At 71.5% G+C, this 112166-nt stretch carries 108 protein-coding genes and 1 pseudogene (1 of these 109 running past the window's edge); 49 read left to right on the forward strand and 60 right to left on the reverse strand.

The window, feature by feature from the left end:
• Positions 1 to 159: 159 nt before the first annotated feature.
• From EDF51_RS10705 to EDF51_RS10720, 4 genes are all read right to left on the reverse strand, one after another.
• Positions 160 to 1821, reverse strand: coding sequence for a glycoside hydrolase family 13 protein (locus tag EDF51_RS10705; protein WP_134195080.1), 1662 nt, complete (start codon positions 1819 to 1821; stop codon positions 160 to 162).
• Positions 1822 to 1889: 68 nt separating this feature from the next.
• Positions 1890 to 2795, reverse strand: a complete 906-nt coding sequence (locus EDF51_RS10710) for a carbohydrate ABC transporter permease (RefSeq protein WP_123291961.1) — start codon at positions 2793 to 2795, stop codon at positions 1890 to 1892.
• Complete coding sequence (locus tag EDF51_RS10715; protein ID WP_123291962.1) at positions 2795 to 3742, reverse strand: sugar ABC transporter permease; 948 nt, start codon at positions 3740 to 3742, stop codon at positions 2795 to 2797. The genes EDF51_RS10710 and EDF51_RS10715 overlap by 1 nt, the downstream gene beginning before the upstream one ends.
• Positions 3743 to 3753: 11 nt before the next feature.
• Positions 3754 to 5016 (reverse strand): extracellular solute-binding protein, encoded by a 1263-nt coding sequence (locus EDF51_RS10720; protein ID WP_243834000.1) that lies wholly within the window; start codon positions 5014 to 5016, stop codon positions 3754 to 3756.
• A gap of 168 nt (positions 5017 to 5184) precedes the next feature.
• Between EDF51_RS10720 and EDF51_RS10725 the strand changes: the two genes are divergently transcribed.
• Positions 5185 to 6441 carry an ROK family protein gene (locus tag EDF51_RS10725; RefSeq protein ID WP_133937970.1) on the forward strand — a complete coding sequence of 419 codons (1257 nt, stop codon included), beginning with the start codon at positions 5185 to 5187 and terminating at the stop codon, positions 6439 to 6441.
• Here the strand turns inward: EDF51_RS10725 and EDF51_RS10730 are convergent.
• Both EDF51_RS10730 and EDF51_RS10735 read right to left on the reverse strand, forming a co-directional pair.
• Positions 6347 to 7093 (reverse strand): CoA pyrophosphatase, encoded by a 747-nt coding sequence (locus tag EDF51_RS10730; protein ID WP_243837120.1) that lies wholly within the window; start codon positions 7091 to 7093, stop codon positions 6347 to 6349. The genes EDF51_RS10725 and EDF51_RS10730 overlap by 95 nt on opposite strands.
• A gap of 151 nt (positions 7094 to 7244) precedes the next feature.
• Positions 7245 to 8075, reverse strand: a complete 831-nt coding sequence (locus EDF51_RS10735) for a siderophore-interacting protein (protein WP_243837121.1) — start codon at positions 8073 to 8075, stop codon at positions 7245 to 7247.
• Between the two features lie 113 nt (positions 8076 to 8188).
• Between EDF51_RS10735 and EDF51_RS10740 the strand changes: the two genes are divergently transcribed.
• Entirely contained in the window at positions 8189 to 8710 is a 522-nt protein-coding gene (locus EDF51_RS10740; protein ID WP_131879487.1) for a hypothetical protein, read from the forward strand.
• 85 nt (positions 8711 to 8795) lie between these two features.
• On the opposite strand, the gene EDF51_RS10745 is transcribed toward EDF51_RS10740, so the two are convergent.
• The 11 genes from EDF51_RS10745 to EDF51_RS10795 all read right to left on the reverse strand — a co-directional run bounded on the left by EDF51_RS10745 (position 8796) and on the right by EDF51_RS10795 (position 24636).
• Complete coding sequence (locus EDF51_RS10745; protein ID WP_134194880.1) at positions 8796 to 9779, reverse strand: glycoside hydrolase family 16 protein; 984 nt, start codon at positions 9777 to 9779, stop codon at positions 8796 to 8798.
• Positions 9780 to 10054: 275 nt separating this feature from the next.
• On the reverse strand, positions 10055 to 11248 hold the full coding sequence (locus EDF51_RS10750; RefSeq protein ID WP_134195086.1) for an alpha-hydroxy acid oxidase: 1194 nt from the start codon (positions 11246 to 11248) through the stop codon (positions 10055 to 10057).
• Positions 11249 to 11376: 128 nt separating this feature from the next.
• Positions 11377 to 12855: a rhamnulokinase family protein gene (locus EDF51_RS10755; protein WP_134194882.1), complete on the reverse strand. Its 1479-nt coding sequence runs from the start codon at positions 12853 to 12855 to the stop codon at positions 11377 to 11379.
• Between the two features lie 51 nt (positions 12856 to 12906).
• Positions 12907 to 15006 carry a bifunctional aldolase/short-chain dehydrogenase gene (locus EDF51_RS10760; protein ID WP_134194883.1) on the reverse strand — a complete coding sequence of 700 codons (2100 nt, stop codon included), beginning with the start codon at positions 15004 to 15006 and terminating at the stop codon, positions 12907 to 12909.
• A 4-nt stretch (positions 15007 to 15010) separates the two neighbouring features.
• Complete coding sequence (rhaI, locus tag EDF51_RS10765) at positions 15011 to 16183, reverse strand: L-rhamnose isomerase (RefSeq protein ID WP_123938519.1); 1173 nt, start codon at positions 16181 to 16183, stop codon at positions 15011 to 15013.
• A gap of 335 nt (positions 16184 to 16518) precedes the next feature.
• Positions 16519 to 18825 (reverse strand): alpha-L-rhamnosidase, encoded by a 2307-nt coding sequence (locus EDF51_RS10770; RefSeq protein ID WP_134194885.1) that lies wholly within the window; start codon positions 18823 to 18825, stop codon positions 16519 to 16521.
• A 120-nt stretch (positions 18826 to 18945) separates the two neighbouring features.
• On the reverse strand, positions 18946 to 19752 hold the full coding sequence (locus EDF51_RS10775; protein ID WP_235036067.1) for a carbohydrate ABC transporter permease: 807 nt from the start codon (positions 19750 to 19752) through the stop codon (positions 18946 to 18948).
• 86 nt (positions 19753 to 19838) lie between these two features.
• Entirely contained in the window at positions 19839 to 20774 is a 936-nt protein-coding gene (locus EDF51_RS10780) for a sugar ABC transporter permease (RefSeq protein ID WP_243649937.1), read from the reverse strand.
• Between the two features lie 4 nt (positions 20775 to 20778).
• The gene (locus EDF51_RS10785) at positions 20779 to 22128 is read right to left on the reverse strand and encodes an ABC transporter substrate-binding protein (protein ID WP_131845794.1); all 1350 of its coding nucleotides are present in this window, start codon (positions 22126 to 22128) and stop codon (positions 20779 to 20781) included.
• Between the two features lie 332 nt (positions 22129 to 22460).
• Complete coding sequence (locus EDF51_RS10790; RefSeq protein ID WP_132099989.1) at positions 22461 to 23546, reverse strand: LacI family DNA-binding transcriptional regulator; 1086 nt, start codon at positions 23544 to 23546, stop codon at positions 22461 to 22463.
• A 79-nt stretch (positions 23547 to 23625) separates the two neighbouring features.
• Positions 23626 to 24636, reverse strand: a complete 1011-nt coding sequence (locus tag EDF51_RS10795; RefSeq protein ID WP_123291975.1) for a LacI family DNA-binding transcriptional regulator — start codon at positions 24634 to 24636, stop codon at positions 23626 to 23628.
• Between the two features lie 432 nt (positions 24637 to 25068).
• On the opposite strand from EDF51_RS10795, the gene EDF51_RS10800 reads away from it, so the two are divergent.
• From EDF51_RS10800 to EDF51_RS10810, 3 genes are read left to right on the forward strand one after another with little or no spacing between them, the layout of a single operon-like run.
• Positions 25069 to 26424 (forward strand): MFS transporter, encoded by a 1356-nt coding sequence (locus tag EDF51_RS10800; protein ID WP_208320969.1) that lies wholly within the window; start codon positions 25069 to 25071, stop codon positions 26422 to 26424.
• Positions 26421 to 26762, forward strand: coding sequence for an L-rhamnose mutarotase (locus EDF51_RS10805; RefSeq protein WP_131879475.1), 342 nt, complete (start codon positions 26421 to 26423; stop codon positions 26760 to 26762). Before EDF51_RS10800 ends, EDF51_RS10805 begins: the two co-directional genes overlap by 4 nt.
• 43 nt (positions 26763 to 26805) lie before the next feature.
• Positions 26806 to 27237, forward strand: a complete 432-nt coding sequence (locus EDF51_RS10810; protein ID WP_133937962.1) for a DNA methylase — start codon at positions 26806 to 26808, stop codon at positions 27235 to 27237.
• A 93-nt stretch (positions 27238 to 27330) separates the two neighbouring features.
• Here EDF51_RS10810 and EDF51_RS10815 read toward each other — a convergent pair whose 3' ends face one another.
• The 7 genes from EDF51_RS10815 to EDF51_RS19875 form a co-directional block, all read right to left on the reverse strand.
• A complete protein-coding gene (locus EDF51_RS10815; protein WP_133937960.1) occupies positions 27331 to 30000 on the reverse strand; it encodes an alpha-L-rhamnosidase in 2670 nt (889 codons plus the stop codon).
• 13 nt (positions 30001 to 30013) lie between these two features.
• The gene (locus tag EDF51_RS10820; RefSeq protein ID WP_131879473.1) at positions 30014 to 30958 is read right to left on the reverse strand and encodes a carbohydrate ABC transporter permease; all 945 of its coding nucleotides are present in this window, start codon (positions 30956 to 30958) and stop codon (positions 30014 to 30016) included.
• Positions 30955 to 31932 (reverse strand): sugar ABC transporter permease, encoded by a 978-nt coding sequence (locus EDF51_RS10825; protein ID WP_208320968.1) that lies wholly within the window; start codon positions 31930 to 31932, stop codon positions 30955 to 30957. The genes EDF51_RS10820 and EDF51_RS10825 overlap by 4 nt, the downstream gene beginning before the upstream one ends.
• On the reverse strand, positions 31929 to 33296 hold the full coding sequence (locus tag EDF51_RS10830; protein WP_165918785.1) for an extracellular solute-binding protein: 1368 nt from the start codon (positions 33294 to 33296) through the stop codon (positions 31929 to 31931). The genes EDF51_RS10825 and EDF51_RS10830 overlap by 4 nt, the downstream gene beginning before the upstream one ends.
• A gap of 165 nt (positions 33297 to 33461) precedes the next feature.
• Positions 33462 to 34763, reverse strand: a complete 1302-nt coding sequence (locus EDF51_RS10835; protein ID WP_134194887.1) for a cytochrome P450 — start codon at positions 34761 to 34763, stop codon at positions 33462 to 33464.
• 28 nt (positions 34764 to 34791) lie between these two features.
• The gene (locus EDF51_RS10840; RefSeq protein ID WP_166673531.1) at positions 34792 to 36060 is read right to left on the reverse strand and encodes an NAD(P)/FAD-dependent oxidoreductase; all 1269 of its coding nucleotides are present in this window, start codon (positions 36058 to 36060) and stop codon (positions 34792 to 34794) included.
• 2 nt (positions 36061 to 36062) lie between these two features.
• The gene (locus EDF51_RS19875; RefSeq protein WP_165918787.1) at positions 36063 to 36254 is read right to left on the reverse strand and encodes a ferredoxin; all 192 of its coding nucleotides are present in this window, start codon (positions 36252 to 36254) and stop codon (positions 36063 to 36065) included.
• A 143-nt stretch (positions 36255 to 36397) separates the two neighbouring features.
• Between EDF51_RS19875 and EDF51_RS20430 the strand changes: the two genes are divergently transcribed.
• The 4 genes from EDF51_RS20430 (at position 36398) to EDF51_RS10860 (ending at position 42229) form a co-directional block, all read left to right on the forward strand.
• Complete coding sequence (locus EDF51_RS20430; RefSeq protein ID WP_133937954.1) at positions 36398 to 37258, forward strand: AraC family transcriptional regulator; 861 nt, start codon at positions 36398 to 36400, stop codon at positions 37256 to 37258.
• Positions 37259 to 37320: 62 nt separating this feature from the next.
• Positions 37321 to 39897, forward strand: a complete 2577-nt coding sequence (locus tag EDF51_RS10850; protein ID WP_134194891.1) for an alpha-L-rhamnosidase — start codon at positions 37321 to 37323, stop codon at positions 39895 to 39897.
• Positions 39898 to 40003: 106 nt separating this feature from the next.
• Positions 40004 to 40918 (forward strand): metallophosphoesterase, encoded by a 915-nt coding sequence (locus tag EDF51_RS10855; protein WP_133937950.1) that lies wholly within the window; start codon positions 40004 to 40006, stop codon positions 40916 to 40918.
• 249 nt (positions 40919 to 41167) lie between these two features.
• Positions 41168 to 42229 carry an NADP-dependent oxidoreductase gene (locus EDF51_RS10860; protein WP_133937948.1) on the forward strand — a complete coding sequence of 354 codons (1062 nt, stop codon included), beginning with the start codon at positions 41168 to 41170 and terminating at the stop codon, positions 42227 to 42229.
• 25 nt (positions 42230 to 42254) lie between these two features.
• Here the strand turns inward: EDF51_RS10860 and EDF51_RS10865 are convergent, their stop codons facing one another.
• Genes EDF51_RS10865 through EDF51_RS10875 form a run of 3 tightly spaced genes read right to left on the reverse strand, consistent with a single transcriptional unit; the run spans position 42255 to position 45191 of the window.
• Positions 42255 to 43127 (reverse strand): ABC transporter permease, encoded by an 873-nt coding sequence (locus tag EDF51_RS10865; protein WP_185094234.1) that lies wholly within the window; start codon positions 43125 to 43127, stop codon positions 42255 to 42257.
• Entirely contained in the window at positions 43114 to 44076 is a 963-nt protein-coding gene (locus EDF51_RS10870; RefSeq protein ID WP_134194893.1) for an ATP-binding cassette domain-containing protein, read from the reverse strand. The genes EDF51_RS10865 and EDF51_RS10870 overlap by 14 nt, the downstream gene beginning before the upstream one ends.
• Positions 44077 to 44114: 38 nt before the next feature.
• Positions 44115 to 45191, reverse strand: a complete 1077-nt coding sequence (locus EDF51_RS10875; protein ID WP_166673532.1) for a sigma-E factor regulatory protein RseB domain-containing protein — start codon at positions 45189 to 45191, stop codon at positions 44115 to 44117.
• Positions 45192 to 45330: 139 nt separating this feature from the next.
• Between EDF51_RS10875 and EDF51_RS10880 the strand changes: the two genes are divergently transcribed.
• Positions 45331 to 46800, forward strand: a complete 1470-nt coding sequence (locus EDF51_RS10880; protein WP_134194897.1) for an FGGY family carbohydrate kinase — start codon at positions 45331 to 45333, stop codon at positions 46798 to 46800.
• Positions 46801 to 46886: 86 nt separating this feature from the next.
• On the opposite strand, the gene EDF51_RS10885 is transcribed toward EDF51_RS10880, so the two are convergent.
• Genes EDF51_RS10885 through EDF51_RS10900 form a run of 4 tightly spaced genes read right to left on the reverse strand, consistent with a single transcriptional unit; the run spans position 46887 to position 51594 of the window.
• A complete protein-coding gene (locus EDF51_RS10885; RefSeq protein WP_134194899.1) occupies positions 46887 to 47369 on the reverse strand; it encodes a ribose-5-phosphate isomerase in 483 nt (160 codons plus the stop codon).
• Positions 47366 to 49108: a dihydroxyacetone kinase family protein gene (locus EDF51_RS10890; protein WP_134194901.1), complete on the reverse strand. Its 1743-nt coding sequence runs from the start codon at positions 49106 to 49108 to the stop codon at positions 47366 to 47368. The genes EDF51_RS10885 and EDF51_RS10890 overlap by 4 nt, the downstream gene beginning before the upstream one ends.
• Before the next feature lie 11 nt (positions 49109 to 49119).
• Positions 49120 to 50436 carry an MFS transporter gene (locus EDF51_RS10895; RefSeq protein ID WP_207895492.1) on the reverse strand — a complete coding sequence of 439 codons (1317 nt, stop codon included), beginning with the start codon at positions 50434 to 50436 and terminating at the stop codon, positions 49120 to 49122.
• 27 nt (positions 50437 to 50463) lie between these two features.
• On the reverse strand, positions 50464 to 51594 hold the full coding sequence (locus tag EDF51_RS10900; protein ID WP_123672438.1) for a zinc-binding dehydrogenase: 1131 nt from the start codon (positions 51592 to 51594) through the stop codon (positions 50464 to 50466).
• Positions 51595 to 51699: 105 nt separating this feature from the next.
• On the opposite strand from EDF51_RS10900, the gene EDF51_RS10905 reads away from it, so the two are divergent.
• Together EDF51_RS10905 and EDF51_RS10910 are read left to right on the forward strand one after the other, a co-directional pair.
• Positions 51700 to 52512, forward strand: a complete 813-nt coding sequence (locus EDF51_RS10905; RefSeq protein ID WP_134194903.1) for a GolD/DthD family dehydrogenase — start codon at positions 51700 to 51702, stop codon at positions 52510 to 52512.
• Between the two features lie 25 nt (positions 52513 to 52537).
• Positions 52538 to 53500 carry a sugar-binding domain-containing protein gene (locus EDF51_RS10910; RefSeq protein WP_131879444.1) on the forward strand — a complete coding sequence of 321 codons (963 nt, stop codon included), beginning with the start codon at positions 52538 to 52540 and terminating at the stop codon, positions 53498 to 53500.
• Between the two features lie 144 nt (positions 53501 to 53644).
• On the opposite strand, the gene EDF51_RS10915 is transcribed toward EDF51_RS10910, so the two are convergent.
• Positions 53645 to 54169 carry a DinB family protein gene (locus EDF51_RS10915; RefSeq protein WP_134194905.1) on the reverse strand — a complete coding sequence of 175 codons (525 nt, stop codon included), beginning with the start codon at positions 54167 to 54169 and terminating at the stop codon, positions 53645 to 53647.
• Between the two features lie 210 nt (positions 54170 to 54379).
• Between EDF51_RS10915 and EDF51_RS10920 the strand changes: the two genes are divergently transcribed.
• Positions 54380 to 55912 (forward strand): MFS transporter, encoded by a 1533-nt coding sequence (locus EDF51_RS10920; RefSeq protein ID WP_134194907.1) that lies wholly within the window; start codon positions 54380 to 54382, stop codon positions 55910 to 55912.
• 228 nt (positions 55913 to 56140) lie between these two features.
• Here the strand turns inward: EDF51_RS10920 and EDF51_RS10925 are convergent, their stop codons facing one another.
• Positions 56141 to 57169 (reverse strand): GTP-binding protein, encoded by a 1029-nt coding sequence (locus EDF51_RS10925; protein WP_133937940.1) that lies wholly within the window; start codon positions 57167 to 57169, stop codon positions 56141 to 56143.
• Between the two features lie 57 nt (positions 57170 to 57226).
• Here EDF51_RS10925 and ykgO point away from each other — a divergent pair, with 57 nt between their 5' ends.
• Positions 57227 to 57349: a type B 50S ribosomal protein L36 gene (ykgO, locus tag EDF51_RS10930; protein ID WP_022905672.1), complete on the forward strand. Its 123-nt coding sequence runs from the start codon at positions 57227 to 57229 to the stop codon at positions 57347 to 57349.
• Positions 57350 to 57377: 28 nt separating this feature from the next.
• The gene (locus EDF51_RS10935) at positions 57378 to 58034 is read left to right on the forward strand and encodes a histidine phosphatase family protein (RefSeq protein ID WP_131879436.1); all 657 of its coding nucleotides are present in this window, start codon (positions 57378 to 57380) and stop codon (positions 58032 to 58034) included.
• A gap of 83 nt (positions 58035 to 58117) precedes the next feature.
• Here EDF51_RS10935 and EDF51_RS10940 read toward each other — a convergent pair whose 3' ends face one another.
• Positions 58118 to 59878, reverse strand: coding sequence for a glycerol-3-phosphate dehydrogenase/oxidase (locus EDF51_RS10940; protein ID WP_134194909.1), 1761 nt, complete (start codon positions 59876 to 59878; stop codon positions 58118 to 58120).
• 191 nt (positions 59879 to 60069) lie between these two features.
• Between EDF51_RS10940 and EDF51_RS10945 the strand changes: the two genes are divergently transcribed.
• From EDF51_RS10945 to ald, 4 genes are all read left to right on the forward strand, one after another.
• Positions 60070 to 61032 carry a sugar-binding domain-containing protein gene (locus tag EDF51_RS10945; protein WP_165901120.1) on the forward strand — a complete coding sequence of 321 codons (963 nt, stop codon included), beginning with the start codon at positions 60070 to 60072 and terminating at the stop codon, positions 61030 to 61032.
• 49 nt (positions 61033 to 61081) lie between these two features.
• Complete coding sequence (locus EDF51_RS10950) at positions 61082 to 62041, forward strand: AraC family transcriptional regulator (RefSeq protein ID WP_131845777.1); 960 nt, start codon at positions 61082 to 61084, stop codon at positions 62039 to 62041.
• Positions 62042 to 62095: 54 nt separating this feature from the next.
• On the forward strand, positions 62096 to 63484 hold the full coding sequence (locus EDF51_RS10955) for an FAD-linked oxidase C-terminal domain-containing protein (RefSeq protein ID WP_134194911.1): 1389 nt from the start codon (positions 62096 to 62098) through the stop codon (positions 63482 to 63484).
• Between the two features lie 128 nt (positions 63485 to 63612).
• Entirely contained in the window at positions 63613 to 64713 is a 1101-nt protein-coding gene (gene ald, locus EDF51_RS10960) for an alanine dehydrogenase (protein ID WP_134194913.1), read from the forward strand.
• A 223-nt stretch (positions 64714 to 64936) separates the two neighbouring features.
• On the opposite strand, the gene EDF51_RS10965 is transcribed toward ald, so the two are convergent.
• Positions 64937 to 65710 carry a tryptophan-rich sensory protein gene (locus EDF51_RS10965; RefSeq protein ID WP_134194915.1) on the reverse strand — a complete coding sequence of 258 codons (774 nt, stop codon included), beginning with the start codon at positions 65708 to 65710 and terminating at the stop codon, positions 64937 to 64939.
• 164 nt (positions 65711 to 65874) lie between these two features.
• On the opposite strand from EDF51_RS10965, the gene EDF51_RS10970 reads away from it, so the two are divergent.
• From EDF51_RS10970 to EDF51_RS11000, 7 genes and pseudogenes are all read left to right on the forward strand, one after another.
• Entirely contained in the window at positions 65875 to 66858 is a 984-nt protein-coding gene (locus EDF51_RS10970) for a magnesium and cobalt transport protein CorA (protein ID WP_134194917.1), read from the forward strand.
• A 17-nt stretch (positions 66859 to 66875) separates the two neighbouring features.
• Complete coding sequence (locus EDF51_RS10975; RefSeq protein ID WP_134195088.1) at positions 66876 to 68990, forward strand: alpha-galactosidase; 2115 nt, start codon at positions 66876 to 66878, stop codon at positions 68988 to 68990.
• Between the two features lie 60 nt (positions 68991 to 69050).
• Positions 69051 to 70334: a chloride channel protein gene (locus tag EDF51_RS10980; RefSeq protein ID WP_133937934.1), complete on the forward strand. Its 1284-nt coding sequence runs from the start codon at positions 69051 to 69053 to the stop codon at positions 70332 to 70334.
• Positions 70335 to 70430: 96 nt separating this feature from the next.
• Positions 70431 to 70643 carry an antitoxin gene (locus EDF51_RS10985; protein WP_123292323.1) on the forward strand — a complete coding sequence of 71 codons (213 nt, stop codon included), beginning with the start codon at positions 70431 to 70433 and terminating at the stop codon, positions 70641 to 70643.
• Positions 70644 to 70777: 134 nt separating this feature from the next.
• The gene (locus tag EDF51_RS10990; protein ID WP_134195090.1) at positions 70778 to 72070 is read left to right on the forward strand and encodes a SufS family cysteine desulfurase; all 1293 of its coding nucleotides are present in this window, start codon (positions 70778 to 70780) and stop codon (positions 72068 to 72070) included.
• The gene (gene sufU / locus EDF51_RS10995) at positions 72067 to 72516 is read left to right on the forward strand and encodes a Fe-S cluster assembly sulfur transfer protein SufU (RefSeq protein ID WP_133937932.1); all 450 of its coding nucleotides are present in this window, start codon (positions 72067 to 72069) and stop codon (positions 72514 to 72516) included. Before EDF51_RS10990 ends, sufU begins: the two co-directional genes overlap by 4 nt.
• Before the next feature lie 129 nt (positions 72517 to 72645).
• Positions 72646 to 73119 (forward strand): annotated as a pseudogene (locus EDF51_RS11000) (GNAT family N-acetyltransferase); the annotation flags it as partial.
• A gap of 7 nt (positions 73120 to 73126) precedes the next feature.
• Here the strand turns inward: EDF51_RS11000 and EDF51_RS19880 are convergent.
• Together EDF51_RS19880 and EDF51_RS11005 are read right to left on the reverse strand one after the other, a co-directional pair.
• Positions 73127 to 73279 carry a hypothetical protein gene (locus EDF51_RS19880; protein ID WP_166673533.1) on the reverse strand — a complete coding sequence of 51 codons (153 nt, stop codon included), beginning with the start codon at positions 73277 to 73279 and terminating at the stop codon, positions 73127 to 73129.
• A gap of 16 nt (positions 73280 to 73295) precedes the next feature.
• A complete protein-coding gene (locus tag EDF51_RS11005) occupies positions 73296 to 73727 on the reverse strand; it encodes a GNAT family N-acetyltransferase (protein ID WP_173169263.1) in 432 nt (143 codons plus the stop codon).
• Positions 73728 to 73790: 63 nt separating this feature from the next.
• Here EDF51_RS11005 and EDF51_RS11010 point away from each other — a divergent pair, with 63 nt between their 5' ends.
• Entirely contained in the window at positions 73791 to 74360 is a 570-nt protein-coding gene (locus EDF51_RS11010; protein ID WP_134194921.1) for a phosphoglycerate transporter, read from the forward strand.
• A gap of 24 nt (positions 74361 to 74384) precedes the next feature.
• On the opposite strand, the gene EDF51_RS11015 is transcribed toward EDF51_RS11010, so the two are convergent.
• From EDF51_RS11015 to EDF51_RS11025, 3 genes are read right to left on the reverse strand one after another with little or no spacing between them, the layout of a single operon-like run.
• Entirely contained in the window at positions 74385 to 74960 is a 576-nt protein-coding gene (locus EDF51_RS11015; RefSeq protein WP_165918789.1) for a DUF308 domain-containing protein, read from the reverse strand.
• Between the two features lie 52 nt (positions 74961 to 75012).
• Positions 75013 to 75255 carry a hypothetical protein gene (locus tag EDF51_RS11020; RefSeq protein WP_243833997.1) on the reverse strand — a complete coding sequence of 81 codons (243 nt, stop codon included), beginning with the start codon at positions 75253 to 75255 and terminating at the stop codon, positions 75013 to 75015.
• A gap of 52 nt (positions 75256 to 75307) precedes the next feature.
• Entirely contained in the window at positions 75308 to 75772 is a 465-nt protein-coding gene (locus EDF51_RS11025; RefSeq protein ID WP_133937928.1) for a MarR family transcriptional regulator, read from the reverse strand.
• Positions 75773 to 75834: 62 nt separating this feature from the next.
• Here EDF51_RS11025 and EDF51_RS11030 point away from each other — a divergent pair, with 62 nt between their 5' ends.
• From EDF51_RS11030 to EDF51_RS11040, 3 genes are all read left to right on the forward strand, one after another.
• A complete protein-coding gene (locus EDF51_RS11030; RefSeq protein ID WP_133937927.1) occupies positions 75835 to 76203 on the forward strand; it encodes a VOC family protein in 369 nt (122 codons plus the stop codon).
• Positions 76204 to 76395: 192 nt separating this feature from the next.
• The gene (locus EDF51_RS11035; RefSeq protein WP_200849208.1) at positions 76396 to 77799 is read left to right on the forward strand and encodes an LLM class flavin-dependent oxidoreductase; all 1404 of its coding nucleotides are present in this window, start codon (positions 76396 to 76398) and stop codon (positions 77797 to 77799) included.
• 4 nt (positions 77800 to 77803) lie between these two features.
• Positions 77804 to 78307 (forward strand): GNAT family N-acetyltransferase, encoded by a 504-nt coding sequence (locus EDF51_RS11040; protein ID WP_133937925.1) that lies wholly within the window; start codon positions 77804 to 77806, stop codon positions 78305 to 78307.
• A gap of 4 nt (positions 78308 to 78311) precedes the next feature.
• Here EDF51_RS11040 and EDF51_RS11045 read toward each other — a convergent pair whose 3' ends face one another.
• Complete coding sequence (locus EDF51_RS11045) at positions 78312 to 78899, reverse strand: VOC family protein (protein WP_123292003.1); 588 nt, start codon at positions 78897 to 78899, stop codon at positions 78312 to 78314.
• A 117-nt stretch (positions 78900 to 79016) separates the two neighbouring features.
• Positions 79017 to 79772 (reverse strand): SGNH/GDSL hydrolase family protein, encoded by a 756-nt coding sequence (locus EDF51_RS11050; RefSeq protein WP_208321842.1) that lies wholly within the window; start codon positions 79770 to 79772, stop codon positions 79017 to 79019.
• 173 nt (positions 79773 to 79945) lie between these two features.
• Here EDF51_RS11050 and EDF51_RS11055 point away from each other — a divergent pair, with 173 nt between their 5' ends.
• The 6 genes from EDF51_RS11055 (at position 79946) to EDF51_RS11080 (ending at position 87118) form a co-directional block, all read left to right on the forward strand.
• On the forward strand, positions 79946 to 81505 hold the full coding sequence (locus tag EDF51_RS11055) for an NCS1 family nucleobase:cation symporter-1 (RefSeq protein ID WP_134194922.1): 1560 nt from the start codon (positions 79946 to 79948) through the stop codon (positions 81503 to 81505).
• Positions 81506 to 81570: 65 nt separating this feature from the next.
• Positions 81571 to 82335, forward strand: coding sequence for an aspartate/glutamate racemase family protein (locus EDF51_RS11060; RefSeq protein WP_131879412.1), 765 nt, complete (start codon positions 81571 to 81573; stop codon positions 82333 to 82335).
• Entirely contained in the window at positions 82332 to 83756 is a 1425-nt protein-coding gene (allB, locus tag EDF51_RS11065) for an allantoinase AllB (RefSeq protein ID WP_134194924.1), read from the forward strand. Before EDF51_RS11060 ends, allB begins: the two co-directional genes overlap by 4 nt.
• A 43-nt stretch (positions 83757 to 83799) precedes the next feature.
• Complete coding sequence (locus tag EDF51_RS11070) at positions 83800 to 85032, forward strand: alanine--glyoxylate aminotransferase family protein (RefSeq protein WP_131845765.1); 1233 nt, start codon at positions 83800 to 83802, stop codon at positions 85030 to 85032.
• Positions 85029 to 86288, forward strand: a complete 1260-nt coding sequence (locus EDF51_RS11075; RefSeq protein WP_131845764.1) for an allantoate amidohydrolase — start codon at positions 85029 to 85031, stop codon at positions 86286 to 86288. Before EDF51_RS11070 ends, EDF51_RS11075 begins: the two co-directional genes overlap by 4 nt.
• The gene (locus EDF51_RS11080) at positions 86285 to 87118 is read left to right on the forward strand and encodes a MurR/RpiR family transcriptional regulator (RefSeq protein ID WP_133937913.1); all 834 of its coding nucleotides are present in this window, start codon (positions 86285 to 86287) and stop codon (positions 87116 to 87118) included. The genes EDF51_RS11075 and EDF51_RS11080 overlap by 4 nt, the downstream gene beginning before the upstream one ends.
• On the opposite strand, the gene EDF51_RS11085 is transcribed toward EDF51_RS11080, so the two are convergent.
• Positions 87085 to 87609 (reverse strand): SRPBCC family protein, encoded by a 525-nt coding sequence (locus EDF51_RS11085; protein ID WP_134194926.1) that lies wholly within the window; start codon positions 87607 to 87609, stop codon positions 87085 to 87087. The two genes, EDF51_RS11080 and EDF51_RS11085, sit on opposite strands and share 34 nt — an antisense overlap.
• On the reverse strand, positions 87606 to 88181 hold the full coding sequence (locus EDF51_RS11090) for a GNAT family protein (RefSeq protein ID WP_123292011.1): 576 nt from the start codon (positions 88179 to 88181) through the stop codon (positions 87606 to 87608). The genes EDF51_RS11085 and EDF51_RS11090 overlap by 4 nt, the downstream gene beginning before the upstream one ends.
• A 44-nt stretch (positions 88182 to 88225) precedes the next feature.
• Here EDF51_RS11090 and EDF51_RS11095 point away from each other — a divergent pair, with 44 nt between their 5' ends.
• Positions 88226 to 89263, forward strand: a complete 1038-nt coding sequence (locus EDF51_RS11095; protein ID WP_131845761.1) for a dipeptidase — start codon at positions 88226 to 88228, stop codon at positions 89261 to 89263.
• A gap of 53 nt (positions 89264 to 89316) precedes the next feature.
• On the opposite strand, the gene EDF51_RS11100 is transcribed toward EDF51_RS11095, so the two are convergent.
• A complete protein-coding gene (locus EDF51_RS11100) occupies positions 89317 to 89988 on the reverse strand; it encodes a DUF899 family protein (RefSeq protein ID WP_131845760.1) in 672 nt (223 codons plus the stop codon).
• A 166-nt stretch (positions 89989 to 90154) separates the two neighbouring features.
• Here EDF51_RS11100 and cysK point away from each other — a divergent pair, with 166 nt between their 5' ends.
• Positions 90155 to 91093: a cysteine synthase A gene (gene cysK, locus EDF51_RS11105; RefSeq protein ID WP_131845759.1), complete on the forward strand. Its 939-nt coding sequence runs from the start codon at positions 90155 to 90157 to the stop codon at positions 91091 to 91093.
• Positions 91090 to 91674, forward strand: coding sequence for a serine O-acetyltransferase EpsC (epsC, locus tag EDF51_RS11110; protein ID WP_243649931.1), 585 nt, complete (start codon positions 91090 to 91092; stop codon positions 91672 to 91674). The genes cysK and epsC overlap by 4 nt, the downstream gene beginning before the upstream one ends.
• A gap of 56 nt (positions 91675 to 91730) precedes the next feature.
• Here the strand turns inward: epsC and EDF51_RS11115 are convergent, their stop codons facing one another.
• Positions 91731 to 92030 carry an excalibur calcium-binding domain-containing protein gene (locus EDF51_RS11115; RefSeq protein WP_243649928.1) on the reverse strand — a complete coding sequence of 100 codons (300 nt, stop codon included), beginning with the start codon at positions 92028 to 92030 and terminating at the stop codon, positions 91731 to 91733.
• A gap of 155 nt (positions 92031 to 92185) precedes the next feature.
• Between EDF51_RS11115 and EDF51_RS11120 the strand changes: the two genes are divergently transcribed.
• Positions 92186 to 92560: an MmcQ/YjbR family DNA-binding protein gene (locus EDF51_RS11120; protein WP_131845758.1), complete on the forward strand. Its 375-nt coding sequence runs from the start codon at positions 92186 to 92188 to the stop codon at positions 92558 to 92560.
• On the opposite strand, the gene EDF51_RS11125 is transcribed toward EDF51_RS11120, so the two are convergent.
• Entirely contained in the window at positions 92561 to 93226 is a 666-nt protein-coding gene (locus tag EDF51_RS11125; protein ID WP_131845757.1) for an MOSC domain-containing protein, read from the reverse strand.
• Between the two features lie 103 nt (positions 93227 to 93329).
• Between EDF51_RS11125 and EDF51_RS19885 the strand changes: the two genes are divergently transcribed.
• Genes EDF51_RS19885 through EDF51_RS11140 form a run of 4 tightly spaced genes read left to right on the forward strand, consistent with a single transcriptional unit; the run spans position 93330 to position 95007 of the window.
• Positions 93330 to 93500, forward strand: coding sequence for a hypothetical protein (locus tag EDF51_RS19885; protein WP_165901117.1), 171 nt, complete (start codon positions 93330 to 93332; stop codon positions 93498 to 93500).
• A 9-nt stretch (positions 93501 to 93509) separates the two neighbouring features.
• The gene (locus tag EDF51_RS11130; RefSeq protein ID WP_131845756.1) at positions 93510 to 94064 is read left to right on the forward strand and encodes a sigma-70 family RNA polymerase sigma factor; all 555 of its coding nucleotides are present in this window, start codon (positions 93510 to 93512) and stop codon (positions 94062 to 94064) included.
• The gene (locus tag EDF51_RS11135) at positions 94061 to 94702 is read left to right on the forward strand and encodes a hypothetical protein (protein WP_134194928.1); all 642 of its coding nucleotides are present in this window, start codon (positions 94061 to 94063) and stop codon (positions 94700 to 94702) included. Before EDF51_RS11130 ends, EDF51_RS11135 begins: the two co-directional genes overlap by 4 nt.
• Positions 94699 to 95007, forward strand: a complete 309-nt coding sequence (locus tag EDF51_RS11140; RefSeq protein WP_131845754.1) for a hypothetical protein — start codon at positions 94699 to 94701, stop codon at positions 95005 to 95007. Before EDF51_RS11135 ends, EDF51_RS11140 begins: the two co-directional genes overlap by 4 nt.
• Positions 95008 to 95172: 165 nt before the next feature.
• On the opposite strand, the gene EDF51_RS11145 is transcribed toward EDF51_RS11140, so the two are convergent.
• From EDF51_RS11145 to EDF51_RS11175, 7 genes are all read right to left on the reverse strand, one after another.
• Positions 95173 to 96339 (reverse strand): low temperature requirement protein A, encoded by a 1167-nt coding sequence (locus tag EDF51_RS11145; RefSeq protein WP_235035940.1) that lies wholly within the window; start codon positions 96337 to 96339, stop codon positions 95173 to 95175.
• 92 nt (positions 96340 to 96431) lie between these two features.
• Entirely contained in the window at positions 96432 to 97322 is an 891-nt protein-coding gene (locus tag EDF51_RS11150; protein ID WP_131845753.1) for a phospholipase, read from the reverse strand.
• A gap of 290 nt (positions 97323 to 97612) precedes the next feature.
• A complete protein-coding gene (locus EDF51_RS11155) occupies positions 97613 to 98068 on the reverse strand; it encodes a MarR family transcriptional regulator (protein ID WP_111084361.1) in 456 nt (151 codons plus the stop codon).
• 186 nt (positions 98069 to 98254) lie between these two features.
• The gene (locus EDF51_RS11160; protein ID WP_131845752.1) at positions 98255 to 98905 is read right to left on the reverse strand and encodes a GntR family transcriptional regulator; all 651 of its coding nucleotides are present in this window, start codon (positions 98903 to 98905) and stop codon (positions 98255 to 98257) included.
• A gap of 122 nt (positions 98906 to 99027) precedes the next feature.
• Positions 99028 to 99819: a DUF2071 domain-containing protein gene (locus tag EDF51_RS11165; RefSeq protein WP_165901365.1), complete on the reverse strand. Its 792-nt coding sequence runs from the start codon at positions 99817 to 99819 to the stop codon at positions 99028 to 99030.
• On the reverse strand, positions 99816 to 100214 hold the full coding sequence (locus EDF51_RS11170; protein ID WP_131845749.1) for a hypothetical protein: 399 nt from the start codon (positions 100212 to 100214) through the stop codon (positions 99816 to 99818). Before EDF51_RS11170 ends, EDF51_RS11165 begins: the two co-directional genes overlap by 4 nt.
• 29 nt (positions 100215 to 100243) lie before the next feature.
• A complete protein-coding gene (locus tag EDF51_RS11175) occupies positions 100244 to 101512 on the reverse strand; it encodes a bifunctional phosphopantothenoylcysteine decarboxylase/phosphopantothenate synthase (protein ID WP_134195095.1) in 1269 nt (422 codons plus the stop codon).
• A gap of 64 nt (positions 101513 to 101576) precedes the next feature.
• Here EDF51_RS11175 and EDF51_RS11180 point away from each other — a divergent pair, with 64 nt between their 5' ends.
• Positions 101577 to 102368: an NRDE family protein gene (locus EDF51_RS11180; RefSeq protein ID WP_166673534.1), complete on the forward strand. Its 792-nt coding sequence runs from the start codon at positions 101577 to 101579 to the stop codon at positions 102366 to 102368.
• A 100-nt stretch (positions 102369 to 102468) separates the two neighbouring features.
• Here the strand turns inward: EDF51_RS11180 and EDF51_RS11185 are convergent, their stop codons facing one another.
• Positions 102469 to 103377, reverse strand: coding sequence for an SDR family oxidoreductase (locus tag EDF51_RS11185; RefSeq protein WP_134194932.1), 909 nt, complete (start codon positions 103375 to 103377; stop codon positions 102469 to 102471).
• A gap of 88 nt (positions 103378 to 103465) precedes the next feature.
• Between EDF51_RS11185 and EDF51_RS11190 the strand changes: the two genes are divergently transcribed.
• The 3 genes from EDF51_RS11190 to EDF51_RS11200 all read left to right on the forward strand — a co-directional run bounded on the left by EDF51_RS11190 (position 103466) and on the right by EDF51_RS11200 (position 106206).
• Complete coding sequence (locus tag EDF51_RS11190) at positions 103466 to 104575, forward strand: LLM class flavin-dependent oxidoreductase (protein ID WP_216834442.1); 1110 nt, start codon at positions 103466 to 103468, stop codon at positions 104573 to 104575.
• 149 nt (positions 104576 to 104724) lie between these two features.
• On the forward strand, positions 104725 to 105354 hold the full coding sequence (locus tag EDF51_RS11195; RefSeq protein WP_134194933.1) for a hypothetical protein: 630 nt from the start codon (positions 104725 to 104727) through the stop codon (positions 105352 to 105354).
• Between the two features lie 360 nt (positions 105355 to 105714).
• Positions 105715 to 106206, forward strand: coding sequence for a pyridoxamine 5'-phosphate oxidase family protein (locus tag EDF51_RS11200; RefSeq protein ID WP_123292028.1), 492 nt, complete (start codon positions 105715 to 105717; stop codon positions 106204 to 106206).
• A gap of 135 nt (positions 106207 to 106341) precedes the next feature.
• Here the strand turns inward: EDF51_RS11200 and EDF51_RS11205 are convergent, their stop codons facing one another.
• Positions 106342 to 107583 carry a hypothetical protein gene (locus EDF51_RS11205; protein WP_133937891.1) on the reverse strand — a complete coding sequence of 414 codons (1242 nt, stop codon included), beginning with the start codon at positions 107581 to 107583 and terminating at the stop codon, positions 106342 to 106344.
• 226 nt (positions 107584 to 107809) lie between these two features.
• On the opposite strand from EDF51_RS11205, the gene EDF51_RS20315 reads away from it, so the two are divergent.
• Positions 107810 to 108211 (forward strand): Rid family hydrolase, encoded by a 402-nt coding sequence (locus tag EDF51_RS20315; protein WP_235035960.1) that lies wholly within the window; start codon positions 107810 to 107812, stop codon positions 108209 to 108211.
• A gap of 118 nt (positions 108212 to 108329) precedes the next feature.
• Here EDF51_RS20315 and EDF51_RS11215 read toward each other — a convergent pair whose 3' ends face one another.
• The 4 genes in view from EDF51_RS11215 to EDF51_RS11230 are tightly spaced (at most 55 nt apart) and all read right to left on the reverse strand, a layout consistent with a single transcriptional unit that may run on beyond the window.
• Positions 108330 to 110003 carry an amidohydrolase family protein gene (locus EDF51_RS11215; protein WP_134194937.1) on the reverse strand — a complete coding sequence of 558 codons (1674 nt, stop codon included), beginning with the start codon at positions 110001 to 110003 and terminating at the stop codon, positions 108330 to 108332.
• Entirely contained in the window at positions 110000 to 110659 is a 660-nt protein-coding gene (locus EDF51_RS11220) for a bifunctional 4-hydroxy-2-oxoglutarate aldolase/2-dehydro-3-deoxy-phosphogluconate aldolase (RefSeq protein ID WP_134194939.1), read from the reverse strand. The genes EDF51_RS11215 and EDF51_RS11220 overlap by 4 nt, the downstream gene beginning before the upstream one ends.
• A gap of 55 nt (positions 110660 to 110714) precedes the next feature.
• Positions 110715 to 111692, reverse strand: coding sequence for a sugar kinase (locus tag EDF51_RS11225; RefSeq protein WP_123292033.1), 978 nt, complete (start codon positions 111690 to 111692; stop codon positions 110715 to 110717).
• Positions 111689 to 112166 carry the 3' portion of an IclR family transcriptional regulator gene (locus EDF51_RS11230; protein ID WP_131879380.1) on the reverse strand. The gene runs 368 nt beyond the window's last position, so 478 of the gene's 846 nt are visible here — the last part of the coding sequence; its start codon lies beyond the right edge, outside the window — the gene reads right to left on this strand; its stop codon occupies positions 111689 to 111691. The genes EDF51_RS11225 and EDF51_RS11230 overlap by 4 nt, the downstream gene beginning before the upstream one ends.

The raw sequence follows: 112166 nt of genomic DNA on the forward strand, positions 1-112166 counted from the left end.
GCTCCCAGGCACGACTCGAGGGCATGAGCCCGGTTCAATACCGAGCTCACGCCCTCGCGGCCTAATCTGACTTCACGGTCCAACAAACCGGGACCGGTTCACTGCCTGCACCGTGCCTCCCGTCCGTCACCTGGTCGCGTCCACGACGCGCACCCTGCGTCAGGAACGCAACCAGGCCGTCCCCACGCCCGTGAGAGCACCGTCTGCCACCGGTGCCGAGGCGAGCAGCAGCTCGCCGGCGGGGAGTTCGTAGGGCTCGTCACCGAACACCGTCACGCTCGTCCAGCCGTTCGGGCGTCGGAACGCGAGCACGTCGTCGCGGCCGGTCTCGAGCCACTCCAGGTGCTCCTCGGACTGCAGCTGGCCGCGCAGCCCGAGGGCCTTCCGGTACAGGCTCAGGGTCGAGTCGGGGTCGGTGTCCTCGGCCTCGACGCTCGCGTCCGCGAACCACGCCGGCTGCGGCAGGTGCGCGGAGCCGGAGCCGAAGCCGAACGACGGGCCGGACCGGGTCCACGGGATCGGGACACGGCAGCCGTCGCGGCCGACGTCGACGCCCGGGTTCCGGAAGAACGCGGGGTCCTGGCGGTCGGCGTCGGGGATGTCGCCGACCTCGTGCAGACCGAGCTCCTCGCCCTGGTACAGGTAGGCGGAGCCGGGCAGTGCGAGCTCGAGCAGGGTCGCCGCCTGCGCGCGGCGCAGCCCGAGCGAGCGGTCCAGCGCGTCCTGCGACCCACCGGCGAGCAGCCACGCGCCGCCCTGCTTGTCGGGGGAGCCGTTCCGCGCCGGCAGCGCGTAGCGGGTGGCGTGCCGGACGACGTCGTGGTTCGAGAACACCCACGTGGTCGACGAGCCGGACTGCTCGGCCAGGCCGAGGTTGAACTCGATGATCTCCTTGAACGAACCGGCGTCGAAGTCGGCCTCGAGCAGGTCGAAGTTGAACGCCTGCCCCAGACCGTCGGCGCTGGCGTACCGGGCGCGGCGGTCGGCGGCGACCCAGGCCTCGGCGACCGCGGTGCGGGCGGGGGTGTACTCGTTGAACACGGTCCGCCACCCGGCGTAGATCTCGTGCACGTCATCGCGGTCCCACAGCGGGTGCGAGCCGTCCTTCGGGATCTCGGCGAGCTCCGCCCAGGTCGGCAGGGCGCCGGAGGGCAGGTCCTTCGCGAGCCCGTGGGCGACGTCGATGCGGAAGCCGTCGACGCCACGGTCCGACCAGAAGCGCAGGGTGTGCAGGAAGTCGTCGCGGACCTCGCGGTTCGCCCAGTTCAGGTCGGGCTGCTCCTTGGCGAAGGAGTGCAGGTACCACTGGCCGTCGCCGACCGCGGTCCACGCCGGGCCGCCGAAGATCGAGATCCAGTCGGCCGGAGCCTGTTCGCCGGACGGCCCGGTGCCGTCGCGGAAGACGTAGCGGTCGCGGGCGGGGGAGCCCTTCGGCGCGGCGAGCGCCTCGCGGAACCACTCGTGCCGGTCGCTCGTGTGGTTCGGCACCACGTCGACGATCACCCGGATGCCGGCGGCGTGCAGCGCCTCGACCATCCCGTCGAAGTCGTCGAGCGTGCCGAGCTTCGGGTCGACGTCGCGGTAGTCGTCGACGTCGTAGCCGCCGTCGGCGAGGGCGGACGGGTAGAACGGGCTGAGCCAGACGGCCTCGACACCGAGCGACGCCAGGTACGGCACGCGCTCGGTGATGCCGGGCAGGTCGCCGATGCCGTCGCCGTTCGCGTCCGCGAAGGAGCGGGGGTAGATCTGGTAGACGCTCGCCTGGCGCCACCAGGTCTCGTCGGCGCTGGTGGTGGCGGGCTGGGCGAGGGTGTCGGTCACGACGGGCCTTTCGTGGTTCGTGGCGGTGTCGGTCGGTTCGGTCGTACCGGCCGGGTCGGTCGTCGTGCTCACTTGATGGCGCCCTGGGTCACACCGGCCATCACCCATCGCTGCGTGACGAGGTAGACGATGATCGCCGGGGCCATCGCCATCAGGTACGAGGCGAACGAGACGTTGTAGTTGTTGCTGAACTGGGTCTGGAACATCTGCTGCAGCACCGGCAGGGTCTGCAACGCCGGGTCCGAGGTGATCAGCGACGGCATCACGAAGTCGTTCCACGACGCCAGGAACGCGAAGATGCCGACGGTGGCGCTCATCGGTGCCAGCAGCGGGAACACGAGCCGCCAGAACACCTGGCCGGTGCTCGCGCCGTCGATGCGGGCGCTCTCCTCGAGCTCGGCCGGGATCGACCGCAGGAACGCGGTGAAGAGCAGCACGCTGAACGACAGCTGGAACATGACGTGCAGCAGCGCGACGCCGAACGGGTTGTCCAGGTGCGCGAGGCCGGTGAGCTTCACCTGCGACAGCGCGAGCACCGGGAACGGCAGGAACATGGCGGCGAGCAGGTAGAAGAACGACCAGCGGAACAGCCGACGGTCCCAGTTCCGGGCGATCGCGAACGCCGTGAACGATGCGAGCAGGATCGTGCCGACGACGGTGATCGCGGCGACGAGCACCGAGACGCCGAACGCCCGCGGGAAGTCGGTGAGCTCCCACGCCTGCACGAAGCCGTCGACGCTGAACGGTGCCGGCAGCGAGAACGCGTTGCCGTCGACGGCCTGGCCGGTCGTCTTGAACGCCATCGTCAGGGTGACGTAGAGCGGTACCAGGATCGAGAGCGCGCAGAGCACGAGGACGACGGTGACGGGCCAGTTGGCGTTGCCGCCGCGGCGGCCGGCGGTCCGGTCGGCGTCGACCGATCTGATGCTGCCCGTCTTCGTCGTCCCCGGACGGAGGGGTGTCTGGATGGTCATCAGAGCGCTGCCTTCCCGCGGGTCGCCCGCAGCTGGATCACGGCGATGACGACCGCGATGATGAAGAAGATCGTGGCGTTGGCCATCTGGTAGGCGTAGTCGCCGCCGTTGAAGCCCTTGAAGATCGACATCGCGACGCTCGTGGTCGAGGTACCGGGGCCACCGTCGGTCAGGCCGACGATGATGTCGTACGAGTTCAGGAAGTTCTTGAACCCGATCACCAGGTTGATCAGGATGTAGCCGGCCGTCAGCGGTGCGGTGATCGAGATCAGCTGCCGCCACGCGCTCGCGCCGTCGAGGGCAGCTGCCTCGTAGACCTCGCCGGGGATGGACAGCACCCCGGCGATGTAGATGAGGAGGGTCGACGGGATCGCCTGCCACGCGGTGACGATCACGATCGCGACCCACGCCAGGTCGGGGTTCGCCAGGATGCTCTGCTCGAGCGGCCCGAAGCCGATCGCGCTGGCCAGGGCCGGCAGGCTGTTCGCGAACAGGAACGAGAACACGTACGCGATGACGATGCCCGAGATCACCATCGGCAGCACGAACACCGCGCGGAGGGCTATCTTGCCGCGGATCTTCGAGGTCAGGGCGATGGCGAGCAGGAACGCGATCGCGTTGACGACGATCACGGTGACGAGTGAGAACCCGAGGGTGAACAGGTACGCCTGCAGGATCGCGGGGTCGGAGAACACCGCGACGTAGTTCGTGAGCCCGATGAAGCGGAACTCACCGAAGCCGACGGAGTTCGTGAAGCTGAGCACGATGCCCATCACGGCCGGCAGCGTGATGGCGAGCGTGAAGAGCAGCAGGGTGGGGAGCAGGAAGGCGAGGAAGAGCGGTTCGATCCGCTTCCGCTTGTGGGTGACGGACGGGAGGCCCGGGGCGGCTCCGCCACGTCGGCGGCGGTCCGCCGTCGTGATGGCTTCGGTGGTCGTGGTTGCCATGGGACGTCTCCTTACGCGGCCGTGCGGAGCGCGAGACGCGCCCAGTCGGCGTCGAGGGTGCGGAGCTGGCGCTGCGGATCGCCGCCGAAGGCGATCGACTGCGCGTAGTTCGCGACCGGGATCTCGGCGGGGATGAGCTGCGACGCACCGAGGTAGAAGGCGGCGTCGTCGTAGTACGACTGCATGCCGGTCAGCGCCGGGTTCGACGCCGGGGGAGCGTCCTTGCGGACACCGAAGCCGTTGTTGTCGGCGTTGTACTTGTCGTTGACCTTCGACTGCATGAGGAACGTCAGGAACTCGCGGGCGGCCTCCTGCTTGCGGGACGCCTCCGGGATCCAGAGCGCCAGGTCGACGTTCACCCGTACCTTGTTGTCCGCGGCGTCGTCGGTGACGGGCAGCGGGAACGTGCCGAGGTCCATGTCCTTGTTCGTCTTGGCGATCTCGCCGAGCGCCCACGGCCCCTGCAGGTACATCGCGGCCTTGCCCTGTGCGAACGCGAGGTTGCCGTCGCCGTAGCCGCGGCTGGCGGCACCGTCCTGGTGCCATGCGCGCAGCTGGGTCATGCGCTCCATCGGCGTCCGGAGGTCCTTCTCGAACGACACCGACGAGTCCTTGCCGACGCTCGTGCCCTCGCGTCGCAGTGCGTCGAACGTCTTCGGGGTGTCGATCGCACCGCCGACCGTGTAGTCGAACATGCCCTGCGCGATCGTCCAGTTGTCCTTGAACGTCCCGTAGATCGGGGCGATGCCGGCCTGCTGCAGCCGCCCGCAGAGATCGGCGAACTCGCTCCAGGTGGTGGGCACCTCGAGTCCCTGCTCGGCGAACAGCGCCTTGTTGTAGATCACCGAGGCGGCGGTCACCGAGTACGGCAGCGCGCTCTTGCGACCCGGGTAGTCGGCGGTCTGCTGCATGAGCGGCCACAGGTCCGGGTTGATCGTGTCGGCCTGCGGCAGGTCGGAGAGGTCCGTCAGGGCTCCGTGCTCGACGAACGGCACGACCGAGAAGTTGTAGTTCCAGCAGCCGAGGTCCGGCGGCCGGTTCCGGACGAAGTTCGCGGACATGCTGGAGGTCGAGTCACGGACGACCCGCACCTTCGACTGGCTGTCGTGGAACTGCGCGATGACGCCGTCGAAATACCCGATGACTTCGGGCTTCGAGACGTAGAACGTGATGGTCTCCGGCTTGGCGCTCGAGGACCCGATCGGGGCGCACCCGGCGAGCGCGAGGCCCGCTCCGATGCCGCCGGCTCCGAGCAGGAACGAGCGTCGGCTCACCGATGCCGCCGTCCTGGTCGTGGCGTGTGGTTGCACGTCGTCTCCGTCCGTCCGGACCCGGCAGCCCTGCCGTTCCGTCCTGCGATCGGCTCCGATGCCGACCGCGAGACTAAATCTAGCGACAAAATCTAATTACGCAAGGAACTCGTTGCGCGATAAGGTCACGGCATGCCGCCACCCCGTCGAACGAGCGCCGAGACACTGCTCGCGCACGCCTTCGACGCTGGCGCCTTCACCGCGACCGAGGCCATCGACGCCACCGGCCTGACCCGCTCGACCGTGCTGGCCGCGTGCGAGGAACTCGTCCGGCTCGGCTGGCTCCACGAGCTCGACGACGCCCGTGCCGCCGGGGAGTACCGGATCGGTCGGCCCGCCCGGCGCTACGAACTCGACACCGCCGCCGGGGTCGTCGTCGGGGTGGACGCCGGACAGCACCGGGTCACCGCCATCGTCGCCGACCTGCGCGGCACCGTGCTCGGTCGCGCCGAAGGGGCACTCGGTGAGTCGGGACTCGAGGTTCCCGTCCGGCTCGCAGTCCTCGCCGACACCGTGGACGACGCGCTCGCCGCCGCCGGAGCCGACCGCTCCCGCGTTCTGGTCACCGTCGTCGGCATCCCCGCGCCGGTCGACGCCGGCGGGGCATCGCCGGGCGACGGCGGCTTCTGGGACCGGATGAACCCGGGCTTCGCCGGCGCCGTCCCGCACGGCCGCGTCGTCGTCGAGAACGACGCGAACCTCGCCGCGCTCGCCGAGCGGCCGTCCTCGGGGGACGCCTCGTTCGCCGCACTGCTCTCCGGCGAGCGGTTCGGCAGCGGCCTCGTGGTCGACGGTGTGCTGCTCCGCGGTGCCCACGGCGGCGCGGGGGAGATGCGCGTGCTCGACATCGTCCAGGGGGTCGGGTCGTCGGACGGCATCGGCGCGACGGCGCGGACGCTGGTCGCCGAGGCCGTCGCCGCGGGCGAGGTCCGGCCGGGCAGTCCGCTCGCGGTGGACGCCGGTGCCTCCGCCGTGTTCCGCGCGGCGCAGGACGGCGACACCGTGGCGCTGGCGATCGTCGACCGCCTCGGCGACCGACTGGCCCGCGTCTGCGTCCTGCTCGCCAGCCTGCTCGACATCGACCGCGTGGTCGTCGCCGGTGCGATCGCCCAGCCCGCCGTCGCCGTCATCGACCGCGCCCGCGCGCTGCTCGACGGCTGGCACTTCGACCCCGTGCCCGACCTGGTGGCGTCGACGCTCGGCGGCGACGTCGTCGTCATCGGGGCCGTCGCCCACGCGGTGGACGCAGTCCGTGCCGACCCGCTGTCGTTCCCGCTGGGCGGTACCGACCGGATCAGTGTCGACGATCGAGCGGCAGTTCCCGCTCCCGATCCCAGTCCTCGGTCCACCCGAGCCGGTCGAACAGCGCATCCAGCAGCATCGCGGTGAACCCCCACACCAGGTGGTCGTCGTGGTGGTCGTCGTCGTGGTGGTCGCCGTCGTCGTGGTCGCTGTGCTCCGCATCGACGGTGAAGCCCGGCCCGCGCCACTCCTGACCACCGCGTCGGATCACCGTGACCCCGCGGTTCGCCGGGTCGAGCAGGTCCGCCACGGGGACCCGGAACACCGCGGCCGACTCGCGCTCGTCGACGACCCGGATCGGGGACGGCTCGCGCCACCACCCCAGCACCGGGCGCACCAGGTGGTTCGAGAACGCCAGCGGCACCGCGGGCAGCGTGCCGAGGACCTCGACGCCCGTCGGGTCGAGCCCGGTCTCCTCACGCGCTTCGCGGAGGGCTGCGGCGACGGCGTCGACATCGCCCGGGTCGATCCGTCCGCCGGGGAACGCGACCTCGCCCGGGTGCGCGCGCAGGGTCGTGGCGCGCGCGAGTAACAGGACGTCCAAGTCGCGCGGGACGTCGGCGGCGACGGCCGGGCGGTCGCTGGGGGTGCGGTCGAGCGTGCCGAAGAGCATCAGGACGGCGGCGTGCCGCGGGCTGGACGAACCGGTGAGTTCGCCCGCCACGGGCCCGGCATCCGCCCACCCGTTCGCTGCGACGGTCGCGAGTGCCGCCCGTGCTCGCCCCTCGTCGCCCATCACCCGCCCACCCTAGGCGTGCGGCGCTGGTGGCCGTGCGCCGTGCTTCGTGCTTCGTGCGTCCGCGCCGTGCTTCGTGAGCAGAAATGGTCGGGTCGGGAATCGGCACTCGACCATTCCTGCTCACGAAGTTGCCGGAGGTGCCCGAACGCAGTCAGCCGGACCGGCCCGCGCGCCAGTACCCGGTGAAGGCGATCCGCTCCTTCGGGATGCCCGCGCCGACCCAGTGCCGTCGTGCTCCGCCGGCGAGGGACTGCTCGCCGGCGACCCAGGCAGCGTGGTCGGGGCTCACCGACGATCGGGTGACCGCGTCGAGCGCCGCGGCTCCGGGACGTCGACCGGGTTCGCGGGTGATCCACGTCACGTCGATGCCGGTCGGCGCATCGATGGTCCGCACGTCGGCGTCCGTCGGGACCTCGAGGATCGCGGTGCCCTTGGTCGAACGGGGGAGCGACTCGAGGATCCCGGCTGCAGCGGGCAGGGCGCTCTCGTCCGCGACGATCACGATCGGACGACCGAGGGCGTCCCGGTCGAAGCCGATGCCCTCGTCGATGAGCCCGGCCACGTCGCCGGGCTGTGCGCCGAGTGCCCACCCAGCCGCGGTCGGCCCGGTCGGTGCGCGGTCGTCACCAGTGCCGTGCACCACGAAGTCGACGTCGAGCTCGTCGCCCTGGTGCAGTCGCCGGAGGCTCCGCACGGTGTAGCTGCGGAGGATCGGTCGGCTCGCCTTCGCCACCGTCAGGAACCTCAGGTAGCTCACCGTGTCGAGCTTCTGCGGGGCCCGCGCGAGGTCACCGCCGTCCACCGGCAGGAACAGACGGAACCACTGGTCGTAGCCCATGTGGGTGAATCGGCTCAGGTCGTCGTCGCCGAACACCACGCGGATGAAGGACGGCGAGATCCGTTCGGTCCGCACGACGTGCAGGGTGAGGAGCTCGACGCGTTCCGGCTTCGTGCGGGTCGCCTGCATGTTCGTCCGTGCCACGTAGGTAAGGCTAACCTAACTATTACTCGAGCGGGAAGGCTCAGCCGACTCCCGGGCACCGTCGGCATGGTGGAGGAACCGAGGACCACTCGAACATTCGACGAGGAGACACCGTGGACCGCTTTCGACGACTCCCGCTGCCGGCACTGCTGCCCATCGTGTTCGTCCTGGTCGGCGGACTGTACTTCGCCATCGGTCTGGCTTCGAACCCCGACGGTGCCGGTCTGGCCGCCCGCGCGATCGGATCGCTCTTCTACGCCGTCTTGATGACGGTGTTCTTCGGCTTCCTCATCGCCTACCGTCGCCGCCGAGCGGGTGGCACCGAGGGTGCTGCCGCGATCCAGCGAGCGGTGCGCTCCGGAGACCTGCCGGACGACGTCGACCACGTCGTGTGGACCCGCGAGCTCGAGTCGACCCGCAAGCGGTACCGGAACAACCGGGTCATCGTGCCGATCATGGTCGTCGTCTTCGCGGCCTTCTCGGTCTGGGCAGCTCTGACGGTCAGTCCGTTCTGGTGGGCGATCCTGGTGCTGTTCGTGGGGATGTGCGCGTACTCCGTCTGGGAGACCCGACGGGCACTGCGGAACATCGACCACCTGCTGACCACCCTGCGCGGAACCTGGACCGTGCGCTGACGTCGCGAGCCTGATCCAGTGAGCAGAAGACGTCGGGTCCCTGGTGGGAAACCGACGTCTTCTGCTCACTCAGTGGGCCGAACGCTCACTCCGTGGTGGAGACCCAGTCGATGAGCAGGTTGCCCTGGTCGCCCCAGTTGCCGACCTGGAACATGAAGCGGTGCGGGGTCGTCGGTACGTCGTGCGTGATCGTGTCGAGGACCTTGCCGTCGACGCTGTAGGTGACCGACTCTCCGGGCACCCAGTCCACCGTGTAGGTGTGCCAGTCGCGCCACGAGACGCCGGTGCCGATCTGGACGCGGTCGGCTTCCTTGCCCGGGGTCATCGAGTGGTGGAAGGCCGAGGGGCTGTCCTCGAAGTTGCCCTCGGGGAAGTCGATCTCGCCGTCGGACCAGGTGCCCGACGTCGGCCACAGCATGAACGCCGCGCCGTTGCCGTCGCCACCGGTCGCCTTGGCGCGGACGGAGAACGAACCGCCGACGTGGTCCCAGGCGCCAGCGGAGGAGCCGAACGTGCCGGCCGCGCCCGCTCCGGTGCCGAGGGCGACGTCCATCACGCCGTCGTGCACCGAGACGGTCTTGCTCGGCGCGTAGATGCCGGAGGTGCCGTCGGGGTAGGGCTGCCACGACTGCGGGTAGAGCCGCGAGACGAGGCCGGTGACGGCGTCGGTGGTGAAGTCCTCGACGAACGAGGCGGCCGGCGCAGCGGAGGTGTCGGCGACCTCGTTCTGCGGTTCGGCCGCGTCGTCGGTGTCCGACTCCGCGGCTTCGGCGTCGTCGGTGGGCGCAGCCGCCTCGGGTTCCGCGGTCGGGGTGGTGTCCTCGATCGGCGCGGCCTCGGCGGTCGGCGCGGGCGTCTCCGTCGGCGTCGTGTCCGACTCCTCGTCGTCGGACGGGGCCGGGGTCGCAGTGTCCGAGGGGGTGGGCGTGGGGGTCACCGGGGCGTGCTGCCCGTGGCGGTGTCCGCCCCAGCCCCACCAGCTGTCAGCGGAGGCGGCGGAGGCGGTGGGGACTCCGAGTGCCAGGCAACCGGCGGTCGCTGCCGCCAGGATCGCGCGACGGCGGCTCATCGGGTGTGCCGTTCGGTGGTGAGGGTGGTGGGCGTGGTGGTCGCGGGGGTCGTGCCGCGCATGGGCGTGCACGTGCTTCGGGTCGAGATGTCGGGCTCCTCGTGGTGCTCGGGCGCAGGATGCGGGGAGGGGACGGCGCGCCAGGGGGCAGGATGCCGAGGGGTTCGGTGACGCGTCCACGGACATCTTGCATCATTTGTGCCCCGTTCGGGGGTAATCGCCTGAATCGGCACCCGAACGCGCGGTGAACGGCGGGCAGCCCGCTGCCCGCCGCCTCAGCCGCGCGGCACCGGCTGCAAGCGCTGCAGCTGCGTCACGTGCCCGGGCTCGAGCTCGTCGAGCGACGTGACCCCGAGCAGCCGCATCGTGCGCTCGATCTGCTCCGACAGGATCTGGATCATCCGGTCGACACCGGCCTCGCCGCCCGCCATCAGCCCGTACAGGTACGCCCGGCCGACCATGGTGAACTTCGCACCGAGCGCCACGGCGGCGACGATGTCCGCGCCCGACATGATGCCGGTGTCGAGGTGCACCTCGGTGTCCATGCCGACCTCCTTCACCACGGAGGGCAGCAGGTGGAACGGCACGGGTGCCCGGTCGAGCTGGCGTCCGCCGTGGTTCGACAGCGTGATCCCGTCGACGCCCATGTCCGCCATACGACGCGCATCGGCCAGGGACTGCACGCCCTTGACGACGACCTTGCCCTTCCACTGGTCGCGGATCCAGGCGAGGTCCTCGTAGGTGACGGTGGGGTCGAACATGTGGTCGAGGAGCTCCCCGACGGTGCCGGACCACCGGTCGAGCGACGCGAACGCCAGCGGCTCGGTGGTCAGGAAGTCGAACCACCACCACGGTCGCGGGATGGCGTTCAGCACGGTCCGGGCGCTCAGCTGCGGCGGGATCGAGAAGCCGTTGCGCTTGTCCCGCAGTCGCGCGCCGGCGACGGGCACGTCCACGGTGACGAGCAGCGTGTCGAACCCGGCCTTCTCGGCGCGGGAGACCAGCGCCATCGACTTCTCGCGGTCCTTCCACATGTACAGCTGGAACCAGTTGCGGCCGTTCGGGTTGGCGTCGCGGACGTCCTCGATGGCGGTGGTGCCCATGGTGGAGAGCGAGAACGGGATGCCCGCGCGTCCGGCTGCCCGGGCCCCGGCACGCTCGCCCTCGGTCTGCATCATGCGCGTGAACCCGGTGGGGGCGATGCCGAACGGGTACGCGACCGACGCACCCAGCACCGAGCGCGAGGTGTCCACGGACGACACGTCGCGCAGGATCGCGGGTGTGAACTCGATGTCCTCGAACGCCTGGCGGGCGCGCGCGAGCGAGATCTCGGCCTCGGCGGCGCCCTCGGTGTAGTCGAACGCGGCCTTCGGCGTGCGGCGGGCGGCGATGTCGCGCAGGTCCCAGATCGTCAGGGCCTGTTCGAGGCGCTGACGCCGACCCGGCAGCGAAGGCTTCTTGAACTGCATGAGCGGTGCGAGGTCCCGCACGGTCGGCAGCTGCCGCTTGATCGGGGTCCGCCGGGCCGACGGTGTGCCCGGGGTGGCTGCCGGTGCGCCCGTGGCGGGGTCGACGCGGTGCTGGTCGTCGGTCGAGGTCATACAGACATCCTACGTCTCGAGGTGGATTGGCGGAGGGAAGCGTCGGAGGAACGCGGGGTGTACCGGACGGGCTCGACGGTGCGGGCGATCGTTGCGCGCAGGGCCTCGAGCGATGCGCCACGCAGGCCGCCGAGTCCGGCTGCCCGCGCCTGCACCAGGATGTTGCCGAGTGCCGTCGCCTCGACGGGCCCGGCCAGGACGGGCAGCCCGGTGCGGTCGGCCGTCAGCTGGCAGAGCAGTCGGTTCTGCGATCCGCCGCCGACGATGTGCACCTGTCGGACGTCTTTGCCCGTGATGGTGCTGATCGTCGCAAGTGTCTCCGCGTACGCGGCGGCCAGCGACTCGAGGATCGAGCGCACGAACTCGGCCCGCGACGCGGGCGCGCTCAGCCCGTGGTCGCCGCACCAGGCGGCGATGCGAGCGGGCATGTCGCCGGGCGCCGTGAACGACTCGTCGGCGGGGTCGAAGACGGGGACCGGGGCCGTGACGGCCGCGGCGGAGGCGAGCAGGGCCTCCAGGTCGATGCTCGCGCCGTCACGTTCCCAGGTGCGGACGCTCTCGGAGAGCAACCACAGTCCGGACACGTTCTTCAGGAACCGGACGCGGCCGTCGACCCCGCCCTCGTTGGTGCAGTTCGCGTCGCGCGCCGCGTCCGACAGGACGGGTGCGTCGAGCTCGACGCCGACGAGTGACCAGGTGCCGGAGGAGATGTACGCGAAGTCCGGTTCGGTCGCGGGGACCGCGACGACGGCGGAGGCCGTGTCGTGCGAGCCGACGAGCGTGACGGGTGCCTGCCCGCCGACGGCGTCGGCGACGGACGGCAGCAGTGGCCCGAGTCGGTCGCCCGGGTCACGCAGGGTGGGCAGGAGGCCGGCCGGGAGGCCCGCAGCAGCCCGCAACGCCGGGTCCCACCCGCGGGTCGTCGCGTTCAGGACCCCGGTCGTCGACGCGTTCGTGCGCTCGGCCGCCTCGACACCGGTGAGCCAGTAGCCGAGCAGGTCGGGGACGAGCAGCGCCCGCTGTGCGAGCTGCAGCGACGGGTCGGCGGCGAACTGGAACACCGTGTTGAAGGGCAGGTGCTGCAGACCGTTCCGGGCGTACAGCTCGGCCGCGTCCATCCGTCGGTGCACGCGGTCGACGCCGCCCTCGTGCCGCTCGTCGCGGTAGTGGTACGGCAGGCCGAGCAGCCGACCGTCGCGCAGCAGGCCGTAGTCGACCGCCCACGAGTCGATGGCGATGCTGACGATCGCCGGGTGCGTGGCGAACGCCTGACGGAGGCCGTCGGTCACCTGTCGGTGGAGCTCGACGACGTCCCAGTGCAGGGCCTCGCGGTCGTGCTCGTGCAGGGTCACGGGGCCGTTCGGGAACCGGGCGACGTGCTCCATCCGGACGCCGTCGGTGTCGACGTGCCCGAGGATCACGCGGCCGCTGGTGGCCCCGAGGTCGACGGCGGCGACGGTGCCGCTGGTGGACATGCTCTTACCTCTTGTCGGACATCAGCTTGTCGTGCATCAGCTTGTCGTTCATCAGCGCAGGAACGCGGCGGCGACACCCGCGTCGACGGGCACGTGCAAACCGGTCGTGTGCGAGAAGTCGTCGGTGCAGATGGCGTAGACGGCGTTCGCGACGTTCTCGGGCACGACCTCGCGCTTGAGGATCGTGCGCTGGGCGTAGAACGCGCCGAGGTCCTGTTCCTCGATGCCGTAGGTCTTCGCGCGGTTCGCACCCCAGCCGCTCGCGAAGATCCCCGAGCCGCGGACGACGCCGTCGGGGTTGATCCCGTTGACGCGGACGCCGTGCTCGCCGAGCTCCGCCGCCAACAACCGGACCTGGTGCGCCTGGTCGGCCTTCGTCGCCGAGTACGCGATGTTGTTCGGGCCGGCGAACACCGAGTTCTTCGACGAGATGTAGACGATGTCGCCGCCGAGGCCCTGCTCGATGAGGACCTTCGCCGCTGCCTTGGACACCAGGAACGAGCCCTTCGCCATGACGTCGTGCTGCAGGTCCCAGTCCTGTTCGGTGGTGTCGAGCAGGCTCTTGCTGAGCGACAGCCCCGCGTTGTTGACGACGAGGTCGAGGCCGCCGAAGTGCAGCAGCGTCTCTTGGATGGCCTGCTCGATCTCCGCTGCGGACGTCACGTTCGCCGCGACGCCGATGGCCCTGTCCGTGTTCCCGATCTCCGCGGCAGCGTCTTGCGCCTTCGCCAGGTCGAGGTCGGCGATGACGACCGCGGCACCCTCGGCGGCCAGGCGCTTCGCGATCGCCTTGCCGATGCCGCTCGCAGCCCCGGTGACCAGGGCGATGCGGGTGGCGAGCTTCTTGGGGGCCGGCATCCGCTGCAGCTTCGCCTCTTCGAGGGCCCAGTACTCGATGCGGAACTTCTCGGCCTCGTCGATGGGGGCGTAGGTGCTCAGCGACTCGGCACCGCGCATGACGTTGATCGCGTTGACGTAGAACTCGCCGGCGACGCGGGCGGTCTGGGCGTCCTTGCCGTACGAGAACATCCCGACGCCGGGCACCAGCACGATGAGCGGGTCGGCGCCGCGGATCGCGGGGGAGTCCGGGTTCGCGTGGCGGTCGTAGTAGGCCTGGTAGTCCGCGCGGTACTGCTCGTGGAGTTCGTGCAGGCGGGCGGTCTGCTCGTCGACGCTCGCGGTGGCGGGCAGGTCGAGGATGAGGGGCTTCACCTTGGTGCGCAGGAAGTGGTCGGGGCAGCTCGTGCCGAGCGCGGCGAGCTCCTCGGCGCGCGACGACGCCAGGAACTCAAGCACGACATCGCTGTCGGTGAAGTGACCAACCATCGGCTTGTCGTGCCCGGCGATGCCGCGGATCGTCGGGGCGAGGGCGGCGGCGCGCTGCCTCCGCGCCTCGGTCGGCAGCGCCTCGAAGCCTGCCCGGGACCCGCCGAACGGGTCGGCCTTCCCGTGCTCCGCGATGTACTGCTCGGCGGTGTCGATGATCCAGCGCGAGTTCGCCTCGGCCTCGGCAGAGGTGTCGCCCCACGCCGTGATGCCGTGGCCACCGAGGATCGTGCCGATCGCCTGCGGGTTGTCCCGCTTGATCGCGGCGATGTCCAGCCCGAGCTGGAACCCGGGTCGGCGCCACGGCACCCACACCACCGTGTCGCCGAAGATCGTCGACGTCAGAGTCGGTCCGTCCGCCGCCGTCGCGATGGCGATGCCGGCGTCCGGGTGCAGGTGGTCGACGTGCGCGGCGTCGACCAGGGCGTGCATCGCCGTGTCGATGGACGGAGCGGCACCGCCCTTGCCGTGCAGCGTGTAGTCGAACGCGGCGACCATCTCGTCCTCGCGCTCCACCCCCGGGCCTGTGTCTGATGCGTACATGTCCTGGAGTGCACGGACGCGGTCGACGCGCAGGACTGCGAGGCCCGCCGGGGTGAGGGTGCCGAGGTCGCCCCCGGAGCCCTTCACCCAGAGCAGCTCCACCGGCTCGCCCGTGACCGGGTCGGTGTCGGTGCCCTTCGCCGAGGTGTTCCCGCCGGCGTAGTTCGTGATCCGCGGATCCGAGCCGAGCGCGTTCGAGCGCGCGATGAGCGCACTGATCGTGGTGTCTGCGTCGGTGCCGTGCGTTGCGGGGTCCACCCGAGCCTCCAGTGTGTGTGCCATGTGTCTACGCGCCCCAACCGGCCTGGACGCCGCCGACGCGGTCCTCGGCGATCGACTGCTGGTACCCGGAGTCCAGGTACGCGCGCATCGGGTTCGCCGGCAGGCCGCGGGATTCGCGCCACGCGGCGAGGTCCGCCCGGACGTCGGTCTGGTACGCGTCCATGAAGACCTCGTTCGCGCCGAGGACGTCGTGGGCCTCCTGCGCTGCGGTCAGGGCCACGCGGTCGAGGAGCAGTGCCCGGGCCGTCATCTCCTGCACGTTGAGCACGGAGCGGATCTGACCGGGGATCTTGTCCTCGATGTTGTGGCACTGGTCGAGCATGAACGCGACGTCGTGGTTGTCGTAGCCGCCGCCGCGGATGACCTCGACCAGGATGCGGAACAGCTGGAACGGGTCCGCTGCGCCCACGATCAGGTCGTCGTCGGCGTAGAACCGCGAGTTGAAGTCGAAGCTGCCGAGCTTGCCGAGGCGCAGGAGCTGCATCACGATGAACTCGATGTTCGTGCCGGGGGCGTGGTGGCCGGTGTCGAGGCAGACCATCGCCTTGTCGCCGAGCGCGGCCGTCTGCACGTAGCTCGTGCCCCAGTCCGGCACGTCGGTGTGGTAGAACGACGGCTCGAAGAACTTGTACTCGAGCACCAGGCGCTGGTCGGCACCGAGGCGGTCGTAGATCGTGCTGAGCGACTCGTGCAGGCGGTCCTGGCGTGAGCGCATGTCCTCCTGCCCGGGGTAGTTCGATCCCTCGGCGAGCCAGATCTTCAGGTCGCGGCTGCCGGTGGCGTCCATCACGTCGATGCAGCGCAGGTGGTGGTCGATCGCCTTCTGCCGGATCGTCTCGTCGACGTGGGTCAGGGCGCCGAACTTGTAGTCGTCGTCCTGGAACGTGTTCGAGTTCACGGTGCCGAGCGACACCCCGTGCTCTTCGGCGTGCCTCTTGAGGTCGCTGAAGTCGTCGACGAGGTCCCACGGGATGTGCAGGGCCACGGTCGGTGCGAGGCCCGTGTACTGGTGCACCTGGGCGGCGTCGGCGATCTTCTCGTACGGGTCGCGCGGGGTGCCGGGCGTGCTGAACACCTTGAAGCGGGTGCCGGAGTTGCCGAAGGCCCAGCTGGGCAGCTCGATCTGCTGTCGTGCGAGCTGGTCGGCGATGCCGGTGAAGGTCGGGGTCGATGTCATCGTGTCACTTCCTCGTGTGCGATTGAATCGTTTCATACAGTACGGGTCGCGGCGGTCTGCCGCAACCGTGTGGTGTGTGTTGCGTCGCGCACCCCGTTGCGGCCTTCGCGCCCCGGAGAGTCGGGGCGCGATGACCGCACGGGGGCGCGATGCGAGACGGGCGCGGGCGCGATGCGCGCACGGGGGCGCGGGACGGGCGCGGGCTGCCCGCCCCGTTGCGGTCTTCGCGCCCCGAAGAGTCGGGGCGCGAAGACCGCCCGGGGGCGCGACGCCGGGTGAGCGCCGTCAGGCGTCCCGCGCACCCACCGTGACCAGCCCACCGTCCGCTCCCCGCGCTACGCCGCCGGCACAGCAGCCGGCGCGCGCAGCTCGTGCGACCCGGCGCCGAGCCGCTGCTCCGCAGCACCCGGCAGGCGCACCACTGCGGTGACGCCTTCCGGCACCTGTGCACGGACGAGCAGCTCGCCGTCGACGAGCTCCCACCGCACCGCGATGTGCCCGTGCACGGAGTCGAGCGACGTCGAAGCCCACGTCAGGCCACCGCCCGGCTGCGGTGCGATGAGCACGGAGGCGTACCCCGGTTCGAGCGCCGACAGACCGCCCACCACCCGGTGCATCCAGTCCGCCACGGCACCGAGTGCGTAGTGGTTGAACGAGGTCATCTCACCCGGGTTGATGGTGCCGTCCGGCAGCATCGAGTCCCAACGCTCCCAGACCGTCGTCGCACCCATCGTCACCGGGTACAGCCACGACGGGCACTCCGTCTGCAGAAGCAGCCGGTACGCGTCGTCGAGGTGTCCGGTCTGCGTCAGCGCGTCGGTGATGAACGGCGTACCCGCGAAGCCCGTCGAGATCCGGTACCCGGACTGCTCGGCCAGCTCCGCCAGGCGGTCGCCCGCACGGCGCTCGTCGTCCTCGTCGAGGATGCCGAACACGATCGCGAGCGCGTAGACGGTGGTGCAGTCGCTCCGGATGCGGCCGTCGGTCACGTAGTGCTGACGGAACGCGGCCTGGAGGCCCGTGGCGAGCTCCTCGGCTTCCGTCGCCTCCGCCTCGTGGCCCGTCAACCGCGCCGCCTGCGCCACCAGGGTCGCGCTGCGGTACGCGCACGCCGTCGCGACGACGCCCGGGTCGGCCTTCGCCTTGGCGGCGTCCTCCGGCGGGGCGTCCGGGTCGAGCCAGTCGCCGAACTGGAAGACGGTGTCCCACAGGCCCTCGGGTGACAGGTGGCCCTTGATGCGGCGGAGGTGCGCCGTCATCGAGTCGAGCTGCTCCTCGAGCACCGCGGTGTCGCCGTAGGCCTGGTACAGGGTCCACGGCACCCAGACGCCGGCGTCCGACCAGATGGCGGTGGCGTCGGGGGTGCCGAAGTCCTCGGCGGGGGAGTACTTGAGCACGTCCGGCACCACGAACGGGATGACACCGTCGGCGTGCTGCTGCTCGAGCCACACGTCGCGGAGCCAGTCGCCCAGGAACGCGCGGGTGTCGAACAGGTAGGACGCCGTCGGCGCGAACGCCGCGATGTCGCCCGTCCAGCCGAGGCGCTCGTCACGCTGCGGGCAGTCGGTCGGGACGCTCAGGAAGTTGCCCTGCATGCCCCGGATGACGTTGTCGTGGAACGTGTTGAGCAGCTCGTGGCTGGACTCGAAGGTGCCCGTCCGGGTCAGGTCGGAGCCGACCTGCACCGCGGTGACGGCCGCGCGGAGTTCGTCGAGCGTGCCGGTCCAGCCGTCGACCTGGGCGTACCGGAAGCCGTGGAAGGTGAAGCGGGGCTCGAAGCGGTCCTCACCGCCGCTCAGGGTGAAGTGGTCCGTCGCCTTCGCGGTGCGCAGCGGGCGGGTGCCGAGCTCGTCGTGTTCGAGCACCTCGGCGTGCTTCAGGGTCAGCACCCTGCCCGCGGGCCCAGAGGCGACCACGCGGAGCCAGCCGACCAGGTTCACGCCGAAGTCGATCAGCGTCGCGCCGGACGGGCTCGTCCACACCTCGACGGGGGCGATCTCGGCGAGGGGTCGGACCGGCGGCACGGTGTCGGCGACGAGTTCGCGCTCGCCGATGTCGACGGTGCGCACGGCGCTGGTGCGTCCCTCGTGGCCGTCGACGCTCGGTGTGGTGACCTCGCCGGGCGTCAGGAAGGAGCCGTCGCGGAGTCGGGCGTCGATGTCCTCGCCGTCGTACAGCTGGTCGGCGGTGATCGCGCTGGACAGGGCCTGCCAGTCCGTGTCGGTGGCGACGAGCTGTTCGTGGCCGTCGGCGAAGGTGATGCGGAGCTCGGCGAACGCGGCGGGCTCGTCGGCGTACCAGCCGCCGCCGCCACCCCAGGCGAGCCGACCGGCGGCCCAGCCCTTGCCGAGGACGAGTGCGAGCACGGCGGCGCCACCTGCGGGCGTCTCGGTCAGGTGTGGCGTGACGTCGTGCGAGACGACGCGGATGCGCCACTCGTAGCTCGTCCACCCCGGTTCGAGCAGGTGGTCGGAGACGCGTTCGCCACCGAGCCACGCCTCGACGACGCCGAGGGCGCTGACGTCGAGGGTCGCGCTCGTGACGGCGCCGTGGCCGTCGTCGAGGGTGAACTCGCGGCGCAGGATCGGTGCGCTCCCGAGGTCGGCGTCGCTCGTGATGAACGGTGCTGTCCAGGCGGTCATGTGGTGTGTCCTTTCACGCGACCGGTCGTCGTCGACCGGTGCGGGGGTCCGGGGCCCGGCCGCCCGCCCGGGTGGGCGGTGCGGCGGAGGCGGGTCGCGCCTCCAGGCCGAGGTCGGGCGTCAGCCCTTGACGGCGCCGCTGGTCATGCCGGCGACGATCTGGCGGTTGAAGAAGATGTACAGGATCAGCGGCGGGATCGTGATGAGCAGGACGTCGGTGAACAGCAGGTTGAGCTGGCTTACCGACTGGCTCTGGAACGAGTAGAGCGTCTGCTGCACCGTGGCGTTCTCGGATCCCGGCAGGAAGTACAGCGGGTTCGTGAAGTCGTTGAACACCGTGACGGACTGCACGAGCACGACCGTGATGATGACCGGCTTGAGCAGCGGCAGCACGACGCCGAAGAACAGACGGATCGGTCCGGCGCCGTCGAGGACGGCTGCCTCGTCGAGCTCCTTCGGGATCGTCGCCACGAACGCCCGGAAGAGCAGGATGCAGAACGACAGGCCGAAGGTCGCCTCGATGAGGATCATCCCGCCCATGGTCTTGAACAGGTTGAGCCCCTGCAGCACCCAGATCGTCGGGACGATCGCGGGCGGGACGATGAGGCCCGCCAGGACGAAGAAGTTGATCACGCCGTTCCACTTGCTCGGACGACGCTGCAGCACGTACCCGACCATCGCGGAGAACACGACCATCACGATCACGCTGCCCACGGTCAGGACCGCACTGTTCAGGAACGCGCGGACGATCACGCCGTCACCGGATCCGAACACGGCCTGCAGGTTCTGCCAGAGCTGCCACTCGGTCGGCAGGCTGAAGCCGAGCTGGTTCGCCTCGGCCGGGTTCTTCATGGCCTGCAGCAGGACGAAGACGAACGGCACCAGGAACACCACGAAGCTGACGACGATGGCGATCGAGCCGATGATCCACCGTCGGGTCCGGCCCGGGTGGCGGTTCCGGCTCGCCGGCGTCGGCGCACGGCCGGCGGTCCGGCGGGGGCTGGTGACGGCGGTCACAGGTCCGCCTCCTTGCGGTTCAGGAGCCACGAGATCGGGACCATGATCGCCGTGACGACCACGAACAGGACCACGTTGCCGGCGGTCGACAGGCCGTAGAACCCGGCCTGGTACTGCTTGTAGATGACGCTCGCGATGACGTCACTGGTGAACCCTGGCCCACCGCCGGTCATCGCCCAGATCAGGTCGAAGGACCGCAGCCCGCCGATCAGCGACAGGATGATGACGGTGCCCATCGCGGGACGCGACAGCGGCAGGGTGATGTTCCGGAAGATCGACCACGCGCTCGCGCCGTCGACCCTTGCGGCTTCGAAGTACTCCTGCGGGATCGCCACGATGCCGGCGATGAAGATGAGCGTCGCGATGCCGACGCCCTTCCAGACGTCCACCGCGGCGACGCTCCACAGGGCGAGGGCCGGGTCGGTCAGCCACCCCGGAGTGGGGAGGCCGACCGAGCCGAGGACGCCGTTGATGATCCCGTGGAACGGGTCCATCAGCGCCTTGAACGTGATGCCGATGCCGATCGTCGACACGAGCACCGGGAAGAACACGACCGCCCGCAGGTAGCCGCGCCCCAGCACGGGCGACGTGAGGAGCAGGGCGAGGGCGAGTCCGATGACCACCTTCGCCGCGCTCGTCACGAAGCCGTACTGGAACGTGTGCACGAACCCGGAGACGAGCTGCGGGTCCTGGAAGAACCGGACGAAGTTGTCGAAACCGATGAAGGTCTGGTCGAACAGCGTCCAGCGGGTGAGGGAGAAGTAGAACCCGGCGAAGGTGGGGACCGCGAAGAACACGACGTACAGCGCGATCGCGGGGATGAAGAACCACGCGGGGTAGAACGAGCGCATCCGCTTGCGCGCGGGACCGGTCCCGCCGGAACCCGCTCGGGTCTTCGCCGGCTCGAGTGCCGTCGTGAGTGTCGCGGTCACCGTGTCACCAGCCCTTGATGCCGAGCTGCTGTGCCTGCTGGACGACGTCGTCGTCGTACTGGTCAGCACCCTTGGCCGCGTTGGTGATGCCGGAGCCGACCTGCACGCAGATCTTCTCGAGGTTCGGGCCCTTGATCGGGGACAGGAACTCGAGCGCCGGGCTCGCCTTGCCGTCGTCCAGGTACTTCTGCAGGTCGTCGATCATCGGGGGCACGTCGTCGGGCAGCGAGCAGGTCGAGATGACGTACGGGCCACCGGGGGTTCCGGTGTCGTTCTGCACCTTGCAGCCGTCGGCCGAGTTCGCGAAGGCGATGAACTTCTTCGCGGCGGCGAGCTCGTCACCCTCGGTGGTCTTCGGGATGTACAGGCCGTTCGGCTCCCAGATGGTCAGGTTCGTGTCGTCGGCGTCCTCGGCCGGCAGCGCGAACGCTCCGATGTCCGCGACCGCGTCGGGGCTGTCCTGCTGCAGGGTCGAGATCGCGTTCGTCAGCATCGGGTACTGCGCCCCGGTGCCGTCGGCGAGCATCTTCAGGCCGTTCGCCTGCGTGGCCGAGGCGTAGTCCTCGTTGTAGAGGTCCTTGTCCTTGCCCTCGGCGAGGTGGTCGAAGCCGGCGAGTGCGGGGTCCTTGGCGTAGGACTCCTTGTTCGCGGTGTAGTTGTCCGCCCAGTCCTTGTCCTGCGCCGTGATGTTGGCGAAGTCGCCGAGCACGAACAGCTGGCTGGTCCAGGTGTCGCCGTACGTCTGGATGATCGGGGCGACCTTGCCGGCGTCCTTGATCTTCTCGCTGTTGCTGATGAACTCGTCCCACGTGGTGGGGACGCTGAGTCCGAGGTCGGCGTAGACCTTCTTGTTGTACATGACGCCGCCACCGAAGCTCGTGCCGAAGGGAGCGCCGTAGACGCCCTTGTCGGTGCTGACGACCTTGGTGAACTGCTCGTCGACGTCCTTCGTCCAGCTCTCGTCGGACAGGTCCACCAGGGTGTTGTCCGGGTTGAGGGCCTGCATGAGCGAACCGGAGTTGTAGTTGAAGACGTCGGCCATCTCGCCGGTCGACAGCTGGGTCTTCACCAGGTTGTCGCCGTCGGTGCCCTGCGGGCGGGTGTCGAACTTGACCGTGATGTCGGGGTTGGCCTTCTCGAACGCCTCGATGAGCGGCTTCGCGGTGGCTGCGGTCGCGGGTGAGTTGTCGGCCTGGTAGGTGATCTGCACCTTGCCGCCGCCTTCGTCGGCGGAACCGCCGGACGAACACGCCGCGAGCCCGCCGATCAGGACCGTGGCGCCGCCGATGGCGACGAGCCGTTTGACGACGGCGCGCTTGGTGAGCGTCCTCGTGGTCAGGGAACGAGCTGACATTCCTTACCTCCTCGTAAGGCCCGGGGCGGGGTACCCCGGGTGAAACGGACCCGGATCCCGCGTCGTCGTGGGCTCCGGTTGCTGCTGTTTAGAACGTTTCAATCAGGATGGAACCACGTGGATTGAAGCGTGTCAATCGCTGTGCCGATTTCGTTACGGGAACGCGCATGCCTGGTGCGCGCGGTCCCGCCTCGCCCCACCCGCCCTGCTTCGCCCGCCCTGCCTCCACCCCACCCGCGAAAGCGACAGTGTGCCGCGAACTGTTCGCGCGGATCTGTCGCTTTGCCGGACCAGACGGCGTCCCGTGCCGCAGAACTGTCGCTTTCGCGCGCTCAGGCCTCGGTGCGGCGCGGGTCGCTCGGCGCCGTGGCCCGCGCGGCCGCTGCACCGGCGCGGCCGAGCGTGCTCTCGCGGGGGACGAGCTCGCTGCCGAGCACCACGGTGCGGTGGACGTGCATCGGGTCGGAGAGCTCCTCGAGCAGCAGGGCCACCGCGGTGGCGCCCATCTCCTCGCCGTGCATGGTGACCGAGGTCAACGGCACCGCGCCACCCCACGCGACCGAGTTGTGGTCGCACCCCGACACCGGGATGTCCTCCGGCACGCGGATGCCGGCGGCTCGGAGCTCGGAGACGACCGCCATGGCGAGCAGGTCGGTGACGCCCAGGACGCCGTCGGGCCGTTCGGCGACCGGCATCGCGGCGATCCGCGCGCCGGCGTCGGTGCCGCCGGGCGGGTCGATGTCACCGGCGTCGACGTCGACGAGTTCGACTCCGGGGTGTTCCGCGATCGCGCGGAGGAGCCCCGCGCGGCGACGGGCCACCGGCTGCAGGTCGGGCCGGGCACTCACGAAGCCGATGCGTCGGCAGCCCTGCTCGATGAGGTGCTGTGCGGCGACGTACCCGGCCTGCTCGTTGTCGACGACCACCGAGCAGGCGTCCACCTCGGTCGGTTCGTAGTTGACGTAGACGACGGGCAGGCCGTGCTGCTTCGCTGCCTCGACCTGTGCGCGAGACTCCGTCATCGAGGCCAGCAGGATGCCGGACACCCGGGTGCTCTCGAGGAACGCGAGGTGTTCGCCCTGCGCCTCGAGGTCGTTCTCGCTGCTGGCGACGAGCAGGGTGCGCCGGCGTTCGCGGGCGGTCGTGTGCGCACCGCTCACCACGTCGGTGAACAGCGAGTTGCGGAGCGAGGCGACCACGAGACCGATCGCCCGGGTGCTGCCGGACACCAGTGCCCGGGCGTTGCGGTTCGGCGTGTACCCGAGTTCGGCGATCGCGTCGTGCACGCGTGCGGCCGTGGACTCGGCGACCCGCTCGGGGTGGTTCAGGACGTTCGAGACCGTCGCCAGCGAGACGCCGGCGCGAGCTGCGACGTGGTGCACGCTCGGCGGGCCGTCGCGCCGGGGGACATGCACCATGCTCCGATCGTAGGCCGCAGCGGCGGCCGGTCCGTGCCGCAGAGCCGGGCAGGCTGATGGGCAGACGCGAGGCGGTCGGCTACGCGTCGGCGACGGAGGACTGCCGGACCACGAGCTCCGGCGTGAACTCGACGTGCTCGAGGTCGATGCCCTGCCCGAGCTCGACCTGCTTCGTCAACAGCTCGATCGCCTGGCGCCCGAGGTCCTGTGCAGGCTGGCGCACCGAGGTCAACGGGACGACGGCTGCCTCGGCGAAGGCGATGTCGTCGTAGCCCACGATCGCGATCTCGTCCGGCACCGCGATCGTGCCGCGCATGATGAACGCCTGTTCGAGGCCGACCGCGAGCAGGTCGTTCGCCGCGAACACCGCGTCCGGCCGTTCACCGCGGGGGCGTGCCTGGAGTTCTTCGCCGATGCGACGCCCTTCGAGCACCGACAGTGACGCGGTCGGCAGGACCTCGAGCTCGATACCAGCTGCCCGGGCCGCCGACAGTGCCCCGGCGTGCCGGTCGGCAACCTGGCGGATGCTGGACGGGCCACCGACGAACGCGATGCGTGTCCGCCCGATGGCCGCGAGGTGCTCGACCGCGATGCGACCGCCCGCGACGTCGTCCACCGACACCGAGGCGAAGTGCTCGTCGTCGGCGCGGCGGTCGACGAGCACGACGGCGGTGCCCTGGTCGCGCAGGCGGGCGAGGCGCGACAGGTCGTCACCGGCGGGGGAGATGAGCAGGCCGGCGACGCGGCGTTCCTCGAACAGGTCGACGTAGGTGCGCTCGCGGTCGGTGGACTCGTCGGAGTTGCCGATCAGGACGGCCAGGCCCTTGTCCATCGCGGCGTCTTCGGCGCCGCGCGCGACGTCGGTGAAGAACGGGTTGCCGCCGTCGAGCACGATCAGGCCGACGGTGGAGCTGCGGCCGGCCCGGAGCTGGCGTGCGGAGTCGTTGCGGACGAACCCGAGCGCGGCGATGGCGGACTGCACCCGGTCGACGGTGGTCGGGGCCACCTTGTCGGGACGGTTCAGGACGTTCGACACCGTCCCCAGGGACACGCCGGCGAGCGCTGCCACCTCTCGCACACTGACCGCCATGTGGCCATCCTGGCATCGCACCTGCGCTTCCGGGTGGTGCGCGCCGTGATCTGTGGAAAACGGCGGACGGGAGGCGCGGTGCGGGCTGGGCCCGGGCCTCCCGTCCGGTGGGTGGTCGCGTCCACCGCACGGTGCGAGATCGTGGGTGCGGCCGCGCCCCGTGCGTGCTCCGCTCCGGCGTCGCACCGTGTGTGCTGCGCCGCCACGTGCGAGGTTGGCCGCTCGGTGCGCGCTTGCAGCGCCGCACGGAGCGGGCAACCTCGCACCGAGTGAGCGACCGCGCACCGTGCGGACGCGGGCCCGCACCGTGCGGACGCGGGCGCGCCGCACGCGGACGCGCAAAGCACGGACTTGCCAACGCCCGCCGGGGCGCACTATCGTCTCGCTGTCCCGTTGAAACGATTCACTGGCGAACACGCGAACGGAGGACCAATGGCGGTCCGAATCGGAGCCCGGAGCACCACGGGCTGGAAGGCGACCGTCTCGGTCGCCATGTCGAACTACATCGAGTCGGGGTCGATCATCGCGATCGCCACGAGCCTCAGTCTGTGGCAGGCGCAGTTCCACGTCGGCGACCTCGAGGTCGGTCTGCTGGCGAGCCTGTCGGCGAATGCGTTCGGCGCGGCCGCCGGCGCCATCATCGGCGGACCGCTGTGCGACCGCTACGGCCGGAAGTTCATCTACACCTACGACCTGCTGCTCTACATGCTCGGCATCCTGCTCGCGGTCTTCGCCGGCAGCTACGGCATGCTGCTGGTCGGCTTCATCCTGACCGGCATCGCGGTCGGCGCCGGGGTGCCGGCGAGCTGGACCTACATCGCCGAGCAGGCACCAGCGGACAAGCGCGCCGCCCACGTCGGCACCGCGCAGCTCGCCTGGTCGATCGGCCCGATGGTCGGCTTCGCGTTGGCCATCGCCGCCGCACCCCTCGGACTGCTCGGCAGCCGGCTCATCTTCGCGCACCTGTTCGTCGTCGCCGCCGTCGTCTGGTGGCTCCGCCGCGGGCTGCCGGAGTCGGCGATCTGGAAAGACGAGCGCGCCGCGACAGGCACCGCGAACTTCTTCCACGGGATCACCCAGCTGTTCAGCCGGCGCCGGAACCTGACCGCGATGCTGTTCCTGTTCGGCGTCTACGCGCTCTGGAACACCGTCGCCGGGCAGGCCGGCATCTTCCAGCCGCGGGTGTACTCGGCCACCGGGGTCACGAGCGTCACCGAGCAGTACGGCCTGCAGATCCTGGTGTGGGGCTGCACCGTCGCCGCGACCTACTTCGGCTTCATGCGCTACGGCGACCGGGTCAGTCGACGGTTGCTGTTCGCCCTCGGCGCGGTGCTGGCGATCGTCGCCTGGGCCGTCCTGATCTACGCGCCGGCGAACCTCGGCACGCTGCTGTTCTTCGCCGTGGCGTGGGGCATCTCGTCGGGCATCGGTGCCCAGGCGTTCTACGGCCTCTGGACGAGCGAGCTCTTCGCCACCCGGTACCGGGCCAGTGCGCAGGGCGTGCTCTTCCTCGCCGCGCGGGTCATGGTCGGTCTGCTGAGCATCTGGTTCCCGCTGCTGCTGTCCGACATCGGACTCCGTGCGCTCGGCGGACTCATCCTGGGGCTCCTCGCGATGTCGTTCCTGGTCGGCACCATCTGGGCGCCGAGCACACAGGGCAAGACGCTCGAGGCGATCGAGGCCGAGCGGTACGGCACCGTGACCACCGTCACCGGTACCGTGCGCACCGCCGACGAGCGCGCCGTGCAGGACGCCGAACGGCGTCGCCGCGCCGAGGCCGACCGGTGACCCGCGTCTGCTTCCGACTGCAGGTGCAGGCCGAGCACCTGGACGCCTACCGCGAGCGGCACGCCGCGGTCTGGCCGGCGATGCTCCGGGCGATCGCCACGGCGGGGCGGCGGAACTACTCCCTGTTCCTCGACGACGACGGCCTGCTGATCGGCTACTACGAGACCGACTCGGTGGCCGATGCCGACGCGTCGCTCGCGGCCTCCGAAGTCGCGAGCGCATGGGAGGCGCACATGCAGGACCTGTTCGACGGTGCCGCGGGTCGGGCGGACCAGACCGCGCGGGTGCTGCCCGAGGTGTTCAACCTGGAGGACCAGCTGGCCGCCGCCGCCGAGTGAGGAGCGGGGGAGCGGGGAGCGGGGGGCGGGTAGCGTCCGGTCCATGGCCGACGTGACCCACGCCGCGGACCTCGGGATCGACCTGTCCGACGGCAAGCCCCAACAGCTCTACCGGTGGTTCCTCGCGAGCATGCTCTTCGGCAGGCCCATCCGGCAGGAGCAGGCGGCGGAGACCTACCGCGTCCTCATCGACCACGGGTTCACCAGCCCGGGGAAGTTCGCGGGCGCCGGACGCGAGCAGTTGCGGAGGGTCCTGGACGAGGGCGGCTACGCGCGCTTCGACTACCAGATGACCGATGCCCTGCACGAGACGATGCACACGCTCGACGCCGACGAGGGCTCCGTGTCGCACCTGGTGAAGACCGCGGCATCGCGGAAGGACCTGCGCGACCGACTCGGCACGCTCAAGGGGATCGGTCCGAAGACGATCGAGATCTTCCTGCGGGACATCCCGGACGCGGTGCTGCCGGACTGAGCGCGAGTGCGTGCCCGGATGACTTCGTGAGCAGGAATGGTCGGGTGGGATGACCCGACCCGACCATTCCTGCTCACGAAGCGCCCGCCCGCGCTACACGGGAACCGAGGCCTGCCACGTGCCGTGGGCCAGCGGCGTCGCCGGAGCGCCGGGCAGGTCGAGCACCGCGGTCGCGCCGACCGGCACGGTGACCGAGACCGACAGCGTGCCGTCGACGACCTCCCAGTCGATCGCCGCCCGTCCGTGCGGGGTGTCGAGCGCTGCCCCCGCCGAGGTCAACCCACCACCGGGGCGCGGGGCGAACAGGATGTCCCCGTAGCCGGGGGACGCGAGCGCGATGCCGGCCACCACCCGGTGCATGAAGTCCGCGACCGACCCGAGGGCGTAGTGGTTGAACGACGTCATCCCGCCGGAGTTCACACGGCCGTCCGGCAGCAACGAGTCCCAGCGCTCCCAGATCGTCGTCGCGCCCTGCGCCACCGGGTAGAGCCACGACGGGCACTCGTCCTGCAGCAGCATCGCGTAGGCGTCGTCGAGGTGCCCGGCCTGCAGCAGCGCGTCGCAGACCACGGGGGTGCCCGCGAACCCGGTGCCGATCCGGTGCCCGTTCGCGCGCACCAGGGCGGCGAGCCGTTCACCGACCGGCCCCGAGGCGTCGACGAGCCCGAACACGATCGCGAGCGCGCTGGACGCCTGCGAGTCGTCGAGCACCTCGCCGGCGTCGGACAGGAATCGCTCGCGCCATGCATCGCGGATCCGGCCGGCCAGCGCCGCGTAGTGCTCGGCGGCCGACGAGTCGCCGAGCACCCCCGCCCATGCCGCCAGCACCGACGTCGATCGGTAGGAGTACGCCGTCGCCAGGCAGTACTTGTCGGCCTTCGCGGCCGCGGCGTCCTCCGGCGGGGCGAGCGGGTCGAGCCAGTCGCCGAACTCGAAGCCGTCGACGCGCACCAACGACTCGTCCGAGGTCGCGTGTACCCCGTCGACCCAGGCCTTGGCGGAGGCCCACTGGTCCTCGAGCAGCCCGACGTCGCCGTACGCCCGGTACAGCTCCCAGGGTGTGAGCACCGCCACGTCGCCCCACACGGCGGCGTGGTTGCCCTCGGGGTCGGCGCCCGGCAGCGTCGGCACGTAGTGCGGCACGCCGCCGTCCGGTCGCTGCTCGAGCGCGAGGTCCCGCAGCCACGACCGCAGGACGCCGGCGCAGTCGTACAGGAACGCCGCGGTGGGCGTGAACACCTGCAGGTCGCCGGACCAGCCGAGCCGTTCGTCGCGCTGCGGGCAGTCGGTCGGGATGTCGACGAAGTTGCCGCGCATCGACCAGACGACGTTCTCGTGGAACCGTTCGAGTCGTGGATCCGAGCAGTGGAACCACCCGGTGCGGCGCATGTCCGAGTGCAGGACCTCGGCGACGATGTCCCCGGGCTCGAGCGTCGCGGACGGCCATCCCTCGACCTCGGCGTAGCGGAACCCGTGCACCGTGAACCGCGGGTGCCACGTGCCGGTGCCGTCGTCGGACGGCCCGGAGTAGAAGACGTCGGTGGCCTTCGCGGTGCGCAGTGGCCTGGTGGCGAGCTCGTCGTCCTGCATGACCTCGGCGTGCCGCATCGTGACGCCGAACGGTCCGACCGCGTGGTTCCGGATCCGCAGGCGGCCCGGCAGGTTCTGCCCGAAGTCGAGCTGGATCGCGCCGGCGTCCCAACGCCGTGACCACGTCGGTTCGATCTCCTCGGTCACCCGGACGACGGGGCCGTCGGCGGCGACGAGCGAGGCGGACGGGCGGTCGAGGACCTCGACCGGGTCCCAGTCGGAGTCGTCGAACCCGACGGCCTGCCAACCGTCGGGCTCGACTCCGCCATCCCACTTCTCTCCGTCGTAGAGGCCGGAGAGCAGGATCCCGGCGCGTGCGGCGCGCCAGGAGTCATCGGTGCCGAAGGTCTCGGCCGTGCCGTCCTCGTACTCCACCTCGAGTTGGGCGATGAGTGCGAGGCGGTCGCCGTAGACGTTCCGCATACGGTCGTCCCAGGTGATCCGGCCGCGGTACCAGCCGTCCGCCAGGCGCGCGCCGAGGACGACGTCGCCGCCCTGCGACAGGTGTCCGGTGACGTCGTGCACGAGGTACCGCACGCGGTGTCCGTACGACGTCCACCCCGGCGCGAGCTCGGCGTCGCCGACGCGCACCCCGTCGATGGTCACCTCGTGCAGGCCGAGGCTCGCGACCGCGAGCCGCGCCCGGCGGACCGGCCCGCGCAGCGAGACCTGTCGCCGGAGCACCGGCGGTGCCTGGTCGACACGGGTGTTCTCCCGCCAGGGCGCGGCGACGAACGAGGCGGTCCAGTCGCTGTCGGCCAGGAGGCCCGCCTCGACCTCCAGGGGCTCGCTCCAGTCCGTCGCGTGCTCGGCTCCGGTGCCGTCGTCGCCCACCACACGGACGCGCCAGACCGCGCGCTCGCGGGACGTCAGTGGTGCGAACGGCCACGCGACGAGGACGCCGGAGCCGTCGACCCGGGCGGAGGAACCGGCGTCGTCGCCCGCCGACCGCGAGACGAGTTCGACGTCGGCTCCGATCGGGGACCAGCCCGCGGGGGCGTCGGGTACGAGCCACGACAGGCGCGGAGTCGGTGAGCCGATCCCGAGGGGGTCGCGGAGGTGTTCGACGCGGAGCCCCGACGGGGCGACCGTGTCCTGCGGGCCGGTGGCGGGCCTCCCGGTCGGGTGGGAGCCGGCCACACGGCGGGCGGTGGATGTCGTCGTGTCGGTCATGCGGTTCCTTTCGTCAGTCCTTGATGCCGGACATCGTGATGCCCTGGATGAAGGTCTTCTGGGCGAAGAAGAACAGCACCACGATGGGGATGAGGATGATGGTCGAGACGGCCATGAGGGGGCCGACCGCGGTGTCGCCCTGCGCGCCCTGGAAGAACGTCAGGCCGAGGGACAGGGTGTACTGGCTCGACTTCGTCAGGTACAGGAGCGGGCCGAGCAGGTCGCTCCACGACGCCAGGAACTGGAAGAGCATCACGGCCGCCAGCGCGGGCTTGCAGAGCGGCAGGATCACCTGGAAGAACACACGCAGCTCGCCGGCGCCGTCGATGCGTGCGGCGTCCGACAGCGCTTCGGGGATGCCGAGGAAGAACTGGCGCATCAGGAAGATGAAGAACGGGATGCCGAAGAACGTCGGCACGATGAGCGGTAGGTACGTGCCCGTCCAGCCGATGTCACGGTAGGCCACGAACAGCGGCACCATCGTGACGTAGAACGGCACCATCATCGTCGCGATCAGGATCGTGAAGATCCCGTTCCGCCACGGCCACCGGATCTTCGAGACGCCGTAGCCGACCATCGCGCTGGACAGTGCGGCGCCGATCATCGAGGGCACGCAGATCACGAGCGTGTTCCAGAAGTACTGCAGCAGCGGGAACGTGGCGAGGCCGTACGAGAAGTTGCCGGTCGTGATGGTGTCCGGGAACCACTTCACCGGGAACGCACCGATGTCCGCCTGGGTCTTGAACGCGCCCGTCACCATCCAGAACAGGGGCATCAGGAAGACGACGCTCAGCACGATCAGGACGGAGTGCTTCGCGATCGACTCGGCGACCTGCGGCCAGGTGCGCTTGCGGTGCTTCGGGACCGGTCGGCTGGGCTCCGCGGTGCCGGGGCGGCCGGGTTGCCCCGGCTCGAGGGCGGCCGCGGCCGCGCCGGTCGGACTGTCGATGGCGGTCATCGTGCCTCACCTCCGTAGTAGACGCGCCGGCCGATGATCCGGTACGCCAGGATCGAGACGGCGGCGATGATCACGAAGAGCACCCAGCCGACCGCGCTCGAGTAGCCGAGTTGGTAGTGGTAGAACGCGGACTGGTACAGGTAGACGCCGGACACCAGGGTCGAGCCGGCTGGATCGCCGTACCCGCCCGTCATCACGAACGCCTGCGTGAAGTACTGGAACCCGGCGATCAGGCCCGTGATGGTCGCGAACAGCAGCTGCGGGCTGATGAACGGCAGCGTCACGTTGCGGAACTGCTGCCAGGTGCCGGCGCCGTCGAGGGACGCCTGCTCGAGCAGGTCCTGCGGCACGCCCTGCAGGCCGGCGAGCAGGATCACCATGAGGTTGCCGACGCCCCACAGCCCGAACAGGATCAGCGCGGGCTTGGACCAGTCCGGGTCCGAGAGCCAACCGGGGCCCTGGATGCCGAACAGCCCGAGCACGTTGTTGATGACGCCGTACTGCGGGTTGAGGACGTACGCCCAGATCACCGCACTGGCGACGATCGGCACGATGGACGGGACGAAGAAGACCACGCGGTAGAAGCCGAGGCCCCGCACCCGCCAGTTCAGCAGCAGTGCCAGGCCGAGCGCGACGGCGATGCCGAGCGGGACGGAGATCACCGTGATGAAGAGCGTGTTGCCGAGCGACAGCCACCACTGGCCGTCGGCGAAGAGCGTCCGGTAGTTGTCCCAGCCGATCCAGTCGCGGCTGCCGCCGAGCAGGTTGGCGTTCGTGAAGCTGTTCACGGCGCTGGTGATGATCGGGCCACCCGTGAAGGCGACGAGACCGATGATCGCCGGCGCGGTGAAGAAGAGCCCCCACAGGAACGTCTGTCGCTGCGCGCGGGTGCGGGGGATCCAGTGGGTGAGCCAGCTGGACCCCTTGTCGCGCGACCGCGGTCCGCTGGTCGTGATGCTCCGTGTGACGGTCACGGGTGCTCCTTCCGGAACTCGTCGAGGGCGGAGTTGACCTGCGCGGCGACGCTCTTCATGGCGCGCTCGGGGGTCGTCTTGCCGTAGATGGCACTGCTGACGGCGACGTCGAGTGCCGTCGCGTAGGTGCTGGCGACCGGGATCGTCGGTCGGATGTTCCGCGCGGACAGCAGGCCCTCGCGGTAGATCGCGACCGTCGGGTCGTCGCGGAACTCCTGCAGGACCGGGGACTTCGTGTAGCCGGGCAGCAGGGTGCCGTTCGTGAAGTTCGCCTGGGTGCCCTCGTCGGACGTGGTCGCGAACTGCAGGAAGTCCCACGCGGCGTCGTGCTCCTTCGACTCCTTCGGGATGAAGAGGTCGTAGCCGCCGAGCCAGGTGGCACTGCCGGGGGAGCCGAGCCCCTCGGCGTAGGGGAACAGTGCGGCGCCGAGCTCGACCTTGGACGCGTCGCCCTGCTTGTAGACGTTCGAGCTGTCGGTCGTGGTCATCGGCGCCATGCCGACGTTCCCGCTCGCGATGGACGGCAGGGTCTGCGACGGAGCGGTGACGGCGAGCTGGCTGGCGCCGCCGACCTTCTTCGCGTAGTCGCACATCCACTGCAGCCCCTGCACGATGTTGTCGTCGTCCGGGGTCGCGACCTGGTTGTCGTCGCTCATGAACTTGCCGCCGAAGGCGAAGCCGAGCGTGAACATCGAGTTGCTGAAGCCGTAGTAGTCCCACGGGATCGTGCCGATGCGGGTGATCCGCCGGCCGTCCTTCCGCAGGATCTTGTCCGAGAACCGGTCGAGCTCGTCGATGGTCGTCGGCGGCGTCTCGGGGTCGAGGCCGGCGTCGGCGAAGACCTTCTTGTTCCAGAACAGCGGGAAGTTGACGTCGACCAGGATCGGGTGCGCGTAGATGCCGTCGGTCGCGGTCATCTGCTTCCACACCGCCGGGGCGTAGTCGGCTTCGCCGAGGCCGGCCTTCGCCATGTAGCCGTCGAGCTTCGTGACGACGCCGTACCCGGCGAACTGCGGGTACTCCTCGGGCGTGCAGAAGGCCAGGTCGGGCGGGGTGCCCGCGGCGATGGCGGTCTGCAGACGGATCTGGGTGTTGCCGGACAGCGGCGCGTACGTGACCCGGACGCCGGTGTGCGACTGCGACTTCTCGTAGAGCTCCCCGAGCAGCACCCAGGCGTTGCCGAGGGTGCCGCCCCAGATGTTGTAGAGCTCGATGACGTGGTCGCGGCCAGGTGCCGGGTCCTTGCTGAGTCGGATGCCCTGCTGGTCGGCAGCAACTGCGCCGCCGCTGATCACGGTGCACCCCGCGAGCCCGATCGTCGCTGTGCCGGCGGCGATCGCTGCGAGGAACGCCCGACGCGACACGTCGCGTGGCGCGGGCCTGGTGGGTGGGTGTGGTGGTCGGCTCGACATCGAGTCCCTCCGGTCATCTTCGTTGACAATCGGCACACCGTCCGGTGGAGGTGAATCGTTTCACCGGGCGGCTGGCGACAAATGTACGACGCTCCGGGCCGGAGCGCCAGCATTAATTCAGATCGATGGACAAATTGAACGAGGATCGGTTTTCGGGCCGGTCCCCGCGGTCTCCTGGCCCCACGTGACATGGACCGCTCCCGCCTCGTACGTGGCGACGGGGTTCGCGAACGGCAGCGGGTGGAGCTGGTCGGCGTCGAGCAGTCGGAGCCCGGGCAGGCCGGCGAGCAGTTGCGTGAGCGCCTGCCGGATCTCGAGCCGCGCGAGCTGCTGCCCGACGCACCCGTGCGGACCGTGCCCGAACCCGAGGTGCCCGAAGGCGTCCCGCTCGACGTCCAGGCGATCGGGGTCCGGGAACCGTTCCGGATCCCGGTTCGCACCGACGGGCGAGACCGACACCGTCGTGCCGGCCGGGACGAGCTGGTCGTCGACGACGACGTCCTCGGTCGCCGTCCGCGGGAACAGGGTCAGGAACATCGCACCGGTTCGCATGAACTCCTCGATGGCCGGCGCGATGCGGTCCGGGTCGTCGCGGAGCAGGGCCAGCTGGTCGGGGTTCGTGAGCAACGCGACCATGGCGGTGGCGATCAGGTAGGCGACGGAGTCGTGTCCCGCGCTCATGAGCTGGAACACGAGCCCCTCGACCTCGTACCGCTCGAAGTCCGAGGCGAGCAGGTCGCTCACGACGTCGTCGCCGGGATCGCCCGTCCGTCGGTCGAGGACCGTCCGGATGTGGTCGAACCGCTGCTGGGTGGTGGTCGTCGTCACCTGGTCGACGAACAGTTCCCGGAACTGCGGCACCAGGTCGTCCGGCACCCCGATCACCCGGCAGTGCGTCCGTGCGGCGATCGGCTGGGCGAAGTCGGCGAACACGTCGGCACCGGGGCCCAGCGCCCGGAACACCGCGAGCTGGCCGGCCACAGTGTCGTGCACCCAGGGCTCGCGACCACGGACCTGCTTCACCGAGAACCGGCTGGTCACACCGCGGCGCATGCGCTGGTGGGCGTCGCCGTCCAGGGCGAGCAGGTTGGCGGCGTCGATCGACCGGCGTGCGGCGTCGTCGAGCGTGTCCGGTGGAGGCGCCGTGGTTGCGTGCGCTGGGTCGTGGGCCGGTGCAGCGTCGCTCCGCGGCATGCGGTGGGGCAGCTGGCTGAAGCGCGGGTCGCCGAGCACCGCTCGCGCGGCCTCCCACCGGGTCTCGACCCTGCCGACGTGGCCGTCCTGGTACTCGAGCGGTACCGCGGCGTCGGATGCGCGCCACGCGGCGAGTGTCGGCGACGGGGCGAGCGGCGTGCCGTCCACGGGCAGGGTGCGCGCGTGCGCGAGCGGGCAGGCGGCGGGTTCGGTCGAAGTGGTCACGGGGACCTCCAGGTCGGTGCGGTGCGGGTCATCGGGTGGGTGTCGGGATGCCGGCCGCCAGGAGCCGTCGTGCGCGTCGGAAGGACCGCGGTGCACCCCAGCCGACGACACCCGTGGTCGCGTGGTCGTTGGTACCACCGCGGTCGCCGGCACTGTCGTGGTCGCCGGCACCGCCGTGGTCGCCGGAGCGCTGCACGAGGACGGCCGGGTCGTCGTCCCACGGTTCGAGCGGCGCGGCGGGGTCGAAGGTGCCGGCTGCCTGCACGAGCACGCCGTGCACCTCGGACCAGAAGAACGGCACGCGCTCGGTCTGGTCGTCGTGGCCGGTGATGGTCGCGGCGACGGACAGGGCCTGCTCGATCGCGTTGGTCTGGTGCTCGACACGGGGTGGCAGCGACGTGCCGGACGCGGGAGCGGGTGCCGGTACGAGCCCGGGCGCCGCCCACCGCGCCACGTCGCCGATCGCGAAGACGTCGGGAGCCGCGACCCCGCGTGCATCGCAGCAGACGCCGTCGTCGACGACCAGCCCGGAGCCAGCGAGCCAGGCCGTGTTCGGACGTCCGCCGGTCGCGGCCACGACCACGTCGGCCGGCACGCGCCGACCGTCGCCGAGCACGACCGCCGTGCCGCCGCGCCCCGTGCCGCCGCGCCCCGTGCCGTCGGTCCGCGTGGCCTCGACCGCCCGTGCCCCGGCGCTCGGTTCGACCGTGACGCCCGCGGCCCGGTGCAGCGCGGTGAGCCGATCGGACAGCGCGAGCCCGACCGTCCCGAACGACAGCCCGCCACGACGTCCGACCATCGTGACCGCGCGCTCGCTGCCCCGGGCCGCCGACGCGATCTCGGACGCGAGCACCCCGCTGCCGATGACCACGACCCGCTCGGCCGACGTCCACGCGGCACGCAGCCGCACGGCGTCGTCGAGCGTCCGCAGCAGGTGCACGCGTTCGGCGCCCGGTACGGCGGGTCGGACCGCGGTCGCCCCGGTGGCGACGACGAGCACGTCGTACGCGATCGGGCCGGCATCGGTCAGCAGTCGGTGCGCCGACGGCTCGAGGCCGGTGGCTCGGACACCACTGCGGATCGTGACGTCGAGGGCGTCGAGCTCCGCGGCGGTCCGGAGCGCCGCGCGATCGGCATCCCATGCTCCGGTCAGGACCTGCTTCGAGAGCGGTGGCCGACCGTACGGCACGTGGGGCTCGTCGCCGACCAGGGTCACCGGCCCGCTGTGGCCCTCGGCCCGGAGCGCCTCGGCGACCGTCAGACCGGCGACCGAGGCGCCGACGACGACCACGTGCACGGTCAGTCCTGCAGGGTGATCGCGTGTGCGGGGCAGAGCGCCGCCGCGCGTCGGGCTGCTGGTTCGTCGGCGGCGCCCGGGTGCTCGTCGAGGAGCTCCACGATGCCGTCGTCGTCCTGGTCGAAGAGTGCTCCGGCGACAAGGGCGCACTGCCCGGCCCCGACGCAGATGTCCGTGTCCGCGGTGATCCGCATGGTCGTCCTCCTGTCACCGATCGCCGTCGACCGGTGCACCGACGCTACGTTCGGACCAGGTGGCGGCGGCATGGGTTCCGCGGGCAGAACCTGGACGATCCGGTCAACGCTGGTCCACCTGCACCGATGCGTACAGTGTCCGCATGGACGAACGCGCTGCCGCTGGCCCCGTCGTCGTCGCGGCGAACTGGTACCGCTTCCGCCCGGGTGAGCAGATCCACCACCTGTGGGTGCACAGCGTGTGCTGCCTCTGGGTGCTGAGCGGGAGTGGGGTGGTCGAGTCCACCGGGCAGCGGTTCCACCTGACCGCCGGCGACGTCCTCCGGCTGCCGTGGAGCCACGACGTCGCCTACCGCGCCGACGACCGCTCGCCGTTCCGGTTGGGGACGGTGCACGTCGTCCCGCGCCATGTGCGCGGTCGGCCGGTCGTCCCCGAGGTCGCGCACGCGCCCGGTGACCAGGTGCTGGGCGACTCCGCACGCTCCGACGATCCCGACGGCGTGGACCTCCCGATCCTCTGGCCGGGGCGCAGCAGTGTCGCGCGTCGCCTCGGGTCGCTCGGCCGGTACGTCGTCGAACGGTTCGCCGACGGCCCGTTCGACGAGTCGGTGTTCCGCGCGCTCGGGGCGGTCGTGCTCGCCGAGACCCGCGCCGCACGCGACGACGAACACGAGACGGTCCCGGTCGCGCTCGACCGGATGACGGACTTCGTGCTCCGGAACCTGCAGCGCCCGATGACCGTCGCCGAGATCGCCACCGCTGGCGACTGCAGTGAGTCGACGGCCGGCCGGCTGTTCGCCGCGCACCTCGGGTCGTCGGTGTCGAGCTGGGTGCGCGAGACCCGGATGCGAGAGGCAGCCGAACTGCTGTTGACGAGCGGACTCCGGGTCGGCGAGGTCGCCGCCGCAGTCGGGTTCGCCGACCCGCTGTACTTCTCGCGGGCGTTCCGTGACGCGTTCGGAGTCCCGCCGAGTCGCTACGGCATCGACCGCATCCGACCTTGATGCCGCACGGGTTGACAGCGCCCGGATCGTCCTGAATCGTTTCATCCGACCTTGGAGGTGCGATGGAGCTCCTGGACCACGACGTCGACGGCCAACACGACCCGATCGGGACCGCACAGTGCGGCCTGCGGTTCGCCTGGCGTCCCGACGAGACCCAGACCGCTGCGCAGGTGGTGGTCCGGGACGCCGACCGCGTCGTCTGGGACTCCGGCCGCACGGAGACGCCGACACCCTGGTTGCGTTCGCCGTCCGACCTGCGGTTCACCGCGTGGACCGAACACGCTTGGGAGGCCCGGGTGGAGTCCGCCACGGGCGTCGCCGTGGTACGCGGCAGGTTCACCCCGGCACCGCTCGCCGCCGCCGAGTGGTCCGGAGCACGCTGGATCGGAGGCCCGGCCAGCGCCGGAGCCGCCGCGCGTGACGCCGCCGACGACGGCCGGGGTCCGCGCGCACGCAGCGCGGACGGCAGCTTCGCCGCACCGGTGCTCTCGATCGGTGTGCCGGCCGGACCGCCGGTCGAACGGGTACTGCTCGCCCTCGCCGCCGGGGGCCACGCCGACGTGCGCGTCGACGGGGCGCTCGCCACCGACGAGGTCCTGGCGCCGACCACGACGCACTGGGACCGCCGGGTCCAGGTCGTCGTGCACGACCTGACGGCGGCGCTCGGCGACGGCAACGCGCACGAGGTCGGTCTCGAACTCGGCCGCGGCTTCCACGGCATGACGAACGCGAACGTCTGGGCGTGGGAACGGGCTCCGTGGCACGCGGAGCCCTCGGTCCGTGCGGTGCTCCGGATCGAGCGCGACGGCGGCGCGGTGGAGGTGCTGCCCACCGGACCGGACTGGACCGCGCGGGCCGGCACGATCCTCCTGGACGACCTGTACGGCGGCGAGCTGGCGGACCTGCGCCGTCGCGTCGGCGGGTCGCTGGCGGCGGTTCCGCAACCGGCCACCGTCGTCCCCGGCCCGGCCGGGGCGCTCGAGGCGCGACGTGAGCAGCCGATCCGGATCGTCGAGGAGCTCGCGGCCACCTCGGTCACCGAAGCCGCACCGGGGGAGTGGGTCGTGGCCTTCCCGCGGGTGATCGCCGGTTGGGTCGGTCTGCGGTTGCCGGCCGGTGCCGCGGGGCGGACGGTCCGGATCCGCTCGGGCGAACGGCTGCGCGCTGACGGACTGCCGAACGCCGACGACGACAACCACTACTTCGCCGACGGGTTCCAGACCGACGAGGTCACCCTCGACGACCGTGGCGGGTGGTGGGAGCCACGCTTCTCGTACAAGGGATTCCGGTTCGTGCAGCTCTCCGGTTGGCCGGACGCGTCCGGTCCCGCTCCGTCCGACGTCGTCGCCCGGGTGGTGCGCACCGACGTCGCACGGCGCGCGGACTTCCGGACCGACGAGGCCCTGCTGCAGTGGGTGCACGACGCGACCGTGCACACGATGGAGAACAACCTGCACGGGTACCCGACCGACACCCCGAAGTACGAGAAGAACGGGTGGACCGGCGACGCAGCGGTCGGCGCGGACATGTTCCTGACGAACCTCGACACCGCGGCGGTGCTCACGAAGTGGGTCGGTGACCTCGCGGAGACCGTCGCACCGGGGCACCCGCCCGCGCTGATCGCCCCCAACGCCGGCGTGTTCGGCGTCGACACCCGCGCACCCGTGTGGCACGCAGCGCTCGTCACCGTGCCGTGGGACGTGTACCGCCACACCGGGGACCCCGCAGTGCTGGAGCAGCACGTCGACGTCATCGAGGAGTACGCGCGCTTCGAGGCCGAACGGTCGCCCGGGGGGATCGCCGACACGATCCTCGGGGACTGGGTCGCCCCCGGCACGAGCCCCGGCGGCGGAAACCCACCCGAGGACTCCCGCGTGCCGGCCACCGCGTTCCTCGTCCGGATCCTCGACACCGTCGCCGCGATCGACGACGTGCTCGGGCGCGACGGGTCCTGGGCACGAACGGCCGCAGAGGACGTCCGCGCGGCGTTCACCGAGGCGTTCCTGCACGACGGCGCGGTCCGGGGCGAACGCGACGAGGGATTCCGACAGTCCCACCAGGTGCTCGCCCTCGCGTTCGACGTCGTGCGCGCCCCGTCCGACCGGGGAGCCGTGGCCGCGGCGCTCGCCGCCGACGTCCGGGCCCGCGGCGACCACCTGGACACCGGGGCGATCGGGACGAAGTGGCTGCTGCCCGTCCTGACCGACGCCGGCTACCCGGACCTCGCGCTCGCCGTCGCCCGACAGACCTCGCCACCGTCGTGGGGCGCCTGGCGCGAGGCCGGGGCGACGTCGATGTTCGAGCACTGGGACCTGGCGGCACGGTCGCACGGTCACTACTTCCTCGGGACGGTCGACGACTGGCTCACCGGGTGGGTCGCGGGGATCCGGCCGACCGAGGCCGGATGGCGGCGGTTCACCGTGGCACCCGCGGTGTGCGGCCCGGTCGGGTCGGCATCGTGCACGGTGCGGACCCCGTACGGCGACGCCGCGGTGGCGTGGACCGCCGATGACGGCACCGTGTCCCTCACCGTGACGGTGCCGCCCGGTTCCGGCGCGGACGTCGTCCTGCCCGACGGCACGCAGCACGTCGCCGGCCCCGGCACGAGTCACTTCGTGAGCAGAAACGGTCGAGTCTGACGACCCGACCCGACCATTCCTGCTCACGAAGCGCCCCCGCTCACGAAGCGCCCCCGACCCAACCCCGCCCAGCCCACCCATCGCCCCCGTGGCTACCGTGGACCCCATGCAGCCGCCCGCAGCAGGAACCCTCCGCGTCCTCCACCTCTCCGACACCCACCTGACCGGCGACGGCGCCCTGCACCAGGGGGCCGTCGACACCACCGCAGCGCTGGACGCCGTGCTCGCCCACGTCGACGGAGTGCCCGGCATCGGCCTCGTCGTCATCTCGGGCGACGTGTCCGAGGACGGCAGCCCCGAGTCCTACGCCGCCGTCCTCGAGCGGGTCGGCGGATGGGCCGAACGCCACGGAGCCGCCCTCGTCGCGGTCCCGGGCAACCACGACCTGCGCGAGGGCTTCCGCCAGGTGCTGTCCAACGGCCACGTCCTCGGCGAGGGCGGCCGACCCGTCATGCACACGATGGAGTACCACCCGCCGACGGTGCCGGTGTGGGGGCAGTCCCTCGTCGCCGGCCGGAGGATCGTCACGGTCGACACGAGCGTGCCGGGTGCCGGCTACGGCGAGCTGAGTGACGCCAGCCTCGAACGACTCCGCGCCGCGCTCGCCGGGGACCACGCCCCGCACGGCACGGTCGTCGTCCTGCACCACCCGCCCCTGCCGGCCCCGACCGAGCTGCACGAGGCGCTCCGGCTGCAGAACCCCGAGGCGCTCGCTGACGTGATCCGGGGTTCCGACGTGCGCGTGGTCCTGGGCGGGCACTACCACCACCACTTCGCCGGATCGCTGGCCGGGGTCCCGGTCCTCGTCGCCCCCGGGGTCGCGAACGACACGGACGTCACCGGCGCGTACGACGAGGAATCGGCCTCCGTCGACAGCGGCGCCCTCGTCGTGGACGTCGCCGAGGACGGCTCCGTCTGGTCGACGCCGCTGCGCGTCCCACGCCCCGACGCCGACCCGCTCGCGTTCCACCTCGACGCCGAGACCGTCGCGTCCGTCATCGCGGCCGCCGGCAAGCACTGAGCGGCAGCCAGCAAGCACTGAGTGGCCGCCGGAAAGCACCGAGCGGCCGGCGTGCAGTGAGCGCGCGACGCGCACCGAGCGCGCGGGGCGCCCTGGACGTGCGCGACCGACGGACGGGAGGCCCGTGGCGGCGCCGCCACGGGCCTCCCGTCCGCTCGTCGGTACCGCCCACGGCCGGTACCCCGCCTGCTCGGGCTGCACGCGGGGAAACCGAGTAGGCCGGAGGCACACGCCAGCGAAGGAGCACCCATGCGGAACGGCAAGGCAGTCCAGTACGACCGGTACGGCGACTTCAGCGTGGTCGAGCTCGTCCCGCAGGAGAAGCCGACGGCCGGCCCCGGCGAGATCGTCGTCGAGATCGTCGCCGCCGGGTTGAACCACATCGAGCGCTTCCTGCGCGAGGGGAAGCTCCGGGACCACATCGAGCTCGAGTTCCCGGCACGGCAGGGCGTCGACTTCGCCGGCATCGTCCGGGCGCGGGGCGACGGCGTGAAGGACCTTCGGGTGGGTGACGAGGTCATGGGGCACGCGCCCCAGGGCGGATCGCACGCGAACTGGATCGCGGTTCCGCGTGGTGCCGTCATCAAGAAGCCCGAGTACGTCGGGTGGGAGGTCGCCGGTGGCCTGTACCTGGCCGGGTGCACGGCGGTGTCGGTGGTGCGATCGCTCCGCCTCGGACCGGACGACACCGTCGTCATCACCGCTGCAGCGGGCGGTGTCGGCCACATCGAGAGCCAGCTGGCGCACGACGCCGGTGCGACCGTGATCACCCTCGGCAGTGCGCGCAACCACGACTACCTGCGGCAGATCGGCACGCTGCCGGTCGTGTACGGCGAGGGCGAGGAAGACCGCATCCGAGCGATCGCGGACGGCCGGCCGATCACCGCCTTCATCGACAACCACGGGGAGAGCAATGCCGAACTCCTGGCGGAACGCCTCGGGGTCGGGTCCGAGCGCTTCGTGTCGTCGGACGAGCGCCGCGACATCGAGCTGCGGTTCCTGCGCGCCCCGGCAGAGGACGAGGAGACCCGGGAACTCCTGACCCTGCTGGCGAAGGCCCTGCAGGAACGTCGCTTCCAGGTGCTCATCTCGGGCTTCTACCCGTTCGAGTACATCGTCGAGGCGTACGAGGACCTCGCCGAGATGAAGTCACGCGGCAAGGTCGTCATCGGGATGCAGACGGTCGAGACCGGAGCACGGCTCGACTGGTACCGCTCCGAGAAGGCCCGCGACCTGCGGGACCGCTACGCGGATGCGCGCGGCTCGGAGGCGGAGACGATGGCGGGCGGCTCAGCGAGCCCGGCGAGCTGACGGCGGTCGGGCTCGGCGGTCGGGCTCAGCTCAGGATGTCCTTCGAGGCGAACCGGCTGTACGCCAGCGCCCCGAACACGACGACGTAGCCGAGCTGCAGCAGTGCGTTCGACCCGAACGAGTCGAACGAGATCGGGTCGCGGAGCAGGTCGCCGAACCCCAGCCACTGGTGCGAGAACAGGTACGGGTGCAGCCAGTCGAGCTGGGGGAGCTGGTCGAGGACCTGGGAGGCTCCGGCCAGCACCACCGTCGCGGCCATCGCCCCGACCGGCACGTTCGTCAGCGTCGACGCGAACATGCCGATCGCCACGAGTCCGAGCATCGACATCGCCACGTAGAGGGCGAGGAGCAGTGCCCGACCGGCGTACGACGCTCCGCCGACCTGGGTGCCGGACAGCAGCGTGACCGGACCGATCGGGAACAGCACGGCACCGATCGCCGCACCGACGAGCACCACGAGCAGCGTGGCCGCCAGGCAGAACGCGACCGCGCCGGCGAACTTGACCAGGATGAACCGCACCCGGCCGGTCGGTGCGACGAGCAGGTAGCGGATGGTGCCGTGGCTGGCCTCGCCCGCGACGGTGTCGCCCGCGACGACGCCCACCGTGAGGGGCAGGAACAGCGGGATCGACACCGTCAACGCGGTGAACGCCACGAACAGGCCGTTGTTGGTGATGTCGCCGAGGAACGCCGGGCCGCCGTCGTCGCCGTCGGTCGTCAGCTTCACGGCGACCGCGATCAGGACGGGGACGAGCGCGAGCGCCCCGAGCATCGCCCAGGTACGGCGACGTCGGAACACCAGCGCGAGTTCGGAGCCGAGCAGGGCGAAGGGACGCTGGCGGCGCGGGGCCTCGGCATCGGCGTCGGGCAGTGCACGGGCAGTGTCAGGCAGCGACATCGAAGCCCTCTCCGGTGAGCGCGACGAACAGGTCCTCGAGCGTGCCGCCGCCCACCGTCAGCCCACGGACGCGGACGTCGGCGCGGACGAGTTCGGCGGTGATGGTCTCGGGCAGCAGCTCGTGCGGCAGGTCGGCGACCAAGACGTCCGCGCCGCCGTCGTGCCGGGGGACGAGCCCGAGCCGGCTCAGCACGCTGCCGGCCTGCCCGACGTCGGGCGTGCGGACGGTCACGGTGCGTGCTCCGGCGGACCGCAGTTCGTCGAGTTCGCCCTGTGCCGCGAGCTTGCCGGTGCGCATCACCGCGGCGTGGGTGCAGACCTGCTCGATCTCGGCGAGCAGGTGGCTCGACACGAACACCGTCGTGCCGTCGTCCGCCAGGGACCGGATGAGGTTGCGGACCTCGCGCGTGCCCTGTGGGTCGAGCCCGTTCGTCGGTTCGTCGAGCACCAGCAGGTCCCGCGGGGAGAGCAGGGCGTTCGCCAGGCCCAGCCGCTGCTTCATGCCGAGCGAGTACGCGTGCGCCTTCTTGTCCGCCGCGTGCGTCAGGCCGACTCGGTCGAGGGCACTGGCCACGCGGGCCCCGCGGGTGCGCGGGTCCGACGTGGGGTCGGCCGCGTCGAAGCGCTGCAGGTTCGCGCGCCCGGACAGGTACGGGTAGAAGGCCGGCCCCTCGACCAGGGCACCGACGCGCGGCAGCACCTGGTGGAGCGCCTTCGGCATCGACTGACCGAGCACCTCGATCGTGCCGCCGGTCGCGCTCGACAGCCCGAGGAGCATCCGGATCGTGGTGGTCTTGCCGGAGCCGTTCGGCCCGAGGAACCCGAACACCGCGCCGCGCGGCACCGACAGGTCGATGCCGTCGACGGCGCGCTGCTTGCGGAAGACCTTCTGGAGGCCCGTGGTGCGGATCGCGAGCTCGGTGCCCGTGGTCGGACGGGTCGCGTCCACGGCGGCTGGTTCCGTCGTGTGCGCGGGTTCCGGTGCGCTCACTTCGCGGCGGCGACCAGCGACGACACCGGCACGGCGCCGGCGAGGACCCGGCCGTCGTCGGTCAGGTAGACCGACACGAGCGAGGTCTGGACGGCACGGCCGCCGTCGACGGCCTTCGTGAGCTGGCCGAGCAGGCCCGACGCCTCGTCACCGAGGGACGACTGGTCCACGGTGCCGGCGGGGAGCTCGGCGATCGTGCCCCAGCCCTCGCCCGTGAAGGTCGGCTCGTCACCGGCGTGCGCGCCGCGGGCGTGGTCGCCCTTCGCGTGCGCACCGTGCTCGGCGTCGGACAGGTCCTTCTCGGTGACCTTCGCGTTCGACGGGGGCGTGAAGTCGAAGAGCCGCGCGGCCGGCGCGCCGTAGTCGAGGCTCGTGAACCCGACCTGCACCGCGGGGTCGTCCTGCCCGGCGGCCTGGATCGTCGCGCGCAGCGGGAGCCCGGTCTGCTGGTCGACCGCCAGTCGGACGGTGCCGACCAGGGTGTCGGAGGACTTCGGCGTCAGCGTGATCTGCCAGGCGTCGTGACCCGCGACACTGACCTCGGTCGGCTTCGAGACCGTGGTGCTCGGAGTGATGGCGTCGATGGCCTGCTCGGCGATGTCGGTCGGCGTGGTGGTGCCGTCCTGCAGGTCCTTCGCGGTGTCGGAGGGCAGGGTCACGTGCGTGGCCGTGCGCTCCTTCGAGTCCCAGGTCCAGACCTCGGACCCGTTGCGGACCACGTCCTGCTCGGCGAGCTGCTGCGTCAACTGCACGCGCTGCTTGTCGGCGCCGTCGACGTACACGCGGGCGGTGTGCGACGAGGTGAGCAGCCCGAGCACGTCCGAGGCGTCGCCCTCGAGCGAGGAGCCGCCGGAACCGGTCGGCAGTTCGGGGAGTCCGAGGTCGCTCGACTGCGAGAGCTTGCCGGAGTACTGCGCGTCCGAGGACTTCGCGATGCTGGCGATGACGTCGGCCGCGGTCGGGTTCGTCCCCGCGATCGGGTCGTTCGCCGCGTTCGCGATCATCGGGGCGGCGACGGCGCCGGCGACGACCACCGGCGCGATGACTGCTGGCAGCCAGGCTGACTTCTTCATCGGGTTCCCCTCGTGGAGCATCGGAGTCGTGAGTACGGTACGTCCGGCCCCCGACAGGACGCTGGGCGTCGACGGATCGCGATCGTTCGTAGACTCGGGAGGCGACCGACGGCGGTCGCGTGGCGGCGAAGGAGGCGGCATGCGGGCGGTGCTCGGTCTGGACATCGGGACGTCGAGCACGAAGGCGCTGTTGGCCCGGTTCGACGGCACCGTGATCGCCGAGGTGAGCCGCCGACACGACGTCGACCGTCCTGCACAGGGCCTGGTCGAGATGGACGCGGCCGTGTGGTGGGACGAGTTCACGACGTTGACGCACGAGCTCCTCGCGCTCGTCCCCGATGCCGACGTGCAAGCCGTGGGCGTGAGCGGCATCGGCCCCTGCGTCCTGCTGACCGACGACGCGGGTGATCCGCTGCGCCCGGCGGTCCTGTACGGCGTCGACACCCGGACGGCCGACCTGCTCGACGAGGTCACGGCCGAGCTCGGGGGCGAGGACACGATCCGCGCCCGGTGTGGCTCCGGACTGAGCACCCAGGCCGCCGGGGCGAAGCTCGCGTGGGTCGCCCGGCACGAGCCCGACGTCTGGGAGCGCGCGGTCCGGTTCACGATGCCGGCGTCCCGCGTGGTGGAGCTGCTGACGGGGGAGTACGTCCTCGACCACCACTCGGCCAGCCAGACCACGCCGCTCTACGACGTCCACGAGAACACGTGGATCACCGAGTGGTGCGAGCAGCTCGCTCCCGGCCTGCCCCTGCCGCGGCTGCTGTGGTCCGGCGACCAGGCGGGCGTGGTGACGCGCGAGGCGGCCGCGGCCACGGGCCTCCCGGTCGGTATCCCCGTGACGGCCGGCACCATCGACGCGTGGGCGGAGGGCGTGAGCGTCGGCGAGTCGGTGCCGGGCCGGATGTTCCTGCAGTACGGCACCACGATGTTCATGATCGCGCCGACCGCCGAGCCGACGCCGGTGCCGGGCATGTGGACGACGGTCGGGACGCACCCGGGGCAGCCGAGCGTGTCGGGTGGGATGGCGACCTCCGGGGCGATCACCGACTGGCTGCGTCGGCTGGTCGACGGCGAGTGGCCGACGATGCTCGAAGAGGCTCGGTGCGCCGGGATCGGCGCGAACGGGCTGCTGATGCTGCCGTACTTCGCGGGGGAGCGGACGCCCATCGCCGATCCGGACGCGCGCGGGGTGATCGCCGGGCTGACGGTGCGGCACACGCGAGGGGACATCTACCGGGCGACGCTCGAGGCGACGGCCTACGCGGTCCGGCACAACATCGAGGTGCTGCGTGCGGCCGGGGTCGAGGTCCGCGAGCTCGTGGGGGCGGGCGGCGGGTTGCTCGGACGGCTCTGGCCGACGATCGTGAGCGACGTGACCGGGCTGCGGCAGACGGTGCCGTCGGTGACCGTGGGAGCGTCGTACGGGTCGGCGTTCTTGGCGGCAGCGCTCGTGGCCGACGTCGACATCCGGCAGTGGAACCCGCCGGCCACCGTCATCGAGCCGGACCCCGTCGCGACGGCCGCCTACGAGCCCGGGTACCGCGACTACCGCGAGCTCTACGAGGCGACGAAGGCCGTCGTGCACCGCTTGGCCGCGCGCAGCTGACCGTTCGACACCGCGCAACGGACACAGCACCGCGCAGATGCACGGTGCTGTGTCCGGAACCTGGTTCCGCGGGAGTGCCGCCGCGCCTACGCCGAAGCGTCGACGCCGGCCGGCGCGCTGCCGTCGTACTCGCAGATGGCCTGGACCTTCGAGGCGCTCGCGCTCGTTCGGTCGAACTCGTAGCCCAACCACTCCTTCGCCATCCGGCGGGCGACCTCGACGCCGACGACCCGCTGGCCCATGCAGAGGACCTGGGCGTCGTTCGACAGGACCGAACGCTCGACGCTGAACGAGTCGTGCGCCGTGACCGCCCGGATGCCGGGGACCTTGTTCGCCGCGATCGCGACACCGAGTCCGGTGCCGCAGATCAGGATCGCGCGGTCGGCCTCACCGTTCGCCACGAGTCGTGCCGCCTCGACGGCCACGTGCGGGTAGGCGGTGTGCCCGTCCGCGTCCACGCCGACATCGACGACCGACGCGACCCGCGGGTCGGCCTCCAGGTCCTGCTTGATGATCTCCTTGTAGTCGAACCCGGCATCGTCCGAGCCGATCACGAGACGGTACGTCATGCGTGTGTTCCTTCCAGTTCGTTCGCACGGGCAGCGAGGACCTCGCCGACCCGCGTGAGGATCATCCCCATCGAGGTGGCACCCGCGTCGGGTGTCCCCAGGCTCTTCTCCGCCAGCGGCCGGGCACGCCCGACCTTCGGCGTGAGGTCGGCGGTCTTGTCGGCCTCGTCACGAGCGACTTCCGCTGCAGCCTGCCACGCGTCGGTGAGCGAGGAGCCAGCCGACACCGAGGTCCGCAGCGCATCCACGAAGGGCAGCAGTGCGTCGAGCAGCGTCTTGTCCCCACGGGACGCCCCGCCCAGGTGGACGATCGAGTCGGCGAAGGCCTGCGCGGCCTCGACGACGTCGGACGCCTCGTACGCGGAGCGGTCGTCGCGCAGCGACCGTCCGAAGGCCTCGAGTGCCGCACCCCACAGGACTCCCGAGGTGCCGCCCGCGAACTCGGCCCACGCGTCACCGGCGCGTCCGAGGACGAAGGCGACCCCTGCCTCCTGGCCGACCCGGTCGACCGCCTTCCGGGCCGCGCCGATCCCCTTCACCATGCCGCGTCCGTGGTCGCCGTCGCCGGCGACCGCGTCGATGCGGCCGAGCTCCTCCTCGTGCTCCCGCAGGAGCGCGTCGATCGCCTCGATCGCGTCGCGTGCCGTCTGCGCGGCCTGCCGGGAGGCATCACTCGCGTCCGGCACGGCCGTCGCCTCGTCCTCGGCGTCGTCCACGGCGTCGGCCGGCAGCAACGCTGCGATCGGCGCGGCCGCCTTGCGGTACGCGGGCGTGTAGGTGTCGGCGCGCCACAGGGGATCGAGCTCGTCGTCGAGCCACTGGAGGGTCAGCGAGCAGCCGCCCATGTCGAGGCTCGTGACGAGTTCGCCGACCTCGGGTTCGACGATCTCGAGTCCAGCGTCCTGCAGCAGCGGGAGTACGCGGCCCCAGAGCAGGAACAGTTCCTCGTACTTCGTGTCGCCGAGGCCGTTGAGGATCGGGGCGACCCGGGTACCCGCGTTCGCCGGTCGGTCGGCGAGCAGCCGTTCGACGAGCAGCGTCGCGAGGTCGGTGGCGCGGAGCAGTGGGACGTCCTCGATGCCGGGCTCGCCGTGGATGCCGAGCCCGAGTCCGAGGTGGCCGTCGGGCACGGTGAAGAGCGGCTCGGTGGCGCCGGGCATGGTGCACCCGGAGAACGCGACACCGATCGTGCGGGTGGCGGCGTTGCTGGCGTTGCCGAGGCGCTCGACTTCGTCGAGGTCCGCGCCCGCGGCGGCCGCGGCACCCATCGCCTTGAAGACCGAGAAGTCCCCGGCGATGCCACGGCGCTTCGACTCCTCGTCGGCGCTCGCGATGTCGTCCGTGACCACGACGATCCGGGTGTCGATGCCCTCGGCACGCAGCCGCTCGGCGGCGAGCCCGAAGTTCATCGTGTCACCGGCGTAGTTGCCGAACGACAGCACGACGCCCTTCCCCTGGTCGGCCGCCTTGGCGACCGAGTACACCTGCGCGGTGGACGGCGAGGTGAAGACGTTGCCGACGACGGCGCCGGTGGCGAACCCCGGGCCGACGATCCCGCAGAACGCGGGGTAGTGGCCGGAGCCGCCGCCGACGACCACCGCGACCTGGGGGTCGGCGCCGTCGGTGGGCAGGGTGACGACGCCGCCGTGGACGCCGCGGACGCGGTCGGCGTAGAGCGCGAGCCAGCCGGCGAGCTGGTCCTCGGCGAACTCGTCGGGGGCGTCGTAGATCGTGGTCATGCTGGAGTCCTTCAGTGGGAGGTGCGGGTGCCCTGCGGCACCTTGAGGAAGTGGATCATCACGAACGCGCAGGCGTACAGGCCGACGAACGTCCAGGTCGCGGCCTGACCGCCACCGCCGAGCGCGAAGACCGCGGCGACCACACCGGTGCCGAGGAACGCCGCGCCACCGGCCGCCGTCGTGTACATCGCCATCGCGGCGCCCTTGTGCTCGGGGGCGAGCGCCGGCATGATCGCGCCCATCGGCACGAAGCCGGCGAGCAGGCAGCCGAACACGCAGCCGGCGACGACGGAGAGCACGTACCCCCAGTCCGAACCGGCGGGGACGAGCTGCGGGACGTACCACCAGGCGATGAGGCCGAGGGCGGACCCGACGATGCCGAACCACTTGACGGTGCGCTGCCAGCCGATCTTGTCGCCGACCCAGCCGAACAGCGCGTTCACCAGGATGTTCGTCGCGTAGACGCACACGGTCATGAGCAGCCAGCGGCTCTGGCCCCACCCGCGCTCGTTCGCGATCACGGCGGGCAGGACGACGAACATGCCGAACTCGGGCGCGGTGTTGATCAGGCGGACCAGGAAGCCCATCAGGATCTTCGGCCGGGTGACGGTCAGGCGGATGCCGCTCGTCAGTACCTGCCAGGCGCTCTCGCCGGCCGGGGCGATGCGGGAGAACCCGTTCGGCAGCCGGACGCCGAACAGCATGATGAGGAACCCGATCACGACCAGGCCGATCGAGGCGACCATCGCGCCGGTCTCACCGATCGTGCCGCCGCCGAACACCGGGATGGCGCCGATCGCGAAGAGGGAACCGAGCGTCGGCAGGCCTCCCGTGAAGGCGACGTAGAACCAGCCGACCGCCGAACCGTTCCGCTCGACCGGGGTGGTGATGTTCACCCAGACCAGGAACGCGAATGCGAAGAGCGGGTAGCCGAAGCCCCGGACGGCGTAGGCGACGGCCGCGAACGGCACGCTGCCGATGTTCAGCGCGAGCAGGAAGAGCACCTCGAAGACGACCCAGACGGCGAACCCGAGGATCATCACCCGGCGCGGCCCGATCAGGTCGGAGAGGGCGCCGGAGACGTAGCTGCCGATCAGGGCGGCGAGGCTGTAGAAGGTCACGATCGTCGCGACGGTGGCCTCGGGGCTGCCGAGGACCGCGACCATGTGCGGGGTGATGAAGTTCGACTCGACGCCGTTCCCGGTCATGAAGACCAGGACGGCGACGAACCCGAGGGCGAGCGGGCGGGGGATCCCCATCCGGTCGAGGCGGCCCTCGGCGCGAGGGGTCGTGGGCGCACCGGTGGCGCGCTGTGTCGTCGTTGACATGCTTGCTGACTCCAGGGGTCGGCGGGCTCAGGCCTGCAGGGACGGGAGGATCGAGACCTTGACGCTCGCGCCGGCAGAGTCGCCGACCAGGTCGAGGGCCTCTTGGAACCGCTCGAGCGGGAACTGGTGCGTGCAGATCTCCGACATCGGCAGGGTCTCGGCCTCGAGCAGCTTGATCGCCGCCGGCCAGGTGTGCGGGCCGAGGTGGGCACCCCGGACGTCGAGCTCCTTGTCGTCCGAGATGATCGACCAGTCGACGGAGACGGCGTCCTTGAACACCGAGTACTCGACGAAGGTGCCGAGCTTGCGCAGCAGGTTGAGCCCCTGCGGGACCGCGGACGGGTGGCCGGTCGCCTCGATGTAGACGTCGGCGCCGTACCCGTCGGTCAGTTCCTTGACCCGGGCGACGGCGTCGTCCTCGGCGATGTTGATCGTCAGGTCCGCGCCGACCTTGCGGGCCAGCTCGAGCTTCGCCTCGACCACGTCGAGGGCGATGATCCGGAGCGGGTTCTTCTGTCGAGCACCAGCGATCGCGGAGAGGCCGATCGGTCCGGCGCCGGCGATCACGACCGTGTCGCCGAACTTGATGTCGCCCCGCTCGACGGCGTGGAACGCGCAGGACAGCGGCTCGGCGAACGCGGCGACCTGACCGGGCAGGGCGCTCGACACCGGGTGGGTCAGGGCCTTGGCGGGGACGAGGACGTACTCGGCCATCGCGCCGTCGTAGCCCTTGAAGCCGAACATGTCGTGGACGTTGCACATCCAGTACGCGCCCTCGAGGCAGTAGCGGCACTCCCAGCACGGCACGATCTGCTCGCACGCGATGCGGTCGCCGAGCGAGACCTTCCGCTTCGCCAGGGTGTCGTCGTCGCCGGACACGATCGTCCCGACGAACTCGTGCCCGGGGATGCGGTCCGTCTCGGCCCAGGCGGCGCGGTTCTCGTCACCCCAGAACTTCGCGGCGCCGTGGTAGCACTTCAGGTCGCTCGCGCAGATGCCGACGGCGTCGGTGCGGAGCAGGAGCTCGCCGGGGCCGGGCGTCGGCACGGGGCGTTCCTCGAGCCGGTAGTCGCCCGGGCCGTGGACGACGACGGCTCGCATCGTCGTGGGGATGGTCGTGGTGGCGGTCGTGGCCGCGTTCTCGGTCGTCGTCGACATGCGCTGCTCCTTCGTTGGATGGCTTCGGCGACGACTGTACACCTCGCAGCACGTTTGTCCAGAACACAATTTCTGCTAGGTTCGACCTGACGCAAAGGAGCGAACATGACGACCAGCACCACCACCGACTTCGCCGCGGCCCTGCGCCCGGGCCCGGACACCGTCGACCTGACGAACGACTTCACCGGCCGCACCGCGGTGGTGACCGGCGGCGCCTCCGGCATCGGGAACGCCATCGCCCGGGCACTCGCCGGACGGGGTGCGCGGGTCGCGATCGTCGACGTCCGTGCGGACGGCGCCACGACGGCGGCGGCCGACCTGCCGGCCGCGGGCCTCCATGCCGGGTTCGGCTGCGACGTGACGGACGAGACATCCGTGGCGCGCACCGTCGCCGACGTCGTCGCGCACTTCGGTCGCGTCGACGTGCTCGTCAACTGCGCCGGGATCGCCGCACTCGCTCCGGCGGACGAACTGTCCGCCGAGACCTGGTCGAGGACGATCGACGTCAACCTGACCGGCACCTTCCGCGTCGCCCAGGCCGTCGGCCGGCACATGCTCGCCGCCGGGTACGGGCGCGTGGTGAACATCGCTTCGCAGGCCGCGCACGTCGGCATCGACGGGCACGCCGCCTACTGCGCCTCGAAGGCGGGCGTCATCGGACTCACCCGTGTGCTCGCGCTCGAGTGGGGCGGTCGCGGCGTCACCGTGAACACCGTGTCGCCGACCGTCGTCCTCACCGACCTCGGCCGTGCCGCGTGGGCGAACGAGAACGGCATCCGCCACCAGGACGAGATCCCCACCGGCCGCTTCGCCACCCCGGACGAGATCGCCGCCGCGGTGCTGTTCCTGGCGGGGGAGTCGAGCGCGATGGTGAACGGCGCCGACCTCCGGGTGGACGGCGGGTTCACGATCCGCTGAGGTGTGCCGGGGATACGATCGGCGCATGTCCGCCGAGAACCCTGCCGCCGAGGGTGCCCGGACCCGGTTCCCGCTCGACACCGTGTACCAGGCGGCGCGGATGTACTACCTCGAGGACGCCACCCAGGTCGAGATCGCCTCGCGCCTGGGTGTCTCGCGTCCGACGGTGTCGCGGCTCGTGGCCGAGGCGCGCAAGGCCGGTCTCGTCCGCATCGAGGTCGTCGACCCGTTCCAGGACGAGACCGTCGCGCTCGCCGAACGGCTGCAGGTCGTGCTCGGCATCCGAGCGGTGCACCTGGCCGCCGTCACGCACACCGCCACGCTCGGCGCCGACCTCGCCGCGCCCCTGGCCGCAGCGGTCGAGGGCATGGGACTCGTCCCCGGCGACGCCGTCCTGATGTCGTCGGGCCGCACGGTGTACGACGTCGCACACGCCGGCATGCCGAGCCTGCCCGGCGTGCAGCTCGTCCCGACGGTGGGCGGGCAGGCGGACCCGATGCCGTGGTTCCAGACGAACGAGATCACCCGGACCGCTGCGGAGCACTCCGGAGCGATCCCCGCCTTCCTGTTCGCCCAGGCGCTGCCGTCGCCCGCGATGCGGTCCTCGCTCGACGAGGACCCGGCCTTCCAGCACGTCGTCGGGCTCTGGGGCCGGGCGAAGGGCGCGATCCTCGGCATCGGTGCGCCGACCCCGACGCGCGACGCCCTGGCGCGCGGCGTCCCCGTCGAGGACGCCGCGTTCGACCAGGCCGCCGGTGACGTCTGCCTCAACTTCTACGCCGCGGACGGTTCGCCCATCGAGTTCCCCGGCAGCGACCGGATGGTCCGGACCTCACGCGAGGTCCTGTCCGGTGTGCCGCACGCCGTCGGCGTCGCCGTCGGCAGCGCCAAGGTCGGCAGCATCGTCGGCGCCGTGCGCGGAGGGCTCGTCAACGAGCTGGTGTCGGACGCCGCGACGGCCCGCGCCCTGCTCGACGCGCTCGCCTGAGCGGTCTGCTCGGCGCCTGCAGGCGCGCGTTCCTTCCCAGAACGGGCGCGATGGAAGGCGCTTTCGGGCAAGCCTGGTCGTTTCTTCGTGGCAGGTACGCCCGATTCCGGCAGGTACGCCCGATTCGGGCAGGTACGCCCGAACCTAGTGTGTGCGCCGCACGTCCCAGAGGTGGTGGACGGGGTCGTGCGCGTAGTACGTCGCGAGGCTCGCGACGGTGAAGGTGCTGCCGTCCGACCGCAGCCCCGTGCGCTGGAGCTGGTCGTCACGGACCTCGTCGAACGCCCGCGCTGCCCGGTGTGCGGCCTCGCCGAGCTCCCGGACGACGACGGCCGGGTCCTGCTCGCCGTACTGGTCCTGGACCGCGGTGGCGTCCTGGTCCCAGTTCGGGAACGTCGGGGCGTCCTCGGCGAGCATCAGGGCGAGCCGCTCGGTCATCTTCCGGTGCACGTCGCGCACGTGGGCGCCGTACTCGAGTGCCGACCAGGTGTGGTCGTCGGGACGCTCGCGCACGTCATCCCGGCCGAGTTCGGTCGGCCACGCAGTCGTGTTCGCGTCGATGATCCCCGGCACGTCGCGGATCGACACCGTGGTGCCGTCGTAGCCGCACTCGGGGCAGGTGCCCTCGATGACCCAGGTCCAGCTCTTCGTCTCGGGTTCGATCGCCATGCGCCGATGTTATGTCCTCGTTACTCAGCCTTCCGGATCCGCAGGCGCATGCGGATCGGGCCCTCCCCCCGTTCGGGTGACACGCCGCTGCCTGGGAATCACCGGCCAATGACATTTCGGTCGCTCGGTAACGTCGCTCGCTGTTCCTGAGCCGGTCTCCACCGGCCCGAGCCGGTCCCTGCCGGCTCGTCACGATCCTCGAGGAGAGACATGGGCTCCGATCCCAGCCATACCCCGACCCGGCCGCACCGACGTCTGCGCGAGAGCGACGTCACCGTGGTCGACAAGAGCATGATGCGCCGCGCGGTGAGCGGCATGGTCGTCGGCAACACGATGGAGTGGTATGACGTCGGCGTCTACGGCTACCTGGCGGTCACGATGGGGAAGGTCTTCCTGCCGACCGCCGAGCCCGCCGTGCAGATCCTGTTCAGCCTCGGTGTCTTCGCTGCGACGTACATCGCCCGTCCGCTCGGCGGCATCGTCTTCGGCCGTCTCGGCGACCGCATCGGGCGCCAGAAGGTGCTCGCGACGACGCTCATCATGATGGCGGCGTCGACGTTCCTCATCGGAGCGCTGCCCGCCTACGCGACGGTCGGGGTGTTCGCACCGATCGTGCTGGTCGTGCTGAAGCTGGCGCAGGGGTTCTCCACCGGCGGTGAGTACGCCGGTGCGACGACCTTCGTGACCGAGTACGCCCCGGACCGTCGCCGCGGGTTCTTCGCGAGCATCCTGGACTTCGGCAGCTACCTGGGCTTCGCGCTCGGAGCGACCGTGGTCTCGGTGCTGCAGATCACCCTCGGCGAGGACGCGATGGTCGCCTACGGCTGGCGCTTCCCGTTCCTGGCGGCCGGTGTGATCGGCGTCGTCGCGATCTGGTTCCGTCTGCGCATCGAGGAGTCGCCGGTGTTCCAGGCGACCCAGGCCGCGCAGGAGGCCGCGTCCGAGACCCGCGCGTCCTTCGACGGGGAGCGTCCCGCGAACGTGCTCGTGATGGTCCGAGACCACTGGCGGCCGATCGTCATCGCGATCATGCTCGTCGCGGCGTCGAACACCGTCGGGTACGCCCTGACCTCGTACATGCCGACCTACCTGACCGACTCGCTCGGGTACTCGCCGCTCGACGGCACACTGCTGACGATCCCGGTGCTCCTGCTCCTGGCGGTCATGCTCCCGCTCACCGGCAAGCTGTCCGACAAGCTCGGTCGACGCGTCGTGATGTGGATCGGTGCCGCGACGACCGTGGTGCTCGTCGTGCCGGCGTTCATGCTGATCGGGCACGGTGCGCAGTGGTCCACGCTGGCCGGACTCGGGCTGCTCGCACTGATGACCGCGCTGTGGGTGTCGAACCAGGCGGCGTCGCTGCCGGCGCTGTTCCCGACCTCGACGCGGTACGGCGGCATGGGCTTCGCCTACAACATCGCCATCGCGGTCTTCGGCGGGACCACGCCTCTGATCGTGCAGGCGCTGCTGACCGTGACCGGGGACGAACTCGCCCCGGCGTACTTCTTGATGGCGATGAGCGTGGTCGGTGCGATCGGCGTCTTCTGCATGAAGGAGTCCTCGCGCCGTCCGCTGCCGGGTTCGATGCCGGCAGTGGAGACCGAGGCCGAGGCGAAGGAACTCGTGCTCACGCAGGACACGAACCCGAACCTGGACCTGGGGGACCTGCCGTTCGCCGCGCAGGACGCTGCCGCCCGGGCCGCGGGCGACGCCGCCGAGGCCGAAGCCGTGCCGGCGCGCTGACGCTGGGGGCGCTCGCGACGCGACCACGGGCGGGAGGCGCGGTGCAGGTCCGACCTGCACCGCGCCTCCCGTCTGTGCGTGCGCATGGTGCGACGATCCACGCGTCGATCGACTCGTGTTCTGTCGGAAGATGCGCACGCACCGGATGCGTGCGCATGGTGCGACGATCCACGCGTCGATCGACTCGTGTTCTGTCGGAAGATGCGCACGCACCCGCACGCACCCGCCTCACTCGTGCCGGTGCTCCGACGCCGGGTCCACCGCCGGCCACACGGGGAACGGGTCCGCCCACCCGCGCCACAGGTCCGGCCCGGCCAGCAGCTCCGGCGGCGTGAGCAGCGCCCCGTCGAGGGCACGTTCGATCGCCCGCACGTCGAGCCGCTCGCCGACGAGCCACAGCGCCTGCCCGATCGGGGCGTCGGCGTCCCACGACGGGTTCGCGGTGGGGTCGAGCGCGAGCATCGCCCCGAAGCTCGACCACGAGCCGACGTGGTCCGGGCGTGACGCCAGCCGGAAGAACCCCTTCGAGCGGAGCACCCGGCCCGAGGCCCCGGCGGCCAGGTCTCGCTCGATCACGGTGGCCAGTCGCCCGGGGTGGAACGGCAGCGGCTCCCGGTAGCGCATCGCGACCAAGTCGTCGCGGGCGTCCCGGCCGGTGTCGGCTCCGCTCGACAGGGCGCGCATCCACCCGGCACCCGAGGCCAGGACCCGAGCGGCCCCGCCGTTCGACGCGGGCAGGTCGCGCGCGGTCCGGAGTGCGGGCAGCGCCACGATCACGGCCTGTGGTGCGAGCCGGTGCAGCAGTGCGACCAGTGCGCGACGGCGGCGCAGGGACAGTGGCGCGAGACGGTCGAGCGCGATGACGGTCGCGTACTCGACGAGGGACGCCACCCGGTCGGCGGCCACGAACGCGTCGTCGACGTCCGACCACAGCAGGTGGGCGACGTCGTCGGCGCGCAGCACCCCGACCACGTGTCGGAGCACCCGGTCGTCGCCGGTCTCGCTCCGGGCGGCGTTCGCGAGCATCATGCCCACGGCGCGGGCGTCGGAGCCGGGCTGCAGCGTGACGACGAGGCCGTGGTCGGCGTCGGGGCCGCAGGCGCGGTCGAGGTGGTCAGCCCGCTCGGCGACCGCGCGGGCCGCTGCGAACGCGCTCCCGTCCACGTGCATCCGGTGCCCGGTGGTGATCCGGGCGGCGACGCGGTCGGCGTCGGCCTCGTGGAGGGCGGTGACGAGGGTGATGGCAGCAGCACGCATGTCGGGTACCCTACCTGAAAACCGTTCTCAACAAGAGAGCGCCGACGGAGGAGAACCATGAAGGTCCGCAACTCGCTCAAGGCACTGAAGAAGATCCCGGGCTCGCAGGTCGTCCGTCGCCGCGGCCGGGTCTACGTCATCAACAAGCAGAACCCCCGCTGGAACACCCGCCAGGGCTGACGTCGGCGGTGGTCCGTAGGGTGGATCCATGCGACTGCTGCTCATCCGCCACGGCCAGACCCCCGCGAACGTGAACGGTGTCCTCGACGCCGTGGTGCCCGGACCCGGCCTGACCGAGCTCGGCCAGCAGCAGGCGGATGCCCTGCCGGCAGCCCTGGCCGACCGGGGGATCGAGCGGCTCTTCGCCTCCACCATGGTCCGGACGCAGATCACCGCGGCACCCCTGGCGGCGTCGCTCGGGCTCGAGCCCGTCGTGCTGCCCGGTCTGCGTGAGATCGAGGCCGGGGACACCCAGGGCAAGAGCGACAAGGTGTCCGTGCAGCTGTACATCTCGACGGTGCACGGCTGGTCCGGCGGGGACCGCACGACCCGGATGCCGGGGGCGGAGAGCGGGCTCGAGTTCTTCGAGCGGTACGACGACGCCGTGCGGCAGATCGAGGCCACCGGCGTCGGCGTGGCGGCGGCGGTGAGTCACGGTGCGGCGATCCGTACCTGGGCGAGCGCGGCCGCCGACAACACCCCGGACCACTTCGGCACCAAGCGCCACCTGGAGAACACCGGCATCGTCGAGCTCGAGGGGTCCTTCGCCGACGGCTGGCACCTGGTCGACTGGGAGGGCGAGCCGATCGGTGGTGACCAGCTCATCGACCGCACCGCGCTGGACCCGACCGGCGAGCGCTACTGACGCACGAGAACGCAACCCCATGACGGACGGGAGGCCCGGTACCAGCTGGTACCGGGCCTCCCGTCCGTAGGTGGTCGCGTCGACTACGCGAGCTGCGATGCCGACGCCTGTGCCGTTGCGGACGTCAGCGGCACGATCACGCGGTGCGCCTCGCGCAGCACGTCGAGCGTGCGCTGGACCTCGTCCGCGCGCTCCTCGGGCGTCCAGTCGAGCGCCCCGGCGAGCACGTCGGCCAGCTCGTCGAGCAGATCGATCGTGACACCGCCGACGAACGCGAGGTTCGTGCGGCGCAGCACCACGTCGACCAGGTGGACGGCCTGCTCGTGCTCGGCGAAGTACGCGACCTCGGCGCGGGTGAGCGACGGGTCGGACTCGAGCGCCTCGACGGGGCCGTCGGTCAGGACGTCCACGACCTCGGCGGCACGGGTGCCGTAGCGCTCCAGCAGGCCCTCGACCAGGGACTCGTCCAGGCCGTCACGGTGCGAGGTGATCCACAGGGCGCGCTGCGCGTCGGTGGTGGGGAACTCCTTGCCGCCGCCGATCGCCATGCCGGTGGTGTCGACCTTGCGGGTCATGCCGAGCTTCGTGGTGGCCTCGGTCGACAGGTGTGCCGCGAGGGCACGGAACGTCGTCCACTTGCCGCCGACGAGCGACAGCACGGTCGAATCCGGCAGCCCGGCGATCTGGGTGTCCACGATCCGGTAGTCACGCGACACGAAGCCGGGGGCGGTGTCCTCGTGGCGGGGGAGCGGGCGGATGCCGGAGTAGCTGTAGACGATGTGGTCGCGGGTGACGTCGATCTGCGGGAACACGTGCTTCACGAGCCCGAAGAAGTAGTCGATCTCCTCGTCGGTGGTCGTGACCGGCTTCGCGGGGTCGGCGTCGATGTCGGTCGTGCCGATGAGGACCCGGCCCTTGAGCGGGTAGATGAGGACGATGCGCCCGTCGTCGTTCTCGAAGAACAGCTCGCGGCCCTTGGTGGCCTCGAGCAGCTCGTCGTTCTGGACGACGATGTGGGAGCCCTTCGTGCCGCCCATGAACTTCGTCTCGCCGCCGAACGCCTCGTTCGTCAGGTCGGTCCAGGGGCCGGACGCGTTGATGACGACCTCGGCGGTGAACACGAACTCCTCGCCGGTCTCGCGGTCGCGCAGCAGCACGCCGCCGTCGCGGGTGCCGGCTGCCTCGACGTAGTTCGTCGCGCGGGCGTTCGCGGCGGAGCCGGTCCCGGTGCCTGCGGCGATGCCGTCCTTGAGGACGTCGAGGGCCAGGCGCTCGGGCTCGTGCACGCTCGCGTCGTAGTAGGTGCCCGTGTACTTCAGGTCCTTGTTGAGGGCGGGCATGTCCTCGAGCGCGGCCTTCTTGGTGCGGAAGACGTGCTTCGGGACGGAGCCGCCGTCGCGCGAGAAGGAGTCGTAGATCGTCATGCCGATCTTGATGAGCATCGCGCCGCGCTCCTTGGTGGAGCGCTGCTTGTGCGTCAGCATGCGCAGCGGGGCGTTCATGATGCCGGAGAACGTCGAGAAGATCGGCATCGTGGTCTGCAGCGGCTTGACGTAGTGCGGGGCGATGCGGATGAGCCCGTTGCGCTCCTGGACGCTCTCGCGCACCAGGCGGAACTCGCCGTTCTCGAGGTAGCGGATGCCGCCGTGGATCATGTGGCTCGACGCAGCGGACGCACCGGAGGCGTAGTCGCCGCGCTCGACCAGGGCGACGTCGACGCCCTGCAGCGCGAGGTCGCGGAACGTGGCGATGCCGTTGATGCCGCCGCCGACGACGAGGACCTGCGCGTTCGGGCGCTCGGTGAGGGCGGTCACCGTGTTCCGGGGCTGTGTCTTCTTCGACATGGTTCGTCGCTTCCTTCGTCTGTTCTCGTGGTCAGGATCGATCGTGCGCCGGTTTGGGAGGTCGGGCAACTTGCGTGCACGAACGTGCAGCACACGTGTCGTGCGCTCCGATCCGGGGGCCGGGAGGCGCGACAGGGGTTGCAGAGGCCGTGCACGTCCGTGCATGGTTGCGTTCGACAGATCGGAGCACCATGAGCGATGCGGCTCAGCCCATGCGCACGCAGCAGGCGCTGCGCGCCGCCCACCTGTACTACCTGCAGGACCTGACGATGGACGCCATCGCGGACGAACTCGCGACCTCGCGCTCCTCGGTGTCGCGCCTGCTGAAGTACGCCAGGGACACCGGTCTCGTCGACATCCAGATCCGCTCACCCCTCGACCAGGCGGCCGCGCTGAGCCGCAGCATCCGCTCGCGGTTCGGGGTGCACGCGCACGTCGTGCCGGTGCCGGACCACACGAGCGACGTCGACCGCCTGGAACGGGTCGCCCTGTCCGCCGCCCGGATCCTGACGCAGTACGTCGAGTCGAACATGGTGATCGGGATCTCGTGGGGCTCGACGGTGAGCGCGGTCAGCCGGTACCTCGTGCCGAAGACCACGCACGGGTCGACCATCGTGCAGATCAACGGCGCCGCGAACACCCGGACCACGGGCATCGTCTACGCCTCGGAGATCCTGCGGCGGTTCGGCGAGGCCTACGGTGCGTTCGTGCAGCAGTTCCCTGTGCCTGCGTTCTTCGACGACCCCGCCACGAAGGAGGCGCTGTTCCGTGAGCGCTCGATCCGCCGCGTGCTCGACCTGCACGAGCGGATGGACCTGGTCGTGTTCGGTGTGGGCGCCCCGCAGGCCCCGGTGCCGTCGCACGTGTACTCCGGCGGCTACCTCGACCCCGCGGACCGCGACGAGCTGACGAAGGCCCAGGTCGTCGGGGACGTCTCGACCGTGTTCTACCGGGCCGACGGGTCGTGGCGGGACATCGGCGTGAACGCACGCGCCGGCGGGCCGGACCTGGACACCATCAAGCGCGCTCCGCGTCGGGTCTGCGTCGTCGCGGGCCGGTCGAAGGCCGCGTCGTTGCGGGGTGCGCTGGCGTCCGGGCTCGTCACGGACCTGATCCTGGACGAGAGCGTCGGGCAGGCGATCCTGCAGCCCTGAGTCAGGATGTGACCCGGTTCTGTCGGGGGTGCCGGGTACGTTCTCGGCCATGGTGATCTCGATGGACCGACCGGGCGGCCGGTACTCCCGTCGCGTGGTCGGCACGGACGTCGACCAGGCGCTCGCCTTCTTCGGGCGCGACTACGACTTCCGGGCACCCGTGGTCCGGCGCACCCGCCCCACCGCGCACTGGGACTTCGCCGGCGTCGGCGACGACCGGATGTCGCTGCGGTCGTCGCGGTTCATGGTCGACCTGCGCAGCGAGAGCCAGGTCGACGACGAGTTCCTGGTGGCCTGGATGCGGAGTGGCTCCAGCCGGATCACCTGCGGCGGCGAGACCTGGGCGCTCGAAGCCGGCGTGCCCGTCGTGCTGCCGTTCGCCGAGCCGTACTCCCTGCACCACCGCGACATCGCGCTGAACCTCGTGCACCTGGACCGCGACTTCGTCCGGGCGATCGTCGGCGAGGACGACTTCGCCTTCGAGCCGATGCAGCGCCCGACGGCTGCAGGCACGGCCGCGTGGCAGGACGTGGTCCGGACGCACTCGTCGACGTGGCTCGACGTCGACCACGACCTCGACCCGATCGCGCAGCGCGACATCGCCGAGGCCTTCGCGACCGCTGCGATCCGTGCGTTCCCGCAGCGCGATCGCTGGCGCTCGACCGTGGCCGGCGGCGGTCCGGAGCACGGCCGCGTCCGCCGGGCGCTCGACTTCGTGCACGAGCACGCCCGCGAACCCATCGGCACACCGGAGATCGCCGCGGCGGCGGGGCTCAGCCCGCGCGGGCTGCAGCAGTCCCTGCGACGGCACCTCGACCAGACGCCCGGCGACCTGCTGCGCGAGGTGCGGCTCGACGGTGCGCGGGCGGACCTGCTCGGGGGTGCGCGCGACGAGACCTCGGTCGCCGAGATCGCCCGGTCGTGGGGCTTCGGGCACCTCGGGCGGTTCTCGGCGACGTACCGTGCCCGCTTCGGCGAGCTGCCGAGCGAGTCGCTCCGCACGCGCTGACCGCCGTGGGGGCACCGAGCCGGGGAGTCCACCCGGCGGCGGTAGCGTGACGACATGGACACCGTCGTCACCGCGCTCCGTTCCGCACTGCAGGACCCCGACGGCACCGTCGTCCGGACCGAACCGGGCGTGCTCGACGCCGCGCGGACCGACAAGTCCGGCTGGATCGCACCCGGCGGTCCGGTCGCCGTCGTCGAGGCCCGCACCGTCGAACACGTGCAGGCGACGCTCCGGACCTGCTCGGCCCTGGGCGTCCCCGTCGTCCCACGCGGCGCCGGCACCGGTCTGGCGGGTGGCGCGAACGGCACCGAGGGCACGGTGGTGCTCAGCGTCGCGCGGATGGACCGCATCGTCGAGGTGTCCGTCGAGGACGAACTCGCCGTCGTCGAACCCGGGGTGCTCAACGGTGCGCTGAACGCCGCCGTCGCCGAGCACGGGCTGCGCTTCGCACCGGACCCCGCGAGCGCGGCGATCGCGAGCGTCGGCGGCAACATCGCCACGAATGCCGGTGGTCTGCGGTGCGTGAAGTACGGCGTCACGCGCGAGGCCGTGCTCGGACTCGACGTCGTGCTGGCGGACGGCCGGCTCGTGTCGACCGGCCACCGCACCGTCAAGGGGGTGACCGGCCTCGACCTGACGGCGTTGCTCGTCGGGTCCGAGGGTACGCTCGGTGTCATCGTCGGCGCGACGGTCCGACTCGTGCCCATCCCGGCGGGGGAGCCTGCGACCCTCGGGGCCGTCTACCCGTCCGTGCAGCAGGCCGCCGCGGCGGCAGCGGCCGTGGTGGCGGGAGCGGATCGGCCGTCGACGGTCGAGCTGCTGGACGCCCTCGCCGTCGAGGGGATCGCGGCGTACCTCGGACCCGAGGTGATCGTCGAGACGGTGGGGAGCACTGCGGCGGGCGGGGTCTTCCTGCTCGTGGAGTTCGACGGCCCGGGCGCGACCGAGGCCGCGCTGGGAGCCGTGCCGCGCCTCCAGGCCGAGGGCGGGACCGTGCACCTGGCCGGGTCGGCGGCGGAACGCGAGCGCCTGCTGACGATCCGTCGGTCCTTCCACGCCGCGATGGAGTCGCGAGGCCGGGTGCTCATCGAGGACGTCGCGGTGCCGCGCAGCCGGCTCGCCGAGATGTTCGCCCGCGTGGAGGAGATCGGTCGCGAACACGGTGTCCCGATCCCGACCGTGGCGCACGCCGGCGACGGCAACCTGCACCCGAACTTCGTCTTCGACGGCGACGAGGTGCCGGCTCACGTCTGGGACGCCGCCGATGCGATGTTCCGTGCCGCGATCGAGTTGGGCGGCACCCTGACGGGCGAGCACGGCGTGGGGGTGTTGAAGCGTCGGTGGATCGGTGACGAGCTCGGCGACGACGTGCTCGAGCTGCAGCGGGGGATCCGACGGGTGTTCGACCCGGCAGGCATCCTGAACCCGGGCAAGGTCTTCTGAGTGGCCATCCGCCGAATCTCATCGCACCGATGCGCCGTGCGTCATCAGGATCTTCGGCCGTAACGTCACCGCAACGAATCCGGCGCTGAATGGTGTGGACGAGAGCACCACCCACGAAGGAGTCTGCGATGCGCATCGGCGTCCCCACCGAGATCAAGAACAACGAGTACCGCGTGGCGGCCACCCCGGCGGGTGTCGCCGAACTGGCACTGCACGGCCACCAGGTCCTGGTGCAGGCCGGTGCCGGCACCGGATCGGCGTTCCCCGACGACGAGTACCGCACCGCGGGCGCCGAGATCGTCGACACCGCCGCCGAGGTCTGGGCGCGCGCCGAGCTGATCCTGAAGGTCAAGGAGCCGGTGGCGTCCGAGTACCCGCTCATCCGTCCGGGCCAGGTGCTCTTCACGTACCTGCACCTGGCGGCCGACCGCCCGCTGACCGATGCACTCATCGACTCCGGAGCCACCGCGATCGCCTACGAGACCGTGCAGCTGCCGGACCGCTCGCTGCCCCTGCTGTCGCCGATGTCCGAGGTCGCCGGACGCCTGTCGGCCCAGGTCGGCGCCTACAACCTGATGCGCACGAACGGCGGACGCGGGCTGTTGCTCGGTGGGGTGCCCGGCACGCCGAAGGGCCGCGTCGTCGTGATCGGCGGTGGTGTCGCGGGCGAGCACGCCGCGACGATGGCGCTCGGCATGGGGGCCGACGTGACGGTCTTCGACATCAGTCTGCCCCGCCTGCGCGCGCTCGACGCCCGGTTCGACGGACGCATCACCACGCTGCGGTCGTCGGCGCACGCCATCGCTTCAGAACTCAGAGAGGCCGACCTGGTGATCGGTTCCGTGCTCATCCCCGGGGCGTCCGCGCCGAAGCTCGTCACCGACGCCATGGTCGCGGACATGCGGCCGGGATCAGTGCTCGTCGACATCGCGATCGACCAGGGCGGCTGCTTCGAGGGCTCGCACCCGACCACCCACGACGACCCGACGTTCGCGGTGCACGACACCGTGTACTACTGCGTGGCGAACATGCCCGGTGCCGTCCCGCGGACGAGCACGATCTCGCTGACGAACGCGACGCTGCCGTACGCCGTCGCGATCGCCGACCGCGGGCGGGAGGCAGCGCTGGCCGCTGACCCGTCGCTCGCCCTCGGCCTGAACGTGCACGCCGGCCAGGTCACGAACGAGGCCGTGGCGGCCGCGCACGGGCTCGTGGCGTCCGCGCGGTAGGCCCCGGCCCCCGGCCCCCGGCCCGCGGCCCCCGGCCCCCGGCCCCCGGCCCGCGAAAGCGACAGTCTGCCGCGGAACATCCGCGGCAGACTGTCGCTTTGGCGGCACGGACCGGATCGGCGCCGCGAGAAGTGTCGGTTTGCCGGGACAGACCGGGACAGACCGGGACAGACCGCGACGCACCGTGGCGCCCCGCCCCGCCCCGCCCCGCCCCGGCCCGCTGTCACGCCGTGCGCGCCGCCAAGCCACGCGCGCCGGACCAACCCGCACGCGCCCGCACGGCGACCGTCACCACGACGACCGCGGCGGCTGCGACCACCGCGGCCACAGCGGTCGGCGTCGACACCAGCGGACCGTCGAGCCGCGCGACCGCCACCCACGCCAGACCCCAGGCCAGGGAGAGCATCGGCGCCAGGCGACCCCGACCCCACACCGCCAGCAGCAGCCCGACGAGCCCGGCCACCGCTGCGACGAGCACACCCCAGACGTCCTGCCCGAGGTCGAAGCCCCGGAAGCCCGCTGCCGTCGCGACGCACACCCACCCGAGGTAGAGGCCGAAGGTGCCGTCGGTGACGATCGCCTCGACCACGCCGGAGGGCTTCGTCCGCCGCAGGATCGTGAACGTCCAGACCAACACCGCGAGCAGGGCCACGATGATCGGCTCGCTCGCCCACAGGAACCCGAACTGCACCGACAGGATCCACGCCGCGTTGAGCAGCAGCGACAGGATCGCCGGCACCGCCAGCTTCGCGTGCCGGTCATCGTCCGACGTGCGGAAGAGCTGGCGGATGGCGTAGGCGATGAGGCCGACGTAGACGACGCTCCAGATCGAGAACGCCGGGCCGTCCGGTGCGATGGCGGTCGACGACGCCGACAGTGCTCCGCCGGCAGCGTCCTGGATCGGCGTCCCGCCGGCGGCGCCGGACCCGACGAACGCGCCGACCACCGCGACGACGGCACTCACGGCGACTGCGATGCGCTTCCAGATCCTCTTCATGACCGTTCCCTTCGTCAGCATGCTGATGACCTGCACCGTAGGCGGGCGGTCCTGTCGGGCGCGCAGCGTGCGTTCAGCCTGTGGGGGACGGCGGACTGGAGGCCCGTGGCGGGCCCGCCACGGGCCTCCCGTCCGAAAGCCGGTCACCTGCGTACGGTGGTCGCGTGAGCGTCGAGATGAACACCGTGTACGTCGACCGGATCGCCCCGATGGCGAGTCCGTCGCTGGACGACACCTTCCGGATGCTCGACGAGCAGGGCGCGAGCGCGTGCATCGTGCTGTACCAACCGGACGCGCAGGAGCTCGGCGACGTCGCGGTCGCCCTCGGCCTGCACGAGCTCGCGGTCGAGGACTCCGCCGAGGGGCATCAGCGACCGAAGCTCGAGCGGTACGGCTCGACGCTCTTCGTGGTCCTCAAGCCCGCGCTCTACAACGACGGGCAGGAAGAGGTGGCGTTCGGCGAGGTGCACGCCTTCGTCGGAGAGGACTTCTTCCTCGTCGTGGTGAAGGCCGACCCGCGCGGCAAGCCGACCGTGCCGCGAGCGCTGCAGCGGATGAGCGGCAAGCCCGGCCTGGTGACGGTCGGACCGCAGGCGCAGCTCTGGGCGCTCATGGACACGATCGTCGACGGCTACGTGCCGGTGATCGACGGGCTGGAAGAGGACATCAACCAGATCGAGGACCAGCTGTTCGCGGGCGAGGCCGGGGTCTCGCGGCGCATCTACGAACTGTTCGGCGAGGTCGTCGACTTCCAGCGTGCGGCCCGCCCGCTCATCCACATCATCGAGAACCTGCACCGCGGCGCCGAGAAGTACCACCTGCCGATCGAGATGCAGCGCCGGTTCCGCGACGTCCTCGACCACGCCATCCGCACGGTGGAGCGGTTGGACACGTTCCGGCAGCTGCTGCAGAACGCCCTGACGGTCGACTCGACCCTGGCTGCGCAGAAGCAGAACGACGACATGAAGCGGATCTCCGGCTGGGCGGCGATCCTGTTCGCCCCGACGCTCATCGCCGCCATCTACGGGATGAACTTCACGCACATGCCCGAACTCGGCTGGACCTGGGGGTACCCGCTGTCGATCGTCGCGATGGTCCTGTTCGCCGCGATCCTGTGGGTCGTGTTCAAGGTCAAGCGCTGGTTCTGAGGAAGACTGGGGCGGTGATCCCGCACGACGACCTCGTCCACCTGACCGCCGGGGGCGTCTCCCTCGTCCTCGACTGCCGTGACCACGCGCTGCCCGCGGTGGTGCACTGGGGAGCAGCCCTCGGGCCACTCGACGACGACGCGCTCGTCGCACTCGCCGACGCGGACGTCGCCCCCGTGGCCCAGAACGAGATGGACGACCCCGTCCGTGTCGCCGTGCTGCCCGAGCCGAACCGCGGGTGGAGCGGACGACCCGGCCTGGCCGGACACCGCGACGGCCACGACTGGTCGCCGGCGTTCACCGTGCGGTCGCTCGACGTGACCGACACGACCGTCAGGGCCGAGGCTGCCGACGACACCGCGGGGCTCGCGGTCCGCGTGACGATCGAGGTGCTCGGCTCCGGACTCGTCCGTGCCCGGGCTGCCGTCACGAACACCGCCGACGGCGTCTACACGGTGGACGACCTGACGGTGGCGATGCCGATCCCGTCCGGTGCGCGCGAGGTCCTGGACTTCGCCGGTCGGTGGGGCAAGGAACGCACCCCGCAGCGCCGCGAACTCGTCGTCGGCACCCACCAGCGTGAGAGCCGGAAGGGCCGGACCGGTGCCGACGCCGCGACCGTCCTGACGGTGGGGGAGCCCGGCTTCGGCTTCGCCCGCGGTCAGGTGTGGGGCGTGCACACCGGGTGGAGCGGGAACCACCGGCACCACGCCGAACGCCTGTCGACCGGGCGCCAGGTGATCGGCGGCGGCGAACTGCTGCTGCCGGGCGAGGTCCGGCTCGGCACGGGCGAGACGTACGAGGGGCCGTGGGTGTGGTTCGCCCACGGTGACGGGCTCGACGAGCAGGCCCGACGCTTCCACCAGTGGCTCCGGAGCCGGCCGCAGCACCCGACGACGCCGCGGCCGATGACGATCAACGTCTGGGAGGCCGTGTACTTCGACCACGACCTCGCCCGGCTGACCGACCTGGCGGAGCGCGCCGCGGCCCTCGGGGTCGAGCGGTACGTGCTCGACGACGGGTGGTTCCGCGGCCGCCGGAACGACCACCTCGGGCTCGGCGACTGGTACGTCGACGAGGACGTCTGGCCCGACGGGCTCGGGCCGATCGTGGACCGTGTCCGGGCGCTCGGCATGGAGTTCGGCCTGTGGTTCGAACCCGAGATGGTGAACGAGGACAGCGACCTCGCCCGCGCCCACCCGGAGTGGATCATGCAGGCGGACGGCCGACTGCCGATGCGGTCCCGCGACCAGCAGGTGCTCGACCTGGCGATCCCCGAGGCGTACGAGTACGTGCTCGAACGGATGACGGCGATCATCGGCGAGTACGGCATCGAGTACGTCAAGTGGGACCACAACCGCGACCTGGTCGAGGCGGGGTTCCCCGGTGGCGGCGCGGCGGTGCACGAGCAGACCCTGGCGACGTACCGGCTGATGGCGACCCTGAAGGAACGCTTCCCGACGCTCGAGATCGAGTCGTGCGCGTCGGGCGGCGCCCGGGTCGACCTCGGCGTGATCGAGCACACCGACCGCGTCTGGGTGTCCGACGACATCGACCCCCTCGAGCGGCAGCAGATGCACCGGTGGACGCAGCAGCTCCTGCCCCCGGAACTCCTCGGCGCGCACATCGCGAGCGGCAGGAACCACTCGACGGGCCGCGTGCACGACCTGGCCTTCCGGGCCGGCACCGCGCTCGTCGGGCACCTGGGCATCGAGTGGGACCTCACCGAGGCGACGGCGGAGGAGTCGGCGTCGCTGGCCGAGTGGATCGCGCTGTACAAGGAGCTGCGCGGGCTGCTGCACGGCGGCGACCTGGTGCGGATGGACGAGGTCGACGACTCCCGGCTCGTGTACGGCACGGTCACGCCGGACCGGCAGCAGGCCGTCTTCTTCCTGGCGAGCATCGGGCGGTCCGAGGTGTCCGGCACCGGTCGGGTCACCTTCCGCGACCTCGACCCGGACGTCTCGTACCGCGTCGACCCGATCGTGGTCGGCGACGGGCACGGGATCGTCCGGCCGGACTGGTGGAGCGGCGCACGGGTGTTCAGCGGTCGGGTGCTCGGCACGGTCGGCCTGCACCCGCCGCTCATGCCCGCCGACTGCGTGGTCCCGTTCCGGCTGACGGCCGTCTGACGACAGGCGGGATGACCGGGAGGCCCGGTGCCGGTGATCGGAGCCGCTAGGGTTTTCGACATGCCGCGCTCCGGACACGCGACCCCCGTCTGGGCGCTCAAGCTCGCCGTCGTCACCGCCCTGGTGGGCATCTCCGGCGGCATCGCCGGCATCGCCGTGTGGCTCGCGCTGCAGCTCATCCAGTTCGTGGCCTTCGGGTACGGCTTCGGTGGGCACCTCGAGGCGGCAGACGCCCCGTCGGCGCTGAACCGGTTCCTCGCGCTCGTGGCCGCCGGTGTCCTGACGGGCTTCGCCTGGTGGGCGCTCCGGCGCTGGGGGCGCCCGATCGTGTCGGTCACCGCGGCGGTCGGCGGCAAGCGGATGCCCGCACTCGCGACCCTGGCGAACGCCGGCGTGCAGATCCTGGCGGTCGGGCTCGGCGCCTCGATCGGCAAGGAGGTCGCCCCGCGCGAGGTCGGCGCCTGGCTCTCGCAACTGGTCACCCGTCGTGCCGGTCTCACCCCGCGCGAGACGAAGATCCTGGTCGCCTGCGGAGCGGCAGCGGGTCTCGCCGCGGTGTACGACGTCCCGCTCGGCGGTGCGCTGTTCGCCGTCGAGGTCCTGCTCGGCGAGATCAGCTTCGCCACCGCCCTGCCCGCGTTCGCCACGAGTGCCGTCGCCGCGTTCGTCGCCCGGCTCGTGATCCCGGACGAGGTGCTCTACCACGTGCCGGCGATGCACATGTCGCCGTCGCTGCTCGTCTGGGCGATCGTCGTCGGGCCCGTCCTCGGCCTGGCGGGCGTCGGGTTCGTGAAGCTCACCAACCGGCTGCAGGGCATCGCGCCCAAGGGCTGGCACCTGCTCGTCGTGCTGCCGGTGGTGTTCGCGATGGTCGGGCTCATCGCGGTGCCGTTCCCCGAGATCCTCGGCAACGGGCGGGCGCTGGGCCTCGTCGCCATGAACGCCTCGCTCGACGACGACACCGTCGCCGGCCTGGCGCCGATCGTGCTGCTCCTGCTGCTCGGCGTCGTCCGGACGATCACCACGTCGGCCACGATCGGTGCCGGCGCGGTCGGCGGCACCCTGACACCATCGATCGCGATCGGTTCGGCGATCGGCGGCGGCCTCGGGGGCGCGTGGCTCCTGCTCTGGCCGGCTGACGGCCCGGGCCTGGCGGCCTTCGCGTTCGTCGGCGCCGCGGCGTTCCTGGCGACCACGATGCGGGCCCCGTTCACGGCGCTCGTCCTGGTGGTCGAGTTCACGCAGGAGGGCACCGACATCCTCATCCCGTCGCTGCTCGCGGTGTCCGGGGCGGTCGCGGTCGGGTACGTCCTGGCACGTCGACGCAGCGCCCAGATGGTGTGAACACTTCGTCACGTTCCGGGACAGAGGACGGTTCTGCGGCCTACGATCTGCGGCATGACGGAGCGACGGGCTCCGCACCGAGCTGAGGAGCAGGCCATGGCGGGGTTCGACGACATCACGAAGAAGGCCCAGGACTTCCTGAAGGACAACAAGGTCCAGGACGCCCTGAAGAGCGAGAAGGCCGAGGACATCAGCGACAAGGTCCTCGGGGGCGTCGCCGACGCGGTCAAGAAGGCCACCGGCGGCAAGTACGACGACAAGATCGACGGTGCCCGCGACGCTGCGGACAAGAAGATCGGCAACGAGTAGCCCCACCGTGCGACGGCCCAGGACCCGGCGTGGTCCTGGGCCGTTCCCGCGCCGACTGGACGCCGTCGGGAACAACGGCCACCATTGACGGGTTGCTCCGGACAGCAACACCAGGAGGACGAGACGTGACAGTCGTGGCGCCGAACCAGCCGCTCACCGAGGCCGAGGTCGAGACGATCAAGTCGGACTTCCCGATCCTCGCGCAGGACGTGAACGGGCAACCGTTGGCGTACCTGGACTCCGGGGCGACGGCGGAACGCCCGACCCAGGTCCTCGACGCCGAACGCCGGTTCCTCGAGCACGACAACGCCGCCGTGCACCGCGGCGCGCACACGCTCGCGGGCCTGAGCACCGATGCCTACGAGGACGCCCGCGCCACCGTCGCCGACTTCATCGGCGCTGCCGGTCCGAGCGAGGTCGTCTGGACCGCGAACGCCACCGACGCCCTCAACCTCGTCGCCTACGGCATCGCGAACGCCAGCCGTGGCCGCGGCGGGGTCGACGCCGCTCGCTTCCGCATCGGACCGGGCGACGAGATCCTGGTCACCGAGGCCGAGCACCACGCGAACCTCGTGCCGTGGCAGGAACTCGCCGCGCTGACCGGTGCGACGCTCCGCTGGGTCCCGGTCGCCGACGACGGCACCTGGACCGCCGAGGACGCCGCGGCCCTGATCACCGACCACACCAAGGTCGTCGCGTTCGCGCACGTCTCGAACGTCACCGGCATGGTCGCCCCCGTCGAGCAGATCGTCGGTCTCGCCCACGCCCGTGGCGCACTGGTCGTCCTCGACGCCTGCCAGTCCGCGCCGCACCGGCCGCTCGACGTGCAGGAGCTCGGCGTCGACTTCGCCGCGTTCTCCGGGCACAAGATGCTCGGCCCGAACGGCATCGGCGTGCTCTGGGGCCGCAGCGAGCTGTTGAACGCGCTGCCCCCGTTCCGTACCGGTGGGTCCATGATCACCACCGTGACCATGGAGGCGTCGGAGTTCATGCCGGCACCCGAGCGGTTCGAGGCCGGCACGCAGCCCGTCTCGCAGGCCGTCGCCCTGGCCGAGGCCGTCCGCTACCTGCAGGGCATCGGCATGGAGCGTGTCCGCGCGCACGAGGAGCACCTCGCCCGGCGCATGCTCGACGGCCTGGCCGCCGTCCCCGGCATCCGCGTCGTCGGTCCGCCGGTCGGCGTCCCGCGATCGGGCCTGGTGTCGTTCGACGTCGACGGCGTGCACGCCCACGACGTGTCGCAGTACCTCGACGCGCAGGGCATCGCCGTCCGCTCGGGGCACCACTGCGCCCAACCCCTGCACCGCCGCCTCGGCCTGGTCGCCACCAGCCGCGCGAGCACCTACGTCTACACGACCGAGCACGACGTCGACCGGTTCATCGCGGCCGTCGGCGAGGTCCGTGGCTACTTCGGAGCGACCGCGTGAACGCCCTCGACAGCCTGTACCAGCAGGTCATCCTCGACCACGCGAAGGCCCGGCACGGCGACGGCGACCTGCCCGACGCCGACGCCTCGCACTTCGAGCGCAACCCCACGTGCGGCGACGAGATCACCGTCCGCATCCGCCTCGAACCGGGCACCGACCGCATCGCCAGTCTCGCCTGGCAGGGCGACGGCTGCTCGATCTCGATGGCCTCGGCATCGGTCCTCACCGACATGGCCGTGGGCCGCACGGTCCCGGAGCTCCTCGCACTGACCGACGAGTTCCGCACGATGATGCGCTCCCGCGGCATCGGCGAGCCCGACGAGGACGTCCTCGAGGACCTCATCGCCTTCCACGGCGTCTCGAAGTTCGTCATGCGGGTCAAGTGCGGCATGCTCGCCTGGGTCGCGGCGGAAGCCGCTGCGCGTGAGGCGACGGCGTCCCGCTGAGCCGGGTGCGGCTCGCGATCGCGACCACGTGACGGCCAGGAGGCCCGGTGCGGGGCCGCCACGCGCCTCCCGTCCGCAGCTGGTCGCCGACCGGGCCCCGAACGGCTTGAACGGTGTGCCTGTCGGAGGGGCGCGATGATCTTCGAGACGGAGCGAACCGGCCCAGGCCGGGCCGACGCGATCGTACGGGACTACCTGACCGAGGTCGCGTCGCGGTGGTACGGGCGAGCGGCGACGCCGGCCGAGGTCGACCGCGCGATGCTCGACGAGCCCTTCGACGACCTGCAAGGGGACTCCGGGCTGTTCGTCGTCGCCTCGGACGGGGGAGCGGTGGTCGGGTGTGCCGGCGTGCGTTTCGTGGGTGTCGTCGGTGAGCTGACGAAGGTGTTCACGCTGCCGGATCGCCGCGGTCGGGGTGTCGGTTCGGCACTCCTGCGACACGTCGAGGGGGTCTGCCGGGCGCGCGGGATCACGTCGCTGCGGCTCGACACCCGGGCCGAGCTCGCCGAGGCCTGCGCGCTCTACGAACGGCTCGGCTTCGTGCAGGTCGCGCCGTTCAACGACGAACCGTACTCCGACCGCTGCTACGCGAAGGCGCTGTAGGCCCGGCTCAGGGGCGGTACTCGTCCCGCGGCTTCGTGGATCGGGTAGGTGGCTGGGCCGGGGCGGTGGCACCGCCGGAACCGATGGCGCTCAGTACGGCGGCCAGGTACTGCAGCGTGGTCAGCATCACCCGGCCGATGGATCGCAGGACGTGGCTCATGCGTCGAACCTACCGTTCAGACGTGACGATGCGTCATGAAGACGTCGACGTCGTCCTCGGTGTCCACGACGAAACCGTGCCGTTCGTAGAGCCGGCGTGCGGGGCTTCCCTGCAACACGTTGAGTCGGGTTGCGCCCGTGTGGGAGTCGGACAGGACGGTCCGGAGCACTGTGGACCCGATGCCGCGCCCCTGGATGTCCGGCGCGAGGTAGAAGTGCTCGACCCAGCGGGTGTCGTCGTCGATTCGTGTGGCGATCGAGCCGACATCGCGGCCGTCGACCACGACGACACGGGTGTGCTCGGGCGCGAAGGCATCACGCATCCGCCCGCGGACCCGGACCGCGTCGAAGCGGCCGAGACGCTCCAGGTCGGCACGGAGGACCTGTGCACGCAGCTCGACGAGCCACTCGATGTCCTCGGGGATGCTGTTCCGCAGTGTGACGTCCACCCGTCGAGCCTAGGAGTCGTCGGCGTGGATCCCGTGCTGGTGATCGGCTCGTACCCTGGTCCGATGGATCAGGACGGTGTCATCGACCTCGTGGCGGCACGCCGCGCCTCGGCCGGGCACCCCATCGTCGTCGGCATCTCGGGGTACTGCGGCTCCGGGAAGTCCACGCTGGCGTGCAGTCTGGCCGGGACGGTGCCGGGCGCGGTGCGGATCCGTGGAGACGACTTCCTCGATCCGGAGCGGTCCCACCGGCGGTCGGGTGACTGGGACGGTGTCGATCGGGAGCGTCTGACGTCGTCCGTCCTCGAACCGCACCGGACGGGGCGAGCGAGCACGTTCCAGCGGTTCGACTGGTCGGTCCGGGCACTCGGTCCCGCGGAGCCACTGCCGACGACGGACGTCGTGGTCGTCGACCTCATCGGCCTCTTCCACCCCGACGCGATGCCGCACATCGACCTGGCGGTCTGGTGCGACGTGGACCTCCACACCGCCGCACGTCGCGGCATGGCCCGCGACCGCCAGCTCGGACGTGACCACGACGACCTGTGGCAGGACGTGTGGATCCCCAACGAACGCGACTTTGAAGCGCAGTTCGCCCCGAGGGACGCTGCCGACGTCGTCTTCGACGGGTGACGAACCCCCGCACAGAGGCCGTGGTCAGGCCGCTCGACCGGCGGTCGTGGCGGACCGGTCAGCGCGTCCGACGGTGACCCCGAGGGCGATCTGCACGATGCCGAACAGGATCAGGAAGCCCGCGATGGCGACGACGGCCAGCGCTGCCCCGATGGACGGCAGGTTGATGACGAGCACGCCGATGACGATGCTGAGCACCGCGGCACCGATCGTCAGGGCACGGTTCGTCGGTGTCGGGGCGTAGAGCAGGGTGATGCCCTCGACCAGCCAGGCGAAGCCGATCACGAACGCGATCCACCGCACCCCGACCGGCGGGGCGACGAGCGCCACGATGCCCCCGGCGAGGATCAGTGCGCCGAGGACGACCAAGCCGATGCGGCGGCCGGTGCCGATCCCGCGGGCGAACGCACGGACGATCATCGACAGGCCGGACACCAGCAGGTAGATGCCGAACACCCACGCGACCGCGAACAGCGTCGCGTGCGGGAGCACGAGTGAGGCGACACCGACGAGGACCGCCACGATGCCAACGATCAGCAGCGCGGTCCGTAGTCGTCGATCCCCGCCGACGTCGGTGACGACGTCGTCCTGCAGCGCCATGGTGTCCGCCCTTCCCTGAGAGGATCTGGTCCTGCGCGCTTCTGCGTCAGGGCTACTCCTCGGAACCGCCCGTGTCCGGTGCCGATGCGGACGCATCGGTCCGCGTGGGGTCGGTCCGGCTCGGCGGGCGCGCCGGCCACGTGACGAGCAGCAGCACCGCGAGCGGGCCGAACAGCAGCGTCAGGAGGAACCAGGTCCACGCCGATCGGTTCCGGGTCCGGGCGTGCCCGCCGGCGAGCATCGCGACGCTGAGCCAGAGGCTCGACAGGTACAGGCCGGTGGAGTCCTCGTGCACGAACGGTTCCCTTCGAGAGATACATCAATACCGTTCGAAGGGTAGCGCGTCGTCAGACCGTGCCGGCCTCGTCGTCGCTGGTGCGGCGGAGTGAGCGCACCATGCTGCGCAGCGCCCCCCGCGCCGCCACCTGCTGCTCACCCGACAACCCGTCGAGCATCCGGACCTCGACGCCGCGGACGGCCGCACTCGCGAGCTCGAGGCTCGCCCGGCCGCTCGCCGTCAACCGCGTCGGGAGCGCCTTGCCCACCGGTGCCTCGGTGGCCCGCGTCACGAAGCCGTCCCGTTCCAGGGCCTGCAGCAGCACGTTCATCGACTGCCGCGTGACGAAGGCGCCGCGTGCGAGCTCGGAGTTCGACAGCCCGGGCCGCTGTGCCAGGAGTTCAAGGCACGAGTAGTGCGTCATCGTCATGCCGAGGGGGCGCAGCACGGCCTCCATCGCGGCGCGGAGCGCGCTCGCGGCTTCCTTGAGCAGGTACCCGAGGGACGTCTCGAGGTCGATAGCGTCTTGACTCATGTCAGGAGTCTGACATAGATTGCTCTTTGTCAGAAGACTGACACGACACGGAGGAGCACCACATGCCCGTCACCGGCCCCGACTTCATCTCCCTGCAGACCCGCGACCTGACGGCGTCCCAGGCGTTCTACGAGCAGTACCTCGGTCTGGTCCGCTCGCAGGCCGGCCCGCCGCACGCCGTCGTCTTCGAGACGACGCCGATCGCGTTCGCACTGCGGGACGTCGTCCCCGGCACCGACCTCGATGCGGTGTCGCAGCCGGGCATCGGGGCGGCGATCTGGCTGCACGCGACCGACGTGCAGGCCATCCACGACGCCCTGGTGGCCGACGGCCACACGATCGTGTCGGCACCGATCGACGGCCCGTTCGGCCGGACGTTCACGTTCGCCGACCCGGACGGCTACCAGGTCACGCTCCACGACCGCGCGTGAGTCGTGGGCAGCGCACTGCCGCACAACCAAAGTGAATCCGAGCAGGGTGAATCCCCGGTTCCGGACGACTTTGGTTGCGCGGGACGGACCGGCACCGGCACCGGCACACGCAGCAGCACCTGCCGACAGTCAGCCGTCACGCTTCGTCACGATGGATGACGGACGCAGACCCCGCACGTAGCGTCGCCAAGCGTGACCAGCAGCAGCGAACCCCGGCAGATCCGCTTCAACGCGTTCGACATGAACTGCGTTGCCCACCAGTCCTCCGGGCTGTGGCGGCACCCGCGCGACCGATCGCGGGACTACCGCGACCTGACGTACTGGACGGACCTGGCGAAGACGCTCGAAGGCGGGGCGTTCGACGGCATCTTCATCGCCGACGTGCTGGGCACGTACGACGTGTACGGCGACTCGAACGAGGCCGCGCTCCGCACGGGCTCGCAGGTGCCGGTCAACGACCCGATCCTGCTGGTGTCGGCGATGGCGTCGGTGACCGAGCACCTCGGCTTCGGGATCACGGCGGGCACGGCGTACGAGCACCCGTACCCGTTCGCCCGGCGGATCTCGACGCTCGACCACCTGACCAAGGGGCGCGTCGGCTGGAACGTCGTCACCGGCTACCTGCCGAGCGCCGCGCGCAACATGGGCCAGACCGACCAGCTGTCGCACGACGACCGGTACGACGTGGCCGACGAGTACCTCGAGGTCCTCTACAAGCTGTGGGAGGGCTCGTGGGAGGACGACGCGGTCGTCGCCGACCGCGCGTCCGGCGTCTTCACCGACCCGGCGAAGGTGCACCCGATCGAGCACCACGGCAAGCACTTCGACGTGCCGGGCATCCACCTGTCCGAGCCGTCGGTGCAGCGTTCGCCCGTCATCTACCAGGCGGGCGCGTCGCCGCGCGGCATCCGCTTCGCAGCGGAGAACGCCGAAGCCGTCTTCGTGGGCGCACCGACCGTCGAGCAGCTCGCGTCGACCGTCGCGAAGGTCCGTGACGCCCTGGAGGCAGCTGGTCGCGACCGCTACGCCGCTCGCGTCTACACACTGCTCACCGTGATCACGGACGCCACCGACGAGCTGGCCCAGGCGAAGTACGAGGACTACCTGTCGTACGCGTCGGAGCTCGGTGCCCTGGTGCTCAACTCCGGCTGGATGGGCGTCGACCTGTCGCAGTGGGACCTCGACGAGCCCCTCGGCGATGTCGAGTCGAACGCGATCCAGTCGGCTGCGGCCAACATCGCGGCGGCGACCGGCGAGGACGGCAGCTCGTGGACGATCCGCGACCTCGCCCGGCACACCGCGATCGGCGGACTCGGGCCGGTCGCCGTCGGCGGGGGAGCGACCATCGCCGACCGCCTGCAGGAGATCCAGGAGCTCACCGACGTCGACGGCTTCAACTTGGCGTACGCGGTGACGCCGGGCACGTGGGAGGACGTCATCGAGTTCGTCATCCCCGAACTCCGGGCGCGCGGGGCGTACCCGACCGGCTACGAGCCCGGTTCGCTGCGGCACAAGCTGCACGGCCGCGGTGACCGGCTGCCCGACGAGCACCGTGGGGCGTCGTTCAGGATCGGCAGCAGCGCGGTCGTAGGCTGACCGGGTGATCGAACCGTCCGTGTCCGTGCGTCCAGCGGCCCCGGACGAGGTGTCGGCGTGTGTCGACCTGTGGGTCGCAGCGGTCGCGGCACGGGACGGCGTTCCGGAGTCCGATGCGGTGCGAGCCCGCGCGGCGTCGAAGTTCGCCGTCCCGCGGGTCGCACTGCTCGTCGCTGCCGGAGCGGCCGGTGCGATCGACGGCTTCGCGCTCGTGACGGCGCCGGGGTCCGGACGGTCGACCGACCCGTCGGACGCCGCCTACCTGTCGCTGCTCGCCGTCCGCCCGGACGTGCAGGCGCGGGGTGTCGGGCGTGCGCTCCTGGCCGCCTCGGTCGATGCGGCGTCGGCGGCGGGACACCCCGCGGTGGTCCTGCACGCACTCGCCGGCAACGAGCGAGCGCTGCGGCTCTACGAAGCCAGCGGGTTCCGGGCGGACGGGGTCGAGTTCCCGCACGCCCTGACGGGCGGGCCGACGCGGACGTACATCGCGACGGCCCCGGCGCGCTGAACGGTCAGACGCGCCACTTCGGTCGCGGGGCGTGGTCCTCGTACGACTGTCGACTCGGGTAGGTGATCAGCTCGATCGTCGATCCCCACGGCGTTCCGACGTACACGAACCGGTTGCCGAACCCGCCCTCGTTGCCGCCGAGGTCCCGCGGGTCGGCGTACCGCTGGCCGCCCGCCGTCTCGATGTGCGACAGTGCGTGGTCGATGTCGTCGACGTAGAACGCCACGTGCTGCCAGCCGAGGTCGCTCGCGCGGACGGCCGGGCGCTGGTCGGGGCCGTGGTACTCGAAGAGCTCGAGTCCCGGCCCGTTCGGCAGCGCGAGCATCCGCAGTGCCCCCTGGGCCATGGTCTTCGGGATGCCGAGGCGCCGCTGGACGTCGGGTTCACCGCGGAGCGGTTCGCTCCGGAGGAACCGGTCGTACAGGGGGACGGCGTCGAGTCCCAGGACGAAGAAGTCGGTGGCCTGGTCGATGTCGGGCACGGTGAGGCCGATGTGGTCGATGCCGTGTGCGGTGCTGGGGGTGCCCGTCGGGGTGGTGACGGTTGCAGGACGTGTCGCGGTGGTGCCGGATGGGCGTGGCGCAGTGTGCATGGTGCCGTCTCCCCTGAGTTCGGCTCGGACGTGGATCACCCGAGTAGAACGGCTGTTCGCGGGGGAGGACAAGCGGAGCGCGGGACGCGTGCGGAGAACCGCCGCGATCGTGCGTGATCAGTCGACGGGGGTCCACGCCGGGTAGGTTGCCGAGCGTCCGTCGCCCGAGGACCGCCGGGTGACGCGGCGCTGTACCCAGGGCAGGACGTGCTCGCGGTAGTAGCGGAGTTCCTCGGAGAGTCGGGTGCGGCCGGTCTGTTCGGACGCCGGCTCGATCGGTGCCGGTCCGTCCTCGATCGCGTGCAGGGCGAGGTCCGCGACGCGCTGGTGGCCGGTGTCGTTCATGTGCAGCCGGTCCTCGGACCAGAACTCGGCACGGCGCAGGTGCGGATCACGGGACACGTCGACGAAGGGCAGGTCGTACCGGTCGGCGAGGTCGGCGAGGGCGTCCGCCCAGGCGTCGCCGCGCGCGTTGATGAGGCGTCCGAAGGGGAGTCGTGCGCTCGGGTCGGCGGGGCTCAGCAGCGCCAGCCGGACCCCGCGGCCCAGGACCGTGTCGACCGCCGCTTCGAGTGGTGCGATGAGGGCGTGGGCGTCGAACCGTGGCCGCAGCAGGTCGTTGCCGCCCGCGCAGAACGTGATCAGCGTCGGTGCGGGGTCGAGTGCGAGAGCCGCGTCGAGCTGCTCTCCGAGGACCCCGGCGAGCAGGCGCCCGCGGACCGCGAGGTTGGCGTACCGGACGTCTGCGTCGTGCGCACGGGCCATGCCGCTCGCGAGTCGGCCGGTCCAGCCGGGGAACGGTACGGCGCCGGCGTCGCCGATGCCCTCCGAGAAGCTGTCGCCGATCGCGACGTAACGGATGGTGTCGGGCATGCGGCCATCATCGTGCACATGTCTGTGCACGTTCTGGTGTGGAACGAGCGTTTCAGGACAGCGACCACGACACACGACCGTTACACGAGGGAAACGGCGGGCGCGAAGAGGCTCCCTAACTTCTGTGGTGGAGGCGATCACCGCCTCCCCACCCCACTCCCTCGGAGGACGCCATGGCTACCGATCTCGTGACACCCGTCGCAGCGCCCCACGCCCCCACCACGACCGCCGCACCCGCTGGTGCCGGCGTCGTCAAGCCCGGGTACGACCCGGCGCTCACGAACGAGGACCTCGCCCCGCTGCGCAAGCAGAGCTGGACGAGCTACAACTTCTTCGCCTTCTGGATGTCCGACGTGCACTCGGTCGGCGGCTACGTCACCGCCGGGTCGCTCTTCGCACTGGGCATCGCGAGCTGGCAGGTGCTCATCGCCCTGGTGGTCGGCATCCTGATCGTGCAGGTCTTCGCCAACCTCGTCGCCAAGCCGTCGCAGCGCACTGGCGTGCCCTACCCGGTCATCAACCGTGCGGTGTTCGGGGTGCTCGGGGCGAACGTGCCCGCGATCATCCGCGGGCTGATCGCGATGGCCTGGTACGGCGTGCAGACGTTCCTCGCCGCGCAGTCGCTCAACATCATCTTCCTGAAGTTCATCCCCGCCTCGGCCGGGCTGCTCGACCACTCGTTCCTGGGGCTGTCGGCGCTCGGGTGGATCTCGTACGCGATCCTGTGGGTCGCGCAGGGGGCCCTGTTCTGGATGGGCATGGAGGCCATCAAGAAGTTCATCGACTGGGCGGGCCCGGCGGTGTACGTCGTGATGATCGCGCTGGCGACCTACCTCGTCAGCCAGGCCGGCATCGGCAACATCTCGTTCACGCTGTCGGTGGGGGAGCCGCTCTCGTTCGGCGCGTCGATCCCGGTCATGCTCTCCGCGGTCGCCCTGGTGGTCAGCTACTTCGCCGGCCCGATGCTCAACTTCGGTGACTTCTCGCGCTACGGCAAGTCCTTCGCGGCCGTCAAGCGGGGCAACTTCTGGGGCCTGCCGATCAACTTCCTGTTCTTCTCGGTGCTCACCGTGCTGTGTGCGAGTGCGACCGTGCCGGTCTTCGGCAAGCTCATCACCGACCCGATCGAGACCGTGCAGGCGATCGGCGCCCCGTTCGCGATCCTGCTCGGCGGCCTGACCTTCGTCACGGCGACGGTCGGCATCAACATCGTCGCGAACTTCATCAGCCCTGCGTTCGACTTCTCGAACGTCGCTCCGCGCAAGATCTCGTGGCGAGCCGGCGGCATGATCGCCGCGGTCGGCTCCGTGCTGCTGACCCCGTGGAACTGGTACGGCAACGACCAGGCCATCCTGTACACGCTCGGGGTGCTCGGCGCCCTCATCGGCCCGCTGTTCGGCATCCTGATCGCCGGCTACTACATCGTCGGGAAGCAGCGCATCGCCGTCGACGACATGTACACGAAGGACACCTCGGCCCGGTACTGGTACCGCGGCGGCTTCAACCCGAACGCCATCGGTACCCTCGTCGTCACCGGCGCGATCTCGGTCGCCAGTGCGGTGCTCCCGCCCGCGCTCGGGATCCTGCCGGGGCTGAACAACTACAGCTGGTTCATCGGCTGCGGCCTGGGACTCGTGGTCTTCTGGGGCCTCGAGCGGGTCCGGCCGAGCATGCCGGAGCTCGCCTCGGACGACCCGACGGTCGACGACGGCGCCGCCGCCGGACGAGCCTGACACGCCGCAGCGACACCCGCACCAACAGCGACACCCGCACCGCCCGCACCACCGGAAGGACCCCGATGCGCATCCGCGTCGTCAACCCGAACACCACCGCCTCGATGACCCGCTCGATCGGCGTCGCCGCCACCGCGGTCGCCGGCCCGGGCACCATCGTCGAGGCGGTGAACCCCACGATGGGCCCGGCGTCGATCGAGAGCCACTACGAAGAGGCGCTCGCGGTGCCGGGGCTCCTCGAGCAGATCGCGCTCGGGGAGCAGGACGGCGTGGACGCCTACGTCGTCGCCTGCTTCGGCGACCCGGGCCTCGACGCCGCGCGGGAGCTCGCCGCCGGGCCGGTCATCGGGATCGCCGAGGCGGGCTTCCACGCAGCGGCGATGCTCGGGCGCCGGTTCGGCGTCGTGACGACCCTGGCGCGGACGACCGGACGGGCCCACGAGCTCGCCGAGCGCTACGGCTTCGCGTCGCTCGTCACCGAGATCCGGGCGTGCGAGGTTGCGGTGCTCGAGCTCGACGACCCCGCTTCGGGCGCACGCGCCCTGGTGATCGAGGAGTGCCGGGCCGTCATCGCCGGCGGAGCCGACGCGGTCGTGCTCGGCTGCGCGGGGATGGCGGACTTCTGCGCCGAGGTCTCGCGGGCGATCGGGGCACCGGTCGTCGACGGCGTCGCCGCGGCGACCGTGCTCGCCGAGTCGCTCGTGCGGCTCGGGCTCTCGACGGGCAAGCACGGCGAGTACGCCACCCCGCCGACGAAGGCGATGTCGGGTCTGCTGGCGGGCTTCGAACGCCAGCCGGCGGCGGGCGCGACGGTCGGGGCGGGCGCATGACGGGCCTCCCGGCCGACGGCAGCACCGAGTCCCGCACCGACGTCGACACCGACACCGTCGCGGACCTCGTCCTGCGCGCAGATCGCGCCTGGATCGACGGAGCCTTCCGCCCCGCAGCGGTCGTCGTGCGCGACGGCCGCGTCGACACCGTCCTGCCGGTCGACGCAGCCGTGGCCGCTGTCGACGACCGCACCGTGCCGGCCGACCGGGTCCTGCTGCCCGGCCTCGTCGACACCCACGTGCACGTCAACGAGCCCGGACGCACCGAGTGGGAGGGGTTCGCGTCCGCGACCCGGGCCGCCGCACTCGGCGGGGTCACGACCATCATCGACATGCCGCTCAACTCGATCCCCGCGACGACGACGGTCGAGGCGCTCGACGTGAAGCGCGCGAGTGCCGAGGGGCGGGTCGCCGTCGACGTCGGGTTCTGGGGCGGAGCCGTGCCGGACAACGCCGGCTCGCTCGGCGCACTGCACGACGCGGGCGTCTTCGGGTTCAAGTGCTTCACCGCGCCGTCCGGGGTCGACGAGTTCCCGCACCTGGACGCCGACCAACTGCGCGCCGCGATCGAGGAGGTCGCCCGGATCGACGCCCTGCTCATCGTGCACGCCGAGGACCCCGAGTTCCTGGTCGACCACGCCGCGCTCGGCGGCCACTACGAGGACTTCCTCGCCACCCGCCCGGTCGACGCCGAGCGGTCCGCCATCGCGCGGGTCATCGACGGCGCACGGGCCACCGGCGCGCGGGTCCACATCCTGCACCTGTCCGACGCCGGTGCGATCCCGATGATCCGCGCCGCGAAGGACGACGGCGTCCGGATCACGGTCGAGACCTGCCCGCACTACCTGTCGTTCGAAGCGGGGTCCATCCCCGACGGCGCGACCGAGTACAAGTGCTGCCCGCCGATCCGTGACGACGCGAACCGTGACGCCCTGTGGGCCGGCGTGCTCGACGGCACGATCGACATGATCGTGTCGGACCACTCGCCGTCGACCGCCGACCTCAAGGTCGACGACTGGGGACTCGCCTGGGGTGGGATCGCCGGCCTGCAGGTCGGCTTCCGGGCCGTCTGGACCGAGGCCCTCCGCCGCGGCGTCCCGCTCGAGGTGCTGTTGCCGCTGTTCACGACCGGTCCGGCAGCACTCGTCGGCTTCCCCGACCGCGGGGTCATCGCCCCCGGCGCGCTGGCCCACTTCGCCGTGTTCGACCCGTCCGCCACGGCGGTCATCGACGTGGCCGGCCTCGCACACCGCAACCCGGTCTCCGCGTTCGCCGGCATGGAGGCCCGTGGCCGCGTCACCCAGACCTGGCTGCGCGGGCGCGTGGTGGCGTCCACCGCGTCGGGCGTCACCGCCGTCGAGGGGCAGCTCGTCGCGGCTCCCGTGACCGCGGATGCCCGGGTCACCGAAACACGTCTGTAACGATCGTTCCGGTACGCTTGTGATCGGAACGGAAGGACCAACCATGCACCCCGTGAACCCGCCAGCCCGCCTCCTCATGGGCCCCGGCCCGATCACCGCCGACCCGCGTGTGCTCCGCGCCCTGTCGACCCCGCTCGTCGGGCAGTACGACCCGTGGATGACCTCCGCCATGAACGACACCCAGGAGCTCTACCGCGGTGTGTTCGGCACCACGAACGACGCCACCGTGCTCGTCGACGGCACCTCGCGCGCCGGGATCGAGGCGGTGCTTGTGTCGCTGCTCGCACCGGGTGACCGCGTGCTCGTGCCGGTGTTCGGCCGGTTCGGGCACCTGCTCGCCGAGATCGCGGGCCGTGCCGGGGCCGAGGTCCACACCATCGAGACCGCGTGGGGCCAGGTCTTCACGCCGTCCGCGATCGAGGACGCCATCGTCCGTGTCCGGCCGAAGGTGCTGGCGATCGTGCAGGGCGACACCTCCACCACGATGAACCAGCCGCTCGACGAACTGGGCGCGATCTGCGAGCGGCACGGCGTGCTGTTCTACACCGACGCCACGGCGACCGTCGGCGGCAACCCGCTCGAGGTCGACGCCTGGGGCATCGACGCCGTCAGTGCCGGCCTCCAGAAGTGCCTCGGCGGGCCGTCCGGCAGCGCGCCGGTCACCGTCTCGCCGCGTGCGACCGCCGTGCTCGACGAGCGCCGCAGTGTCGAGGCGGGCATCCGCGAACCCGGTGACGACGTCGCCGACGAGCCGATCCGCTCGAACTACCTCGACCTCGCGATGATCCTGGACTACTGGGGTCCGCGGCGGCTGAACCACCACACCGAGGCCGCGTCGATGCTCTACGCCGCCAACGAGTGCGCCCGCATCCTGCTCGACGAAGGGCGCGAGCAGGCGATCGCACGCCACGAACTCGCGGGCCGCGCGATGCTGCAGGGCGTCCAGGCGCTCGGGCTCGGCGTGTTCGGTGACGTCGCACACAAGATGCACAACGTCGTCGCGGTGGAGATCCCGTCCGACGTCGTCGGCGACCAGGTCCGTGGTTCGATGCTCGATGACCACGGCATCGAGATCGGCACCTCGTTCGGACCGCTGCACGGCAAGGTCTGGCGCATCGGCACCATGGGCTACAACGCCCGCAAGGACACCGTCGTGACGACCCTCGCCGCCCTCGAGCACGCGCTCCGCCGTGCGGGGCACGCCGTCCCGCACGGCGGTGGGGTCGACGCGGCCCTCGACGTCTTCTCCGGTGCGCCGGTCGGGGTGCTGGCGTGAGCGCGGCCCCGGTCGTGACCGCCACCGCCCTGGGTACCGCCGACGCCGAGCTCGTGGCGCGCTGGTGCGACGAGCTGGCCCTGGTCACCGAGGAGACCGGCCGGATCACCCGCGTGTACCTGTCGCCCGAGCACGCCCGTGTCAACGGGATCGTCGCCGGGTGGATGCAGGACGCCGGACTCACCACCTGGCAGGACGCCGCCGGCAACCTGCACGGACGGGTCGGCGGGATGGCCCCCGACGCCCCCGTGCTGCTGCTCGGCTCGCACCTCGACACCGTGGTGGACGCCGGCCGCTACGACGGGATCGTCGGGGTCCTGATGGCCGTCCGCACCGCTGCGCGACTGACGGCCGCGGGACCGCTGCCCGTCGCGCTCGAGGTCATCGCGTTCTCCGACGAAGAGGGGACCCGCTTCGGCAAGGCCCTGCTCGGGTCGTCCGCCGTCGCCGGGGTGTGGGACGAGTCCTGGTGGGACCTGGCGGACGGCGACGGCGTGACCCTGCGCGAGGCCTTCACCCGGTTCGGGCTCGACCCGGCCCGGGTGGGTGACGCGGCGGCCGACCCGACGACGCTCGCCGGCTACCTCGAGGCGCACATCGAACAGGGCCCGTACCTCGAGCAGGCCGGTCAGGCGCTCGGCGTCGTCACGAGCATCGCGAGCGCCCGACGCTTCTCGGTCGAGGCCGTCGGCGAGGCCCGGCACGCGGGCGGAACGCCGTACGAGCGCCGCCACGACGCACTGCTCGCCGCGGCCGAGGCCGCCTTGGCCGTCGAGCGGATCTGCCGGGCGTCGCACCACGTCGGCACCGTCGGCACGATGACCGTCGAACCGGGCGCGGTGAACGTGGTCCCCGGCCTCGCACGGTTCTCGGTGGACCTGCGCGGCGAGTTCGACGACGGCCGAGACGCGGTGTGGGACGAGCTCACGAAGGCGTTCTCGCTGATCGGGGAACGACGCGGGGTCAGCGTCACGCCGACCGAGGTGCACCGCGCGCCGGCGGTGTTCTGCGCGCCGCGGCTGATGGACGCCGTCCGCGCCGGCATCGAGTCGACGGGCGAGACCGCGCCGATGGAGCTGTTCTCGCGGGCCGGACACGACGCCATGTCGCTCGGGCTCGTCACCGACGTCGCGATGCTGTTCCTGCGCAACCCGGACGGCATCAGCCACCACCCGGACGAGTTCGTCTCGACGCCCGACATCGCGCTCGGGCTCGACGCGCTCGCCGTCGCGGTGGAGCAGGTGGCCCGGGCATGAGCACCGCCGGACCGGACGTCCGCGCCCGCATCGACTCCGTCTGGGAGCAGCTCTCGCCCGCCGAACGACGCGTCGCCGCGATGGTCCGGCACGACCCGGAACTCCTGCTCGTCGGGACCTCGGCCGAACTCGCCGCCGAGTCGGGCACGTCGAAGGCCACGGTGTCCCGGCTCGTCCGGTCGCTCGGGTTCCAGGACGCGGCCGAGGTCCGGCAGAACCTGATGTCCGCACGCGGCTCCGGCCTGCCGTGGGTTGCGGAAGACGCCGCCCACGTCGACCAGCGCGCCGTCGAGGCCCGCAACCTCGACGCGGCCTTCGCCTCGCTGGCCCGTGCCGATCGTCCGCGACTCGCTCGCCGCATCGTCCGCGCTCATCGCGTGCTCGTGTTCGGGGAGCGCGGCGCCTACCCGGTGGCGCTGCAGCTCCGCGCGCAGCTCGCCCAGGTCCGCTCCGACGTCCGGGTCGGTCCGGCACCGGGGCAGCGGCTCGGCGAAGAGGTCGCCGACCTCGACCGCCGTGACCTCGTCGTCCTGGTGACCGTGCGTCGGCACACGGCCGGGGTCGACCGGATCGTGCGGCACTGCGTGTCGACCGGTGCCGACGTCGTCGTGCTGGGCGATCCGACCGCAGCCGTCATCGCGGCACCGGCGAGCACCGCGATCCTCTGCCCGGTCGACTCACCGGCGGCGTTCGACTCGATGGCGGCCTTGTTCGCGGTCGTCGCGGCCATCGCGAACGACGTGTACGAAGCCTCGGGACCGGCCGGCCGCGCGCGGGTCGACGCGGTGGCGAGTGCCTACGACGCGCTGGGGGAGCTCGCAGCGCCCTGACCGTCGGGGCTATCGGGGCTGTCGGGGCCGTCGCGGCCGTCGGCGTGCAGCTCGACGGCGAGCGACGCGTTGCGCTCACGGATGAGCCGCGGCAGGTAGCGCTCGAGGGCGACGACCTCGGCCAGACGACCGAGCGGGCCGAACGGTGCGCGGAACGTGATGGTGTCGACCATGCGCGTGCCGCCGGCCGACGGCTCGAACCGGTGCTCGTGGTGGAAGCGGGCGAACGGCCCACGCACCTGTTCGTCGACGAACAGGTGGGGGCCCTCCAGAGCAGTGATCCGACTCGTCATCCGCCAGACGATCCCGAAGTGCCGCGCGCGCCACGTGACCGACTCGCCCAGGCCGATCCTGCCGGACGTCGTGCCGGCGACGGCGCGTTCGTCCGTCGCAGCCATCGACCGCTCGTGCGCGCCGATGTCGAGCGACAGCGCGAACGCGCGCTCCGGCGGTGCCGCGAGCTCGGTCACCACGCGGAACGTCACCGTCACGAGGCCGGCCAGACCGTTCCGGCCGAGCGGTCGTCGTCGACGAGCACCGCGGCGAGCAGTTCGTCGTGCCGGACGCCGTGGTGCAGGACCGCCGAGCGCCGTCGGCCTTCGTACCGCATGCCCAGTCGCTGGGCCACCGCGATCGAGCCGGTGTTCTCGGCCTTCGCCCGCCATTGCACCCGGACGAGTCCGAGTCCCTGCGGAGCCGGTGCGAACGCCCACTGCAGCACCCGCTCGGCCGCTTCGGTCACCAGGCCCTGACCACGGGCGTCCGGGTGCGTCGCGTACCCGATCTCGGCACCGCCACCGTCGATGCCGAAGAGCCCGACCGTGCCGAGCAGGCGCGGGTCACCGGCGCGACGGATACCGAACTCGTAGCGGGTGCCCGTCGCCCAGCCCTCCTGCACCACCGCGGTGAGCCACTGGTGCGCCTCGGCGTGCCCGTACGGCTCGGGCATCGCGATGAACGTGACGACGTCCGGGTCGTTCGCGTAGGCGATGACGTTCTCGGTGTCGGCGGGCACCGGCACGGAGAGCACCAGGCGATCGGTCCGGAGGGTGACGGGGTCCACGTGCCGAGCCTAGCCACGGGGACGTGCGCGGTAGCGTCGGGGGCATGACGTTCGACGCGATCCCGTTCCCGGTCATCGACGGCCACAACGACCTGCCGTGGGAGCGCCGCGAGACCCACGACTCCGGGGTCGAGGGCATCGACACCGAGGTCGACTCGCTGCACACCGACCTGCCGAAGCTCCGCGCCGGTGGGGTCGTCGGCCAGTTCTGGTCGGTCTTCGTGCCCGTCGACGAACCGGACCCGGTGCGGACGACGCTGCAGCAGATCGACCTGGCGCACCGGATCATCGAGCGGTACCCGGAGTCGCTCGTACTGGCCCGGACGGCGGCCGAGGTCCGGGCGGCGGTCGAGTCCGGCCGGATCGCGTCGCTGCTCGGCGCCGAGGGCGGGCACTCCATCGGCGACGACCTGGCGGTGCTCCGCGACTTCGCCCGACTCGGCGTCCGCTACATGACGCTCACGCACAACGACGACACCCCCTGGGCCGACTCGGCGACGGGCTCGCGTCCGCACGGCGGGCTGACCGACCGCGGCCGCCAGGTGGTGGCCGAGATGGAGCGGATCGGCATGCTCGTCGACCTGTCCCACACCGCACCGGCGACCATGCGGGACACCCTCGACGTCGCCACGCAGCCCGTCGTCTTCAGCCACTCGTCCACCGTCGCCGTCGACGACCACCCGCGGAACGTGCCGGACGACGTGCTCGCCCGGTTGTCGGACAACGGCGGCATCGTGATGATCACGTTCGTGCCGAAGTTCGTCTCACGCGACTGGGCGGACTGGGAGGACGCCGGCTCGGTGGGGGAACCGCCGCTCGTGACGGTGGCGCACGTCGCGGACCACGTCGAGCACGCCCGCGACCTCGCCGGCGCAGCACACATCGGCCTCGGCGGGGACTACGACGGCACCCCGGTGCTGCCGCCGGACCTGCGCGACGTGTCGCGGTACCCGGTGCTCGCCGCCGAGCTGCAGCGGCGCGGGTGGGGAGCGGACGACCTGCGGGCGCTCGCCGGGGGCAACGTGCTGCGGGTGCTCGAAGCGACCGACGAGCGGTTCGCGCGGACGGCATTCGTGCGCTGACGAATCGTCAATAGGTCAACAGCCTGTTGACCGATCGGCACGGAGCGCCGGCGTCAACCGTAGGTGGGGTACTGCGGCCAGCCCTCGGGGCTGTCCTCCCAGTCCTGCTGGCGGCCGTACGCGGTGCGGTCCATGATGTGCGCGACGGGCAGGATCGCCTCGGTCCCACGCGATCCGGTGGCGTACGTCAGGTAGGGCACGCCGTCGCGCAGCAGGTAGTACGAGTAGCCCGGCACCGGACCGTCGTAGTCGTCGTGGTGCAGGGTCCACCCCCAGTCGTCGTGGTAGCTCGTGGCACCCGACGACACCCACCGGTGCGGCCAGCCGTGCAGCTCTCGCCAGCGCTCGAGCTTCTCGATCGGAGCCTGCGAGACCATGGCGAACGCGATGCCCTCGTCGTCGAGCCGGCCCGTGTTCGCCGGCAGGTTGTCCACGGCCCAGGTGCAGCTCGGGCAGCCGTCGTCCCAGTCGGGCGCGAACATCACGTTCTGCACGAGGAGCAGGTAGCGGCCGTCGAACAGCTCGGAGAGCCGGACCGGGCCGTCGGAGCCCTGGAACTCGTAGTCCTCCACCTGGGCCATCGGGAGTCGGCGGCGGGCGGCGGACACCCGGTCGCCGTGCCGGGTGAGTTCCTTCTCGTCGCGGACCTGGGTGGCGAGTGCCTCGTCGAACGCGGCACGGTCGACCACGGGCGGTGCGACCTCGGGTTGCTGCAGCTTGGACATGGCGACCTCCTCGTCGTTGCCCGGCACCGTACGCCCAGGTGGGCCACACGGCAACGGGGGCCCGACGCCGTGGACAGGACCACCTGGGGTCCGGTCGCTAGGATCGGGCGCACACCGCGCCTCCAGGAAGAGCGATGCGCGACCTGACCCGATGAGGACGGACCGGATGAGCGGCACGATCTACGACAACATCTCCCAGGCGTTCGGCAACACCCCGCTCGTCAAGCTGAACCGGCTGCCGAAGGCGGGCGGCGCCGAGGTGCTGGCCAAGCTCGAGTTCTACAACCCCGGCGCCAGCGTGAAGGACCGCCTCGGCGTCGCGATCATCGACGCGGCCGAGCAGTCCGGCGACCTGCAGCCGGGCGGCACCATCGTCGAGGGGTCGTCGGGCAACACCGGCATCGCCCTCGCGCTCGTCGGTGCGGCCCGCGGCTACAGGGTGATCATCACGATGCCGGAGACGATGAGCGTCGAGCGTCGTGCGGTGATGCGCGCCTACGGGGCCGAGATCGTGCTCACCCCCGGTCCCGAGGGCATGAAGGGCGCGGTCGAACGCGCCGCCGCGATCGTCGACGAGACGCCCGGCGCGATTCTCGCCCACCAGTTCGAGACCGCCGCGAACGCCGCGATCCACCGGAAGACCACCGCTGAGGAGATCCTGCGCGACACCGAGGAGCACGTCGACGTGTTCGTCGCCGGCGTCGGGACCGGTGGCACGATCACGGGTGTCGGCCAGGTGCTCAAGGAGCGCGTGCCCGGCGTGCAGATCGTCGCGGTCGAGCCGAAGGACTCCCCGCTGCTGACCGAGGGCAAGGCCGGACCGCACAAGATCGCGGGCATCGGTGCGAACTTCATCCCCGAGGTCCTCGACCAGTCCGTCATCGACGAGGTGTTCGACGTCGAGCTCGACGACGCCCTGCGTGTGTCGCGGGCGCTCGCGACCGACGAGGGCATCCTCGCCGGCATCTCGTCCGGCGCGATCATCCACGCCGCGCTCGAGATCGCCGCACGACCCGAGAACGCCGGCAAGCGCGTCGTCGCCATCGTCTGCGACACCGGGGAGCGCTACCTGTCGACGGTGCTCTTCGAGGGACTCACTGCGTGAGTCGTCCCGTCCGACGAGGCGTGCTGCGGACGGTCCGGGAGGACCTGGCCGCAGCACGCCGCGGCGACCCCGCCGCCCGTGGTGACCTCGAGAACGCGATCGTCTACTCCGGGCTGCACGCCATCTGGACCTACCGCGTGACGCACCGGCTCTGGCTCGCCAGGGGCCTGCCTGGATCGCGGTTCGTCGCACGGGTCATCGGCCAGGCAGCACGGTCGGTGACGGGCATCGAGATCCACCCCGGCGCCCGCATCGGCCGACGGTTCTTCATCGATCACGGCATGGGCGTCGTGATCGGGGAGACCGCGGTGATCGGGGACGACGTCGTGCTGTTCCACGGGGTGACCCTGGGCGGGCGCGGTGGCGACCACGGCCCAGGAGCTCGCCGGCATCCGATCGTCGGCGACCGCGTCGTGCTCGGCGCGGGATCCTCGCTGATCGGGGCGATCACCATCGGACAGGACTCCGTCGTGGGCGCGAACACCGTGGTGACGAAGGACGTCCCTGCCGGCTCGGTCGTCACCGGGGTCGCCGGGACCGCCCGTCCGAGGTCCGGGCACGAGGGCGTGCCGACGCTCTGAACGCCCCGTCGCGGTGACGGGGCGTCCGAGGGCCAGTGCTTCGGCGCGTCGGCGCGTCAGCTCTTCTCGCAGGCGATGCCGTCGGCGTCGCGGTCCATCTTCTTGTTCGCCTTGTACAGGGCGTCGTCCTTCTTCACCGTCCCCTTGAGGGCGCGGTAGGTCACCTTGCCATTCGAAGTGACCTTGTTCTTCGTGACCGACTTCTTCGCGATGCCGCCCGAGTACACCTTGTGCACCGCGGTGCAGTTGGCGTAGGTCTTCGGGGCGGCCTGCGCGGTGGAGGCCCCACCGACGACGACGGTGGTGGCGAGGACTGCGGTGGCGGCGGCGATGCCGAGGGTACGGATGATGCGCACGGGTTCCCCCTGGAACGAGTGGGTGATCGCCGGAGCGACCGCCGCGTCGGGTACGCGGCGAGCTGATCATACGATGTGAACGACGCTCATGACATGCCCCCGAACAGGTCCGGTCCGCGAGCCGCGGTGTCGGGCGTCTGGGGCATGCTGGGTGCATGGACGGCGCGCAGTTGCACGAGATCGCGATTCGCACCGCGATGGCCCTGCCCGCGGTGTTCGAGACCGAGCCGTTCGGCGAGGGCGCCCTGGTCTACAAGGTCGTCGACAAGATGTTCGTGATGACGAGCGAGCTCCGGGGTGTGCCGATCGTCAACCTGAAGTGCGCGCCGCCGCACGGGGCAGCACTCGTCCGCGACCACGCCGAGATCACACCGGGGTGGCACATGAACAAGCGGCACTGGATCACGCTCGCTCCCGGTGACGGCATCGACGAGACCCTGGTCGAGGACCTCGTCGCGAACGCCTACGACCTGGTCGTCGCCGGGTTGCCCCGAGCGAAGCGGCCCCTCGACCCGACGCGCGGCGACTGATCAGGAGCTGGCGGCTGCCGAGGAGCTGGCGGCTGCCGAGGACCGGGCGAGGACCTTCGAGACGTCGCGGACGACCTTCGGCGCGAGTCGCTCCCCGGACTCGAGGACGGCACGGGCACGCTCGGGGGTGAGCCCCGCGAAGACCTCGCCGATCGTCACGCCGTGCTCCGGCCGGTACGTCACGACGACCGGGTCGCCAGCTGCCACCGGGCCGGACTTCACGACCCGCAGGTACGCGCCCGGACGGCCTTCCTCGGTGAACCGCCGGACCCACTTGTCGACGCCCATCCGGCGCGCGAACGTGCCGCACGGGATCCGAGGGATCGTCACCTCGAGCTCCAGTGTCTCGCCGATGCGCCACCGCTCGCCCGTCACGGCCCCGGTGACGTCGACACCCGTGGTCCGCAGGTTCTCGCCGAACAGGCCCGGCGGGATCTCGCGCTCCAGCGACGCGGCGAAGTGCGCGGCGTCCTCGTCGGCGTAGGCGTACACGGCCTGGTCCTCGCCGCCGTGGTGCTTCCGGTCGGCCTGGACGTCGGCGTACAGCCCGAGCGGTCGGACCCGGACCTTGCCGTCGACCGGACGCTTGTCGATGGCGGTGACGCCGATCGTGCCGGAGTCGGGCAGCAGGCGGTCGACGCGGCAGACGGCGGTGACGAGCGACATGCCACAACTCTGGCGCAAGTCCGTCGGCACGTGTGACGAACCGCCGGTTCGGTGCGTCACACCGGTGAGGGACCACGCCCGGTGGTCCGACCGAGGAGTTCCCATGCTCGACGACGACATCGTTGCCGTCCGCCTGACCTCACATGGCAGGCACGCACCGACGCACGGGTTGGTGCAGGCCCGGATCCGTTCGCTCAGCTCCCGACCGGTCGGCCCGCTGCGGGTCGTCCCCGTCCGCAAGCGCGTCCAGCGGAACACCATCCACCACCAGTAGAAGGAAAGCGTGCACCACCAGTCCCTCGCCGAGCTCGACGACGCGGTCCTCGCCGGCCGGTCGTCCGATGGCGACGTCCGGGCCTTCGAGGTCCTGATCCGCCGCTACACACCGCTCCTGCGCGCCTACGCCCGTCGGAGCCTGGGATCGACCGACGAACTCGACGACGTCGTGCAGGAGACCTTCATCACCGCGTGGGACCGCCTGGACCGGCTCGAGGACCACGCCAAGGTGAAGTCCTGGCTGATGCGGATCCTCAGCCGGAAGTGCCTGGACCGCATCCGGGCCCGACGGTTCCACGACGACGTCACCGAACTCGAGGTCGCCGCACCCGCCGACGACGCTCCCGACCGGGTGGCCGAGGCCCGCTCGCGCGAGGAAGCGGCGGAGACGGCGCTCGCTGAACTGCCCGAAGCCCAACGACGCTGCTGGATCATGAAGGAGGTGCTCGAGTACAGCTACGACGACATCGCCGCCGAACTCGACCTGCCGCCCTCGACGGTCCGCGGACTCCTGTCCCGAGCGAGGAAGAACATGATCCGACTCATGGAGGGATGGCGATGAGCGACCTCGACGCACTCGAACTCGACGACCTCGACGGCCACTCCATCGACGAGCTCGCCGACTACCTGGACGCCGGCATGCAGCCGCCGGACCCCACCATCGACGGCTCACCCGCGTGCCAGAACGCCCTCGCGGCGATCCTGCGGGTGCGGCACGCGTCGCTCGGGTCCCTCGAGGCCGCCGCCCGCGACGAAGCCCCGGCCGACGAGTCGTGGATCGGCGGCGTGCTCGCCAACATCTCGCTGGAGTCCCGCTCCGGACGGGACGTCCCGCTCCGCGCGCAGTCCGAGTCGGAGCGCCCGGTCATGACCGAGGGAGCGATCCGATCGCTCATCCGCCGGACCGGCGACGGTGTTCCCGGCGTCCTCGTCGCCCGGTGCCGGCTCGACGGCGACGTCACCGAACTCGCCGCCCCGATCCGCGTGGTCGTCGAGGTCGCGATCATGTCGGGTCCGTCGATCGTCGCGACGGCGGACCTGGTCCGCACCGGGGTCGCCCAGGCACTGGCCGAGCAGACCGACCTGGTCGTCGAGTCGATCGACGTGGTGGTCCGCGACCTGCTCGAACCGCGGCCCGACAACACCGACGACCCGCACACCGACACCGACACCGACACCGACACCGAGGGGACCCGATGAGCACCACCGACGACACCCTCGCCGCGGTCGAACAGGCCGTGGTCGACGTCCCCGGCGTCACCGACGTCTACCGCGCTCGCCCGACCGTGGCCAGCACGGTCAGTGCCGTCCGCGGCATGGCGTCCAGCGCGACCCCCGCACGTGTCGTGGTCGACGACGGCGTCCTGCGGGTCGTCATCGGCACCGACGGACACCGTCCCGCGCCCGAGGTCGCCCGCGCCGTGCACGACGTCGCCCTGACGACGGCGTCAGCGCACGGCCTGGCGCTCACGCGGGTCGACGTGCGGGTCGCGCGAGTGGGGTGAACCCGGCTCGTCAACGCGACACAGTCCCGTCACCGTGCACGGACGTCCCGCTGAAGCGACAGAATCCCGTGAACAGTTCGCGGGATTCTGTCGCTTCGACGACGGCGGACGGGAGGCCCGTGGCGGCGCCGTCACGGGCCTCCCGTCCGACCCCCGGTCGCGTCCTCAGCGCACGCGGTGCGTCCCCGGCCGCCGCTCGGCGACCTCGAGCACCACGACGATCGCGGCGACGAGCAGCGCGGTCGCGACGAGGGAGACGTCGGGCACCGCGATCGTCGCGAGGATCGCGACGGCGAGCACGACGACGATCGCGTTCCACCCGGCGGACATCGACGGCCGGAGTGCGAGCGCCCAGATCGCGAGCACGAACAGCGCGACCGGGACGGCCACGGTCGCCGCCACCGTGGCGTGCGACAGGTCGGCCTCGCCTGCGTCCGCGCTGACCGCGACCTCGATCCCGGCCGGCAGCGCACCCGCGGCGGCGAAGACGAAGTAGTGGCCGTAGCCGAACACGAGCGCGCTCGGCAGGTTCCGGATGTGGTCGTGCTGCTCGCGCGAGAAGTAGATCCACCAGAGTCCGGCGACGATGACGAGCCCGGCGGCGGCCAGGACGAGCAGCGACGCGAGGTGGTCGGCCTGGGCGATGCCGTCGATGACCGCGTTCGCCGAGGCGACGAGCCCTTCGCCCAGCACGATGAGGGTGAACAGCGCGTACCGCTCGGCGATGTGGTGCGTGTGCCACGGCGTCGTCTCGCCCGTGCCCTCGGCGATCGGTGGGACGAGGACCTCGAGCAGGACGAGGACGGGGAACGCCCACACCGTCGATCCCTGCGGCAGCGCGAGCATGCCGACCCAGAGCGCCTGCACGACGACGATGCCCACGGCGTACCGGAGTGCGGTGCGGCGGTACCGCGAGGACGACACGGCGACGCGGAGCCACTGCGCCACCATCGCCAGGCGCATCACCACGTAGCCGATCACCGGCACCGTGAAGTCCCCCTCGGTCATGGCGGCGTGCACCCCGGCGGCGAGCACGAGCACGCCGGCCATCTGCACGAACGTGGTGACGCGGTAGAGCCAGTCGTCGGTGTCGAACGAAGTCGCGAACCAGCTGAAGTTCAGCCACGCCCACCAGATGGCGAAGAACACCATGGCGTACGCCACCACCGCGGAGCTGACGTGCCCCTCGGTCTCGATCTCGTGCAGGTTGGTGGCGGCGAAGCCCACCGCGACGACGAACACCAGGTCGAACAGCAGTTCCAGGGGGCTCGCGGCACGGTGTCGCTCGGCGGGGTCGCGGGGCGCCATCCGGCGCAGTCCGATCGTCGTCACCCGGCATGCCTACAGGACGAACGGCCCCGGGCGGTACCCGGGGCCGTTCGATGTGCAGGTGCGTGGGCCACCAGTCGGTCGGCCCGCGCCGCTCAGTAGAAGTTGCTCGCCTGCGAGTGCGCCCACGCCGAGCACGGCGTGCCGTACGCGGCACTGATGTACTGCAGGCCCCACTTGATCTGGGTCGTGGCGTTGGTCTGCCAGTCGGAGCCGATGGTCGCCATCTTCGAACCGGGCAGCGCCTGCGGGATGCCGGTCGCCCCGCCGTTCGCGTTGACGGCCTGGTAGTTCCAGCCCGACTCCTTGGTCCACAGGTTGTCGAGGCACTGGAACTGGTCGGAGCCCCAGCCGTACTCGGACGACGCCAGCGAGGTCGCCGTCGCCTTGGCGCCTGCGACGGTGTTGCCCGCCGCCAGCTTCTGTGCGGCCTCCGCTGCTGCTGCGGCCGCCCGCTTCTCGGCGGCGGCCTTCGCGACGGCTGCTGCCTTCGCGTCGACGTCGCGCTTGTCCTGCGTGGCGCTGGCCTGCGCGACGTGCGCGGTCGACTCGACGGTCGAGGAGATGCGCGTCGTGAGCGCGGCGCCGGACAGCTCCGGGTAGTCACTGAGCGCGTCGATGTGCTGCTCGAGCGAGGCCGTGTCGGTCTTGGCGTTCGCCGTCGTCATCACGGTCTTCGCGGTGGAGATGGTCGCCGCTGCCTGGGCACGGTCGAGGGCGGTGCCTCGCAGGGCGGGCTGGGCCGTCGCGGACGCGCTCGCGGTGCCGGTCGGCATGCCGAGCGCTTCGCCGATGGCGGGCTGGGTGCCGATCGTGAGGGCACCGCCGGCGACGGCGAGGACCGCGGCGCCGCCGACGATCAACGTCGCACGGTGTCGGAGCGCACGGTGGCGGAGGGCGCGGCGCACGCGCCGGCTGGGGGAGTTCAGGGCCTCACGTCGGGTCGAGGCGGTGGTGGTGGGGAGGTCGGGGGTGTGTCCTGGCATCGGTTCCGGTGGTCGGGCGGTTCGTGGTGCGGGACTCCGGGCTGCGCGGCACGTCGGGGCCGGTGAGCGATGCTGCTCGCGTCGAGGTGCGCGCAGCAGGGGGAGTCCGGCGAACCGGGGAGGACCGGACGGTGGTGTGGGGCCCGTCCGTCCGCCGCGACCGGCCCTGGGGAGGCCGCCGTCGGGCGAAGCCGACACGATGACTCGTCAGACTGGATGACGCGTCCAGGATCGCTGGCAGAACCGTCCGTCCACCCGTTGGTAACGGTTCGGTAACGGCCGGTTCGGACCTAGAACGTGTGAGGTTCCTGGGTGCGGTCGCCCTGGGCGACGCGTTCGAGGGCGTCGAGCGCTCCGGCGATCGCGGTGACGTCGGACTCACCGAGCTCGGCGATGAGCTCGGCGACGATCCCGGTGCGGTCCGAGCGCGCCCGTTCGACCGCCGCGATGCCCTCGTCGGTGGCTGAGACCATGAAGGCGCGGCCGTCCCGGGGGTCCGCCTCGCGCTCGATGAAGCCGCGCTGTTCGAGCTCGGTCAGGATGCGGGTCATCGTGGGCTTCGTGACCACCTCGATCCGCGACAGGTCGCCCGGGCGCAGGGGTCCTTCGCGCTGGATGGTGGCGAGTGCGGACACGATCCCGTACCCGAGCGAGGCCGAGTCCGTCCGTGCTCGCCGGTTGATCCGTCCGACCGCCGCGGCCAGACGTGCGGCGACCTCGGTACGGTCCGTCGATCGAGGACTCATGTGCTGCTCCGGGTGGGCGATCGGGTGGTCGCCAGCGATGCTATCGGCTCGCCGGATCCGCAGTCTGGGAGCGTCGTGCGCGTCGGTCGTGGGCCAGCACGGGGTGTCCGGGAGGCCCGTGGAACGCAGACCGCCCGCCTCGCGTGCGCGAGACGGGCGGGTTCCTGTACGGGGGTACAGCCGGACTCAGTGCTTCTCGCCCGGCAGCTGGTGAATCGCCTCGGTCGCGAGCTCGGCGGTGACGTTGTCGCCGGACTCGGTCGCAGTGCGCAGTCGACGGAAGTCCTCGGTCATGCGGTCCCAGTCGACCAGTTCGTCGAGGTTCGGCAGGCGCAGGCGGAAGGCCAGACCGTCCATGGTGTCGCCGCACACGCGCTGCAGGTTCTCGTTGCCGCACTCGGCGACGTAGAGCGCGAACACGTCGAGCGCGTCGTGGTTCACGGCGGGGACGTCGTGCGACTCGAGCTCGGCGATCGTCTTGTCGAGCTGCGCGAGGATCTTCTTCCGTGCGCCGGCGCCGAGGCGCGGGACCGCGAGGCGGACGACGCCACCGAACAGCACCCCGAGGGTCTGCATCGCCTCGATGACCTCAGCGGGGTTCGGCGTCGTGACGCGTGTGTACCGGTTCGGCGCCATCTCGATGAGGCCGGCACGGGAGAGCTGGCTCAGCGCCTCGCGGATCGGCGTGCGGGAGACGCCGAGCCAGGCGATGAGCTCGTCGTCGTTGAGCCGCTCGCCGGGGACGAGCGTGCCGTCCATGATCGCGTCGTGGATCTTGTGCCGGACGGTGTCGCGGAGCAGCTGGTGCTCGGTCGGGGCGCTGCGGGGGACCGGCATGCGTTCTCCTTCGATCGGGGCGCGGTCAGTGCACGCGCACCGATCAACGTACCTGATATGAGACCGGCGTTCCGCTCGGCTCAGCGCGTGTCACCGGCCGGCATCGTCCGTGGCGTGGTCGCTCACCGCACGACCCCACCCCAGGCGTACCGCACCGTGGTGCCGTCGACGACGAGCAGCGAGTCGGGTGCCCGGTCGAACAGCCCCGGCATGCCGACGGCGTCGGGCAGGTCCCCCTCGAGCCGGTCGAGGTGCGCGGCCCGCACGGTCAGCGTCGGGTGCTGTCGCTGCCAGAACAGCGTCTGGGCCAGGTACCGGGCGTGGATGCCGGCGCGGGTGGTGAGTTCGGCGGCCAGTGGCGTGTCGACGACGTCACCGGCGGTGACCCGGATCGAGGCCGCGTGCCGGGGTCTGGCCGTGCCCGAGGGACGTTCCTGCCGCAGCGATCGCGCCCAGCGCACCGGGTGCAGTGCACGTGCGGGATGCCGGACCGACCGGTGCGCGACGACCTCGCCGCGGCGGCGCGACCGGGCGTGCGCGAAGGTGTACGGCACGCCGAGCAGCGCGTGTGCGGCCACGATCGCCGGCACGTTCGCGGTGTCCACGGTGCGGTACGCGACCCCGCGCCGGCCCTGGTCGTCCACGGTCAGGACCTCGATGGTGACCTCGGTCATGCGGCCGAGGCGGCCGGCGGAGGGGAACGGCGGCACTCGCGTCTCGTGGAAGACGTAGGCCGTGAGTCCCACCCAGGCGCTGCCGTCGACCACGTCGGGGCGCGTCCCCCGCGGGACGAGTCGCGCCAGCGAGCCCGGGTCGTGTCGCCAGTGCACGAAGACGACGTCGTCCCACGCGTGCTGGGTCACCGGCCGGTGCAGCAGCGGTGCGGCCGCACGGGTCCAGGACGGCTGGGTCACCGCTTCGGTGCGTGCCGACCGACGCGCACGGCCCACAGGACGAGCGGAGCCTGCAGCGGGAGCCGCAGCACGGAGACGAGGCGCATCGCCCGGGTCGAGCGCGGGCTGTCGAGCAGGTCGTTCGCCATCTTCACGTTCGCAGGGAAGACCGCGGCGAACAGGGCAGCTGCCGCCCACCCCGAGGCCCGCCGTGTGGCCGGGAACGCGAGCCCGGCTGCGATGCCGAGTTCGGCCACGCCGGAGGCGACCGTCGTCAGGCGCGGTGGCAGGGTGTCCGGCACGATCCGGTCGTAGTGGCGCGGCTGCAGGAAGTGGGTGACGCCGGCCCCGCTGAGCAGCACCGCGAGCATGGTGGCAGTCCGGGTGGCTCGTTTGATCCGCTCACGTCGTCGCATGGCCCCATCGTGCTCGCCCGTCCTCGGAATCAGGTCAGTGCGGTCGCGACGAGGTCGAGGACCGCCGCCGCCACCTCGGCCTTCGTGCCCGAGGTCTCGCGGACCACCTCGCCGCCCGGCACCAGGACCTCGATCGCGTTCTCCTCGCGCTCGAACCCGGCCGACCAGCCGACGTGGTTCACGACGAGCAGGTCGGCGGGCTTGCGGGCGATCTTCGCGCGCCCGAGTGCGATGCGGGCGTCGCGGTCGGGTTCGGTCTCGGCGGCGAACCCGACGATGACCTGCCCGGTGCGCCGCGCTGCCACCAGGTCGGCGAGCACGTCAGGGTTCCGCACCAGCTCGAGCGTCATCCGCTCGCCCTGGGCGTCCTTCTTGAGCTTCTCGGCGAGGACCTCGGCCGGCCGGTAGTCGGCGACGGCAGCGGTCATCACGACGACGTCGGCGTCGACCGCCGCGGCGTGCACGGCCTCGGCGAGCTCGAGCGCTGACCCCACCGGCACGACGGTCGCGTCGATGCCCGCGGTCAGGCCGGCCTCGACGTTCGCGGCGACGACGGTGACGACGGCGCCGCGCGCCGCTGCGTCGGCGGCGATCGCCAAGCCCTGCCGACCGCTCGACCGGTTGCCGACGAAGCGCACCGGGTCGAACGGCTCGCGGGTGCCCCCCGCGCTGACGACCACTCGGACGCCGGACAGGTCCCCCTGCTCGCCACGGGCGCCGGACTGCCTCCCCTCGTCGGTGCCGGCGCGACGCCCTGCCCCTGCACCGGCCGGGCCGTCCAGCACGGCGAGCGCCGCGCTGACGATGTCCTCGGGTTCCGCCATCCGGCCGATGCCGGCGTCGTCGCCCGTCAGCGCGCCGACCACCGGTCCGACCAGGTGCACGCCCCGCTCGCGCAGGACGGCGACGTTGGCCCGGGTCGCGGGGTGCTCCCACATCTGCGGGTGCATCGCCGGAGCGACGACGACCGGGGCGTCGGTGGCGAGCAGCGTCGTGCCGAGCAGGTCGCTCGCCAGGCCGTTCGCCATCCGTGCCAGGGAGTCCGCGGTCGCCGGGGCCACCACGACCAGGTCCGCGCGACGGCCGAGGGCGACGTGGCGGACCTCGGAGACGTCGTCCCAGACGCTCGTGGTGACGGGGTTGCGGCTGAGCGCCTCGAGCGTCGGCAGCCCGACGAAGCGCAGCGCCCCCTCGGTCGGGACGACGTGCACCTCGTGCCCGCGCTTGACGAGGTCACGGACCACGCCGACGGCCTTGTAGGCGGCGATGCCCCCGGTGATCCCCACGATGACGGTCAGGGTGCGCTCTGCTGCTGCGTTCACGCCGCTCACGCTACCGGGGGCACGTGCGAGGATCGACGGCATGTGCACCGTCGTCGTCCGCGTCGACCCCGGGTCCGCGTGGCCCGTCACCGTGCTCGCCCTGCGGGACGAGTCACCCGAGCGTCCGTGGGACCCGCCCGCTGCGTGGTGGCCCGATCGCGACCCCGGGGTCCGTGGCGTCCGTGACCGTGCTGCCGGCGGTGCCTGGCTCGCCGCCTCGGACCGCGCCGGACTGGCGGTCGTGCTCAACCGCGGCGAACCGGTGCCGAGTGTCGACGGCACGTGGACGACCCGCGGCGTGGTGCCGGTCGACGCCGTCGCCGACGACGTCTTGCCCGGACACGACGGCACGCTGCCGACCACGCGCGCGTTCAACCTGGTGCGGGCGACCGCCGACGGCGCCGCGGTCCTGACCTGGGACGGCACACGGGTCCGCGCGACCGAGCTCGGCCCGGGCGTGCACATGGTGACGCACGGCGAACCGGACGACCCGGCGGCGCCGCGCATCGGCCGGTGGCTCGAGGCCTTCCGTGCCGCGGACGCCCCGGTCGGGCCACCGGTGCTCGGACCCTTCGACGAGCTCCGGACGGTGGACGCGGGCGACGACGCCGGAGACGGGTGGAGCGGCTGGTTCGGTGTCCTGGCCGAGTCCGCTGCGCTGCCGAGCGACCACCCCGACGCGATCCTCCGCGACGCGCACGAGGCCGAGGGGCACATGACGACGCTGTCGATCGTCGCCGCGGCGATCGGTCCGGACCGCACCGTTCTGCAGCACGCCCGCCTGACCGAACCCGGACGGCTGGACGGGTCGGTGGAGCTGCACCGCGCCTGACGCGGGCGGCGCACCGGACGCGCCACGGGCCTCCCGGCCGCGCCCCGCACCCGCGCACCGGACCGCAGTGCCCTCGCACCGTGCGAGCCGCGCCCGGCGCTCAGAGGGGCGGACGCGTCCCGGTGAGGTCCTCGGCGACAGCCCAGAGCGAGCGGGCGAGGTCGGCGCTCCGTGCCGACCCGGGGATCGAGACGGCGGTCGTCGGTCCGGTCAGGCCGAAGGGTCCGGCCGGGCCGTAGTAGGCGCCGCCGACCGCGTTCGGGCCGACCGCGGCGTAGAGCAGCGGCTCGGTGCCCTGCTCGACCGCCTGCGTGAACGGGAGCGCGCGGTTGCTGGACCGCACCGGCTTCGTGCGTCCGAGTGAGCGCCCGGCCGACTGGAGGTTCGTGCGGGTGTAGCCGGGGTGCGCCGCGGTGCCGACGAGGGGGACGTCCGCCTCGACGGTCAGTCGGTGCAGGTGCAGCGCGAGGAGCAGGTCGGCGAGCTTGGACTGGCCGTAGGCGCGCCAGCCGTTGTACCCGCGTTCCCACTGCAGGTCGCCGAAGCGGATCCGGCCGGGGATCGCGGCGAGGCTCGACATTGTCGCGACCCGCGGTGCCTCGGCACGCAGCAGCGAGGGCAGCAGCAGGTTCGTCAGCGCGAACGGACCGAGGAAGTTCGTGCCGAACTGCAGCTCGAACCCGTCGACCGTCTCGAAGCGCTGCGGCGGCGCCATGACGCCAGCGTTGTTCACCAGGACGTCGATCGGGCGGTCCTCGCCGACGATGCCGTCGGCGAAGCGGCGCACGCTCGCCAGGTCCGCGAGGTCGAGTTCGCGCACCTCGACGTCGGCGTTCGGGTGGGCTGCACGGATCTCGGCCGCGGCGGCATCGCCCTTCGCGGTCGTGCGCACGGCGAGCACGACGCTCGCGCCGGCGGCCGCGAGACGGGTCGCGGCTTCCTTCCCGGTGCCACTGTTGGAGCCGGTGACGACGATCCTGCGTCCGGTCTGGTCAGGGAGCTTCGGCATGCGGGCGACCGTACACGCGGGCGCTGGCCATCACGGCTCGGCCGTGCTATTTTGATGCAAACGCATGGAAGTGCGACCAGGAGGAACCATGAGCAACGCATTCGGCACCGACCGCCCCTCGGACGTCCCGCCGCCCGCACCCGAGCGGATCGGACGCGTGGAGCTCGGCATCGACACCTTCGGCGACGTCACCGAGCTCGCCGACGGCAGCCTCAAGTCCGACGCGCAGAGCATCCGCGACGTCGTGGCCCAGGCCGTCCTCGCCGACCAGGTCGGCATCGACTTCATCGGCGTCGGCGAGCACCACCGCGCCGACTTCGTGGTGAGCGCACCCGAGGTCGTCCTCGCCGCGATCGCCGCCTCGACCTCCCGCATCCGGATGGGCTCCGCCGTCACGGTGCTGTCGTCCGACGACCCCGTGCGCGTCTACGAGCGCTTCGCCACCGTCGACGCGATCTCGGACGGCCGTGCCGAGGTCATCCTCGGGCGCGGTTCCTTCACCGAGTCGTTCCCGCTGTTCGGCCACGAGCTCTCCGACTACGAGGTCCTGTTCGAGGAGAAGCTCCAGCTCTGGGCGGCCCTGCGCGGCGGCGACGCCGTCACCTGGTCCGGCACGAAGCGCGCGAGCCTGGTCGACCAGGACGTCTTCCCGAAGCTCGAGCACGGCGCCATCCCCACCTGGATCGGCGTCGGCGGTTCCCCGCAGTCGGTGATCCGTGCGGCGTCGTACGGCCTGCCGCTGTTCCTCGCCATCATCGGCGGGCAGCCGGCGCAGTTCGCCCCGTTCTCGCGGCTGTACCGTCAGGCGCTCGCTCAGCTCGACCTGCCGCAGCAGCCCATCGCGATGCACTCGCCGGGCTTCGTCGCGGCGACCGACGAGGAAGCCGCCGAGCGCTACTGGCCGTACCACAAGGCCGTCACCGACCAGCTCGGCCGGGAGCGCGGTTGGCCGCCCCTCGACGTCGCCGGGTACCACGCGGGCCTGTCCGCCGGTGGCTCGCTGTACGTCGGGTCGCCGGAGACCGTGGCGCGGAAGATCGCCCGGAACATGCGGATCCTCGGCGCCTCGCGGTTCGACATGCGGTACGCGACCGGTCGCCTGCCGCACGAGGACATGCTGCGGTCCATCGAGCTCTACGGCACGCAGGTCGCGCCGCGGGTGCGCGAGCTGCTCGCCGAGCCCGTCCCCGTCCCGTAGGCGATCACCCCGGCGGGCCTACCCCGCGAAAGCGACAGATCGCCGCGGAACGTTCGCGGCGATCTGTCGCTTTCGCGTACCTGTCGGCCGGGAGGCGCGGGTCGGCTCCGTCGGTCCGGCTCACGGGCGCGCCGGGTACGGTCCACGGCATGCCGTCACGTCCCAACACCCCTCCCGTCGAGCGCCGGTTCCGCGGCCGGATCATGGGCGTCGGCACCACCTCGGGCGTCCGGATCGTCGTCGGGATGTGGGACCGCTCGCCGTTCGGAGCGTTCACCGACGTGTTCCTCGAGCTACCCGACGGCACCAGCGTGCTGCTCGCGCCGGACGAGATCGTCGCCGCGTACGTCTCCGGCACCTACCGGTTCGACACGGTGTCCGTGGTCGACGTGCGGGCTCGACGGACGGCTCGTGGCCTGGAACTCGACGCCGGCGCGCTGCAGGTGTCGGTCGACGTCGGCACGATCTCACCGCTCGGCCGGGTGCTGCGCGTGGTCCCGAAGCCGATCGCCCGCGACCCGCGGTGGCTCGCCGCGATCGACCCGATCGCCCGGCTCGTCGCGCCCGGATCCGGCACCGCCGGCTCGGCGGGCAACGGACGCCGCGAGTACTACGGCGTGACCGGGGCGCACGACGTCACCGGCGTGCGCGGGACCTGGGCGGGGGAGCCCCTCGGCACCCTGGCGCCGCTCGACCCGCCCGTGGCGTTCGGCTTCGCGTCGATGCCGCGGGTGCCGCAGGTCGTCGACGTCGAGACCACCATCCGCGAACCCGCCTGACGCGTTCCGTACGGGCGCATCTTCCGACGATCCACCACCGGATCGACTCGTGGAGTGTCGCTCGTTGCGCATGCATCCGGTGCGTGTGCATGTTCCGACGATGCACGCGGTGATCGACTGGTGGAGTGTCGCTGTGTGCGGACGCATGGAGCGCGCCGGACCGGGCGCGGGCACTGCGGACCGGCCACCTGCATGGCCGGACGTGTCCGGGGGAGTCGGCACGGGCCTCCCGGTCGGGGTGGTGCTGCCGCGTGCCGGACGCGCCCAGCGTCGAGGGGCACACTGGCGGGAACGGTACGGCCCCGCCGGACCCGCGGTCGAACGTCGGGACGGGTGGGGCGCACGACGCAAAGGAGCATCATGACCGACACGCAGACCGACCAGCGCGCCGCCATCTCGGACATCGTCCACGGCGCCCACACGGCCCTGTTGACGACGGTGAGCGAGGACGGCCAGCTGCACGCCCGGCCCCTCGCCGTGCAGGACAAGGCGTTCAACGGGACCCTCCGCTTCCTGGTGCAGGACGGCAGCGAGAAGGTCGACGACATCGCCAGGAACCCGCACGTCAACGTCTCCATCGAGTCGCAGGGCGGCTACCTGTCCATCGCCGGCACCGCCACGGTGACGCAGGACAGCGCCGTCATCGACGAGCTGTGGTCGCCGTTCGCCGAGGCCTGGTTCCCGGACGGCCGCGACGACCCCTCGATCCGACTCCTCACCGTGTCGGGCGACTCGGTCGAGTACTGGACGCAGGACACCGGCCCGGTCGGCAGCCTCGTGCAGACGCTGAAGGCCGCACTCGGCAAGCAGAGCCAGCCGGACACCGGGGACCACGGGACCGTCGAGCTGTAGGGGCGGGGCGGGCTCGGCTCGGCTCGAACCGACTCCGAACGACGGGACCGATGTCGTACGACGTCGGTGCCGTCGTTCCGCGTCGGAGCTGCCGTCGTGCCGATGCCGGGGCCGCTGCCGGCGTCGCCGTCCTCGCTACGGAGGCCCGAGCAGCCAGAGCACCGCGACGAGCACCGGCTGCCCGGCCAGCGCCGCGGTGACGAACGTCCACCGCATCCACGGCTTCGCGACGAGCTCCGGCGAGCCGAACAACGGCGCCAGGGGCATGAGCAGTCGCGGGGTCGAGGCCATCGGCAGCGACACCGCGAAGATGTAGAGCGCGTAGGCGGCCGAGTACAGCACGGTCGTCGACCCGAGCCGCTTCGTCGACCGGCGGAGCAGCCAGATCGGGAACCCGACGAGCAGGAACACCACGATCAGGATCCCGCCGACGCCGAGCCAGCGCCCGGCGATGAGGAACCACGGCGACAAGGGCACGAAGTCCACGCGGCCGATGAAGTTCACCCACCACGACATCTCGGTCTCGAGGTAGGCGTTCGGCGTGCCGGTCACGTGCGACGCGATGACCGGCCACGCGAGGCCCGCCGCCACCATCACGGCACCGGCGGCCACGACCTGCACCTGCTCGCGGATCGGGAAGGTGTCGAGCACCCGCCCGGTCTCGCGGCGAGCCCGGACCCACCGCACCAGGGCGATGACCCCGAGCACGAGCGGGACGGCCAACGCACCCGGACGGGTGAAGGCAGCGGCGACCCCGAGCACGGTGAGCAGCCCGTACCGGCGACGCTCCAGGGCGAGCAGCGCGCCGAAGGTGAGCGCGAGGAACATGCTCTCCGCGTACCCGACCTGCAGCAGGAACGACAGCGGCCCGCACGTGAAGAAGAACACCGCCCACATCGCCGCGGCGTTGCCCGCACGGTCGCGGACCAGGCGGTGCAGCAGGTAGGTCGCCAGCAGACCGGCCAGCACGGAGATGAGCGGGGCACCGACGGTGAACGGCAGCCCGGTCGATGCGGTGAGCATCCGGATCGTGAACGGGAACGCCGGCAGGAAGGCCCAGGCGTTCTGCGCCACGTTGCCGACGGCGTCGAGCGGCAGCACGTCGGGGTACCCGTGCAGCGAGATCTGCTCGTAGTACTGACCGTCCCAGGCGGTGAGGAACGCCGTGAAGCCGTGCCCGTTGCCCCAGATGGCGTTGTCCGGCATCGCCCGTCCGATGAGCGGGTACGCGAGTGCCAGCCACAGCGTCGACACGATCCGGCCGCCGGTCCAGACGAGCAGCACGGCCGCCCACGCCGGCAGGGAGGTCACGGTGTCGAGTGCGCGGCGCCGTCCGGTCGCGGCGGTCCCGGTGACCGCGCCGTCGAGCCGGCTCATGCGCGTGCTCGGCGCGAGCCCGTGCGCGCTCGGCGGCGTTCGGGCAGGGAGGACGGCACCCGGCCAGGGTAGTCGCCCTCCACCTGGGTGGTCGGTGCGGCACCCCGGACGGGAGGCCCGCCCCGCGTTCTGCAATACGGAATCGGTCGGGTGCGTGGTCGGCTCTCGAGGCGGCCTTCCGCCTAGCCTGGAGTCCGCCCACGACCGACGAACCACAGGAGCAACCGTGCCGAACCCCACCGCGCCGAAGACCGCCATCGTGACCGACAACGCCCCGAAGCCCGCCGGGCCCTACAGCCAGGGCATCGTCGCCAACGGCTTCATCTACACCGCCGGGTTCGGCCCGCAGGACCCCGCCACGGGTGCGATCGCCGACGACGTGGCTGGTCAGACCGCGCAGGTGCTGGCCAACGTCGCAGCGGTCCTGGCCGAGCACGGTGCCACCCTCGACGACGTCGTGAAGTCCACCGTGCACCTCGAGCACTCCGACCGCGACTTCCCGGCCTTCAACGAGGAGTACGCGAAGCACTTCTCGCAGCCGTACCCGGTCCGCACCACCGTGCAGTCGCACCTGGCGAACATCCTGGTCGAGATCGACGTCGTGGCGGTGCTGCCGAGCGCTTCGTGACGTCGGTGCAGGCTGTGTGAAGCCTCACCGAGCCGCGGCACCGTGCTGCGTCGCTGACCGTGCTGCGTCACCGGCTCGGCTGCGTCACCGGCCGCGCTGCGTCACCGGCCGTGCTGGGTCACCGACCCCCGGTGCCCGCTGCTCCCTGCTCGCGGTCGATCCGACCCGGGTGGCGACGCAGCCCGGCACCGGGGGTCGCGTGCGTCAGGGCGCCCTCGGTCAGCACGGGGACGCCGGCGACGAGGACGTCGTCGATGCCCTCGGCCAGGCGCATCGGTTCGTCGTAGGACGACCGCGCCCCGACGCGATCGGGATCCACGACCACGAGGTCGGCGACCGCCCCGACGGTGACTGAGCCCCGTCGACCGAGGCCGAGTCGCTCGACCGCCGTGGTGGACAGGTGCCGCGAGGCCTCGAGCCAGGTCAGCAGCCCCGTGCGGGCGAAGTCCTGCAGGTACCGCCCGAACGTGCCGTACGCCCGCGGGTGCGGATGCGTTCCCACGAAGATGCCGTCGGACCCGGCCGTGTGCCCGGGCAGTCGGAAGAGTGGTGCGAGGTCGTCGGCAGTCCGGGGACGGGGCACGCGCATCACGGCGGTGACCTGCAGTGCCGAGTCGACCAGGACGTCGAGGGCCAGGTCCACCGGATCCGTCCCGGTCGCCTCGGCGGCGTCGGCGAGGGTGCGGCCCTGCAGCGCGTGGAACTCGGCGGCGGGCACGTGCGACAGCGTGATCTGCTCCGCCCAGCCGGTGCCGAGGTCGGCGCGGGACAGCACGCGGTCGAGCACGGCCGCCCGGACCGCGGCACGACCCTCGTCGTCGGCGATCGCGTGGGCGAGGTCCTCGGTGCCGGGGCGGGCGAGGGCCGCGGGCAGCAGCAGCATCGACAGGATCGTGCAGCCGCGCGAGTACGGGTAGGCGTCGAACGACATCGGGGCGCCCTCGGCCTCGAGTTCGGCCAGTGCGGTCACCGCGAGGTCGACGGGCGCGTGCAGGTGGGAGACGTGTGCGCGGACGCTCGACGCGCGGACGATGTCGGCGATCTCGTCGAGGCCGGCGCGGGCGTTCCCCTCGTAACCACCGCGCATGTGCGAGACGTACAGCCCGTCGACGGCAGCGACCTCGGTGCACAGCGCAGCGAGTTCGGCGGTGTCGGCGAACAGGCCGGGGACGTAGTCGAGCCCCGTCGCCAGGCCGACTGCACCGTCCGCGAGACCGTCGCGCACGAGCTCCCGCATCGCGGCCAGCTGCGCGCTGTCCGCCGGCCCGGGGTCGTCGCCCATGACCTGGTGCCGGACCGTGCCGGCGGGCACGAGCGTCGCGACGTTGATCGGGGTCGTTCCGTCGTAGGTCGTCAGCAGGCCGTCGACCCCGCCACCGCGGTACGTCGGATGCGGACCGTCGATGGCGGCGAAGTACGTGTCGGCGTACGAACCGTCACCCGGCGCTGGTCCGACGCCGTCCTGTCCGGTCACGATCGTGGTAACGCCCTGGCGCAGGAGCGCGAGCTGCACGCCCTCGTCGAACACGAGCGACCCGGCGTGCGAGTGCGCGTCCACGAAGCCCGGCAGCACCAGGCGTCCGTCGCAGTCGATCACGTGCGCGTCGGCAGGGGCGTCCAGGTCGGCACCGACGGCGCGGATGACGGCGTCGGTGACGAGGACGTCGGCGCGCACCGGGGCCCCGTCCGCACCGAGGACCGACCCGCCGCGCAGCAGGACGACGCCGCCGGCGGACTGCTCGCCGGTGGGCTGCTCGGAGCCCGTCAGGTGCTCGGGATCGCCGGTGGTCATCGGTCGACCGCCGCGACGAGCCGGTCGGCCCGCTCCCGCAGGGCGTCGAGGTCGCCCGAGGTCAGCGCGTCGCCGACGAGCGGGGACCCGAGTCCGACGGCGACCGCACCGGCGGCCAGGTAGTCCGGGGCGTCGTCGACCCCGATGCCCCCGGTCGGGATGACGTCGACGAAGTCGAGCGGTGCCAGGACCTGCTTCAGGAACGCGGGGCCGCCGAGCTGCGCCGCCGGGAACACCTTCACCGCGCGGGCACCGAGCCGCCACGCGTGGACGATCTCGGTCGGGGTCGCGGCACCGGGGTACCAGCCGAGGCCACGCTCGTGCGCGCGCTCGCCGAGTTCGGCGTCGAGGTGGGGACTGACGGCGAACGAGGCACCGGCCGCAGCGGCCTCGTCGAGCTGGCGGACGTCGAGCACCGTGCCGACGCCGATGGAGGCCGCGGAACCGTACCGCTCGACCGCCCACGCGATGCCCTCGCGCCAGCGTGGGGTGTTCGTGGTGATCTCGATCGCCGTCACGCCGGACTCGACCAGGGTGGCGATGACGTCCTCGACGTGGTCGCCGGTGCCGCCGCGGAGGATCGCGATCGCCGGTCCGGCCTGGTGGCGGTGCCGTGCGCCGGCGTGCTGCTCGGTGCTCGTGGTGTCGTTCGTCATGGTGCGCTTCCTCGAGTGGTGGTGTTCGGCGGACACGGTGTCGGCGGACGCGGTGTCAGCGGTCGACGTGGTCGTGCACGGTGTGGTCGGTGTCCGACGGGTCCGGGGCGTGGTGCAACGCGGCCGGGTCCGGTCGGCGCCAGTCGCTCTCGACGGTGCAGGCGAGGGCGCCGGCGTCGGCGGCCCGGTCGAGCGCCTCGGCGGCGTCCGCTCCGCCCATGCTCGCCGCGAGCCAGCCCGCGACGAACGCGTCACCGGCACCGACCGGGTCGACGACGCGCACCGGGGTCGCGGGCCGACGGACGAACACGCCGTCGATCGACGCCACGGCGCCGCGGGAGCCGAGCTTCACGACCGCGCGGCCCCGTGCCAGTGCGGCGAGGTCGTGCGCGAGTGACTCCTCGTCGTCGTCCTGTTCGTCGCGGTCGAGCACGAGTCGGGCCTCGTCGTCGCCGGCGAACACCACGGCGGACCGTGCTGCGACGGCTCGGTACCGGTCTCGTGCAGCGTCGGCGCCGATGAGCTTCGGCCGGTGGTTGACGTCGAACGACACCGGCACACCGGCGGCGGCAGCCCGGTCGAGCGCTGCGGTCACGGTGTCGTGTGCGGACTCGGAGAGCGCGAGGGTGATCCCGGTGACGTGCACGAGCGCAGCGGTCTCGACGACGCTGCCGGGCAGGTCCGTCGCGGCCAACGCCGAGCCGGCCGAACCACGGCGGTGGTAGGTCACCCGGGTGCGGCCGTCGAGCAGCCGCTCCTTCATCATGATGCCGGTGGATCGCTCGGCGTCGGGGACCGCGAGGACGTCGACGCCCTCCCCACCGATGTCGGCGGCGACCCGGTCGCCGGCGGGGTCCGTGCCGACCCGACCGATCCACGTGGCCGGCACCCCGGCGCGGACCAGGCCGATCGCGACGTTGCTCTCCGCGCCGCCGGTGTCCACCCGCATGTGCTCCAGGTCCGGCACCGCGCCGACGTCGCGCCCGGTCAGGAGCAGCATCGTCTCGCCGAACGTCAGCACCGAGCCGGTCACCGGGCACCCCGCGCGAGGGCGAGCTGCGCCGACGAGGACCCGAGCGCGACGGAGATCTCGTGGGCGGTCCGAACGACGCCGTCGCCGAGTTCGCGGACCGCCGCTGCGGGGAACCGCGAGGCCAGCCCGGAGATGCTCATCGCGCCGACCACCTGGTTCGCGTGGTCGAACACCGGGGCGGCGACGCACCGGATGTCCGGCTCGTTCTCGCGGTCGTCGATGCCGTACCCCCGTCCGTGCGTGCGGTCGACCTCGTGCCGCCAGCGGTCGTCGTCGGTGATGGTGTGCTCCGTCATGACCTGGGCCGGCTCGGCGAGCACCCGGTCGAGCAGCTCCGGTTCACCGAACGCGACGATCGCCTTGCCGGACGCCGTGTTCCGCATCGGCAGGCGGTTCCCGATCCGGGAGCCCATGCGGACGGTGCCGCGGGTCTCGACCTTGTCGACGTAGACGATGTCGGTGCCGTCCGGCACG

Source organism: Curtobacterium sp. PhB25 (genome assembly GCF_004365375.1).
In the GTDB taxonomy this organism is placed as follows: Bacteria; Actinomycetota; Actinomycetes; order Actinomycetales; family Microbacteriaceae; genus Curtobacterium.

What these genes read in the sequence shown, in the direction of transcription:
- EDF51_RS10710 (WP_123291961.1), bottom strand. Translation starts at nt 2,795, where the DNA reads ATGACCATCCAGACACCCCTCCGTCCGGGGACGACGAAGACGGGCAGC.
- EDF51_RS10715 (WP_123291962.1), bottom strand. Translation starts at nt 3,742, where the DNA reads ATGGCAACCACGACCACCGAAGCCATCACGACGGCGGACCGCCGCCGA.
- EDF51_RS10725 (WP_133937970.1), top strand. Translation starts at nt 5,185, where the DNA reads ATGCCGCCACCCCGTCGAACGAGCGCCGAGACACTGCTCGCGCACGCC.
- EDF51_RS10745 (WP_134194880.1), bottom strand. Translation starts at nt 9,779, where the DNA reads ATGAGCCGCCGTCGCGCGATCCTGGCGGCAGCGACCGCCGGTTGCCTG.
- EDF51_RS10750 (WP_134195086.1), bottom strand. Translation starts at nt 11,248, where the DNA reads ATGCAGTTCAAGAAGCCTTCGCTGCCGGGTCGGCGTCAGCGCCTCGAA.
- EDF51_RS10755 (WP_134194882.1), bottom strand. Translation starts at nt 12,855, where the DNA reads ATGTCCACCAGCGGCACCGTCGCCGCCGTCGACCTCGGGGCCACCAGC.
- EDF51_RS10760 (WP_134194883.1), bottom strand. Translation starts at nt 15,006, where the DNA reads ATGGCACACACACTGGAGGCTCGGGTGGACCCCGCAACGCACGGCACC.
- rhaI (WP_123938519.1), bottom strand. Translation starts at nt 16,183, where the DNA reads ATGACATCGACCCCGACCTTCACCGGCATCGCCGACCAGCTCGCACGA.
- EDF51_RS10770 (WP_134194885.1), bottom strand. Translation starts at nt 18,825, where the DNA reads ATGACCGCCTGGACAGCACCGTTCATCACGAGCGACGCCGACCTCGGG.
- EDF51_RS10785 (WP_131845794.1), bottom strand. Translation starts at nt 22,128, where the DNA reads ATGTCAGCTCGTTCCCTGACCACGAGGACGCTCACCAAGCGCGCCGTC.
- EDF51_RS10790 (WP_132099989.1), bottom strand. Translation starts at nt 23,546, where the DNA reads ATGGTGCATGTCCCCCGGCGCGACGGCCCGCCGAGCGTGCACCACGTC.
- EDF51_RS10795 (WP_123291975.1), bottom strand. Translation starts at nt 24,636, where the DNA reads ATGGCGGTCAGTGTGCGAGAGGTGGCAGCGCTCGCCGGCGTGTCCCTG.
- EDF51_RS10800 (WP_208320969.1), top strand. Translation starts at nt 25,069, where the DNA reads ATGGCGGTCCGAATCGGAGCCCGGAGCACCACGGGCTGGAAGGCGACC.
- EDF51_RS10810 (WP_133937962.1), top strand. Translation starts at nt 26,806, where the DNA reads ATGGCCGACGTGACCCACGCCGCGGACCTCGGGATCGACCTGTCCGAC.
- EDF51_RS10815 (WP_133937960.1), bottom strand. Translation starts at nt 30,000, where the DNA reads ATGACCGACACGACGACATCCACCGCCCGCCGTGTGGCCGGCTCCCAC.
- EDF51_RS10820 (WP_131879473.1), bottom strand. Translation starts at nt 30,958, where the DNA reads ATGACCGCCATCGACAGTCCGACCGGCGCGGCCGCGGCCGCCCTCGAG.
- EDF51_RS19875 (WP_165918787.1), bottom strand. Translation starts at nt 36,254, where the DNA reads ATGCGGATCACCGCGGACACGGACATCTGCGTCGGGGCCGGGCAGTGC.
- EDF51_RS20430 (WP_133937954.1), top strand. Translation starts at nt 36,398, where the DNA reads ATGGACGAACGCGCTGCCGCTGGCCCCGTCGTCGTCGCGGCGAACTGG.
- EDF51_RS10850 (WP_134194891.1), top strand. Translation starts at nt 37,321, where the DNA reads ATGGAGCTCCTGGACCACGACGTCGACGGCCAACACGACCCGATCGGG.
- EDF51_RS10855 (WP_133937950.1), top strand. Translation starts at nt 40,004, where the DNA reads ATGCAGCCGCCCGCAGCAGGAACCCTCCGCGTCCTCCACCTCTCCGAC.
- EDF51_RS10860 (WP_133937948.1), top strand. Translation starts at nt 41,168, where the DNA reads ATGCGGAACGGCAAGGCAGTCCAGTACGACCGGTACGGCGACTTCAGC.
- EDF51_RS10865 (WP_185094234.1), bottom strand. Translation starts at nt 43,127, where the DNA reads ATGTCGCTGCCTGACACTGCCCGTGCACTGCCCGACGCCGATGCCGAG.
- EDF51_RS10875 (WP_166673532.1), bottom strand. Translation starts at nt 45,191, where the DNA reads ATGAAGAAGTCAGCCTGGCTGCCAGCAGTCATCGCGCCGGTGGTCGTC.
- EDF51_RS10880 (WP_134194897.1), top strand. Translation starts at nt 45,331, where the DNA reads ATGCGGGCGGTGCTCGGTCTGGACATCGGGACGTCGAGCACGAAGGCG.
- EDF51_RS10885 (WP_134194899.1), bottom strand. Translation starts at nt 47,369, where the DNA reads ATGACGTACCGTCTCGTGATCGGCTCGGACGATGCCGGGTTCGACTAC.
- EDF51_RS10890 (WP_134194901.1), bottom strand. Translation starts at nt 49,108, where the DNA reads ATGACCACGATCTACGACGCCCCCGACGAGTTCGCCGAGGACCAGCTC.
- EDF51_RS10895 (WP_207895492.1), bottom strand. Translation starts at nt 50,436, where the DNA reads ATGTCAACGACGACACAGCGCGCCACCGGTGCGCCCACGACCCCTCGC.
- EDF51_RS10900 (WP_123672438.1), bottom strand. Translation starts at nt 51,594, where the DNA reads ATGTCGACGACGACCGAGAACGCGGCCACGACCGCCACCACGACCATC.
- EDF51_RS10905 (WP_134194903.1), top strand. Translation starts at nt 51,700, where the DNA reads ATGACGACCAGCACCACCACCGACTTCGCCGCGGCCCTGCGCCCGGGC.
- EDF51_RS10910 (WP_131879444.1), top strand. Translation starts at nt 52,538, where the DNA reads ATGTCCGCCGAGAACCCTGCCGCCGAGGGTGCCCGGACCCGGTTCCCG.
- EDF51_RS10915 (WP_134194905.1), bottom strand. Translation starts at nt 54,169, where the DNA reads ATGGCGATCGAACCCGAGACGAAGAGCTGGACCTGGGTCATCGAGGGC.
- EDF51_RS10920 (WP_134194907.1), top strand. Translation starts at nt 54,380, where the DNA reads ATGGGCTCCGATCCCAGCCATACCCCGACCCGGCCGCACCGACGTCTG.
- EDF51_RS10925 (WP_133937940.1), bottom strand. Translation starts at nt 57,169, where the DNA reads ATGCGTGCTGCTGCCATCACCCTCGTCACCGCCCTCCACGAGGCCGAC.
- ykgO (WP_022905672.1), top strand. Translation starts at nt 57,227, where the DNA reads ATGAAGGTCCGCAACTCGCTCAAGGCACTGAAGAAGATCCCGGGCTCG.
- EDF51_RS10935 (WP_131879436.1), top strand. Translation starts at nt 57,378, where the DNA reads ATGCGACTGCTGCTCATCCGCCACGGCCAGACCCCCGCGAACGTGAAC.
- EDF51_RS10940 (WP_134194909.1), bottom strand. Translation starts at nt 59,878, where the DNA reads ATGTCGAAGAAGACACAGCCCCGGAACACGGTGACCGCCCTCACCGAG.
- EDF51_RS10945 (WP_165901120.1), top strand. Translation starts at nt 60,070, where the DNA reads ATGAGCGATGCGGCTCAGCCCATGCGCACGCAGCAGGCGCTGCGCGCC.
- EDF51_RS10950 (WP_131845777.1), top strand. Translation starts at nt 61,082, where the DNA reads ATGGTGATCTCGATGGACCGACCGGGCGGCCGGTACTCCCGTCGCGTG.
- EDF51_RS10955 (WP_134194911.1), top strand. Translation starts at nt 62,096, where the DNA reads ATGGACACCGTCGTCACCGCGCTCCGTTCCGCACTGCAGGACCCCGAC.
- ald (WP_134194913.1), top strand. Translation starts at nt 63,613, where the DNA reads ATGCGCATCGGCGTCCCCACCGAGATCAAGAACAACGAGTACCGCGTG.
- EDF51_RS10965 (WP_134194915.1), bottom strand. Translation starts at nt 65,710, where the DNA reads ATGAAGAGGATCTGGAAGCGCATCGCAGTCGCCGTGAGTGCCGTCGTC.
- EDF51_RS10980 (WP_133937934.1), top strand. Translation starts at nt 69,051, where the DNA reads ATGCCGCGCTCCGGACACGCGACCCCCGTCTGGGCGCTCAAGCTCGCC.
- EDF51_RS10985 (WP_123292323.1), top strand. Translation starts at nt 70,431, where the DNA reads ATGGCGGGGTTCGACGACATCACGAAGAAGGCCCAGGACTTCCTGAAG.
- EDF51_RS19880 (WP_166673533.1), bottom strand. Translation starts at nt 73,279, where the DNA reads ATGAGCCACGTCCTGCGATCCATCGGCCGGGTGATGCTGACCACGCTG.
- EDF51_RS11010 (WP_134194921.1), top strand. Translation starts at nt 73,791, where the DNA reads ATGGATCAGGACGGTGTCATCGACCTCGTGGCGGCACGCCGCGCCTCG.
- EDF51_RS11015 (WP_165918789.1), bottom strand. Translation starts at nt 74,960, where the DNA reads ATGGCGCTGCAGGACGACGTCGTCACCGACGTCGGCGGGGATCGACGA.
- EDF51_RS11025 (WP_133937928.1), bottom strand. Translation starts at nt 75,772, where the DNA reads ATGAGTCAAGACGCTATCGACCTCGAGACGTCCCTCGGGTACCTGCTC.
- EDF51_RS11030 (WP_133937927.1), top strand. Translation starts at nt 75,835, where the DNA reads ATGCCCGTCACCGGCCCCGACTTCATCTCCCTGCAGACCCGCGACCTG.
- EDF51_RS11045 (WP_123292003.1), bottom strand. Translation starts at nt 78,899, where the DNA reads ATGCACACTGCGCCACGCCCATCCGGCACCACCGCGACACGTCCTGCA.
- EDF51_RS11050 (WP_208321842.1), bottom strand. Translation starts at nt 79,772, where the DNA reads ATGCCCGACACCATCCGTTACGTCGCGATCGGCGACAGCTTCTCGGAG.
- EDF51_RS11055 (WP_134194922.1), top strand. Translation starts at nt 79,946, where the DNA reads ATGGCTACCGATCTCGTGACACCCGTCGCAGCGCCCCACGCCCCCACC.
- EDF51_RS11060 (WP_131879412.1), top strand. Translation starts at nt 81,571, where the DNA reads ATGCGCATCCGCGTCGTCAACCCGAACACCACCGCCTCGATGACCCGC.
- allB (WP_134194924.1), top strand. Translation starts at nt 82,332, where the DNA reads ATGACGGGCCTCCCGGCCGACGGCAGCACCGAGTCCCGCACCGACGTC.
- EDF51_RS11070 (WP_131845765.1), top strand. Translation starts at nt 83,800, where the DNA reads ATGCACCCCGTGAACCCGCCAGCCCGCCTCCTCATGGGCCCCGGCCCG.
- EDF51_RS11080 (WP_133937913.1), top strand. Translation starts at nt 86,285, where the DNA reads ATGAGCACCGCCGGACCGGACGTCCGCGCCCGCATCGACTCCGTCTGG.
- EDF51_RS11095 (WP_131845761.1), top strand. Translation starts at nt 88,226, where the DNA reads ATGACGTTCGACGCGATCCCGTTCCCGGTCATCGACGGCCACAACGAC.
- EDF51_RS11100 (WP_131845760.1), bottom strand. Translation starts at nt 89,988, where the DNA reads ATGTCCAAGCTGCAGCAACCCGAGGTCGCACCGCCCGTGGTCGACCGT.
- cysK (WP_131845759.1), top strand. Translation starts at nt 90,155, where the DNA reads ATGAGCGGCACGATCTACGACAACATCTCCCAGGCGTTCGGCAACACC.
- EDF51_RS11120 (WP_131845758.1), top strand. Translation starts at nt 92,186, where the DNA reads ATGGACGGCGCGCAGTTGCACGAGATCGCGATTCGCACCGCGATGGCC.
- EDF51_RS11125 (WP_131845757.1), bottom strand. Translation starts at nt 93,226, where the DNA reads ATGTCGCTCGTCACCGCCGTCTGCCGCGTCGACCGCCTGCTGCCCGAC.
- EDF51_RS19885 (WP_165901117.1), top strand. Translation starts at nt 93,330, where the DNA reads ATGCTCGACGACGACATCGTTGCCGTCCGCCTGACCTCACATGGCAGG.
- EDF51_RS11135 (WP_134194928.1), top strand. Translation starts at nt 94,061, where the DNA reads ATGAGCGACCTCGACGCACTCGAACTCGACGACCTCGACGGCCACTCC.
- EDF51_RS11140 (WP_131845754.1), top strand. Translation starts at nt 94,699, where the DNA reads ATGAGCACCACCGACGACACCCTCGCCGCGGTCGAACAGGCCGTGGTC.
- EDF51_RS11150 (WP_131845753.1), bottom strand. Translation starts at nt 97,322, where the DNA reads ATGCCAGGACACACCCCCGACCTCCCCACCACCACCGCCTCGACCCGA.
- EDF51_RS11155 (WP_111084361.1), bottom strand. Translation starts at nt 98,068, where the DNA reads ATGAGTCCTCGATCGACGGACCGTACCGAGGTCGCCGCACGTCTGGCC.
- EDF51_RS11160 (WP_131845752.1), bottom strand. Translation starts at nt 98,905, where the DNA reads ATGCCGGTCCCCCGCAGCGCCCCGACCGAGCACCAGCTGCTCCGCGAC.
- EDF51_RS11170 (WP_131845749.1), bottom strand. Translation starts at nt 100,214, where the DNA reads ATGCGACGACGTGAGCGGATCAAACGAGCCACCCGGACTGCCACCATG.
- EDF51_RS11180 (WP_166673534.1), top strand. Translation starts at nt 101,577, where the DNA reads ATGTGCACCGTCGTCGTCCGCGTCGACCCCGGGTCCGCGTGGCCCGTC.
- EDF51_RS11185 (WP_134194932.1), bottom strand. Translation starts at nt 103,377, where the DNA reads ATGCCGAAGCTCCCTGACCAGACCGGACGCAGGATCGTCGTCACCGGC.
- EDF51_RS11190 (WP_216834442.1), top strand. Translation starts at nt 103,466, where the DNA reads ATGAGCAACGCATTCGGCACCGACCGCCCCTCGGACGTCCCGCCGCCC.
- EDF51_RS11195 (WP_134194933.1), top strand. Translation starts at nt 104,725, where the DNA reads ATGCCGTCACGTCCCAACACCCCTCCCGTCGAGCGCCGGTTCCGCGGC.
- EDF51_RS11200 (WP_123292028.1), top strand. Translation starts at nt 105,715, where the DNA reads ATGACCGACACGCAGACCGACCAGCGCGCCGCCATCTCGGACATCGTC.
- EDF51_RS11205 (WP_133937891.1), bottom strand. Translation starts at nt 107,583, where the DNA reads ATGAGCCGGCTCGACGGCGCGGTCACCGGGACCGCCGCGACCGGACGG.
- EDF51_RS11215 (WP_134194937.1), bottom strand. Translation starts at nt 110,003, where the DNA reads ATGACCACCGGCGATCCCGAGCACCTGACGGGCTCCGAGCAGCCCACC.
- EDF51_RS11220 (WP_134194939.1), bottom strand. Translation starts at nt 110,659, where the DNA reads ATGACGAACGACACCACGAGCACCGAGCAGCACGCCGGCGCACGGCAC.